Origin of the sequence: Streptomyces graminofaciens (assembly GCF_030294945.1) — a bacterium.
Classification (GTDB): Bacteria; Actinomycetota; Actinomycetes; order Streptomycetales; family Streptomycetaceae; genus Streptomyces; species Streptomyces graminofaciens.
The window spans coordinates 6,773,799-6,888,090 of the sequence record NZ_AP018448.1 but is presented as its reverse complement, the minus strand read 5'-3'; the positions used below and the strand labels follow the sequence as shown (position 1 = coordinate 6,888,090).

Genomic DNA, 114,292 nt, shown 5'->3' with positions numbered 1-114,292 from the left:
GGTGGTGGCGGCCGGCCTGCGCCAGCCGCGCCGCCTGCTCGTACCGCCCGGTCCAGTAGGCGATCAGGGACTCCACGGCCCGTACCCAGGCCAGCATCCCCTCGTGCCCGGCTGCCTCTGCACACGCCCGAGCGGTACGAGCGTGAGTGGCAGCGGAGTCGTAGCCGCCCAGGTCCAAGCAGACGTGCGCGGACAGCCCGCACAACCGTGAGGCCGCGACGTACAGGTCAGCAGTCTGCCGGGGATGCTGGCGTCCGCGCAGCAACTCGAACGCCCCGTCCCGCAGCCGCTTGATCTCGATGTACAGCTCCATCAGCGGATGGCTGACATAGGCGCGAGCGAGCCGAGCAACATCGGCCTCCAACTGCTCGACGACGAACTCATCTGCGTTGCGCTGCGCGATGAACCGGGCGAAGTCCGCCTACATCACCGCGTCCGCCGCCGCCATAGCACCTGATCGGGAAGGCACCACAGGCCGCGCCGGAACGGTCTCCGCAGCCTTGTCTCCACCCTGGCGGCCCCTGCTGACCGCCACAGCACGGTCGAGCACTCCGATGTCGATGCCGAACACCTGCGCCAGATACCTGCGGGTGTACGGGACCGGGATGCGTGCCTCACGCTCGTAACGCCCAATCTCCTTACCGGTCTTGGCTGCCCGCCCCTCCAGGGCGTTGTATTCGTCGGCCACCCGCTGCTGGGTCCAACCACGCCCCGTGCGCAGCCGTATGAGCAACGCGCCAATCCCCGTGTCGCCCATCCCATCTCCCAGGAGCATGCGAACTCTGGCCCCCATAGTGGCCCCCCGCATGGCCCCCACGCTGGCTCCCGACCCAAACGAGCTACGGCGGTTGGCTGTTGGCCATGCCCAGCAGACTGCCCGGCGAGCCGGACACCCTCGCACCGGAACAAGCCCTCGACGGCGCCGTCGAGCACGAATCGATGCTCTTCGACCGACGCCGGACCACCCCAGGCGCCGCCCGCTCCTTCGTCGCCGAGACCCTTACCCAATGGGGCCGGACCGAACGCCTCGACGACATCCGGCTGTGCACCTCCGAACTCGCCACCAACGCCGTCCTGCACGGAGCTCCTGCAGGCGGTCAGGTCCTCGTACGAGTCGAACTGCACACCACAGTGCTGCGCATCGAGGTGCACGACGGCGGCAACGGCACACCCACCAAGCAGGAGCCACGGAGCACCACCGACGACGGCCGCGGCCTCCTGCTGGTCTCTGCCGTCGCCGACCACTGGGGCGTGGAGAAGCGCCAGGGCCCCGGCAAGTGCGTCTGGGCCGCCTTCCACCACAGCGCGGTGCCCACATGCTGACGCCTGCCCGCACCGAGTCCTTCGCGCCTTCCGCTGGTCTGATCGCCTCCCTGGCCACCACCACGTGGTTGGACACCACTCCGACCGGCGCCACTCTGTGCTGCCTCCTTCTGGTGCCCCAACCGCCCCGCAGCTGCTACGAGACGCCGGCCGTCATCGAGCAACGCATGCGCGCCGTTGCCGAAGCTCTACACCTCGGCCCCGCCACCACACCCCCGCCGGACATCGGGCCACGCCTACGTCTGATCGCCCCGGCTGAAGTGGCCCTGCGCTTCGACGGCACCCCGTACCGCAAACGCATCCCCACCGGCCGCCTCTGGACTCTGCTGCTCGGCCAAGGAACCCCGGCGGCCATCGTCCTCGGCCTCGACCCACTCTCCCGCAGCGCCACCCCTGCGGAGATCGACACCTACCTGGACAGCGCCACGCTCCGCCAGCGCCTCCTCTTCGGTCACACCCGAACCGAATGAACCCCAACCCACCCCAGGGGGACATCCCGTGACGACCCATCCCGTCTCGCCGAACACCGTCCTCGCCAACGCCCTGCACCGGGCGGAGGACGTCCTGACTCCACGCATCCTGGCCACCCCACCGGAGCGGATCGTGCTGGTCGTCGGCACCCAAATCAACGGCGCCCCACACATCGGCACCTCACTCGTGCAGTCTCTGGCCTTCGCCATGGCGGCCCGCCTCCGCGACCGCTTCAGCATCCCCACCGAGGTTCTCTTCAGCGCCCTCGACAACGCCCCGTACGAGCTGGCCACCGACCCCGCGACCGGCCATCTCTACCAGCGTGCGTACGCCCAAACCCTCGGCGAACAGGCCCTGATCGACCTCGTCGACGCCCTCTACCAGCCTCTGTTCACGGCTCTCTCCCGGCACCTGGGCATCCCACACCGGGTCGAGACCTACAGCCAGCAGCAGGCCGGCGAGCACTTCCGCCACACCTGGCTGCGCCTCCTGCCACGCCTCGACGCCGCCCGATGGTGGCTCGCCCCCTCCACCGGCACCCCACACCTGCGTATCCCCTGCCCTCAGCACGGTTGCGGATGGGCCGAGAAGCACGCCGAGCGCACGCATGTCCATCTCACCGACCGCGAGACCGCGCAAGTCGCTGCCGTATGCCTGCACCACGGCCTCTATCAGGCCACCATCACCCCGGCCGGGGGCGCCTACCTCGACTTGGCCACGCTGTACCGCAACCTCGTCAAAGAACTCGCCCTGTCCAATGCCCACGGCACCCTGCACGTCATGGTCAAGGGCGGCGACTGGATCTTCGGTTCCCACCTGGTCGACGAAGCCCTCCAGGCGGTCGGCCTCACCCGCACCCGGCTCCCCGCCCGCTTGTTCTGCCTTCAGGTCGTCACCGACACCGGAGCCAAGCTGTCCAAGTCCCTGATCCGCGAGGGCCATGTTCCCTTGCCCGACGGCGCAGCCGACTGGATGCTCGACACTCGCCAGTGGCCCGGAACCATCAGCGAGTACGCCGAGCAGCTGCTGGCCATGACCGATACGTTGCTGTCCGACCCCCGCCACTTCTTCCGTTCGTACTCGGCCGCCGAGATCAGCCGCATGATCACCGCGCCAGCCCCCAGGAGCGTTCCCGCCCCATGACCGACACCACACCCCGCGTCCACGAACTCAACCTCTACCGCCAGTACTTCGACCTCGTCGCCACAGGCACCAAGACCATCGAGGTGCGGGTGAAGTACCCGCACCTCGCCGACCTCGGCGCAGGCGACATCATCCGCTTCCGCATCAAGGGCACCGACGAAACCTGCAAGGTGAATGTCAAGCGGGTGACGGAGTACCCCGACTTTGAAGCGCTGCTCGACGCAGAGGGACCCGCCAACATCAACCCGACCGCCACCCGCGACCAGCAGCTCGCCAACATCCGCACCATCTACCCACCCGAGAAAGAAGCTCTCGGCGCCCTCGCCATCGAGGTCAAGCAGATTAACGGTTAGAGGAGTTCGAGCCACTCTCTGTCTTGTCCGCAGCTCAGGCTCGGGGACAAGACAGGGAATATGCCGGGGCATCCACGCTCGATCCAATCAATCCGGCCGCCGATTCAGAACCACACGCCAGACGATTTCCCCAAGAGGGAATGACCACCTCAATAAAATTTTTCGCCATGCTTGGCAAGAATTCGAAGGAATGAGAGGTTCCACCAGGGCCTCCACCCAGAAAAAGCGCCATAAGCTACATCCTGGACCATGGAATTGCGGATCGACCATGACACGGTTGGCCATTTTCAAGCGAACAGAATCGGCCAGCAAGACTTGATTTAACACCCATCCGGAACGATCAAGAACCACTTGACGTCAATAAGTAATGCCGCTTGATTAACACCTCAACCGATGCCTAGCCTCGGCATGTCCACGCCGGATCATGCAGAGGAGAATCGGTGTCCTTCAGTCACTTACGTCATCCCATGAGACTCATACTCGGGATATGCGCGTTGTTGGGACTCCTGGCCGCGGGGACGGTCAGCGCGTCGGCGAGCAACTCCAGAACCCTGCCCACGGTCGCGGCAGCCGATGACAGAGCCAACGTCGAGGCGCTCAGCGACGAGGAGCAGGTGGCCCTCCAAGCCGAAATCGACGAGCAACTGGCACAGGTGCCGGGCGGACGGCAGATCAGCGCCAACGAACTCGTATGGGGCGACAGCGCCGCCCCCGTACTGGTCTTCGGCCTCGGTGAGGACTCGAACCCCGAACCGAGCGCAGCTCTCGAAGCTCTGTACAGCGAGCTGGACAACGACGCCCAGGCAGCCGGCACAGTCGCTCGATCTGAGGGCGGCATCCAGGATGAGAAGGTGGAAGGGTGCCCGATGGGCAATTTCGTCCGCTGGTACTGTTTCTACAACTACAAGAACTTCAACAAGGGCGTCTCCAGCAGCGCCAGTCCTATTCCTCGGCGCTTGCAGTGGAGCCATCCCTACTGCGACGGTGAATTCATCGACCTTGCCGACTGGGGATTCTCCAAGAAAGTCACGTCGTGGGTCAACACGGGGTGGCTGGACGACATCCGCGTCTACACCGGGGGCATGGCCCATCTCTGGACCATGCGCGAAGGAATCAGCAAGAACGCACAGGTAGCCTCGTCCGACAACAACAAGGCTCGATTCGTCGTAGCCTGCCCCTGACGAAGGCATGAAGCACCGCTCTTGAGTCGATGCGCCCGCAAGGCCAACGGCCCTGCGGGCGCATCGCTTCGCATCATGCCCTGTGCTTGCTGTCCTTTGCCGTGCCGCGTGACAGGATCTCATTCACCGACACGGTGCCCGGGACTGCAATATTCAGTTTCAGCGGGTCGCCGAGCAGTGCTTCCTCGCCGCCCAGCGGATAGCCGGTCGCCGGGTCAAGGAGCAGGGAGTCCCTGAATGTCGCTGCTTTGTGCCTGCCCTCCTGCGTGACGGCGAGGGCTTGCCGGCCGTGCCAGGTGGTTGTCGTCGCGAGCGTCACGTCGGTCTGGTTGGCGAGGACCCGTAGCGCTGCCGCGCGCAGCGCCGGTTCGATGACGCCACCCGAGGCTCGTTGAGCAGTGTCGAGCATGGCGGAGACGCCCCAGATCAATCGCCCGCCTTCCCAGTTGACCTCCTTCAGTTGCGCGAGCAGCCGATCCGGATCGGTCGAGAAGGGCAGGAGCACCTCCCACTCGGAGTCCTGCGCGAAGTGGCCCGGGCCGTACGTCGTGTCCTTGAGGCCCTTGCCCTCGATCAGCCCTGCCTCCCTGGCATCCCGTTCCTGGTCCGGGTTGGGGAAGTACGGCTTGCCGTACTTCCGGCGCTCGCGGCCCGCCCCGTCGGAGGTGTTGATCCATTGCTCCGTCACGGTCGGGACCGCAGCGTTGGCGACGCCTCCCGGGACGTCACCGGCGGAGTTCAGCGCCCAACCCCAGCTCTTGGTGTACAAGTACGGGCCGTGCACTGTGTCCGGAGCGAGTTCGCCGACCTTCTCGGCCAGTTGGCTCAGCACGTCGTGCGGCGACCTGCCGGCAATCCTGCGCAGGTCAAGAACCGGTGGTGTCGTCATCGCTTGCGCCTCCACTCCCTCTGCGCCCAGCAATCGGCCCAGCTCACCGGACGCGGCCACGGCGGTGCCCGCTGCCACCGCCCCGCCTGCCAGCAGAACCCTCCGACGGGACATGCCCGTGCGGTGGTGCGGAGCGGTCTGTTCCGCGGCGGCCAGCAGCACCGCCAGTTCCCGCTCGGCGCGGTCCGGAAGCACACCGTCCCGGCCGAACCGGGCCTGCGGGTCGGGAGGCGCCATCTCCCGCACCTTCCTGAGATCGCCCTTCACCGTGTCCTCCCGTCCACCGGCAGTCTTGCCTCGGGTACCTGAATTTCGTCCGCGGCCACCGCCGCCTCCAACATTCGACGTGCGCGGTGCATACGGACCCTGAACGCTCCCGAGCTACAGCCCATCACTTTGGCCGCGTCCCGCACGGACAGCCCGTCCCAGGCCACGAGGAGGAGCACCTCCTGCTCGTGTTCCGGAAGGCGCCCCAAGGCGCCTCGTGCCCCCAGCCTGTGCAGGACCGCTTCCTCGGCCGCAGGTTCGACCCCATCGTCGTGATGGGCGCGTATACGGTCATCCAGACGATCAGCGCGACCTCGCGCTCGTACGGTGTTGGCCACGACGCGACGAGCGATGCCGTACAGCCAGGGCAATTCCTTGCCGCGAAGTTCGTGTCGGTTCCGCCAAGCCGCCAAGAACACCTCTGCCGCCGCGTCTTCAGCCGCATTCGCCGGCAGACGCCTGCGCAGGAACCGCAGCACGGGCAGGTAGGTACGCCGGTAGACCTCCTCGAACCCCTGCGGGTCGTCCATCGGTCTGCTCACGCCCACCCTCCCCACACAATGGCTTCACCATGTTTGTGTCCGGCGCCACGCGAAAGTTACGCGGATGAGCGAGCGGACATCCCGCAGTCCGCACACAGTCCGCAGAACACCCGATCAAGACCGTCGCACGCCATCGCCAACAATCGCCAAAAGGCCAGGCCAGCGCCCCACAGGAAAGATTCCCGCAGGTCACCGACCCGGCCCATTACTAGGAGACCAAGAAGGCGGCTTCGAGCGCGGACGAGCCTCACCCCTTTCCGGGTGGACTCGTCCACATGCGGCCGTAGTGATCCCTACAGTCCGCCCTCGGACATGCCGTGCACTGCCGGGATCGTTCCCAGCCGCCCCTTCTGGAAGTCCTCGAACGCCTGCTGCAGCTCGTCCTTGGTGTTCATGACGAACGGGCCGTAGTGCGCCATCGGCTCACGGATCGGCTGTCCGCCCAGCAGCACGACCTCCATGTCCGGCGTGTTCGCGTCCTGCTTCTCGTCCGCGCGGACCGTCAGCGAGGAGCCCGCGCCGAAGACCGCGGTCTGCCCCAGATGGATCGGGCGGCGCTCCGCGCCGACCGCGCCCTTGCCCGCGAGGACGTACGCCAGGCCGTTGAAGTCCTCCCGCCACGGAAGAGTGAGCTCCGCGCCGGGCGCGAGGGTCGCGTGGACCATGGTGATCGGGGTGTGGGTGATGCCGGGCCCCGCGTGCCCGTCCAACTCACCGGCGATGACCCGCAGCAGCGCGCCGCCGTCAGGGGTGGTGAGCAGCTGCACGTGCCCGCCGCGGATGTCCTGGTAGCGCGGCGCCATCATCTTGTCCTTGGCCGGCAGGTTCACCCACAGTTGCAGGCCATGGAAGAGACCGCCGGACATGACGAGGGACTCCGGCGGCGCCTCGATGTGGAGGAGGCCCGAGCCGGCCGTCATCCACTGGGTGTCGCCGTTGGTGATGGTGCCGCCACCGCCCTGGCTGTCCTGGTGGTCGAAGATCCCGTCGATGATGTAGGTGACGGTCTCGAAGCCGCGGTGCGGGTGCCACGGGGTCCCTTTCGGTTCCCCAGGCTGATACTCAACCTCACCCATCTGATCCATCATGATGAACGGGTCCAGATGACGGTAGTTGATCCCCGCGAACGCACGGCGAACGGGGAAACCTTCACCTTCGAAGCCACTCGGCGCGGTCGTCACAGCAAGCACAGGACGGGCCACGGCATCGACCGACGCGGCCACGCGCGGGAGGGTCAAGGGGTTGTCGACGGTTACAGCAGGCATGGGTCCGACTCTCCTCTTGGTGGAAGTTTCCGCAGGTCAGCGAGCATCCGTCGGGACACTCCCCCAACTGATAGAGTCCTTCGGCTCCCCCGGGGCGTAGTCCACCTCGCCCATCTGGTCCATCATGATGAACGGGTCGAGGTGGCGGTAGTTGATCCCGGCGAACGCACGGCGGACCGGGAAGCCCTCGCCCTCGAAGCCGCTGGGGGCGGTCGTCACGGCGAGCACCGGGCGGGCGACGGCGTCGGCCGACGCCGCGACACGGGGCAGGGTCAGCGGGTTCTCGACGGTCACTGCAGGCATGTCGGTACCTCCTTGTGCGCTCAGTTTAGTTGAGCATTGAACTTTCTGCCAGCCCCAACGACGAACGCCCGGAGGACATTCCCTCCGGGCGCCCGCCCCGCCCAAGCGGTGGCCGTCAGCTGTCTGCGAAGCAACGACGTCCGGCCGTCCGCAAAGCAACGGCCCGCAGCCTTCTGCGAAGCAACGGCGTCTAGCCGTACATCCGCCGCATCGCGAACTCCACCATCTGCTCCACGGCCTTCGCGTCGAAGACCATCCGGTGCTCGCCCTCCATGTCGAGGACGAAGCCGTAGCCGGTCGGCAGGAGGTCGATCACCTCGGCGCCGGTGATCACGAAGTACTTGGACTCCTTGCCGGCGTACCGGCGCAGCTCCTTGAGCGAGGTGAACATGGGGATCACCGGCTGCTGGGTGTTGTGCAGGGCCAGGAACCCGGGGTTGTCGCCGCGCGGGCAGTAGACCTTCGACGTCGCGAAGACCTGCTGGAAGTCCTCCGCGGCCAGCTGCCCGGTGGTGAAGGCGCGCACCGCGTCCGCGAGGGAGGGCGGGGACGGCTCGGGGTACAGCGGCGGCTGCTGCCCGTAGCCGCCGCCCATGGGGCCGCCGGGCATCTGCCCCGGCATCTGCTGCTGCGGCTGGGCGTACTGCTGCTGGGTGCCAGCGCTCTGGTCGTAGCCGTACATGGCGCAAAGCGTAACGAGTCACAGATGGCCCATTCGGGGTTGCTTCTTATTACCGGTGGGTAGCATCATCGACATAGAAGCTACTTGTTGGTACGTGAACTAGCGCGAGGATCCAGTGCCTCGCCGATCTCTCTCTTACGGAGCCGTCGCCATGGGGCACTACAAGTCGAATCTCCGCGACATCGAGTTCAACCTCTTCGAGGTCCTCGGGCGCGACAAGCTGTACGGCACCGGCCCGTTCGCGGAGATGGACACGGACACCGCCAAGAGCATCCTGGAGGAGCTGGCCCGTCTCGCGGAGAACGAGCTGGCGGAGTCCTTCACGGATGCCGACCGCAACCCGCCGGTCTTCGACCCGGAGACGAACACCGCTCCGGTACCGGCCTCCTTCAAGAAGAGCTACAAGGCCTTCATGGAGTCGGAGTACTGGCGCCTCGGCCTGCCCGAGGGCATCGGCGGTACGACCGCCCCCGCCTCCCTGATCTGGGCGTACGCGGAGCTGATCCTCGGCGCGAACCCGGCCGTGTGGATGTACTCCTCCGGCCCGGCGTTCGCCGGCATCCTCTACGACGAGGGCAACGACGTACAGAAGAAGATCGCCCAGATCGCGGTGGAGCGGACCTGGGGTTCGACCATGGTGCTGACCGAGCCGGACGCCGGTTCGGACGTGGGTGCCGGGCGCACCAAGGCGATCCAGCAGGAGGACGGCTCCTGGCACATCGAGGGTGTGAAGCGGTTCATCACCTCCGGTGAGCACGACATGGAGGAGAACATCCTCCACTACGTGCTCGCCCGCCCCGAGGGCCACGGCCCCGGCACCAAGGGCCTGTCCCTCTTCATGGTCCCGAAGTACCTCTTCGACTTCGAGACCGGCGAGCTGGGCGAGCGCAACGGCGCCTACGCCACCAACGTCGAGCACAAGATGGGCCTCAAGGCCTCCAACACCTGCGAGATGACCTTCGGCGACCGTCACCCGGCCAAGGGCTGGCTGATCGGCGACAAGCACGACGGCATCCGCCAGATGTTCCGGATCATCGAGTTCGCCCGCATGATGGTCGGCACGAAGGCGATCTCGACGCTGTCGACGGGCTACCTCAACGCGCTGGAGTACGCCAAGGAGCGCGTCCAGGGCACCGACCTGGCGAACTTCATGGACAAGACCGCGCCCAAGGTCACCATCACGCACCACCCGGACGTCCGCCGCTCGCTGATGACGCAGAAGGCGTACGCGGAGGGCATGCGCGCCCTCGTCCTCTACACCGCCTCCGTCCAGGACTCCATCGCGGTGAAGGAGGCGGCGGGCGAGGACGCCAAGGCCGAGCACGCGCTCAACGACCTCCTCCTGCCCATCGTCAAGGGCTACGGCTCCGAGAAGGGCTACGAGCAGCTCGCCCAGTCGCTGCAGACCTTCGGCGGCTCCGGCTTCCTGCAGGAGTACCCGATCGAGCAGTACATCCGCGACGCCAAGATCGACACCCTGTACGAGGGCACGACCGCGATCCAGGGCCAGGACTTCTTCTTCCGGAAGATCGTCCGCAACCAGGGCGCGGCGCTGAACACCCTCGCCGAGGAGATCAAGAAGTTCCTGGCGCTCGACGAGGGCGGCGAGCAGCTGGCCGGCGCCCGTGCGCACCTCGCCAAGGCCGCGGTCGAGCTGGAGGCCATCGTCGGCCTCCTCCTCACGGACCTGGCCGCCACCGAGCAGGACGTCAAGAACATCTACAAGGTGGGCCTCAACACCACCCGCCTGCTCCTCGCCTCCGGTGACGTGGTCGTCGGCTACCTGCTCCTCAGGGGCGCCGCGGTCGCCGCCGAGAAGCTGGCGACGGCCTCCGACAAGGCTCTGTCCTCCAAGGACGTGGCGTTCTACACGGGCAAGATCGCGGCGGCGAAGTTCTTCGCGGCCAACGTCCTGCCGGGCGTCACCCTGGCCCGCAAGCTCTCCGAGGGCGTGGACCTGGACGTGATGGAGCTGGACGAGGCGGCGTTCTAGGACGACCGGAACTCTCGTAGCCGCGGGCGGGGCCACGCACGGACCGGCCCGGATCCGATCCTCCACGAGGGCCCGCTCCCAGACCCGGGAGCGGGCCCTCGTACGTCGTTAAGGTGAACCCCATGCGCACACCCCCACACTTCGATCGCGGCCACACCGACGACCTCATGTCCTTCCTCTCGGCAAGCCCCTCGCCGTACCACGCCGTGGCGAACGCCGCCGAGCGGCTGGAGAAGGCCGGCTTCCGCCAGGTCGCGGAGACGGACGCGTGGGACGGTTCGCTCGGCGGCAAGTACGTGCTGCGCGGCGGCGCGATCATCGCCTGGTACGTCCCGGAGGGCGCCGAGCCGCACACCCCGTTCCGTATCGTCGGCGCCCACACCGACTCGCCGAACCTCCGCGTCAAACCCCGCCCGGACACCGGCGCCCACGGCTTCCGCCAGGTCGCGGTGGAGCTCTACGGCGGCCCGCTGCTCAACTCCTGGCTGGACCGCGACCTCGGCCTCGCCGGCCGGCTCTCGCTGCGCGACGGCACGAGCCGCCTCGTGAACGTCGACAGGGCACTGCTCCGCGTCCCCCAGCTCGCGATCCACCTCGACCGTTCCGTCGTCTCCGACGGCCTGAAGCTCGACAAGCAGCGCCACATGCAGCCCATCTGGGGCCTCGGCGACGACGTCCGCGACGGCGACCTGATCGCCTTCCTGGAGGGCGAACTGGGCCTGACCGCGGGCCAGGTGACCGGCTGGGACCTGATGACCCACTCCATCGAGCCGCCCGCCTACCTGGGCCGCGACAAGGAACTGATGGCCGGTCCGCGCATGGACAACCTCCTGTCCGTGCACGCCGGTACGGCGGCCCTCGCGGCCGTGGCGACCACCGGCGACACGCTGCCGTACATCCCGGTGCTCGCCGCCTTCGACCACGAGGAGAACGGCTCGCAGTCCGACACGGGCGCCGACGGCCCGCTGCTCGGCAACGTCCTGGAGCGCTCGGTGTTCGCGCGCGGCGGCTCGTTCGAGGACCGGGCGCGCGCGTTGGCCGGGACGGTCTGTCTCTCCTCCGACACCGGTCACGCCGTGCACCCCAACTACGCGGAGCGGCACGACCCGACGCACCACCCGCGCGCGGACGGCGGCCCGATCCTCAAGGTGAACGTCAACAACCGCTACGCCACGGACGGTTCGGGCCGGGCGGTGTTCGCCGCGGCCTGCGAGAAGGCCGGTGTCCCCTTCCAGACCTTCGTCTCCAACAACTCCATGCCCTGCGGCACGACCATCGGCCCCATCACCGCCGCGCGCCACGGCATCAGGACGGTCGACATCGGCGTGGCCATCCTCTCCATGCACAGCGCTCGCGAACTGTGCGGCGCGAAGGACCCGTACCTGCTCGCGAACGCGCTGGCGGCATTTCTGGAAGGGTAGTTACCGGCGGGCCCGTCCGGGTACCCGGAGCGGACGGGAACCACCCAACCGGACAGGGAGGCAACGCTCATGGGCCTGGGCGGGTGCATCATTCTGATCGCCGTGGGGGCCATCCTCACGTTCGCCACCGACTGGGACATGCAGGGGGTCAACCTCGACCTGGTCGGTGTCATATTCATGATCGTCGGCTTGATCGGCGTCGTGACCTTCACCAGCATCGCCAAGCGCAGGCGCGTGGTGGTACCGCCCTCGACACCGGTCATCGACGAGGAACGGCACCACCACCGCGACGGATACCAGGGGTACTAGAACGCCTTCCGGTCCTACGAGGGCGTCGTCTCGTCCATCCCCGCCAGCACCAGCGGCAGCCGGTCGGCCCCGCCCTCCGTGACGCGCACCGGGACGCCCCAGTCCTGCTGATGAACATGACAGGCCGGGTACTCGTTCGCCGGGTCGTCGTCGCAGGACGCGGCCATGGCGGAGACGTGCAGTACGCCCTCGGGGACGGCCGGGTTCAGTTCCAGGACGCGTGACAGGGCCGTGTCCGCGCCCTCCCCGCCCAGCAGCAGCTCGGGCGGGGTGGCGGAGACCAGGAGCCGGGTCGACGGGCCGTAGCGCTCGTCGAGCTTCTGGCCCGCCGGGGCCCGGAAGACGACGGCCAGCTCCAGCGCCCCCGGCGCGACCTCGGTGGCCGCGCGCTGCGTGCGGTGGGCGACGGCCTCGACCCGTACCGCCTCCTCGGGCAGCCGCAGCCGGGTCAGCCGGTGCCGGGCGGACTCGACGACCACGATGTCGTCGCCGACGAGCACGGCGTCGCTCGGCTCCCGCAGATCGGTGGCGAGCGTGGTCACCTCGCCGGTCGCCGGGTCGTAGCGGCGCAGCGCGTGGTTGTACGTGTCGCTGACCGCGACCGACCCGTCCGGCAGGGCCGTGACACCCAACGGGTGCTGGAGCAGGGCCTGTTCGGCGGCGCCGTCGCGGTGCCCGAAGTCGAAGAGCCCGGTGCCGACGGCCGTGTGGACCGCCCCGTCCAGGTCGACCCAGCGCAGCGCGGACGTCTCGGAGTCGGCGAGCCAGAGCCGGTCGGGCGTCGCCGCGAGCCCCGACGGCTGCGCGAACCAGGCCTCGGCCCCCGGCCCGTCGACGAGCCCCTCGTTCGTCGTCCCGGCGGTGACGGCGACGGTCCCCTCGGCCGGGTCGTACGCCCACAGCTGGTGGACGCCGGCCATGGCGACCCACACCCGGCCGTCGAAGACGGCCACGTCCCACGGGGAGGAGAGGTCGGTCTCGCGGGCGGGCCCGGAGGTCGGCGAACCCTGCCACCACTGACGGCCGGTCCCCGCGAGGGTCGTGACCTCACCGGTCGCGAGGTCGATCCGCCGCAGGGCGTGGTTCACGGTGTCGGCGACGACCACGGAACCGTCGTCGAGCAGAGCGAGCCCCTGAGGCTCGTTGAAGGAGGCGGTGTCAGCCGCCCCGTCCACGAACCCACGCTCACCGGCCCCGATCCGCCGTACGACGGTCTCCCCGTCCGCGCCCAGCTCGACGACCTGATGCCGGGTGGTGTCGCTGACCAGGAAGTCCCCGTCCGGCAGGAGGATCGCCTTGCCGGGGAAGCGGAGCACGGTCGGCTCGGGCTCCGGCGCCACATACGGCCCGTCGCCGCGCCGCAGCGTGCCCTTCGCCGCGTGCTCGGCCTCCAGCTCCTCGACCAGCCGCTCGATGGCGTGCGCATGGCCCTCGCCCGCGTGCTGGGCGACGACGTACCCCTCCGGGTCGATCACGACGAGCGTGGGCCAGGCCCGGACCGCGTACTGCTTCCAGGTCGCCAGCTCCGGATCGTCGAGCACCGGGTGCTCCACGCCGTACCGCTCCACCGCGTCCACGACCGCCGCGTGCTCCGCCTCGTGCGCGAACTTCGGCGAGTGCACCCCGACGACGACCACCGTGTCCCGGTGCTTCTCCTCCAGCTCCCGCAGCTCGTCCAGGACGTGCAGACAGTTGATGCAGCAGAACGTCCAGAAGTCCAGCACGACGATCTTCCCCCGCAGCTCGGCGAGGGAGTACGCGACCTCACCCGTGTTCAGCCAGCCACCCTTGCCGACCAGTTCGGGGGCGCGGACACGGACGCGGCGGGGAGAGGAGTCGCTCATGATCTCCAGGGTGCCATCCGGTGTCGGCACTCACGTCAGCGCGTGTCCCGTCGTCGCGTCCACATGGGCCGGGACCTCGTCGTGCCGGTCGCCGACCGTGGAGGTGCCGGTGGGTTCGAGGACGAGGATCTCGGTGGGGACGGGGGCGTACGGCTTGTGCTCGGTGCCTCGGGGGACGGTGAAGACGGAACCCTGGGGGAGCACCACCGTCCGCTCTCCGTCCGTCTCCCGCAGGGAGATGTGCAGTTCGCCCGCCAGGACCATGAAGAACTCGTCGGTGTCGTCGTGGACGTGCCAGAGGTGTGCGCCCTCGACCTTCGCGACGCGTACGTCGTAGTCGTTGACGGTGGTGACGATGCGGGGGCTCCACCGCTCGGTGAAGGAGGCGAGGGCGGTGGACAGCGAGATGGGTTCCATGGGGTCATCGTCCGGGCCGCCGTGCTCGGCGCGCGAGTGCTAGAAATCGCATATGCCGCAAGGATCCTCTCAGCCGCACCGGGTGGTTCTCGTCGTGGACGACAATTCCAACCCCTTCGAGATGAGCTGCGCGATCGAGGTCTTCGGGCTGCGCCGCCCCGAGCTGGGCCGGGAGCTGTACGACTTCGGCCTCTGCGCGGCGGGACCCCTGACCCGTATGCGGGACGGCTTCTTCACGCTGACCGGAATCGCCGGTCTGGAGGCGGCGGAGGACGCGGACACGCTGATCGTGCCGAACCGGCCCGACACCGACACCCCGCGCCGGCCGGAGGTCCTGGACGTCGTACGCCGGGCACACGCGCGTGGTGCGCGTCTGCTGGGCTTCTGCTCGGGCGCGTTCACGATCGCGGAGGCGGGGCTGCTGGACGGGCGGCGGGCGGCCTGTCACTGGATGTGGGCGGAGTCGTTCCAGGCGCGCTTCCCGCGCGTGCGCCTCCAACCGGACGTGCTCTTCGTCGACGACGGCGACATCCTCACGGCGTCGGGCAGCGCGTCGGCGCTCGACCTGGGTCTGCACGTCGTACGGAGGGACCACGGCGCCGAGATCGCCAACGCCGTGTCCCGGCGGCTCGTCTTCGCGGCCCACCGCGACGGCGGACAGCGGCAGTTCGTGGAGCGCCCGGTGCCGGACGTGCCCGACGAGTCGCTCGGACCCCTGCTGGCGTGGGCGCAGGAGCGACTCGGTGAGCCGTTGACGGTGGCGGACCTGGCGGCGCGGGCGGCGGTCTCGCCGGCGACGCTGCACCGCCGCTTCCGGTCACAGCTCGGCACGACACCGCTGGCCTGGCTGACGGGCGAACGGGTGACGCTCGCCTGCCGGCTGATCGAGCGGGGGGAGGAACGGCTGGACGTGGTGGCGGCGCGGAGCGGTCTGGGCACCGCCGCCAATCTGCGGGCGCGGCTGCGGCGCGAGACCGGACTCAGCCCATCGGCCTACCGACGGCGTTTCGGACCGGCCGACGGGGAAGCGGTGACGACATGAGATTCCTCGTACGCGAGCGGCTCCTCGGTATCGGTGACGACTACTGGATCGAGGACGAGCACGGTGAGAAGGCCTTCCTTGTCGACGGCAAGGCCATGCGGCTGCGGGACACCTTCGAGCTGAAGGACACGCAGGGGCGCGTGCTCGTCGACATCCGCCAGAAGATGTTCGCCCTGCGGGACACGATGGTGATCGAGCGGGACGACCGGCCGCTGGCGACCGTCCGCCGGAAGCGGCTCTCGCTGCTGCGCAACCACTACCGGGTGCCCCTGGCCGACGGCGGCACGGAACTCGACGTCAGCGGCCGGATCGTCGACCGCGAGTTCAGGATCGAGCACGACGGCGACCTGCTCGCGGTCGTCTCCCGACGCTGGCTGCACATCCGTGAGACGTACGGCATCGACGTCGTACGGGAGGACGCGGATCCGGCGCTGCTGATCGCGGTGGCGGTGTGCGTGATCCACCTGGCGGAGAGGGAGCGGGAGGACTGAAACCGGCCAGACCGGCTGAACCGGCTGGACCGGTTACCGCCCGGCGGTAACCGGTTGGACCGGTTACCGCGCCGGGCGGGTCCGCCAAGGCGCGGTACGACGAGCACCGGGCGCGCCGCGGCCGCTCACCGCCGCGGCGTCTCCAGGCCCAGCAGCCGGTCCTTCAGCGCCGGGAACTGTTCCCTCGTCGTCGCCGGCTTCGCCGGGTCCAGGTCCACGGTCAGGATCTCCTCGTCCGATCCCGCCTCGGCGAGCACCTCGCCCCACGGGTCCACCACGATCGAGTGGCCCGCCTGCGGAACCCCGGCGTGCGTACCGGCCGTTCCGCATGCGAGGACGTACGCCTGGTTCTCGACCGCGCGTGCCTTGGCCAGCAGTGTCCAGTGGGCGCGGCGGCGCTCGGGCCAGCCCGCCGGGATCACGAAGGTCTCGGCGCCCGCGTCGACGAGGCCGCGGAACAGCTCGGGGAAGCGCAGGTCGTAGCAGGTGGCCACGCCGATGGTCGTCTCCGGGAGCCGAAGCGTCACCAGCTCGCTCCCCGCGCCCATCAGCACGGCCTCGCCCTTGTCGAAGCCGAAGCGGTGGATCTTGCGATAGGCGGCCGCGAGGTCGCCGGAGGGCGAGAAGACGAGCGAGGTGTTGTAGAGGGGGCCCTCCGGGTCCCGCTCGGGGATCGAGCCCGCGTGCAGCCAGACGCCGGCGTCGCTCGCCGCCTTCGCCATCACCTCGTACGTCGGCCCTTCGAGCGGCTCGGCCTCCGCCGTGAAGGATTCGAACGCGAATGCGCCGGTGGTCCACAGCTCGGGGAGGACGACGAGATCGGCCCCGGCCTGCTCCCGGACGAGACCCGCGACGCGCAGCCTGCGCGAATCGACGGATTCGTCCTGGTCTACGCCGATCTGAATGAGCGAGGCGCGCACACTACCACCGTCCTGGCATTCGAGTCGTCCACACGGGCCTACGATCGTCACACGAAAGCACTGCCGGGGTGCCTCACAGCAGCGTAACTTAACGTTTCACAACACCCACCGACCGCCGACGACGCCGACGTCCACACCCCACGCTCACGCCCACTCATCGCCGTCAACGCCGACGCCCCTACTGAAACCCGCCACCCACGTACCCACACGTACCGACCGTACTGACACGTACCGAACGCCCGAGGGGTCCCGTTCCGTGAGTCTGCATCCCACTCTTCAGCCCTACGCCGACGCCTGGAGCCACTCCGTGGACGCGATATCCGAGCTGGTGACGCCGCTCGTGGAGGGCGAGTGGAACAGGCGGACGCCATGCCCCGGCTGGTCGGTGCGTGACGTGGTGTCGCATGTGATCGGGCTCGACTGCGAGATGCTCGGCGACCCGCGCCCGATCCACACCCTCCCGCGCGACCTGTACCACGTACGCAACGAACACCAGCGGTACATGGAGATGCAGGTCGACGCCCGCCGCCACCACACGGCGCCGGAGATGACGTCGGAGCTGGAGTACACGATCATCCGCCGCAACCGCCAGCTGCGGAACGAGTCGCGGGACCCGGGCCACCTCGTGCGCGGCCCGCTCGGCACGGAAGTGACCCTCGAACGGGCCATGCGCAACCGCGCGTTCGACGTGTGGGTCCACGAGCAGGACCTGCGCGCCGCGCTCGGGCAGCCGGGGAACCTGGACTCGCCGGGCGCGCTCGTCGTCCGTGACGAGCTGCTGTCCGCCCTGCCGAAGGTCGTCGCCGAGGACGCGCGCGCCCCGCGCAGCTCGGCCGTCGTCTTCGACGTCTCCGGTCCCGTGGAGTTCCTCCGTACCGTCCGCGTCGACATGGGGGGCCGCGGCACCCTGGAGACCGCCCCGGCCCTCGGTCCCGCCGCCACCATCACCCTGGACTGGGAGACCTACGTCCGGCTGGCCTGCGGCCGCGTCACCGCCGATGCCGTCGCCGACCGCGTCAAGGCCGAGGGCGATCCGCAGCTGATCGCGGCGATCCTGCACAAGTTCGCGGTGACGTTGTAACTCCGTCCCGGGCGCCGGCATTCGGGGTGGCCGCGCAGGCCACCCGCCGCGCTCACGCCCACGCGTCGCCAGCCCCGCGCGTCGCCAGCCCCCATGTCGCCAACTCCGCCCGCCGCGCTCACGCCGGTACGTGCACCGTCTCCACCCGGCTCGCCACCAGCCGCTCCCGCTCCCTGCGGGCCGCCCGACCGCGCAGCCGGAGGATCTGGGTCAGGCCGAGGGCCTGGAGGAGGAAGACGAAGGAGAAGGCGATCCGGTAGTCGTCACCGGTGACGTCCAGGAGCACACCGACCGCGAGCAGCGTCGTCATCGAGGCGACGAAACCGCCCATGTTGGTGATTCCGGAGGCCGTGCCCTGACGCTCCGGCGGGTTCGCGGGGCGGGCGAAGTCGAAGCCCAGCATCGACGCCGGGCCACAGGCGCCGAGCACCGAGCACAGGACGATCAGCAGCCACATCGGCGCGTGCTCGCCCGGGTACACCAGCGTGGCCGCCCAGACCGCCGCCGTCGCGAGGACCGTGCCGAGCGCCAGCGGCAGCCGCGCCCGGTGGTGCCGGGCCACGATCTGCCCGTACACCAGTCCGACGACCATGTTGGACAGCACGACGAGGGTGAGCAGCTCGCCGGCCGTGCCCCGGCTCAGCCCCTGCGCCTCGACCAGGAACGGCAGCCCCCACAGCAGCAGGAACACCATCGCCGGGAACTGCGTCGTGAAGTGCACCCACAGGCCGAGCCGCGTCCCCGGCTCCCGCCAGGACGCCGCGATCTGCCGCCGTACGTACGCCGCTCCCTGATGCGGGAACGGCTCCGGCTCGTGCCCCTCCGGGTGGTCCTTCAGGAACAGCAGCACCAGTACGAGGACGACGGCACCGGCGACCGAGCTGCCCGCGAACGCCGCCGTCCAGCCCACTCCGTGCAGCAGCCGGGCCAGCATCAGCGTCGAGACCAGGTTGCCCGCCATGCCCACCAGCCCCGCGAACTGCGCGACCAGCGGGCCGCGCCGGGCCGGGAACCAGCGGCTGCCCAGCCGCAGCACGCTGATGAACGTCATCGCGTCGCCGCAGCCCAGCAGCGCCCGCGAGGCCAGGGCTGTGCCGTACGACGCCGACAGCGCGAAGCCGACCTGCCCGGCCGTGAACAACAGGGTGCCGATGGCCAGCACCTTCTTGGTGCCGAGCCGGTCGACGAGCAGGCCGACGGGGATCTGCATGCCGGCGTAGACCAGCAGTTGGAGGATGGAGAAGGTGGACAGGGCCGAGGCGCCGACGTGGAAGCGGTCCGCCGCGTCGAGACCGGCCACGCCCAGCGACGTGCGGAAGATGACGGCGACGAAGTAGACCGAGACGCCGATGCCCCAGACGGCGAGGGCGCGGCGGCCGCCGGGCGGGTCCCCCGGGATCGAACCGGCCGAGGATATGGCGGCGCGGCTCAACGGACCTCCCCCCGCGCCAGGTTGGAGAACCAGTTCACGTGCCGGTGGACCAGTGCCACGGCCGCCTCCGCGTCACCCGCGCGCAACGCCTGGAGGATCTCCTCGTGCTCGGTGAGCGTCTTGGTGATCCGGTCGGGGTGGGCGTGCATCACGGCGACGCCCATGCGCAACTGCCGGTCGCGGAGCTGGTCGTAGAGGCGGGAGAGGATCTCGTTCCCGCCGCTGCGGACGATCTCGGCGTGGAAGCAGCGGTCGGTCACCGCGGCGCCCGCCAGATCACCGGCGGCGGCCTGCGCCTTCTGCTGCGCCAGGAGGCCCTCCAGTCGCGCGATGAGCTGCGGCGAGGCCGGAACCGTCTTGCGGACCGCGTGCTCCTCCACCAGCTGCCGGGTCTCGACGACGTCGGCGATCTCCTGCGCGGAGACGGGCAGCACCAGGGCGCCCTTCTTCGGATAGAGCTTGATCAGCCCTTCGACCTCCAGCCGCAGCAGCGCCTCCCGCACGGGGGTCCGGGACACCCCGACGGCCTCGGCCAGTTCGCCCTCGGTGAGCAGCGTGCCGCCCTCGTAGCGGCGCTCCAGAACCCCTTGTTTGACGTGCGCGTAGACCCGGTCGGCGGCGGGGGGCTGTTTCACGGCGGCCGGGGAGGCCGAGGGAGTGGTGGTCGGCGCTGCTGAAGGCATGCCGACAGCATAGATACAACACGTACGCATGACCGTCCTGGTCCACGATTCGGGACGAACGCCCCCTCATATCTGTCCGGGCGCTGTCAACGGGACCTGAATTGACCCCCTCCTCACCTACAGCACAACCTTTTGTGCTACTCACTTGTCACACGAGAAGCGGCCCTGCCATGCCCGCGCGGCAGCGCTCAAAAGGCCGCACTCTTCAGACATTTGACGCAATCGGGGTACTGAACTTGATTACCGCCATAAAGGGTGTACGAGTGCGCAGAGCCGCCGCTGTCGTCGTGACCACCGGCGCGATGATCGCCACCGGAGTCCTCGGCTCCGCGCCGGCGCAGGCCGCCGTCGCGAAGCCGACGATCACCGCCGTCGGCGGCTACGTGATGAACAACGGCTCGGGCAAGAGCCTGTTCACCAAGAACTCGACGAAGAAGCTCTCCACCGGCTCGACCACCAAGATCATGACCGCGCTGGTCGTGCTCAGCCAGTCGAACCTGAACCTGGACAAGAAGGTCACGATCCAGAAGGCGTACAGCGACTACATCGTCGCCAACAACTACGCCTCCAACGCCAAGCTGATCGTCGGCGACAAGGTCACCGTCCGTCAGCTGCTGTACGGGTTGATGCTGCCGTCCGGCTGCGACGCGGCGTACGCGCTGGCCGACACGTACGGCTCGGGCTCGACCCGATCCGCCCGCGTGAAGTCGTTCATCTCCAAGATGAACAAGAAGGCCAGCAGCCTCGGCCTGACGAACACGCACTTCGACTCGTTCGACGGCATCGGCAACGGCAACAACTACTCGACGGCCAAGGACCTGACGAAGCTCGCCAGCGCCGCGATGAAGAACGGCAACTTCAAGGCGGTCGTGAAGACGAAGTCGTACACGGCGAAGACGATCACGAAGACCGGCGCCACCCGCACGATGGGCGCATGGACCAACACCAACCCGCTGCTGGGCTCCTACAGCGGCACCATCGGTGTGAAGACCGGCTCGGGCCCGGAGTCCAAGTTCTGCCTGGTCTTCGCCGCCACCCGCAACGGCAAGACCCTCATCGGCACGGTCCTCGCGTCCTCGACGATCGACAACCGCGCGGTCGACGCGAAGAAGCTGCTGAACTACGGCTGGCAGGTCTGACCTCTCCGGCACGCCTACGCGCAGGGGGCCACCGCTCATCAGCGGTGGCCCCCTTGTCATTGCGCCGCAAGCCGAACAGACAAGCTTCGCTCGCAATAGTGAACATCGTTGAGCTGGCTGGCATATTCGATTTGCTCCGCCCTACGTTCCAGGACGGAGGTGGTTCAGATGATCGAACCCAGCAAGCACCAGCCCGACCCGCGCACACAGCAGGACGCGATCGACGCCGGAGACTTCGTCTACGCGGCCACCGGAGCCCGGGTCCGTCGGCTCACCATGCCTGACGGGACCCACTGGTTTCCGGCGGTGGATGTCTGCAAGAAGTTGGGGCACACCAACACGCAGAAGGCTCTCTCCGACCATGTCCCGGAGGGCCATCGAGAAATTCTTGAGACCCTAACTGGAGGTTACGGTCTCAGCGTTCCCGCAGGTCGAGAGTGGCGTCGAGACCTGAATCTCATCGATCTCCAGGGTCTGATCCTGCTCGTCAGCGCCTGCACCAAACCTGAATGCGCCCCCTTCAAACAGTGGGTCGCCGAGGTGATCGAGACCATTCAGCGCGAGGGCTCCTACACCCTTGAGGAGGCCGAGGTACAACCCTCCGAGCCGGGCGCGCCCGTCGCCTACGCCATGCCCGAGCAGGTCGCCGAGGCCATCGTCCGGCTGGAGGAGCGCAACCTCCAGGCGGACGAGCAGCTCGCCGCCGCCCAGCATGAATCACTTGCCCTGCAAAGGGACATGGTTGATATGCAACGGCAAACGCTCACCGCCCAGCAAGCCATCGCCCAGGCCATGGAACGCATCGCGAACAGGCTCGACGTCCTGGCTGTCGACCGGCCGACACCCACCGACACCGCGTTCTCAGCACGTCCGACCACCGAGGCCGTGCTGGCCGACTGGCGGGAGCGGCTGTCCGTGACGGCGGACGTATGGACGGTCGCCGTGGTGATCGCCCCGGTGCTCGTCGAGGAGGGTGAGCTGCGTCAACCGTTGGAGGCGATCGCCGCCCGTACGGGGCTGTCGGTGCACCGCGTCAACGAGTGTCTCCGGCTGCTGCGCAAGCACGCCTGCATCCGTCCTCAGGGGGCGGCGGAGGACGGGGCGCCCGTGTACGTGCTCAACCAGCGCTGACAAGAACCAAACAAGGCCACAGCAGAAGGGGTCGGTCGCAAGACGAATTTGCGACCGACCCCTTCGGGCTGAGCCTATCCGGCCGAGGGCCTCACGCCCAAGTGATCAACCTCTTCGGCTGCTCCAGAATCGCCGCCACATCCCCCAGCACCTTGGAGCCCAACTCCCCGTCCACCAGTCGGTGGTCGAAGCTCAGCGCCAGGGTGGTGACCTGGCGGGGCTTGACCTTGCCCTTGTGGACCCACGGCTGGAGCCTGATCGCGCCGACCGCCAGGATCGCCGACTCACCGGGGTTGAGAATCGGCGTGCCCGTGTCGATGCCGAAGACGCCGACGTTGGTGATGGTCACCGTGCCGCCCTGCATGGCCGCCGGCGAGGTCCGGCCCTCCTTCGCCGTGGACACCAGCTCCCCGAGGGACTCGGCCAGCTGCGGCAGCGTCTTGGCGTGCGCGTCCTTGATGTTCGGCACGATCAGACCGCGCGGGGTGGCCGCCGCGATGCCCAGGTTCACATAGTGCTTGACCACGATCTCCTGGCTCGCCTCGTCCCAGGACGCGTTGATGTCCGGGTTGCGCCTGATGGCGACCAGCAGGGCCTTGGCGATCAGCAGGAGCGGGTTCACCCGCAGGCCCTGCATCCCGTAGTTCTCGGGGGCCTGCTTCAGTTCCTCGACCAGCTTCAGCGTGCGCGTCACGTCGATCGTCACGAACTCCGTGACATGCGGCGCCGTGAACGCCGAGCCGACCATCGCCGCCGCCGTCGCCTTGCGGACACCCTTGATCGGGATCCGGGTCTCCCGCGCGCCGTCGTACGACACCACGGGCGCCGGGGCCTGCACGGGGACGGCCGCCGGGACCGGAGCTTCCACGGAGGCGGGGGTCGCCGCCGCGTGCACGTCCTCGCGCGTGATGATGCCGTCCGGGCCGGACGGGGTGACCGTCGCGAGGTCCACCCCGAGGTCCTTGGCCAGCTTGCGCACCGGCGGCTTCGCGAGGGGGCGCTGCTGCAGAACCGCCCCGTGTCCGTTCAGCTCGCCCTGGATGCCCTGGAGCGCGGTGGCCCCGTACAGCGTTTCCTCCGCGGGGGCCGCGACGGCCGGAACTCCCTTGCGCGGGCGGCGCTTCGTGGAGGACTCGGCGACGCCGTACCCGACGAGGACCGGCGTGCGGCCCTGGGTCTTGGCCGGGGCGGGCTTGGGCTCTCCCCTGGGCGCGGCCGCCGGCTTCGCGGGAGCCGCCTCCTCGACCGGTACGGGGGCGGCGCCCCCTGCCACGGCCACCGCGATGATGGACGTGCCCACGTCCACCGTCGTGCCCTCGGGGAAGTGCAACTCGCGCACGACACCGTCGTAGGGGATGGGCAGTTCGACGGCGGCCTTCGCCGTCTCGACCTCGCAGACGACCTGGCCGTCGGTGACCGTGTCACCGGGCTGGACGTACCACTTGAGGATCTCGGCCTCGGTGAGTCCCTCGCCCACGTCGGGCATCTTGAACTCGCGAACGGACGTGTCTGTCATCGTCGTCACGGACCTCTCCCTCAGTACGCCAGCGAGCGGTCGACGGCGTCGAGCACCCGGTCCAGACCCGGGAGGTACTCCTCCTCCAGGCGCGCCGGTGGGTACGGGGCGTGATAGCCGCCGACCCTGAGCACCGGGGCCTCCAGGTGGTAGAAGCAGCGCTCCGTGATCCGGGCGGCGATCTCCGCGCCCGAGCCGAAGAACACCGGGGCCTCATGGACGACGACCAGGCGGCGGGTCTTCTCCACCGAGGCCTGGATCGAGTCGAAGTCCAGCGGAGAGACGGACCTGAGGTCCAGGACCTCCAGGGACCTGCCTTCCTCGGCCGCCGCGTCGGCGACCTCCTGGCAGAGCTTCACCATCGGGCCGTACGCGACGAGCGTGAGGTCCGTGCCCTCCCGGACGACCTTCGCCTTGTGCAGCGGGCCGGGGATCGCGTCAGCGTTGACCTCGGCCTTGTCCCAGTAGCGGCGCTTCGGCTCGAAGAAGATCACCGGGTCGTCGCTCTGGATGGCCTGCTGCATCATCCAGTAGGCGTCCGACGCGTTGGACGGGGAGACGATCTTCAGGCCCGCCACATGCGCGAACAGCGCCTCCGGGGACTCCGAGTGGTGCTCGACCGCGCCGATGCCGCCGCCGTACGGGATCCGGACGACGACGGGGAGCTTGACCTTGCCCAGTGAGCGGGCGTGCATCTTCGCGAGCTGGGTGACGATCTGGTCGTACGCGGGGAAGACGAAACCGTCGAACTGGATCTCGACCACCGGGCGGTAGCCGCGCAGGGCCAGGCCGATGGCCGTGCCGACGATGCCCGACTCGGCGAGCGGGGTGTCGATGACGCGGTCCTCGCCGAAGTCCTTCTGGAGGCCGTCCGTCACCCGGAAGACACCGCCGAGCTTGCCGACGTCCTCACCCATGACGAGGACCTTGGGGTCGGTTTCGAGGGCCTTGCGCAGCGATTCGTTGATCGCCTTGGCGATCGCCATGTTCTTCACGGCGGACTGACCCGCCGTCTGCACGGCGGCTGTCTGTGCGGTCATCGCTTACTTGCCCTCCTCTTCGTCCGTGTCGGCGAACGACGCCTGGTACGCCGCGAACTGGGCGCGCTCCTCGTCCACGAGCGCGTGTCCGTCCGCGTACGCGTTCTCGAAGATGGCGAAGTGGTCCGGGTCCGGCATGGCACGCACCACTTCGCGCACTCGCCTTCCCAACGCCTCGCTCTCGGCCTCTAGTTCCGCGAAGAATCCCTCGTTCGTGTCCGTTTCGTTCTCGAGGTAGCTGCGCAGGCGCGCGATCGGGTCCTTGGCCTCCCAGGCCACCCGCTCGTCGTCGTGGCGGTAGCGGGTCGGGTCGTCGGAGGTGGTGTGCGCGCCCATGCGGTAGGTGTACGCCTCGACGAGGGTCGGGCCCTCGCCGCCGCGGGCCCGCTCCAGCGCCCACTTGGTGACCGCGAGGCAGGCGAGCACGTCGTTGCCGTCGACGCGGACGCCGGGGAAGCCGAAGCCCTGCGCGCGCTGGTAGAGCGGGACGCGGGTCTGCTTCTCGGTGGGCTCGGAGATGGCCCACTGGTTGTTCTGGCAGAAGAACACGACGGGCGCGTTGTAGACCGCGGAGAAGGTGAACGCCTCCGCGACGTCGCCCTGGCTGGAGGCGCCGTCACCGAAGTAGGCGATGACCGCCGAGTCGGCGCCGTCCTTGGTGATGCCCATGGCGTAGCCCGTGGCGTGCAGCGCCTGGGAGCCGATGACGATCGTGTAGAGGTGGAAGTTGTTGCTGTTCGGGTCCCAGCCACCGTTGTTCACGCCGCGGAACATGCCCAGCAGGTTGGTCGGGTCGACGCCCCGGCACCAGGCGACGCCGTGCTCGCGGTAGGTCGGGAAGACGTAGTCGTCCTCGCGGGTGGCCCGGCCCGAGCCGATCTGCGCGGCCTCCTGGCCGAGCAGCGAAGCCCACAGCCCCAGCTCGCCCTGGCGCTGCAAAGAGGTGGCCTCGGCGTCGAAACGACGGGTGAGCACCATGTCGCGGTACAGGCCGCGCAGCTCGTCGGGGGTGATGTCGGCGACGTACGCGTCGTACGCGGCGGTCTGCGCGTTCTTCACGCGTTTGCCCTCGGGCGTCAGCAGCTGGACGAGTTCGGGCTCTGTGCTCTGCGGCCTCTTGGCGGCAGTGGTGCGCTTGGCGCCGGTGGTGCCGGCCTTGCCTGCGGCGCTGCGTCGCGGCTTGCGCGCGGCAGTGCTCTCCACGGTCACGTGTGCTCCTCCGTCGGTCCGGCCCCCGGGGTCGCCGGAAGACCAGTGCGGCTCGTCTGGTCCCGGTGACCCGTGCACGGGGTGGGTGCCCTTGGCCGGGAACAGACGTGACAGGTGCCCCGGCGAGCGCCCTGCACGAGGCACGTTACCCAGTGCTCCACATTCCTGTGAAACCCCTCCTGACCTGCGTTTTTCCTTGGATTTCCAAGTACTTTCTACTTGGAACTCCTAGTACCTCGCGTTCGGTCGGGAACAGTCGCTGGTCACAGCACTGGTTACAGCCTGACAGGGGGCCGGAACACGGGCACGTTATCCCGGCCACCCCGGCCTCGGGAAGAGTTCGCCAGGGCGGCCTTTTCCGGCCACTTGGCCGATCGACACGCCACTCTGTGATCGGTAACGACTGTCCGTGACAGGTGCGAGGTCAGCGACTCGGCGGTTGCCCTAACATCTGGCGCGTGCCGCGCTCATCTGTACCACCGGTCGTGCTCCACGCGACCCCTCTCGGCCCCCTCCTCAAGCGGTACGCCGCCGGGTCGGCGGTGGCCTGTGAACCCGTCGTCGAGGGGCTGCTCAACCGCGGCTACCGGCTCTCCACGACCCGGGGCCGGTACTTCCTCAAGCACCACTTCGACCCCGAGACCGCCCACCCGACCGCCATCGCCCGCCAGCACCGGGCCACCCAGCGCCTGGCCGACCTGGGCGTACCGGTGGCCCCGCCGCTGGCCGGACACGACGGGCGTACGGTCGCGGTGGTCGGCGGCCACGCGTACGCCCTGCACCCGTGGGTCGACGGACGGCACCGGCACGGCGGGCAGCTCACCACGGGGCAGTGCGCCCGCCTCGGGGCGCTGCTCGGCGTCGTCCACGCGTCCCTGGAGCGGGTGATGCCCGCGCGGCGACGACAGGCGCCCCCGAGGAGCGCCGATCCGAACGACACGTTCGCCCTCATCGACGACCTGCTCGGCCGGGTGCGCCGGCACCGGCCGTCCGACGCCTTCGACGCGCTCGCCCGGCACCGGCTGCTGGAACGGCGCGCGCTGCTGCGCCGGCACGCGGACCGGCGCCCGCCCCGGGGCGGTCCCGTGGGCTGGGTGCACGGGGACTTCCATCCGTTCAACGTGCTCTACCGGGACGACGCGCCCGACGTGCCCGCCGCGATCGTCGACTGGGACCGGCTCGGTGTGCAGCCCCGGGCGGAGGAGGCGGTCCGCGCGGGCCTGATCTTCTTCGTCCGGCCCGTCGGCGCCCTGGATCTGCCGAAGGTACGGGCGTACGCCCGCGCGTACCGCCGCGCGGCGGGCGCCACGTCCTCCGAACTGGCCGCCGCCGTGCACCGGGTCTGGTGGGAGCGGCTCAACGACTTCTGGATGCTGCGCTGGCACTACGAGCGCGGCGACACCCGCGCCGATCCGCAGTTCCCGGCGGCCTCGGCGCTGGTGGTGTGGTGGACACGGGAGTACGACGCGGTGTGCGAGGCGTTCGTGGAGTGAACGGTCTCGGGGGTGAACGCCCGCGGGGTAACCGGTCTCGGGGGTGAAGGGTCGCGGGCAGAGCGAGAGGGTCCCGCGAGGGGACCCTCCTGAGTCACACTCCGCCGTCGCTGCCGACCGTCAGACCGCCGCCGCTGTCGTCGCCCTCGTCGGTCGGCTCGTCGGTCGGCTCGTCGGTCGGCTCCTCCGTGGTCGGGGCCGCCGTCGTCGGGTCCGGGTCGCTCGGCTCGTCCGACGGCTCGGTCTGCGTCTCGGAGGGGGTCCAGGTCGGGGACGGCTTGGACGACGGGGTGTAGTAGTCGTCGTTGGAGCCGCTGCTGTCCTCGGTGGCTTCGTCGGTCGCCTCGTCGCTCGGGGACTCGGTGGCGTCCTTGGTCTTGGACGGTGTGGCCGTCGGCGTCTTCGTGGTGTCGTTGCCGGTGCCCTTGTCGCCAGTCTGGTTCAGCGCCAGGGCGACGCCCGCCGCGATGGCGATCACCGCGAGCACCGCGAGGATCCACAGCTTGCCGCGGCCGCTGCCGCGGTTGCCGTGGTTCTCGAAGCCGCCGTCGTCACGGCCGCCACCGCCGTAGCCCGGGATGATCGGCTGCGGGATCTGCGAGGTGCCCATCTCGCCGGGGTGCGGCATGACCGTCGTACCGGACATGCCTCCGGGCGGCGTGTGCCGGCCCTCGTGCATCGCGACCGGCCCGGTGTTCCAGGTGCCGGTGTGGGCGCCCTGGTCGTACAGCATCTGCAGGCCGTACTGGACCAGGCCGCGCATCTCCTCGGCGGTCTGGAAGCGGTCGTCGGGGTCCTTGGCGAGGGAGCGCATGACGAGCCCGTCGAGCTCCGGCGGTGCCGCTCCCTCCGAGACCTCGGAGGGCGGCACCGGGATGTCCTGGACGTGCTGGTAGACCACCGACAGCGGCGTCTCGCCGATGAACGGGGGCCTGAGCGCGAGCAGCTCGTAGAGGAGGCAGCCCGTCGCGTACAGGTCGGAGCGGTGGTCGACGGCCTTGCCGAGCGCCTGCTCAGGGGAGAGGTACTGGGGCGTGCCCATGACCATGCCGGTCTGCGTCATCGTCGTCGACGCCCCGTGCAGGGCGCGCGCGATGCCGAAGTCCATCACCTTCACCGCGCCGTTGTCGGTGATGATGACGTTGGCGGGCTTGATGTCGCGGTGCACGATGCCGTGCTGGTGGGAGTAGGCGAGTGCTTCGAGGACGCCGGAGACGATGATCAGCGCCTGCTCGGGGCCCGGCGCCTCCGCGTTGATCAGCAGATCGCGGATCGTACGGCCCTCGACCAGCTCCATGACGATGTACGGCACGGACATGCCGTTCACGACGTCCTCACCGGAGTCGTAGACCGCCACGATCGAGTGGTGGTTGAGGCCGGCCACCGACTGGGCCTCGCGCGTGAAGCGGGCCTTGGAGATCGGGTCCTCGGCGAGATCGGAGCGGAGCAGCTTGACCGCGACCGTACGGCCGAGTCGTACGTCCTCGGCCGCGAACACCTCGGCCATGCCGCCCCGGCCGAGTCTGTGCGTCAGCCGGTACCGACCGTCACCGACAAGCCCGCCGTTGCCCCACAACTCCGGCGCGTCCGACATTCCGCCGCCAGTCGCCTCGGGGTCGGACGGGCCCTGAGAGCGCTGCTGCTGTGCCATCAGTCCTCGCCGTCGTTTCTGCCCGCGGTCCGCGCGGTTCTTGTTACGGTCTCCGTCTTACGGTCTCCGTCGGCCACGCTACAGCCTCCGTGCGACAGGCCGGTCCGAGACGGAATGCAAGGTGCGTTCGTTGTGGATCGGCCATGAAACCCGTCACGCGCGCAGTCGTGCAAGTTCTGTGTACCGGGCGTAGGCCCCCTGTAACTCTTCCGCGACGCTTCTTTCGCGTACGGTCACGGAACGGGCACCGCGCTTGACGTGTCACTGCCCTGGGGCAGACTTGGCCGGGAATAGCACAAAGGATCACCAGGATCCCCTGGATCACCGGTGTTCGCAGGGATCGCAGGGATCACGAGGATCACCGATCGCGGGAGCAACAGCAGCGGCTTTCGCGCGCGCCGATGGGGGACGCAGGAAGATGAGCCAGGACGCCGCACAGGGCCGGTACGCGGGGCGTTCGCTCGCCGGCGGCCGCTATCAGCTGCGTGACCTGCTCGGCGAGGGCGGCATGGCCTCGGTGCACCTCGCGTACGACGCGGTGCTCGACCGACAGGTCGCGATCAAGACACTGCACACCGACCTCGGGCGCGAACAGTCCTTCCGTGAGCGGTTCCGCCGCGAGGCCCAGGCCGTGGCGAAGCTCACGCACACGAACATCGTGTCGGTCTTCGACACCGGCGAGGACGATGTGGACGGCATGACGACGCCGTACATCGTCATGGAGTACATCGAGGGCAAGCCGCTCGGCTCGGTGCTCGACGCGGATGTGCAGCAACTCGGGGCGATGCCCGCCGACAAGGCGCTGAAGGTCACCGCGGACGTGCTGGCGGCGCTGGAGATCAGCCATGAGATGGGCCTGGTCCACCGCGACATCAAGCCGGGCAACGTGATGGTGACCAAGCGCGGCATCATCAAGGTGATGGACTTCGGCATCGCCCGCGCCATGCAGTCGGGCGTCACGTCGATGACGCAGACCGGCATGGTCGTCGGCACCCCGCAGTACCTCTCGCCCGAGCAGGCCCTGGGTCGCGGCGTCGACGCCCGCTCCGACCTGTACTCGGTCGGCATCATGCTCTTCCAGCTGACCACCGGGCGGCTGCCGTTCGAGGCGGACTCCGCGCTGGCCATAGCGTATGCGCACGTCCAGGAGGAGCCCGTGGCTCCCTCCTCGATCAACCGTTCCCTGCCGCCGGCCGTGGACGCGCTGGTCGCCCGCGCGCTGAAGAAGAACCCGAACGAGCGGTTCCCCAACGCCGAGGCGATGCGCGACGAGTGCCTGCGCGTCGCGGCCTCGCTGCAGCCCGCCGCGCCGAACATCGTCCCGGGCGCGCAGACGTCCAGCGGCGCCGGGGTGGCCTCCGCGGTCTTCCCGCCGATCGACCAGACGCCCGCACCGCAGTCGGGCAGCGTGCAGACGCCGTACCAACTGCCGCCGCAGCAGAGCCCCTACGGTCCGGCGACTCCGCCGCCGGCCCACCAGACGCCCGCACCGTCCTACGGCTATCCGCAGCAGGGCGGTTACCAGACGCCGCAGACCGCCGCGTACGCGCCCCAGCAGGGCGCGGCCACCCCGCCGCCGTACAACATCCCGCCGCCGAAGTCGGCGATGTCGGCCGGCTCGGGGGGCGGTCAGAAGAGCGGCAACAAGGCCGTCGTCATCGGCTCGATCGTCGTGTCACTCGTCGCTATCGGGGGCCTGATCGTGGCACTCGCGCTGAACAGCGGCGGCGACGACGAGGCCGACGGCGGCGCGAGCGCCTCGCCCACGTCGAGCGAGGTCGCCGGGCACAAGGGGCCGGACACGACGAAGGTCATGGAAGAGACCGAGTGCACGGAGCCCACGGAGTCGGTCAACGACCCGGACAAGATCATGCTCCCGAACTTCACGTACAACAACATCGACTCGGTGAAGAAGTGCCTGCAGGCGGCGGGTTGGGAGTACGACGTCCAGGACATCGACGAGAACACGTACGGCGAGGGCACGGTCATGGAGCAGTACCCCACCGACAACACGGACGTGGACCCCACGGAAATGCCGACGATCATCCTGAAGGTGTCCACGGGCAACCCGGCCTGAGGATTTGAGGGCCGTTAGGTCGTCGCGTGTGGAAGGGCCCGGCACTCGGTGTGCCGGGGCCTTTGTGGTGCCTGCGTGGGTCGGTGGCCGCGTCGGTTCTGTGCCGGGGCTGGTCCCGTTCTGTGCCGGGGCTAGAGGTAGGGGCCGCCCGTGCGGGCGCCCGTGCGGGGGTCGTCCTCGTCGTCGTGGCCGCCCATCCCCGGCGGGAGGGCCCGGCGCATCTGCTCCAGCTGGGCCCGCGCGGCCATCTGCTGGGCGAACAGGGTCGTCTGGATCCCGTGGAAGAGGCCTTCGAGCCAGCCGACCAACTGGGCCTGCGCGATGCGCAGTTCCGCGTCGCTCGGGATCACCTCGTCCGTGAAGGGCAGGGAGAGCCGCTCCAGTTCCTCGACCAGCTCGGGGGCCAGCCCGTCCTCCAGTTCCTTGACGGAGCTGGCGTGGATCTCCTTCAGCCGGGCCCGGCTCGCCTCGTCGAGGGGGGCCACCCGCACCTCCTCGAGCAGCTGCTTGATCATGCTGCCGATGCGCATGACCTTCGCGGGCTGTTCCACCATCTCCGTCACCGGGACCTCGCGGGAGTCCTCGCTTCCTCCGCCGCCGCCCACCGCCATTCCGTCCTGCCCCACGACCAGGATCTGGGGCTGTTCGGGCGACCGTTCGTTCCTCGGCATCTCCATGCCGCCATTCTCTCGCACGCGTACACCTCATCACCGAGGTGCCCCCGGCCAAGGGTGATCCACCGTTTGCGTGGCCTCCGTCCTCGTCGGGGCCGTCCTCGTCGGGGCCGTCCTCGTCGGGGCCGGCTTTGGCAGGGTCGGTTTCGGCAGGTCGGTTTCGGCAGGTCGGTTTCGAGATGCCGCCTGCGGGGCCGCGTGTGAGGCTGAGGGCGTGGCTCCAAGGCTTCGCAGGTCGCGCTGGTCGTGTGTGACGGGACCCCTCGTCACAGGGCTGCTGGTGCTCCTGACCACCGTCCCGGTCTCCCTGGCGTACGCCGCCGAGCCCGACCCGGCCGGTTCCTGGGCCGGGAGCCGGGCGGGCGAGGGGCGGCAGCGGCCCGGGCGGGCTGATCCGCTGGGCACGCTCGACCCGACGGCGGTGCCCTCGGCTGACGCGGACGACGAGGAAACGGACGCGGTCGGCTCGGAGCCGGACGTCGACCCCGAGCCGTCGCGCGACGGCGCGCTGCCGGTCCCCTCGTACGCCGCCCGGACCGGCACCGCCGAGAAGGCCGTGCTCCAGCTCCTGCCGCTCGGCAGCGGCCTGATCCTCATGGGCCTGGGGCTGGCTCTGACCTTCGTGGGCCTGCGGATACGGCGGTCCTGAGGCGGGCTGTCACTACGGCAACGACTCAGGCAACGACTCCGGCTGTGGCTGTGGCTGTGGCTGTGATGGTGACTGTGGCTACGAGACGACGAGCAGGACCTTGCCGATGTGGCCGCTGGCCTCCAGCACCCGGTGGGCGGCCGCGGCGTCGTTCATCGGGAGCTCGCGGTCGACGACCGGCCGTACGTGGCCGGCGGCGATCAGCGGCCACACATGCTCCCGTACGGCGGCGACGATGGCCGTCTTCTCGTCGAGCGGCCGGGCGCGCAGCGAGGTCGCGCTGATGGCGGCGCGCTTGCCGAGAAGGGCGCCGATGTTCAGCTCGCCCTTGATGCCACCCTGCATGCCGATGATGGCGAGCCGCCCGTTGACGGCGAGGGCCCGCACATTGCGGTCCAGGTACTTGGCGCCCATGTTGTCGAGGATGACGTCCGCGCCGGCGCCGTTCGTGGCCCCGCGGATCTCCTCGACGAAGTCCTGCTCGCGGTAGTTGATCAGGATGTCGGCACCCAGTTCGGCACACTGGTCGAGCTTCTCCTTGGTGCCGGCGGTGACGGCGACCCTCGCGCCGACGGCCTTCGCCAGCTGGATCGCCATGGTGCCGATGCCGCTGGAGCCGCCGTGCACGAGCAGGGTCTCGCCGGGGCGCAGGTGGGCGATCATGAAGACGTTCGACCAGACCGTGCAGGTCACCTCGGGGAGCGCGGCGGCCCGGGTGAGGTCGACGCCCTGGGGTGCGGGCAGCAGCTGGCCGGCCGGGACGGCCACCTTCTCGGCATAGCCACCGCCGCTGAGCAGCGCGCACACCTCGTCGCCGACGCTCCATCCGGAGACCCCGGTGCCGAGCTCGGCGATCCGCCCCGAACACTCCAGGCCAGGGTAGGGGGAGGCCCCGGGCGGCGGATCGTAGAACCCCTGCCGCTGCAGCAGATCCGCCCGGTTCACGGCACTCGCCGCGACCTCGACGAGCACCTCCCCCTCTCCGGGCACCGGATCCACCACTTCGTCCCACACCAACGCGTCGGGCCCACCGGGTTCGGGAATCGTGATCGCATACATGAGGGGGACGGTACTCCTCGGGTACCGGGCAGGGCGGGGGCCTACGTGGGCTACTGCCTCCCCGCGACGTCTGGTCCCTTGGTCCTCATGACGTCTGGTCCCTTGGTCCTCATGACGTCTGGTCCCTTGGTCCTCATCGACGCGCATTCGGGCGGCCCCGGAGAGACCGTGGACACGTGGCCGCCGCCAGAACCCCCACGGCGACCGATGAGTTCCGGCACCGACATCGGTCTCTCTTTGCATAGCCCGGACATGGCCCCGCACGTGGAAGGACCTCAGACATGAGCGCACAGACGTCCGGCCTCGCCATCGAGACCGCGGGTCTGGTGAAGACGTTCGGCGAAACCCGCGCCGTGGACGGCGTCGACCTGGCCGTACCGGCCGGCACGGTCTACGGCGTCCTCGGCCCGAACGGCGCCGGCAAGACGACCACCGTGAAGATGCTGGCCACCCTGCTGCGCCCGGACGCCGGCGAGGCACACGTCTTCGGCCACGACGTCGTCCGCGAGGCCGACGAGGTCCGCGGCCGGGTCAGCCTCACCGGCCAGTACGCCTCCGTGGACGAGGACCTGACCGGCGCCGAGAACCTGGTACTGCTGGCCCGCCTCCTCGGCCATCCCAAGCGGGCGGCCCGGCACCGCGCCGAACAACTGCTGGCGGCCTTCGGCCTGAGCGACGCCGCCGGGAAACAGGTCAAGCACTACTCGGGCGGCATGCGGCGCCGTATCGACATCGCCGCGTCCATCCTCAACACCCCCGACCTGCTCTTCCTCGACGAGCCGACGACCGGCCTGGACCCGCGCAGCCGCAACCACGTGTGGGACATCGTGCGCGCGGTGGTCGCCCAGGGCACGACGGTGCTGCTGACCACGCAGTACCTCGACGAGGCCGACCAGCTGGCGTCCCGGATCGCCGTCATCGACCACGGCAAGGTGATCGCGGAGGGCTCGAAGGGCGAGCTGAAGGCGTCCGTCGGCGCCGGTTCCGTCCATCTGCGGCTCCGGGACCCGGCCCAGCGCCCGCAGGCCGAGGAGGTGCTGCGGCTGACGCTCGGCGCCGAGGTGCAGCACGACCCGGACCCGGTGGCGCTGACGGCGCGCGTCGGCGCCGGCTCGACCAACGGCAACGGCCGGGGCGCGGCGGAGGCGGCGGCCCGCGCGCTCGCCGAACTGGCCCGCACCGGCATCACCGTCGACAACTTCTCCCTGGGGCAGCCCAGCCTGGACGAGGTGTTCCTCGCCCTCACCGGCCACGACACCACGGTCGACAAGAACACCGTTCGCGACGAGACGAAGGACGAGGCGGCGGCATGAGCACCGCGACCACCACCGAGAGCACGGAACTCGCCCCGGTCAGCACCGAGTCCCTGGCCGCGCTGCTCGTCGCCAAGGACCGGCCGCCCCGGCCCAGCGCCCTGTCGGCGTCGCTGACCTTCGGCTGGCGGGCCGTCCTCAAGATCAAGCACGTACCGGAGCAGCTCTTCGACGTCACCGCTTTCCCGATCATGATGGTGCTGATGTACACGTACCTCTTCGGCGGTGCGCTGGCCGGATCTCCTGCCGAGTACATCCAGTTCCTGCTGCCGGGCATCCTGGTGATGTCGGTCGTGATGATCACGATGTACACCGGCGTCTCGGTCAACACCGACATCGAGAAGGGCGTCTTCGACCGGTTCCGCAGCCTGCCCGTCTGGCGGCCGTCCACGATGGTCGGCTATCTGCTCGGCGACGCCCTGCGCTACGCGATCGCGTCCGTGGTGATGCTCACCGTCGGCCTGATCCTTGGCTACCGCCCTGACGGCGGTGTGCTGGGCGTCGTCGCCGGGGTTGCCCTGCTCATCGTCTTCTCGTTCGCGTTCTCGTGGATCTGGACGATGTTCGGGCTCATGCTGCGCAGCGAGAAGTCCGTGATGGGCGTCAGCATGATGGTGATCTTCCCGCTGACCTTCCTGTCCAACGTCTTCGTCGACCCGACGACCATGCCGGGCTGGCTCCAGGCCTTCGTCAACAACAGCCCCATCACCCATCTGTCCTCGGCGGTGCGGGAGTTGATGGCGGGCGAGTGGCCGACAGCGGAGATCGCCTGGTCACTGGGCTGGTCCGGCCTGCTCGTGCTGGTCTTCGGACCGATCACGATGCGGCTGTACAACCGCAAGTAGGCGCGTGGTGATCGGTCGAGCACCAGGCACCCGCCGTACGTCACGGCACCCGCCGTACGTCACGGCACCCGCCGTACCTCTACGGCACCCGCCGTACCTCTACGGCAGGCGCCTGGTCTCAGGAGTGACCTTGGTGCCCGGCGTCGCGCGGACGATCGTGATCAGCCGGTCCGTCACCTGGAGTTCGCCGATGTGCGGGTCGTCGTAGCCGAGCACCCGATGCCCGCGTACGACGCTCACCACCAGGTCGTCGGTCTCCCGGACCCCGCGCCCCACCTCGGCCTTTATGACCGGCCGTTCGACGATGTCGAGCCCGCTGCCCTGCTGGATCAGGTCCTCCATGACCATGCCGGCGGCGGGGCTGAGCACCGAGAGCCCGAGCAGCCGCCCGGCCGCGCTGGCGCTGGTGATGACGACATCGGCCCCGGACTGCTTCAGCAGCGGCGCGTTCTCCTCCTCGCGCACGGCGGCCACGATCTTCGCCCCGCGGTTGAGCTGGCGAGCGGTCAGTGTGACCAGTACGGCGGTGTCGTCCCGCGCGGTCGAGATGATGATCTGCCGCGCCTTCTGCGCCTCGGCCTGCAACAGCACATCGCTGCGGGTGGCGTCCCCGACGATCCCCGCGTACCCCTCGGCCGTGGCCGCCTCGATGACCTTGGAGCTGGGGTCGACGACGATGACCTGCTCCTTCTTCAGCCCTGTCGCACAGACGGTCTGGATCGCCGACCGCCCCTTCGTCCCGAAGCCGACCACAACGGTGTGCTCCCTCAAGGCCGCCCTCCAGCGGTTCAATTGCCATTCCTCGCGTGTGCGCTCCGTGAGGACCTCCAGCGTGGTGCCGACCAGGATGATCAGGAACAGCACACGCAGGGGTGTGATCACGAAGATGTTGGTGAGCCGGGCGGCATCGCTGACCGGGGTGATGTCGCCGTATCCGGTGGTGGAGAGGGTGACGGTCGCGTAGTAGAACGCGTCGAGCAGGTCGACGGAACCGTCGGAGTTGTCGTTGTAGCCCTCGTGGTCGACGTAGACGATGAACGCGGTCGCGACCAGCACGAACAGCGCCATCGCGAGCCGCTTGCCGACCTGGTGGCTCGGACGCTCGACCGCCCGCTTCGGCAGTCGTACGTGGTGGGTCCCGAGACGCTCGTCCGCCCGACGGGCGATCGCGTCATGGCCCGGCAGTTTCACGTGAAACACTCCCCGTCTCGGTCTGTACTGTGCCTCCGTCTGGCCGTTGTTTCACGTGAAACACTCTTGGCCGCACAGCCAGTTGATGATGCGGATGTTTCACGTGAAACACACCTGGATTCCGGCGGTCGCCCAGGGCAGATCGAGAAGTTCCAGCTCCTGTCCCTGGCGCGCACCACCCGGCGGTACGACGGCGAGCGCATCGGCGGTGGCGATCCCACGCAGCATGGCGGGGCCGTTGTAGTGCAGTGGTACGGCACGGTCGGCGCGCAGGGTGACCGGGATGAGCCGGGTGTCGTACGGGTGCCCGTGCACCGTCTCCCGCAGCGGCAGCGCGTACGGCTCCGGGGCCGCGCGTCCGGCGAGGGTCCGCAGCAGCGGCTCGGTGAGCGTGAAGAGGCCTGACACGGCGGCCAGGGGGTTGCCGGGCAGGCCGACGAGGTACTGGTTCTCCTTGGTGCGGGCCAGCAGCATGGGGTGGCCGGGGCGCACCTTGACGCCGTTGACGAGGAGTTCCGCGCCGATGCGCCGCAGCGTGGGGTGGACATGGTCGACGGGTCCGGCCGCGGTGCCGCCGGTGGTGACGATCAGGTCGGCGGAGGACTTCTTCACCGCCTGGTACAGGGCGTCGGCCTTGTCGCCGAGCCGGCGTACGGCGATGACGTCGGCGCCGAGTGCCCGGAGCCAGGACGGCAGCATGGGCCCGAGCGCGTCCCGGATCAGGCCCTCGCGCGGCAGCCCCTCGGTGAGCAGCTCGTCGCCCAGGACGAGGACTTCGACGCGGGGGCGGGGGATCACGGAGACCGTGTCGTACCCGGCTGCCGCCGCGAGTCCGAGCGCCGCCGGGGTGATCAGCGTGCCCAGCGGCAGCAGTTGGTCGCCTCTGCGGCACTCCTGGCCCCGGGGGCGGATGTCCTGACCGTGCGCCAGATCCCGGGTCGGGTGCAGCCGACCCTTGTCGTCGGTCCGGCCGTGCTCGCTGCGCAGGACGGAGGTCGTGTCCGGCGGGATGCGCGCGCCGGTGGCGATGCGGACCGCCTCGCCGTCGGTGAGCCGCGCCGGCTCCGCGTGCCCGGCCAGCACCCCGTCCTCCCGTACGACCCAGGGGCCGGGGCCCGCCACCGCCCAGCCGTCCATCGCGGAGGTGTCGAAGGAGGGCAGGTCGGTGAGGGCGGTGAGGGGAGCGGCGAGGACGAGGCCGAGGGCGTTGTCGACGCTGACGGAGGTGGGAGTCCGGCCCCGGGCCATGCCGCGGGCGGCCCGCTCGGCGATCGCGCGGGCCTCGGGCCAGGGGGTGGCCTGGTGGGCGTCGTCGGGCTTCTTGCCGGGTTGCGCGTGGGGTCCGCCCGTGGAGGAGGCTTCCCGGGCCGATCCAGGCTCGCCCGGACCCCGGCCGCCCCTGTCGTTGGCCACGGCCAGCGCCTCCTCCACGTCCACGTCGAGTTGCTCGGCGTCCTGGGCGGTCATCCGGCGTCCGTGGGCTTGTCCGAGGGGGAGCTGGTCGGCTCGCTCGCGACGGCGTTCTCCTCGGCCCAGCGCAACGCCAGTGCCGAGGCCTTGCGGGCGGCCTCGGCGACCGCTTCGGGGCCGCCCTGGGCGTGGGCCGCCGCATAGCCGACGAGGAACGTGGTCAGCGGGGCGGCGGGCCTGGCCACCGAGTGCGCGGCGTCACGGGCGAGGTCGAGCAGCACCTTGACGTCGACGTCGAGGTCGATCCCCAACTCGTCCTTGACTGCGGAAATCCATTCTTCCAACACGTGGCCATGCTCCCTGATCCGTGCGCGGGCGGCGGCGATGTCGTCCCAGGTGTCGCAGTCGAAGGACGCGACCGGGTCGGCGATACGGGTGAGACGGAGCGCGGCGGTCAGCCGCCGCAGCGGCAGCCCGATCAGCCCGCCGTCGTGCTCGGCGGCGAGCGCCGTGAGCTCGCGGCGCAGGGCGTCGGCCCGGTAGGCCGCCACAAGGGGCTGGTCGCGCCCGTCGGGGTCGGTCAGCAGAACGCCGTCGGTGCCTTCGAGCGCGCCCAGCAGCCGCCGTACGGTGCCCGGCTCCAGAAAGGGCAGGTCGGCGGAGAGGACGACGACGTGCGGCGCGGTGGTGTGCCGGAGCCCGGCGTCCAGCGCGGCGAGGGGGCCGCCACCGGGGGGCTCTTCGCGGGCCCACAGGACGGGGCGCGCGGTGGGGCGGGGCTCGGCGACGACGACGGTGGTCGCGGCCCCGGCGCAGGCGGCCAGCACCCTGTCGAGCAGGGCTCGGCCGCCCACCCGGACACCGGGCTTGTCGGCGCCACCGAGCCGCCGGGCGGCACCTCCGGCGAGCACGACGGCGTCGTACGTCTCGGTACCGGGGGCGCCCGGGGGCTCGTACGCGCTCACCCCCCGAGTATGCGTGCCCCCGCGAGCGCAGGGAACGCGGGGAGGACACACGATCGCAGTGATCGGGCAGCATGATCGGGCGCTGTGGCGAGGCGGCGTGGCTCAGAGCGTGCGCAGAAGCACCGCCGGCTGTTCGACGCAGTCCGCCACATAGCGGAGGAAGCCGCCCGCCGTACCGCCGTCGCACACCCGGTGGTCGAAGGTGAGCGAGAGCTGCACGACCTGCCGCACCGCCAGCTCGCCCCGGTGCACCCACGGTTTGGGCACGATGCGGCCGACGCCGAGCATGGCCGCCTCGGGGTGGTTGATGATCGGCGCGGAGCCGTCGACGCCGAAGACGCCGTAGTTGTTCAGCGTGAACGTCCCGCCGGTGAGCTGGGCCGGTGTCAGCGTGCCGGTCCGCGCGGCCTCGGTCAGCCGGGCGAACTCGGCACTCAGCGACTCCGCGTCCCGTGCGTGCGCGTCCCGTACGACGGGCACGACCAGCCCGCGTTCGGTCTGTGCGGCGAACCCGAGGTGCACCTGGTCGAGGCGGACGATCTCGCGGGCCTCCAGGTCGACCGTCGAGTTCAGCTCCGGGAAGCGGGCCAGCGCGGCAGTGCAGATCCGGGCGAGCAGCGCGAGGAGGGATACTTTCGGGCCGCCGGCCGCATTCATGGCCGTGCGGGCGTTCATCAGTTCCGTGGCGTCGGCGTCCACCCAGCAGGTGGCGTCCGGGATCTCGCGCCTGCTCCGGGAGAGCTTGTCGGCGACGGCACCGCGTACGCCCCGCAGCGGGACGCGGGTGCCGCGGACGTCGGCGGCCGGGGTGGGCGCCGCCGGAGCGGGAGCCTCGGTGGCCGTGGCACCGTCGCTCGTCGCGGCCCGCAGGGCGTGCTCCACGTCGGCCCGCAGGATCAGCCCGTCGGGGCCGGAACCACGCAGCTGCCGCAGGTCGAGGCCGTTCTCGCGGGCGAGCCGGCGGACGAGCGGGGAGATGACCGGCACGGGGCCGTCCGGGCGGGTCGGGGCAGCTGTGGCACCGACCTGGCTGTTGGGGGCGGCCGCGCGGCTCGGCTCGGCGGGCGGAATCAGGGGGACGGGCGTGACGGCCGGGGCGACCGAGGTGCGGCCGACAGGTGAGGCGGCAGCCCCACGGGTACCGGCATGGCCACCGGCGCCCCCGCTGCCCCCGCCCGGCGCGGCGGCGAACCGTGTGGCCTCCCCCGACCTCACCCTCCGCCGCCGCGCCGGAGGCGCCCCCGTGCCATAGCCGACCAGGACGTTGCCGGAGCCCTCGGTCTCCTCGCCGGGGGCGGCCGGGCCGACGGCGACCGTCAGCAGCGGCGCCCCGACGGGCAGTTCCGTGCCCTCCTCGCCGAAGCGGGCGGTGACGACTCCCCCGTAGGGGCAGGGCACCTCGACCATCGCCTTGGCCGTCTCGACCTCGACCACCGGCTGGTCGATGGCGACCACGTCGCCGACCTGGACCAGCCAGCGGACGATCTCCGCCTCGGTCAGTCCTTCGCCGAGGTCGGGCAGCTTGAACTCCAGCACCTGTGCCATCAGCTCTCCGCCTCCCACTGCAGGCGCCCCACGGCGTCCAGGATCCGGTCGACGCCGGGCAGGTGGTGCCGCTCCAGCATCGGCGGCGGGTACGGGATGTCGAAGCCGGCGACGCGCAGCACCGGCGCCTCCAGGTGGTGGAAGCAGCGCTCGGTGACGCGGGCCGCGATCTCGCCGCCCGGGCCGCCGTAGCCGCCGGACTCGTGGACGACGACGGCGCGGCCGGTCCGGCGTACCGACGCGGCGACCGTCTCGTCGTCGAAGGGCACCAGGGAGCGCAGGTCGACGACTTCGAGGTCCCAGCCCTCGGCCAGGCCCGCCTCGGCGGCCTCCAGGCAGACCGGCACGGACGGCCCGTAGGTGATGAGCGTGGCGCTGCGGCCGGGGCGGCGGACGACCGCGCGGCCGATGGGCTCGACCGTCTGCGGATCGTCGGGGTTCCAGGTGTCCTTCGACCAGTACAGGCGCTTGGGCTCCAGGAAGACCACCGGGTCGTCGGAGGCGATGGAGGCGCGCAGCAGGCCGTAGGCGTCGGCGACGGTCGCGGGCGTGACGACATGGAGCCCGGGGGTCGCCATGTAGTAGGCCTCGGAGGAGTCGCTGTGGTGCTCGACGCCGCCGATGCCTCCCCCGTAGGGGACACGGATGGTGATCGGCATCGGCATGGCGCCGCGGGTGCGGTTGCGCATGCGGGCGACATGGCTGATGAGCTGCTCGAACGCCGGGTAGGCGAACGCGTCGAACTGCATCTCCACGACCGGCCTGAGCCCGTACATGGCCATGCCGACGGCGGTGCCGAGGATGCCCGCCTCGGCGAGCGGGGTGTCCGTGACGCGGTCCTCGCCGAACTGCTCGGCGAGGCCGTCGGTGACCCGGAAGACACCGCCGAGGGTGCCGACGTCCTCGCCCATGACGTGGACGGCCGGATCGGCGGTCATGGCGTCGCGGAGGGCGCGGGTGAGGGCCTGCGCCATGGTCGCGGGCTTGAGGGCGACGGTGGTCATCAATGCGCCCCTTCTTGTTCCGCCGCCAGCTCGGCGCGCAGCAGGGCCTCCTGCTCGCGCAGTTGGGGGGTGGGCTCGGCGTACACATGGGCGAAGAGGTCCATGGGGTCGAGCACCGGGTCCTGGTTCATGTGCTCGCGCAGCTCGGCCGCCATGACCTCGGCGGCGTCCCGCGCGGCCTGGATGCCGTCCTCGTCGATGAGGCCCCGCTCGGTCAGCTCGTGCTCCAGGAGCGCGATCGGGTCGTGCGCCCGCCAGGTCTCGACCTCGGAGTCGCCGCGGTAGCGGGTCGCGTCGTCGGCGTTGGTGTGGGCGTCGATGCGGTACGTGACCGCCTCGATCAGCGTGGGACCGCCGCCCGCGCGCGCGTGGGCCACGGCCTCGCTCAGCACCTGGTGCACGGCCGCCGCGTCGTTGCCGTCGACCAGCCGGCCCGGCATCCCGTAGCCGACGGCCTTGTGGGCGAGCGACGGGGCGGCGGTCTGCTTGGCGAGCGGTACGGAGATCGCGAAGCCGTTGTTCTGGACGAGGAAGACGACCGGTGCCTGCCAGACGGCGGCGAAGTTGAGCGCCTCGTGGAAGTCGCCCTCGCTGGTGCCGCCGTCGCCGACCATGGCGAGCGCGACCACGTCGTCGCCCTTGAGGCGGGCGGCGTGCGCGAGGCCCACGGCGTGCGGCAGCTGGGTCGCGAGGGGTGTGCAGAGGGGCGCGATGCGGTGTTCGTGGGGGTCGTAGCCGGTGTGCCAGTCGCCGCGCAGCAGCGTGAGCGCCTGCACGGGGTCGAGGCCGCGGGCGACGGCGGCGAGCGTGTCGCGGTAGCTGGGGAACAGCCAGTCGCGCTCCTCGAGGACGAGCGCGGCAGCGACCTCGCAGGCCTCCTGGCCGGTGCTGGAGGGGTAGACGGCGAGCCTGCCCTGCTTGGTCAGGGCCGTGGCCTGCGCGTTGTACCTGCGACCGCGCACCAGCTCCGCGTAGAGCCGGCGCAGCAGCGCGGGGTCGGCGCCGGCCGCCGCGTCGGTGCCGAGCACGCGGTACGGCAGGGCGTCGGGCAGCAGCGGCGCGGGGTCCGTGCGGGGCTGCCAGGCGGGCGGCGGTGTCGGGTGGTACGCGCCCCGCTGCTCCATGACCGTCATACGGCACCTCCTCGTGGGAGTGGCTTCTGGGACGCGGCACGGTTGTGACGCGTCTCACCTACCGATTGTTCGGTCGCTGACGCATTTTGGCTACAGGCACCCTCAGGCTGTGGACAAACGGTTCTGCACACCCTGAAATGAACGCAGTACGTCCATGGTAGAGAGGCGGGGGCGCATGGCACCTGAACAAATGGCCGAGCCGCCGGAGCACGGCCCGGCCCTGCCGCCCCCTCGACCGCTGGACTCCATAGATCAGGACATCCTGCGCATGCTCCAGGCCGACGGCCGCGCCTCGATACGGTCCGTCGCCGAACGCGTCCATGTCTCCCGCGCCAACGCCTACGCCCGCATCAACCGCCTCGTCGAGGACGGCGTGATCCGCGGCTTCGGGGCGCGCGTGAACCACGAACGCGCCGGAAAGGGCACGTCCGCCTACATCACCCTCAAGATCGTGCAGAACTCCTGGCGCACGGTCCGCGAACAGCTGCGCCAGCTCTCCGGTGCCGCCCACATCGCGCTGGTGGGCGGCGACTACGACGTCCTGCTCCTGGTGCACACCTCGGACAACAGGGCCCTGCGCGAAGTCGTCCTCACCAAGCTCCAGGCCATCCCGGAGGTGCTCAGCACGCGGACCCTGCTGGTGTTCGAGGAGGAGGACGTGGAACCGGAGGGCTGATCACCGAGAAGTTCGCGGCCCCCGAAGGATCGATCAGCCCTGCCCGCGCGGCCCGTCGGTCAGCCCTACTCATGTAGGCCCGCCGGTCACTCCTGCCCGCGCAGCCCCGTGAAGACCAGGTGCGCCACGGCGTCCGCCACTTCCCGCTCCCCCATGCCCCGCACGTCCGGCCGGTACCACTCCACGATCGAGTTGATCATCCCGAAGACGAGCCGGGTCGCGAGCCGCACCTCCACGTCACCGCGCACGTCCCCGTCGGCCGCCGCGGCCTTGAGCAGCTCGGCGACCTGGTGGTCGAAGTCGCGGCGCCGCTCCAGGGCCCAGCGCTCGGTGTCGGTGTTGCCGCGCACACGCAGCAGCAGCGTCACGTACGGGAGTTCGGTCAAGAGCACCTCGACCATGCGGCGCACGACATGCTCCAGGCGCTCCACGGAACGCCCCACGCGCGCGGGTTCCTCGTCGAGGATGCCGAAGAGGCCGTCCAGCGCCCGGCTGACGGCCCGGCGCAGCAGCTCCTCCTTGCCCGTGACGTGGTGGTAGATCGACGACTTGGAGATGCCCGCCGCCTTGGAGAGGTGCTCCATGGACGTGCCGTCGTAGCCGCGTTCGATGAAGACCTGGACGGCGACGGAGAGCAGCGTCTCCGGGGTGTACGTGTCGCGCTTGGCGGTGGTCATGAGGAGGTGCCCTCCCGCTTGTCGGAGGCGTAGGCGTGGCGGTACAGCGCGAGGGACGGCGCGTAGCGCCCGGAGGGGTCGCGCAGATGCAGGTCGTCCAGGAGGGCGTACGCCCAGTTGCGGCCGAGCCTGCGGCTCCACTCGAAGGGGCCGAGCGGGTAGTTCACGCCGAGTCGCATCGCCGTGTCGATGTCCTCCTCGGTGGCCACGCCCTTGGCGACGGCGTCGTGCGCGAGGTCGACGATCCGGGCCACCGTACGGGCGACGATCATGCCGGGGGCGTCCCCGATGACGCTGACGGCCTTGCCCAGCGCCTGGAAGAGCCCGGTGGCTTCGGCGAGGGTCTGCGGGGAGGTGTCCTGGGAGGCGGACAGGGCGATCCGGGTGGCCTTGCGGTAGTCGAGCGCGAGGTCGAAGTAGACGACGTCCCGGAACTCCACGGAGGTCTGGCCGTCGGCGAGGACCAGTTGGCCGCCGCTCGGCAGCACGAACCGGGTGCCGTGGTCCTCCTCGTCGTCGCGGACGGGGATGCCCGCCTCGCGGATCAGGGTGAGCAGTTCGGAGGCGGGGCCCAGGTCGCCCTCGCAGACGACGTACGCGGGCGCGGGGGCCGGTTCGGCGGTGTGCGGCTCGGGGCTCTCGGCGTCGTCCCCGTAGTCGTACCAGCCCTGTCCCGCCTTGCGGCCGAGCCGGCCCGACTCGACGAGCCGGCGCTGGGCCAGCGAGGGGGTGAAGCGCACGTCCTGGAAGAAGGCCTGCCACACGGAGTGGGTGACCGATTCGTTGACGTCCTGCCCGATCAGGTCGGTCAGTTCGAAGGCGCCCATCCGGAAGCCCCCGGACTCGCGCAGGATCGCGTCGATGGTGGCGGGGTCGGCGGCCTGCGCCTCGTAGACCGCGAAGGCCTCGGCGTAGAAGGGCCGGGCGATGCGGTTGACGATGAAGCCGGGGGTGTCGGCGCACGCCACCGGGGTCTTGCCCCAGGCGCGGGCGGTCTCGTACGCGCGCGTGGCCGACGTGACGTCGGTGGCGAACCCGGAGACGACCTCGACGAGCGGCAGCAGCGGCGCGGGGTTGAAGAAATGCAGGCCGACGAAACGCCCGGGGTTGCGCAGGGCGCCGCCGATGGCCGTCACGGACAGGGACGAGGTGTTGGTGGCGAGCAGGCAGTCCTCGCCGACGACGTCCTCCAGGGCCCGGAACAGCTCCTGCTTGGCGTCCAGGCGCTCCATGACGGCCTCGACGACGAGGGCGCAGTCCGCGAGGTCGGCGAGGGTCTCGGCAGCGTGCAGCCGGGCGCGTGCGGCGTCCCGGTCGGCGCCGGCCAGGCGGTCCTTGGCGACGAGCCGGTCGAGCCGCGCGCCGATCGCCTCGGCCGCCTCCCGGGCGCGGCCGGGCACGGCGTCGTACAGCCGTACGGTGTGGCCCGCTACCAGCGCGACCTGGGCGATGCCCTGGCCCATGGTGCCGGTGCCGACAACGGCCACGGGGCTGCTGAGGTCGAGTGCTGTCATGCTCGCGATCCTCCCGCACGGGGTTGTCCACAGATGCGGCGGACCCCCTTGTCCCGACCGATCGTTCGGTTACTCTAACTCTGTCAGCCCGTTCCTGCCCAGGTCAGAGCTCGAAGAAGAGCACCTGACGTGAGGAGTTGGTCCCGCATGGCCGCCGAACTGTCCGCGCACGACCTGATCGCCAGGCACCGGCCCACCCTCGACCAGGCGCTGGAAGCGATCCGCACGCGCGCGTACTGGTCCCCGCACCCCGAACACCCCAAGGCGTACGGCGAGAACGGCAGCCTGGGCATGGCGGAAGGCAAGGCCGCCTTCGACGCCCTCCTCGGCACCCGCCTCGACCTCGGCCAGCCCGGCACGGACGACTGGGTCGGCGAGGAGACCTCCCCGTACGGCCTGACGCTCGGCGTGACGTATCCGCACGCCGACATCGACACGCTGCTGCCCGCCATGAAGGCCGGACAGCGCGCGTGGCGCGACGCGGGCGCGCAGACGCGCGCGGCGGTGTGTCTGGAGATCCTCAAGCGGATCAGCGACCGCACGCACGAGTTCGCCCACGCGGTCATGCACACCTCCGGCCAGGCCTTCATGATGGCGTTCCAGGCGGGCGGGCCCCACGCCCAGGACCGCGGCCTGGAAGCGGTGGCGTACGCGTACGCGGAGCAGGTCCGCACGCCCGACAGCGCCGAGTGGAGCAAGCCCCAGGGCAAGCGCGACCCGCTCGCGCTGACCAAGGAGTTCAAGCCGGTCCCGCGCGGCATCGCCCTGATGATCGGCTGCAACACCTTCCCGACGTGGAACGGCTACCCGGGCCTGTTCGCCTCGCTCGCCACCGGCAACGCGGTCCTGGTGAAGCCCCACCCGCGCGCGGTGCTGCCGCTCGCCCTCACCGTCCAGGTCGCCCGCGAGGTCCTCACGGAGACCGGCTTCGACCCGAACTTGGTCGCGCTGGCCGCCGAACGCCCCGGCGAGGGCATCGCCAAGACGCTGGCCACCCGCCCTGAGATCCGGATCATCGACTACACCGGCTCCACCGCCTTCGGCGACTGGCTGGAGGCCAACGCCCGCCAGGCGCAGGTCTACACGGAGAAGGCCGGCGTCAACACGGTGATCGTCGAGTCGACGTCCGACTACAAGGGCATGCTCTCCAACCTGGCCTTCTCGCTCTCGCTCTACAGCGGCCAGATGTGCACCACCCCGCAGAACCTCCTGATCCCCCGCATCGGCATCACCACGGACGAGGGACCGAAGTCCTACGACGAGGTCGTCGGCGATCTCGCCAAGTCGGTCGGCGGCCTCCTGGGCGACGACGCGCGCGCGAACGCGCTGCTCGGCGCGATCGTGAACCCGGACGTGAAGGCCCGCCTCGACGCGGCCGCCGGCCTCGGCGAAGTCGCCCTCGCCTCCCGGGAGATCGCCAACCCGGAGTTCCCGGGCGCGGTCGTCCGTACGCCGGTCATCGTGAAGCTCGACGGGGCGCGGAAATATTGGGAGAGGGCGGACGACGAGGCCGCCTACATGAGCGAGTGCTTCGGCCCGGTGTCCTTCGCCGTCGCGGTCGACTCGGCGGCGGACGCGGTGGAGCTGCTGCGGCGGACGATCAGCGAAAAGGGCGCGATGACGGTCGGCGCGTACACGACCTCCGAGGAGGTGGCCGCCGGCATCGAGGAGGCCTGCTTGGAGGAGTGTGCCCAGCTGTCGCTGAACCTCACGGGCGGGGTGTACGTCAACCAGACGGCCGCGTTCTCCGACTTCCACGGCTCGGGCGGCAACCCGGCGGCGAACGCCGCACTGTGCGACGGGGCGTTCGTGGCGAACCGGTTCCGGGTGGTGGAGGTGCGCCGAGAGGGCTAGGAAACGGGCCGAGAGGCTTGAGAAGCGGTGGGTGCGCCCCCGGTCGCGCTCCAGTGGTACAGCGTCATGGCCACACTGGTCGCGAGGTTGTAGCTGGAGACCTGGGGGCGCATCGGCAGGGCCAGCAAGTGGTCGGCGCGGTCGCGCAGTTCGGGGGACAGGCCGCTGCGTTCGGAGCCGAAGGCGAGTACGGCGTCGTCCGGGAGCTTCAGCCCCCGGATGTCGTCGCCCTCGGGGTCGAGCGCGAACAGCGGGCCCGGCGGCAGCTCGGCGACCTCCAGCCGCTCCACGGCGGTCGCGAAGTGCAGCCCGGCCCCGCCGCGTACGACCGTGGGGTGCCAGGGGTCGAGCGTGCCCGTGGTGACGACCCCGGTCGCGCCGAAACCGGCCGCCAGCCGGATCACGGCCCCCGCGTTGCCCAGGTTGCGCGGGTTGTCGAGGACGACGACGGGGGCGGTGCGCGGGGTGTGCGCGAGGGCCGCCAGGTTGGTCGCGCGCGAGGGGCGTACGGCCAGCGCGGCCACGGCGGTGGGGTGCGGGCGCGGCACGAGACCCTGGTAGGTCGCGGCCGGCACCTCAGTGAGGAGCCCGTCCAGCCACTCCCGTACGTCCGGGGCCAGTTCGTCGGCGAGGGCGAGCGCGGCCGCGCGGTCGGCGGTGACCGCCACGGAGACCTCGGCGCCGAAGCGGAGGGCGTGCTTGAGGGCGTGGAAGCCGTCGAGCAGGACGGAGGCGTCGGCGAGCCGGCGCCAGGCCCGTACGGGGTCCACGGGTGCGGCCGGGTCCACCGGATCGTTCATGCGCTGAAGCCTACGTGCGGCTGGTCGGACGACTTCTCGTCCGTGTCCGTGCTCGGGGCATGCGCCGCATCCTGCTCACGCGGCCCGGGGAGGGTACGCGTACGCCCCAGTCGCGAAAGAACGCGTGCACGCGCGCGTGCCGTCCAGCCGCCCAGGCGCTTCAGGAACGACGTCGGCAGGAAGACGGAGTCGGCGGCGATCATCGCGAGCGAGAAGAACGGCAGCCCCAGCACGACGGCGATCACGGCGTGCTCGGTCATCATCACCACCAGCAGGACGTTCTTGACCCGCCGGTTGAAGAGCGTGAACGGGAAGGCGACCTGCACGATGACCGTCCCGTACGTCACCAGCAGCACCATGACGGCGCTCGACGACATCAGGTCGGACAGGGCGGGCCAGGGCGAGAAGTAGTCCAGGTGGAGCGGATAGAAGACGGCCGTGCCGTCCTGCCAGCGCGAACCCTGGATCTTGTACCAGCCGGCGGTCGCGTAGATCAGACACGCCTCGACCATGATCACGAGCAGGGCGGCGTTGTGGACGAGGTTGGCGACGATGTCGAAGACGTTGCGGGACGGGCCGTAGGGGTCGACCCGGTTCACGAACCACCACAGGCCGTGCGCCACCCACAGTCCCCAGAAGACCGTCAGCCAGCCGCCGAGGAACCCGCCGGGGATCAGGCCCCCGAAGGTCGACACCAGCAGCGCGAAGCCGAGCACGCCCCACAGGGCGGGCCCTATGGAGTCCTCGCGCTCCACACTGCCCGGCTCACGGCGCTCACGGCGCTCACTCGTGAGCCGGGCCCGCCGTTCGTCCAGGGACCAGACCTGGCCGCAGCGGGTGAGGACGAGGTAGACCGACATGAGGTGGATGACGTTGTCGCCGCCGTCGCCCATGAAGACACTGCGGTTCTGCAGCGACAGGACGCCCACCATGAAGAGCACGCTCATGGCACGGGTGCGCCAGCCGAGCAGCAGCAGGAAGCTCGACAGCACGGCGAGGCCGTAGACGATCTCGAACCACACCCCGCTGTCGGACCACATCAGGACCGTGAACGCGTGGTTGTCCGAGATGAGCCGCTGGGCGAGGTCCCAGCTCCAGGGGCCTTCGGGGCCGTACAGCTCGTGCCGGTGCGGGAACTCGCGCAGCAGGAACAGCAGCCAGGTCGCGGAGAAGCCGATCCGGATGATCGCGGTCTGGTACGGGCCCAGCGACCTGTCCGTGACCCGGGTGATCCCGCTGCCGATCACGGCGGCGAGACGGCTCAGCTGACTCATTCGACGCCCGCCTCCGTCCGGCCGTTCACCTTGGTCGTCCCGGCGGCTCTCGTCTCCGTACGGTCGTCGCCGGGCACCGTCCACCAGGGCAGCTCACGGACGACGGGCTTGTCGGACACCTGTTCCTCGCTCCAGTCGGGCGGTGGCACGTTGGTGGTACGGGACCGGACCTGGACGCGCTCGACGACGGCGCCCTCACCGCCGGCCTGCTCGCGGTCGAGGCGCGTCACGACGATGCGGCGCAGATAGTGCTGGGACAGGTCGCCGCGCGAGGACGTGGCGCGGTTCTCGTTGTCGTGCGTGGAGACGTAGAAGTCCCAGGCGCGGCGCAGTTCGTTCTGCTGGGTGTGGCTCGGCAGCAGATTGCCGTCGATGGCGGCACCGTCGAGCGCGGACAGGTCGTACCAGCCGGTCGTCCGCGTCACCCCCTGCGAGGTCCGCACCTCCGCCCGGACCTGCACCGCCACGTTCGCCTGCAACGGGTTCGGCGCGAACAGCTTCCAGTTCTGCTCGAACTCGGGGTACACCCAGCGGTCGACCGCCTGACCGTGCTGCTTCGTGACCGTGTTCGCCGGCGCGACATGCAGAAACACCATGCCGATGTGCACACAGGTGACCACCGCGACGACGGCGAGCACGAGCGCGATGCCGATCTGGTGGGGGAGCGAGAGGGCGGCGATGCCGGCGGGGGGCGTAGCCGACGCCTCGGGCGCAGAGGACGCCTCGGGCGCAGGAGAGGTATCAAGGGCAGAGGGATCGGCGGCGACAGGGCGATCAGCGGCGGGGTTTTCCGTGGTCGGGCCGTTCTCAGTGGTGGTGGCGTCGGGGGTGTCCGGCTCGCGCCGGGCGTTCGAGACCTCGTCGTACGCGTCCATTCCGCCCCGTTTCCCGATTCCCACTTCCCGGCCCGCTTCCCCACCGGAACTTACTCAGCCCTGCCCTTCCGGCACAGCACCTGTGGACACAGCAGTCACATCGTCACACCGATCACACCGGCACCCACGAGGTTATCCACAGCGGGTGACACCTTACGGCGGGGTGGGTGAGCGCCCGCACCCGTTCCCTTCTTCTAGAACCTGTTCTATCTTGACGCCCCGTCAGCGGCGACACGTGGAAGGACGGAACCAACCGTGGACTTCACCTTCACCGAGGAGCAGCAGGCGGCGGCCGAGGCGGCGCGGGCGGTGTTCGGCGGCGTCGCGCCGGACGGCGTGCCGAGCCCCTCGCTCACGCCGGGCGCCGTGGCCGACGACTTCGACCGTGCGCTGTGGGCGAGGCTCGCCGGGTCAGACCTGCTCAGCCTGGTGCTCGACCCGGAGTACGGCGGATCGGGGCTCGACGCGATCGCGCTCTGCCTGGTGCTGCGCGAGTCTGCGAAGGTACTGGCCAGGGTGCCCCTGCTGGAGAACAGCGCGGCGGCCGTGACCGTCCAGGCACACGGAAGCGAGGCACTGCGCCACGAACTGCTCACCCGGGCCGGCCGGGGCGAGGTCGTGCTGACCGTCGCCGCGCACGGCCGCAGCGGCCACGACCCGGCCGAACTCGCTGTGACCGCACGGCGGGAGGCCGACGGCACCTGGGTCCTGGACGGCGTCCAGACTGCGGTGCCCTGGGCGCACAACGCGGACTTCGTCGTCGTCCCCGCGACCACCACCGCCCCCGGCCCCGACGCCGCTTCCGCCGCCGGGGTGCCCGGGACCGGGGACCTGACCGGCGCGGGTCGCGTCGTGCTCGCGCTCGTGCCCCGGGGCCACGAGGGCGTCGTCCTCGCCGAACAGATCTCCACGACCGGCGAGCGGCTCGCCGAGGTGCGCCTGGAGTCCGCCCGGATCGCCGGACGGTACGTCGTCGACGCGGACGGCGCCTGGGAGGGGCTGCGGGAGCTGCTGACCACCGGCACCTGCGCGCTGGCGCTCGGCCTCGGCGAGGCCGTCCTGCGTATGACCGGCGACTACACCGGCAAGCGGGAGCAGTTCGGGTACCCGCTCGCCTCGTTCCAGGCCGTCGCCGTACAGGCCGCCGACCGCTACATCGACCTCCGTGCGATGGAGGCGACCCTCTGGCAGGCGGCGTGGCGGATCGGCTCGGGGGCCTCGGGCGCGCTGCCCACCGCCGGTGACGTCGCCGTCGCCAAGATCTGGGCCTCCGAGGGCGTACGCCGGGTCGTGCAGACCGCGCAGCATCTGCACGGCGGTTTCGGCGCCGACGTCGACTACCCGCTGCACCGCTACCACGCCTGGGCCAAGCATCTGGAACTCTCGCTGGGCCCGGCGGCGGCACACGAGGAGGCGCTGGGCGACCTGCTGGCGGCCCACCCGCTGGCGTAGGACGCGCAGGGCGGGCCGGCCCGCCGAGAGCCTCAAGGCCCTCAGAGCTTTCAGAGCACGAACCCGGCCCCGCCCTTGTCGTCCACGACGGGGCGCCCCGCGGCAGCCCAGTGCTGCATGCCGCCGTCGACGTTCACGGCGTCGATGCCCTGCTGGACGAGGTACATGGTGACCTGTGCCGAGCGCCCGCCCGAGCGGCAGATCACATGAACCCTGCCGTCCTGCGGCGCCGCCTCCGTCAGCTCGCCGTAACGCGCGACGAAGTCACTGATGGGGATGTGCAGCGCCCCTTCGGCATGACCCGCCTGCCACTCGTCGTCCTCCCGGACATCCAGCAGGAAGTCGCCGTCCTTGAGGTCTCCGACCTCGACCGTGGGCACACCAGCTCCGAAAACCATGCGTACGACGCTACCCGACCTTCACGCCGACTGGCCGCTCTGCCCCAGCAGCTCCACCAGCTCCGCCTCCCGCTGCTCGACCTCCGCCAGCAGCTGGTCGGCGATCTCGTCGAGGAGACGGTCGGGGTCCTCGGGGGCGATACGGAGCATCGAGCCGATCGCGCCCTCCTCAAGGTCCCTGGCGACGAGGGTGAGCATGTCCTTGCGCTGGGCGAGCCATTCGAGGCGGGCGTAGAGCTCCTCGCTGCGGCTCGGCCGGCGCTCCTCGGGCACGGGACCGGCGTCCCACTCCTCGGACAGCTCCCGCAGCAGCGTCTCGTCGCCACGGGCGTACGCGGCGTTGACGCGGGATATGAACTCGTCACGCCGCTGCCGCTCCTGCTCCTCCCCGGCCAGGTCGGGGTGCGCCTTGCGGACCAGCTCCCGGTAGAGCCTGCGCGCCTCGTCGCTCGGGCGCACCCGCTCCGGGGGGCTCACGGGCTGGTCGGTGAGCATGGCCGCGGCCTCCGGGAACAGTCCGGAGGAGTCCATCCAGCCGTGGAACAGCTCCTCCACGCCCGGCATGGGCATGACCCGCGCACGGGCCTCCGCCGCCTTGCGCACGTCCTCGGGGTCGCCGGTGCGCGCGGCCCGGGCCTCGGCGATCTGCGCGTCCAGTTCGTCGAGCCGGGCGTACATCGGGCCGAGCTTCTGGTGGTGCAACCGGGAGAAGTTCTCCACCTCGACCCGGAAGGTCTCCACCGCGATCTCGTACTCGATCAGCGCCTGCTCGGCCGCGCGGACGGCCCGCTCCAGCCGCTCCTCGGGGCGCGCCGACGCCTCGCCCGGCGCACCCTCGGCAGGCTCGGCGGGACGCTCGGACGGGGTCTGCTCGGCTTCCGGGGTCGTCACCCGACCAGCGTAGGCCACTCCTCCGCCACCTACCGAGAGCCACCAGGAACCCGAGGCCGAGAGCCCGAACACCCTCGTCGCGCCCTCGCCCCGCCGTATCCGGCGCCCCGCGTACCCGGCGCCCCCGTACCCGAGGCCCGCCCTACCCGGCCCCCGCACCCCCCTCACGCACCCCCGCCGCCCCTCAAACCCCCATCTCCGCCTCGATCCGCCCCGTCCGTACCGCCGCCACGAGGTCCGCGTGGTCCGCCTCCGTGCGGTCGGCGTAGGCCGTGGCGAAGGTGGCGATCGCCTCGTCGAGTTCCTCGTTCTTGCCGCAGTAGCCGGCGATCAGTCGGGGGTCGGCGCTGTGGGCGTGGGCACGGGCCAGCAGGGCGCCGGTCATGCGGCCGTAGTCGTCGATCTGGTCGGCGGCCAGGGCCGCCGGGTCGACGCTGCCCTTGCGGTTGCGGAACTGCCGTACCTGGTACGGAAGTCCGTCGACCGTCGTCCAGCCCAGCAGGATGTCGCTGACGACCTGCATGCGCTTCTGGCCGAGAACCACCCGACGCCCCTCGTGCGCCGGCTCCGGCGCCTCGAACCCGGCCGTCCCCAGATGCGGCAGAAGCGCCGAGGCACGGGCCTCCTTCACCTGGAGGACGAGCGCCTCACCCCGGTGGTCCAGGAGCAGCACGACGTACGAGCGGGTGCCCACGCTGCCCGTGCCGACGATGCGGAACGCCACATCGTGCACCGCGTACCGGGCGAGCAGCGGGTGGCGGTCCTCCGAGAGCGTCGTCAGGTACTGCTCCAGGGAGGCGGCCACCGCCGCGGCATCCTCGTCCGGCACCCGGCTCAGCACCGGCGGGGCGTCCACGAAGCGGCGGCCGCCGCCCGCCACCGGGACGGTGGACCGCGCCGCGAAACGCCCGCTGGTGTTGGCCCGCGCCTTCTCCGAGACCCGCTCCAGGGTGCCGAGCAGATCGTGCGCGTCCGTGTACGAGACGAGTTCCTCGTCCGCGATCGCGTTCCACGCGTCCAGCGCCGAGAGCTTCGCGAGCAGCCGCATCGTGCGCCGGTAGGCGCCCACCGAGTCGTTCGCCGCCTTGCGGCAGACATCCTCGTCCGCGCCCGCCTCGCGACCGGCCAGCACGAGCGAGGTGGCGAGCCGCTTGAGGTCCCATTCCCAGGGGCCGTGCACGGTCTCGTCGAAGTCGTTGAGGTCGATGACGAGCTCGCCGCGCGCGTCCGCGTACAGGCCGAAGTTGGCCGCGTGGGCGTCGCCGCAGATCTGGGCGCCGACACCGGTCACGGGCGTGTGCGCGAGGTCGTGGGCCATGAGTCCGGCCGAGCCGCGCAGGAACGCGAAGGGGGTGGCGGCCATGCGGCCGACCCTAATCGGGGTGAGGCCCGGGATGCGGCCCCGGTTGGACTCCTCGACGGCGGCCACCGCGTCCGGCCGCCCGGCGGCGAGCCTCAGCCCCGCGTGGTCGCCGCGCGGCACCCGCTCACGCAGCGCCTTGCCCTCCTCCTTGGGCGAACCCTCCGGCGGCCAGGAGGAGAACCCGGGCACCCGGAGCACCCGCGCCGCCCGAACCCCAGCCTCCGCCGTCGCCTCGACAGCCGCCACCGCACCGACCTCGGTCATACCGACCGCCTCCCCCACATCCACACCGGAACCCGCACGAACATCAACGCGAGACGACCGTACAGCCGGTGGCAGAAACGCGTCAGGCCCTGTGGACAACCACGCGCCACAACGAAGCCGACGACCCACCGGCCTGTGGACAACCCCGGCCAAGTCCCTCACCGAGCGACTGATCACCGCGCGGCCCCGTCCACCCGGACGAGGCACGCCTACGAAAACGACAAGGTGGCCGCCCCGGCGGGGCGGCCACCTCAGACGCGCACCTTCACCCCGCGTACGACGCGTTCTGCGCGGTCGTGACCACCTTCTGACCGTCCGCCTGAGCCAGCAGCCCGACGGTCACCCACGACTCCACGGTCGACTGCACCCGCGTGACCAGCGCGCTCTTGCTGCTGAACGGCGCCCCCGCCCAGATCTCGTCGAGCAGCGTGGTCCCGTCGCTCTTCGCCGGGTTGGCGACGCCGGAGTCCGTGCCGCCGAAGACGACCTTGGGCTCGGAGCGCCGGACGTACGCGTGCGTCGGATCCTCGCTCCCTTCGTGGAAGGGAGCGAATTCGGTGCCGTCCAGCGTGTAGTGCAGCGGTTTTCCGCTCACCGGGGTGAGCGACGGCAGCAGATCCCCGGAGAGGCCCGCGTTGCGGTACAACCCGAACGACAGGTAGCTCGTGCTGCTGTTCCTGCCGACGAGGTTGACCGGCCCGTAGAACAGCGTCTGCAGGGACGGCTCGTCCAGAGCCTTCTCCACACGCAGCCGGAACGGGATCGTCACCTTGACGACGTCCCCGCTGCGCCAGGTGCGCGACGGGATCGTGAAATAGCTCCCGGCGGCCGGAGTGCCACTCACCGCACTGCCGTTGACGGTGACCTGGAAGCCGCCGGTCGCCCACGACGGCACCCGCAGCCGCAGCTCGAAGGCCGCACTGCCACCCCCGACGGTGATCGTCGAGCCCTGCTCCCTCGGGTAGTCGGTGGTCTGGGTGACGGTGACGCCCTTGGCGGACCAGTTCAGCGTGGCGGGGCTGTACAGGTTGACGTACAGCGCGCTGCCGTCGGCCTTCGTGAAGTAGACCGAGTCCTGGTACTTGGTGGCGCTCTCCATGCCGGTGCCCTCGCAGCAGGTGGTGCCCTGCTTGGGCGTGTAGTCGCGCACATGCCCGGGCTTCAGCCCGATGAAGTACGTGACCAGCGGTTTCTCCGCGTCAGCCTTGTCCTGCTTGGAGCCGAGGACCTGGTTGAGCAGGGTCCGCTCGTAGTAGTCCATGTACTTCGCGTCCTGCTCGTGGAAGAACAGCGTCCGGCTCAGCTTGAGCAGGTTGTACGCGCAGCAGGTCTCCGCGTTGGTGTCGCTGATGGTCCCCGAGATCACGCCCCGGGCTTTCCAGAACTCGGCCGTACTGGTGCCGCCGATGCCGTACATGCGCTGCGGGACGACCATGCCCCAGAAGTTCTTCGCGGCGGTCAGATAGCGCGCCTCACCCGTTACGTCGTACAGCCGTACGAGCCCGGTGAAGATCGGGATGTGTTGGTTGGCGTGCAGCCCGTCGAGGGTGTCCGTGTTCGCGGCGCAGGCGTCGATCAGCTTGTCGAGGTCGAACAGCTTGGCCAGGGCGAGATGCTCGGCCTTGCCGCTGATCGCGTACAGGTCGACGATCGCCTCGACGAGGCCCCCGAACTCACCGCTGGAGAAGATCCCCCACATCCGCTGCAAGGTGGCGTCGGGCAGTTTGGAGAGCCGGGAGTACATCCAGTCGCACATCCCCGTGGCGAGGTCGAGCGCCCGCGCGTCATCGGTGTGCAGATACGCGTCCAGCAGCCCGCGCAGGATCTTGTGCGCGGTGTAATACGGCGCCCACACGCGCGTGTAGTCGCCGCTGTTCATCGACTCCAGTTCGATGAACTGCGTCTCCGGGTACGCCGCCAGGAACCCGGCATGGCTCGGCCCGCCCCAGGTGCGGCGCAACGTGGCCGTGAGCCCGCGCCCGGAGGCGTCCGCGAAGGTGCCCCCGCTCGTCTCGAAGAAGTCGTAGGAGGCCAGGTTGCCCCGGCCGGCCGAGGTCGCCGAGGCACGGCCGCTCTGCAGGGCCGTGATCTCGGCGGCGGTCAGCGCCCGCGACCAGACGTTGAACTCGTCGAACGCGCCCGCGAAGACGGGATCGGTTTGGAAATTGGACCGACCCAGCCAGTTGTTCGCCAGGGTGCCCAGGGCCGCCGGGTTCAGGGACATCGACGTGTTCTGGGCGACGGCGGCGCCGTTGACGTAGAGCGTGCCCGTGCTGCCACTGATGGTGACCGCGAGGTGGCTCCACTGGTTCAGCGGGAGCGCGGCGGTGCCGTCGAGGCCCTGTTCGCCGCCGGGACCGTTGGTCGTGACGGCGAAGCGCGGGAAGCCGCTCGCGTTGCGGGCCGCCAGGTACATGTACTTGGTGGTGTTGTTCCCGAAGTCGAAGATCCGGGTCCAGTTGGCGTTGTGCGTGGGCTTGACCCAGGCCGACAGAGTGATCGCGGAGGCCCCGCCCAGCACAGTGGCCGGCAGGTCGACGTACTGGTAGGAGCCCCGGGGGTTCTCCTGGGCGGTGCCGAACTTCCCGGTGACGGCGAGCATGCGAGGGTCGCCGCGCAGCGCCGTACGCACCTGGGACAGCGCCCCGACCATGTAGCCGATCTTGTCCTTGAACGCCACGTCCTTGGTGCTCGCGTACGCCTGGGACAGCATCGTCAGGAAGTGGCCGGTGTAGTGGCCGCGCAGATTGCCGTTGGCCTCCCCGTCGAGGCCCTCCCAGCCGCCGGGGGCGACCGCGCCCTTCGTGGAGAGCCCCGCGTTTGCGCGGAAGACCTGCAGCAGCCGGTCGACGTCGTAGCCGCGGCCGTGGTCGAGCATCAGCTGTCGCTTGGTGGCGAACAGCCCCTGCCCGAGGGTCACGTCCTTGAGCTCGAAGGGGCGCACGGCCCAGGCCGAGGGCGCCGGAACGGTCGCGGCGACCGCCCGCCCGCCCGACATGCCGTACGAGATTCCGGGTGCGGCCGCGGCGAGCACCGCGGTCTGCAGGAGGGTGCGTCTGGACAGAGGGGGTGCCATGTGCTCCTCGTCTCTGGCGGGGAGAGGTGGGGGGACTTGCGCGCACGGAAGGAGCTCAACTTCGTTCGAAATAGCGAACGTTGTACGAATTCCCGACCAGAAGATAGGTATGGGGCAGTCGAGCGTCAATGGTTCTGACGGGTTTCGAAAACCCGCGCGTGAGAGACCTCACACGACAGAAAGCTCATATGCCGTTCCCACCATCGAACGACCTCTGCGCCACGAGCGCGCCCCCGCACCGGGACGACAAAAACGGAACGGGCGGCATCTTGACGATGCCGCCCGTTCCGGATGGTGCGCGAGGGGGGAGTTGAACCCCCACGCCCTTGCGGGCACTGGAACCTGAATCCAGCGCGTCTGCCTATTCCGCCACCCGCGCATTGGGTGTGTCCTCGGGCCCTTGCTCCTTGCGGTGCCGCGCCCTCCGACATGCAGAAGATTAGCACGCTGACAGGGGTGGGTTCACATCCCTTAATCGCGGCCGCCCTCGCCGCCTCTCGGCCCGCACGGGCCCTCCGGCACCGGCCGAACCCCGGGCGTCCCAGCTGCGTATCAACGAATACTTGTTCCCGTATCAACCTCGTACCGGTCCCGGTCATCTCCACAGGAGCGGGGCAGGGTGCACGGTCAGGTGCGGGACACTGGTCGTGCGCCGCCTCTACGATCCTGGGCAGGAGTAGGCACGGAGGAGTTCGAAAAGGAGCTCCGGTGGGAATCCGGGAGGGGACTTCAGTGGGCGTCGGCACCGGGTGACACCGGTCGACCGGGCCGACAGGGGGAACCAGCCGTTTTCCCGGCGCGTGGATACGATCAGTAAGCAGTACGGACACAGTAGGCAGAGCAGCAGGCAGAGCGGCAGCCACGGAGGAGGTGCCCCATGGGAGTCCTGAAGAAGTTCGAGCAGCGTCTCGAAGGTCTGGTCAACGGCACCTTCGCCAAGGTGTTCAAGTCCGAGGTCCAGCCCGTGGAGATCGCCGGAGCGCTCCAGCGAGAGTGCGACAACAACGCGACGATCTGGAACCGCGACCGGACCGTCGTGCCCAACGACTTCATCGTGGAGTTGAGCACACCGGACTTCGAGCGCCTGAGCCCCTACTCCGGCCAGCTCGGCGACGAGCTCGCCGGCATGGTGCGCGACTACGCCAAGCAGCAGCGCTACACCTTCATGGGGCCGATCAAGGTCAACCTGGAGAAGGCGGAAGACCTCGACACCGGTCTGTACCGGGTACGCAGTCGCACGCTCGCCTCCTCCACCGACCAGCAGGCCCCCTCGTCCGCCCCGGCGGGCCGGCCGGGCACCGGCGCCCCCGGTGGCTACGGATACCCGCCCACCGCGGCCCCCTCGGGCGCCCCGCCGATGCCTGCCGCGCCGCCGCCCGGCGGCGGCCGACCCGGCGCCGCCCCGTTCGGGCAGCGCCCCGGCGCGGGCCCGGCGGCCGGCGGGCGCACGCGCTACTGGATCGAGATCAACGGCACCCGCCATCAGATCTCCCGCCCGACGCTCGTGCTGGGCCGCAGCACCGAAGCCGACGTGCGGATCGACGACCCCGGCGTCTCCCGCCGGCACTGTGAGATCCGGACCGGAACGCCCTCGACGATCCAGGATCTCGGGTCCACCAACGGCATCGTGGTGGACGGGCAGCACACCACCCGCGCTACGCTCCGCGACGGCTCGCGGATCGTCGTGGGCAGCACCACCATCATTTACCGGCAAGCCGAAGGGTGAAGCGGGGGCAATGTCAGAGCTGACCCTCACGGTCATGCGGCTGGGTTTCCTGGCCGTCCTGTGGCTGTTCGTGATCGTGGCCGTGCAGGTCATCCGCAGCGACCTGTTCGGTACGCGCGTCACCCAGCGTGGGTCGCGCCGCGAGAACGCACGGCCCCAACAGGCGGCCCGCCAGGCCGCACCGCCGCAACAGCGCGGCCAGCAGCAGCCCGCCGCGGGTGGCGGCGGCCGCCGCGGCCGTAACGCCCCCACCAAGCTCGTCGTCTCCGAGGGCACCCTCACGGGCACGACGGTGGCACTGCAGGGCCAGACCATCACCCTGGGCCGCGCGCACGACTCCACGATCGTGCTGGACGACGACTACGCCTCCAGCCGACACGCCCGGATCTATCCGGACCGCGACGGCCAGTGGATCGTCGAGGACCTGGGGTCCACCAACGGCACGTATCTCGACCGGAACCGACTGACGACTCCCACGCCCGTTCCGCTGGGCGCGCCGATCCGCATCGGCAAGACCGTCATCGAGCTGCGGAAGTAGTGCTACATCATGAATAGGCGCGAGCGGAGCGAGCACGCAGCGGCGGCCCACCTCCTGGGCCCCGGCGCGCTCCCGACCGGAGGGTGGGCACCGTGCGGATGTACCCGGAGCCGACGGGCGAGGTGCGCATGAGTCTCTCACTGCGCTTCGCCGCCGGATCGCACAAAGGCATGATCCGTGAGGGCAACGAGGACTCGGGCTACGCCGGTCCGCGGCTGCTCGCGATCGCCGACGGCATGGGCGGCCAGGCGGCCGGCGAGGTCGCCTCCTCCGAGGTGATCTCCACCCTCGTCACGCTCGACGACGACGTCCCCGGCTCCGACATCCTCACCTCCCTCGGCACCGCCGTGCAGCGCGCCAACGACCAGCTGCGCGCGATGGTGGAGGAGGACCCCCAGCTGGAGGGCATGGGCACCACGCTCACCGCCCTGCTGTGGACCGGTCAGCGCCTCGGCCTCGTCCACGTCGGCGACTCCCGCGCGTACCTCCTGCGGGACGGCGTCCTCACCCAGATCACCCAGGACCACACCTGGGTGCAGCGTCTGGTCGACGAGGGCCGCATCACCGAGGAGGAGGCCACCACCCACCCGCAGCGCTCCCTGCTGATGCGCGCGCTGGGCAGTGGCGACCACGTCGAGCCCGACCTCTCCATCCGCGAGGTCCGCGCCGGCGACCGCTATCTGATCTGCTCCGACGGTCTCTCCGGCGTCGTGTCCCACCAGACGATGGAGGACACCCTCGCCAGCTACCAGGGCCCGCAGGAGACCGTGCAGGAGCTGATCCAGCTCGCGCTGCGCGGCGGCGGACCGGACAACATCACGGTCATCGTCGCCGACGTCCTCGACCTCGACACCGGGGACACCCTCGCCGGGCAGCTCTCCGACACACCGGTCGTGGTCGGCGCGGTCGCCGAGAACCAGCTCCACCTGCACGACAACAGCATCATGCAGACCCCGGCGGGCCGCGCCTCCGGTCTCGGCCGGCAGGGCCGCGGGCAGGGCGGCGGCGAGTTCGGCCCGCCCGGCTCCGGCGACTCCACCGGATACGTCCCGGCGGGCGGCTTCGGGAACTATGCCGACGAGGACTTCGTCAAACCACGTAAGAAGGGCAGGTGGCTGAAGAGATCCTTCTTCGGCGTCCTCGCCCTCGCCGTGCTCGGCGGCGGCCTCTACGGCGGCTACCGCTGGACGCAGACGCAGTACTACGTCGGTGCCAACGACGACCATGTCGCGCTGTACCGCGGCATCAGCCAGGACCTGGCCTGGATCTCGCTCTCGAAGGTCGAGAAGGACCACCCCGAGATCGAACTCAAGTACCTGCCGTCGTACCAGCAGAAGCAGGTCGAGAACACGATCCCCGAGGGCGGGCTCGGCGCCGCCCAGAAGAAGATCGAGGAACTGGCCACTCAGGCGTCCGCGTGCGAGAAGAACGCCGAGCGCCGCCAGACGGAGAACGAGAAGAACTCCAAGACCGGCGAGGGCGAGGCCGGAGGCACCACGGGAACCACCAAGACCTCCCTCACGTCCAAGGCCACACCGTCACCGACGTCGACGCCATCGACGTCCCCGACGCCGTCCAAGACCCCGTCCGCCACACCGTCTTCCGGCCCCACCCTCTCGGAGGAGGAGCAGGAGCTGGTCGACCGGTGCGGTGAGCAGTAGGCAAGCCGCGAGGGGCCAACTCACACGATGAGCAGTACAACCAACACATCGACGCAGCACACGTCCACGATCGGCGCGATCGGCACACCGAGTCGCCGCAACACCGAGCTGGCGCTGCTGGCCTTCGCGGTCGTCATCCCGGTGTTCGCCTACGCCAACGTGGGCCTCGCCCTGAACGACGAAGTCCCGGCCGGCCTGGCCGCCTACGGCATCGGCCTAGGCGTGCTGGCCGGCATCGGGCACCTCGTCGTACGCAAGTTCGCGCCCTACGCGGACCCGCTGCTGCTGCCGCTGGCGACGCTGCTGAACGGGCTGGGGCTGGTGGCCATCTGGCGGCTTGACCAGTCGAGCCTCCTGCGAGGACTCGGCGTGGCCGGTGGGAAGGCGACCAACCAGCTGATCTACACGTCGCTCGGCATCGCGCTCCTCATCGCCGTGCTGATCTTCCTCAAGGACCACCGGACCCTGCAGCGCTACACCTACATCTCCATGGTCGGCGCGCTGGTCCTGCTGCTGCTCCCGCTGGTCCCGGGCCTCGGCGCCGACCTCACCTACGGTGCCAAGATCTGGATCAAGGTCGGCAGCTTCACCATCCAGCCCGGTGAGTTCGCCAAGATCGTGCTCGCGGTCTTCTTCGCCGGCTACCTGATGGTCAAGCGCGACGCGCTGGCCCTGGCCAGCCGCCGCTTCATGGGCCTGTACCTGCCCCGCGGACGCGACCTCGGCCCGATCATCGTCGTCTGGGTGATCTCGATCCTCATCCTCGTCTTCGAGACCGACCTCGGTACGTCGCTGCTGTTCTTCGGAATGTTCGTCATCATGCTGTACGTCGCCACCGAGCGGACCAGCTGGATCGTCTTCGGTCTGCTGATGTCCGCGGCGGGCGCGGTCGGCGTGGCCAGCTTCGAACCGCACGTCCAGACTCGTGTCCAGGCCTGGCTCGACCCGATGCGCGAGTACCAGCTCAGCCGCGCCGGGGCCAACGACGGAATCGTCCACTCCGAGCAGGCCATGCAGGCCCTGTGGGCGTTCGGCTCCGGCGGCACCCTCGGCACCGGCTGGGGCCAGGGCCACTCCGAGCTGATCCGCTTCGCCGCCAACTCGGACTTCATCCTCGCCACTTTCGGTGAGGAGCTGGGCCTGGCCGGCGTGATGGCGATCCTGCTGGTCTACGGCCTGATCGTGGAGCGTGGTATCCGCACCGCCCTCGCCGCCCGCGACCCGTTCGGCAAACTGCTCGCCATCGGCCTGTCCGGCGCGTTCGCCCTCCAGGTCTTCGTCGTCGCCGGCGGTGTGATGGGCCTCATCCCGCTGACCGGTATGACGATGCCGTTCCTGGCGTACGGCGGTTCCTCCGTCATCGCCAACTGGGCGCTCATCGGCGTTCTGATCAGAATCAGCGACACCGCGCGCAGGCCGGCGCCCGCCCCCGCTCCCAACCCCGATGCCGAGATGACCCAGGTGGTCCGCCCGTCATGAACAAGCCCCTGCGTCGCATCGCGATCTTCTGCGCCCTCCTGGTCCTCGCCCTGCTCATCCGCGACAACTGGCTCCAGTACGTCAAGGCCGACACCCTCGCCTCCGACAAGGAGAACCGCCGGGTCGCCATCGAGCGCTACGCCACGCCCCGCGGCAACATCATCGTCGACGGCAAGGCGATCACCGGGTCCGTCGCGATCAAGAACGCCGACTACAAGTACAAGCGGACCTGGAAGGACGGCGAGATGTGGGCGCCCGTCACCGGGTACTCCTCGCAGATCGTCGGCGCCACTCAGCTGGAGAACCTCGAGGACGGCATCCTCACCGGCAACGACGACCGGCTCTTCTTCCGGAACACGCTCGACATGATCACCGGCACGAAGAAGGAGGGCGGCAGCGTCGTCACGACGCTGAACGCCGCCGCGCAGAAGGCCGCGTTCGAGGGCCTCGGCGACAAGAAGGGCGCCGTCGCCGCGATCGACCCCGAGACCGGCGCGATCCTGGCGCTGGCCTCCACGCCGTCCTACGACCCGTCGACGTTCGCCGGGATCAGCACCAAGGACAGCGAGACCTTCTCGAAGCTGGAGAAGGACAAGGACAAGCCGATGCTGAACCGGGCACTGCGCGAGACCTACCCGCCGGGCTCCACCTTCAAGGTGGTCACGGCCGCCGCGGCCCTGGAGAACGGCATCGTCTCGGGCATCGACGACAAGACCGACAGCCCGGACCCGTACCGTCTGCCCGACACGAAGACCAACCTCACCAACGAGCACGGCGTGTGCAAGAACGCCACGCTGCGTTACGCGCTGATGGTCTCCTGCAACACCGTCTTCGCGAAGCTGTCGAAGGAGGTCGGCAACGAGAAGATGCGTGAGCAGGCCTCGAAGTTCGGCTTCAACGAGGACGAGCTGGACATCCCGGTCCGCGCCGCCGAGAGTGTCTACCCCGAGGACAACCGTCCCCAGAACGCCATGGACGGCATCGGCCAGGCCTCCAACCGCGCCACCCCGCTGCAGATGGCCATGGTCGCCTCGGCCGTCGCCAACGACGGCGAGCTGATGGAGCCGTACATGGTCGACCAGCTGCGTGCCCCCAACCTCGATATCCTCGAGACCCACGAGGCCAAGACCCTCTCCCAGGCCGTCTCCCCGGAGACCGCCCAGAAGCTGCAGGAGATGATGGAGACGGTCGTCAGCGACCCGCAGGGTACGGGCGGCAAGGCGCGGATCGACAACGTCACCGTCGGCGGCAAGACCGGTACCGCCCAGCACGGCGTCGACAACAAGGAGAAGCCGTACGCCTGGTTCATCTCCTACGCCAAGCTCAGCGACGGCAGCACGCCGGTCGCCGTCGCCGTGGTCGTCGAGGACGGTGCGGCGGACCGCGGGGACATCACCGGTGGTGGTCTGGCCGGCCCGATCGCGAAGAGCGTGATGCAGGCAGTGATCAACAGCAAGAAGTGACCCCGCTCACGTCACCTCCACATCGGTGCACGTTGCGATACCGGTCCTGTATCGAGTGACACGGTTGGCCAGGTCAAACAAAGCGAGCCGGGTACCGTATGCCCGGACAGCACAGCCGCCGGACCACACAAGGTGCGGTCGGGACCGACGGAGAGGGCTGGTAGGAAGCTATGGAAGAGCCGCGTCGCCTCGGCGGCCGGTACGAGCTGGGCCAGGTGCTCGGCCGTGGTGGCATGGCGGAGGTCTACCTCGCGATGGACACCCGCCTCGGCCGCACCGTGGCGGTGAAGACGCTGCGAGCGGACCTCGCGCGCGACCCCACCTTCCAGGCCCGGTTCCGCCGGGAGGCCCAGTCGGCCGCCTCGCTCAACCACCCCGCGATCGTGGCGGTCTACGACACGGGCGAGGACTACATCGACGGGGTCTCGATCCCGTACATCGTCATGGAGTACGTCGAGGGCTCCACCCTCCGTGAGCTTCTTCACAGCGGCCGCAGGCTGCTGCCGGAGCGCTCCATGGAGATGACCATCGGCATCCTCCAGGGCCTGGAGTACGCGCACCGCAACCAGATCGTCCACCGCGACATCAAGCCGGCCAACGTCATGCTGACGCGCAACGGCCAGGTCAAGGTCATGGACTTCGGCATCGCCCGCGCCATGGGCGACTCCGGTATGACGATGACGCAGACGTCCGCGGTCATCGGCACCGCCCAGTACCTCTCACCGGAGCAGGCCAAGGGCGAGCAGGTCGACGCCCGCTCGGACCTCTACTCCACCGGCTGTCTGCTCTTCGAGCTGCTGACGGTCCGCCCGCCGTTCATCGGGGACTCCCCGGTGGCGGTCGCCTACCAGCATGTACGGGAGGAGCCGCAGCCGCCGAGCGTCTTCGACCCGGAGATCACGCCCGAGATGGACGCGATCGTGCTGCGTGCCCTGGTCAAGGACCCGGACTACCGCTACCAGTCCGCCGACGAGATGCGCGCCGACATCGAGGCCTGCCTCGACGGCCAGCCCGTCGCGGCCACGGCGGCCATGGGCTCGGTCGGCTACGGCGGCTACCCCGACGACCAGCCCACCACGGCCCTGCGCTCGAACGACGCCCAGGCCACCACCATGCTGCCGCCCATGAACGGGGACGACGGCTACGGCTACGACGACCGCCAGGGCCGCCGCCGCCAGCAGAAGAAGAACAACACCTCGACGATGCTGCTGATCGTCGCGGGTGTGCTGGTGCTGGTCGGCGCGATCCTGATCGGCCGCTGGATGTTCCCGGGCGACAACTCGAGCAACGACACCCTGAAGACCCCGAACTTCATCGGCCAGCCGCAGAAGGACGCCGAGCAGTCGGCGAAGAACGTCGACCTGAAGGTGAAGATCAGCAAGGCGGAGTGCGAGAAGGAGAAGTCGGGCAACGTCTGCAGTCAGGACCCGGAGCCCGACGGGCCAATCAAGAAGGGCGAGACGGTCTCCCTGGTGATCTCCACCGGGGCGCCGAAGGTGACGGTTCCCGACGTCCAGGGGCTCCAGTTCGACGAGGCCAAGGCCCAGCTCGAGAAAAAGGGCTTCGAGGTCGACAAGAAGACCGAGGAGTCCGACCGTACGAAGGACATCGTGATCAAGCAGGACCCTGTCGGCAAGAAGCTCGAAAAGGGTTCCACGGTCACGCTGACGGTCGCCACCGAAGCGGCGACGATCAACGTCCCGGACGTCCGCAACCTCAGCTGTGACCAGGCCAAGGCCCAGATGACGGCCAACAACCTGGTCGGCACCTGCACCGACGTCGAGACCGACGACGACAACCTGGTCGGCAAGGTCATCACGACCAACCCGGAGCCCGGCGCCGAGGCCGAGAAGAACCAGACGGTGACCATCCAGATCGGCAAGGAGGCCGAGGACGAGGTCGTCACGGTCCCGACCGTGACCCAGCAGACCGTCAAGGACGCCAGGAAGGCCCTGGAGGACGCGGGCCTGAACGTCGGCAACATCGGCGGCTCCTCGAACGACAACGCCGTCGTCATCAGCCAGGACCCGCAGGGTGGCCAGCAGGTCCCCGAGGACTCGACGGTCAACCTGATCGCCGTGGACCAGAACGGCGGCAACAACAACGGCGGGAACAACGGAGGTGCCGTCTTCTTCGGCGGCGTCACCGGGACGTCCGCCCGCGAGGACTGATCCATCGCCTCGTTCCGCTTACGACTGAGCCCCGGCCCCCTCTCCGTGAGGGGGCCGGGGCTCAGTCGTACAGGCACCGGAGTACGTCTGAAGCCACCACTCGGATGTCTCAGCGCAGTTCCTTCGGCGGCGTCCGGTCCGCGTTCACCTTCTCCACCCGCTCCAGCTCCCCCCACACGACGTACCGGTACCGGGACGTGTACACGGGCGTGCAGGTGGTCAGGGTGATGTACTTGCCGGGCTTCTTCCGGCCCGACTCCCTGGGGATGTTCGACAGGACCTTGACGTTGTACTTCGAGGTCTCGGGGAGGATGTCGTAGACCTTGTAGACGTACCAGTTGTCCCGGGTCTCGAAGACGATCGCGTCGCCCTCGTGGAGCTTGTCGATGTTGTGGAACTTGGCGCCGTGGCCGTCGCGGTGGGCGGCGAGGGTGAAGTTGCCGTCCTTGCCGGAGGTCGGGAGTGTCGCCTTGCCGGGGTCGGTGTAGTAGCCGGCGACACCGTCGTTGAGGATCGCGGTGGAGGTGCCCTTCTTGACCAGGACCTCGCCGTTACGCATCGCCGGGACGTGCAGGAAACCGAGGCCGCCCTTGGTGTCCAGGGCGCCCGGGCCGTCGTCGGTCCGGGCCCAGTCGTCGCGGACCTTGTCGGCCTGTTTGCCGGCCTCACGGTCGGCCAGGACGTTCGTCCACCACAGCGAGTAGACGACGAACAGACCGAGGATCAGGCCCGCGGTGATGAGGAGTTCACCGAAGACGCTCACCGCCATGGCGATCCGGCCGGTGACGCGGCGGCGCGGCGCGCTCCCGGACGCGTCGGTCCGCTCCTCGCGCTCCTCGGTTTCGTCAGTGGTGTCGTCGGTGGTCACTGCCACAGTTCATCCGCCCTCGGTCGAGCCCCTACTGGACGAGCGCGTCGGGCTTCCCCTTGCTGCGCGGCCGTTCCTCGACCATCTTGCCCCACACGATCATGCGGTACTTGCTCGTGAACTCCGGCGTGCAGGTGGTCAGAGTGATGTAGCGGCCCGGCTGAGTGAACCCCGACTGCCGGGGCACCGGATCGAGCACACTGACGTTCGACGGCGGCGTCACCGGCAGGATCGACGCCATCTCGTAGACGTAGTACGTGTCCTGCGTCTCGACGACGATGCGGTCGCCCTTGGTGAGGCGATTGATGTACCGGAACGGTTCGCCGTGTGTGTTGCGGTGGCCCGCGATACCGAAGTTGCCCGTCTTGTCGCCGGGCATGGCCGTCTTGATGCTGTTCTGGTCGTAGTGCCCGACCATGCCGCGGTCCAGCACCTTCGACTTGCTGATGCCCTCCGCGATCGGCGTGACCACGTCCAGCTTCGGGATGTGCAGGATGGCGAAGCCCTGCCCCGGCTCGAACGCCCCGGGCGCGCGCTGCCCGCTCGCCCACTCCTCCTGGAGCGTCGTCGTCTCCCGGCCCGCCTGCTGCTGGGCCCGGATGTTCGACCACCAGAGCTGGTACGTCACGAACAGCAGCATCAGTACGCCGGTGGTGATGAACACCTCGCCGATCACCCGGCTGGCGATCACCCCCGCGCTGGGCTTGCGCGCCCGCGCCGCCCGGCGCGCCTCGACCCGGGAGAGGGGCGCCGCCGCCTCTCCAGCCGCAACCAAGGGCTTCTCGGGCCCCTGAGCGGCCCTGTGGGCCCCCATGGCCCCCGCGGGGCCTCCATGCCGTCCGTGCCGCCTCGCGGCCTTACGACGGGCCGCACGGCCCTCGGAGACGATCCCGGCGGGCACGGAGGCCCCTCGTATCGACTCGTCCTCGGGCCCGCCCATCGAGGCGGCCAGACGCCGGGCCTCCTCCACGCGGAGCGCCACGGTCTCCTCGTCGATCGGCGGATGCTCGTGCGCCACCGGCTCGAAGTAGTCGTACGCCTCGCCGTACGGGGCGGCGGGCTGGGGGCGCGGCTCGTACGACGGTTCCGGGTACGACGGTTCCGAGTACGACGGCTCCGCGTACGGCTGCTGCCGTTGTGGCCGGGGCTGGGGCTGGGACTGTGGCTGGGGCCCGGGTTGGGGTTGCTGGGCCTGCCGGCCCGCGTACCAGTCGCTCTGCTCCTGGGTGGTGTACTGCGGGGCCTGGGCCCGCGGGACGTACCACTCCTGCTGCTCGGCCGTTTCCTGGGCCGGGAAGGCCTCCGCCTCGAACGCCTCGACGCCCCCGTACGCGGCCTCGCCGCCGTAGGGGGCACTCTCGCGCTCGGGGCGCAGCGCTGTCACGCCGTGGCCCTGCCCACCACCGGGGCCAGCCCCGTCGACCTCGCCACGGCCCCCGCGTCCCCGCACTCCACCAGCCAGTTGGCGAGCATGCGGTGGCCGTGCTCGGTGAGCACCGACTCGGGGTGGAACTGCACGCCCTCGACGGGGAGTTCACGGTGTCTGAGGCCCATGATGATCCCGTCGTGGGTACGGGCCGTGACCTGCAGCTCGGCCGGCACGGTCGCCGGCTCGGCGGCCAGCGAGTGGTAGCGGGTCGCGGTGAACGGGGTGGGCAGTCCGGCGAAGACGCCCTTGCCCTCGTGTTCCACCAACGAGGTCTTGCCGTGCAGCAGTTCGGGCGCGCGGTCCACGACACCGCCGTACGCGACCTGCATGGACTGCATGCCGAGGCAGACGCCGAAGACGGGGACCCCGGTGGCCGCGCAGTGGCGGACCATGTCGATGCAGACGCCGGCTTCCTCGGGGGTGCCGGGGCCGGGGGACAGGAGCACGCCGTCGAAGCCGTCCTGGGCGTGCGCGGTCGCCACCTCGTCGTTGCGCAGCACCTCGCACTCGGCACCCAGCTGGTACAGGTACTGGACGAGGTTGAAGACGAAGCTGTCGTAGTTGTCGACGACGAGGATCCGGGCGGGTCGGGCGGCACTCACTGGTCGTTCACCGTCACATCGTTGAAGGGCAGCAGAGGCTCGGCCCAGGGAAAGACGTACTGGAAGAGGACATAGACGGCAGCCAGGACCAGGACGACGGAAATCAACGCCTTCACCCAGGGGTTACCCGGCAGATGTCGCCAGATGAAGCCGTACATGCCTTCCCTTCCTTCACACCACCGGCCCCGGACGCACGCCGTGCCCTCACCAGACTAACGGCGTAGAGCCTCCGGTTTCCCTGCCTCCACGGGCTGGGTGGAATCAAGATGGCCCCAGACGATGAGCCGATGGCTGTGCCCCCACTCCGGGTCGCACGTCGTCAGGGTCAGATAACGCCCCGCGCGCGTGTACCCCGATTTCCGCGGCACGGGGTCGATGACCTCGACGTCCGTGGGCAATGTCCGATACGGCCCCCGGTCGATGACATACGTGTACCAGCTCGTGCCGTCGGTCAGGACGACCTCGTCGCCGGGGCGCAGCTTGGGAAAATCTTTGAAGGGATCTCCGTATGTGCGCCGGTGGCCGGCGACCGCGAAGTTCCCCTTCTGCCCTAGCTGGGCGGTGTTCGCGTAGTGGCCGATGCCTTTCTTCAGAGTGTTCGTCTTCGTGCCCTCGAGGACGGGCTTGTTCCACGTGAGACCAAGGCGCGGGATGTACATGACGGCGAAGGGCTCGGCGTCCGCGTAGGGCCCGGGCGGTGCCGGGCTCGCGCTCGCACCCGCCGAGGGCTCGGGCGCGGTCGTCGGTTTCACGGGCCGCTTGGCCCACTGGTCCTGGAGCAGGTCGATCTGGTGGTCCATGGCGCTGTCGGCCTTCACCCCGGTCCAGAACAGCACGTAGACGACGAAGAGCACGATCAGGGTGCCCACGGTGATGCAGAGCTCGCTGACGGTCCTGACGAACACGCGCACCGACACAGGGCCCCCGGCTGTGGCTGCTACTCCACTGGTTTCGCGTACTTCAGGTCCACTGTGCCCGAGTAGCCGGGAAGAGTCACCGGCCCGTCCTCGGTGACTTTCCAGCCCAGTCCGTAGACCTTCACGTACAGCATGTAGTTCTGGATCGCCTCGGACTCGGCGAGCGCCTTCTGCAGCTTCTCCGGATCACCGACCGCCTGGATCTTGTACGGAGGTGAGTAGACGCGGCCCTGGAGGATCAGGGTGTTGCCGACGCAGCGGACGGCGCTGGTGGAGATCAGCCGCTGGTCCATGACCTTGATGCCCTCGGCGCCGCCCAGCCACAGGGCGTTCACCACGGCTTGCAGGTCCTGCTGGTGGATGACGAGGTAGTCGGGCTGCGGCTCGGGGTAGCCGGGGAGTTTGGCGGTGGCGTCCGGCGGGGCGTCGTTGAGGGTGACCGTGATGGCGTCGCCCTTGAGCCTCTGGGTGCCGGCGTTCTTCTCCAGTGCCTTGAGCTGGGCGTCCTCGGCCTCGGTGCTGCCGTTGTCCCGCTCGGCGAGGGCCTCGACGTTGTCCCGGAGTGTCGCGTTCGACTCGTCGAGCTGCCCGTTCTTGTGGCTGCGCTCCTGGATCAGGTCGGAGAGCTTCAGCAGGGAGGCGTCGGTGCGGATGTTGGTGCCCTTGGCCGTGTCGAAGCTGGTGAAGAAGATCAGCCCGGCGAGGGCGAAGACGCCGACGGTGAGCACGCGCACCGGCCGGAAGCCGCCGCGGGAGGCGGGGGCGGCGGCTTGGGAGGCCAGGTCGGCGGCCTGGGAGGCGGAGCCTGCGGGCCCGGACCCCGGTCCGGCGGAGCTGCCCGGACCGGCCTCGGGAGAGCTGCCGGAACCGGCCTCCGGGGAGTCGGTTGAATTGCTCAACGTACCCTTATCTCCTTAGGCGCCACGGAAGCACTACGCTAACGGACGCCCGGGGGAGCAACAGTGTCCCCTTGTACGCTGCCCCGGAGCTCCGCCCCAGTTCCCTGCGCGGCCACGCAGCGCATCGACAGGAGAGACCCTCGTGCCGAAGTCACGTATCCGCAAGAAGGCCGACTACACGCCGCCGCCCTCCAAGCAGGCCACTGCTATCAAGCTGAACAGCCGCGGCTGGGTCGCCCCCGTCATGCTGGCCATGTTCCTGATCGGTCTCGCCTGGATCGTCCTCTTCTATGTGACGGACGGTTCGCTGCCGATCGACGCGTTGGGCAACTGGAACATCGTGGTCGGCTTCGGCTTCATCGCGGCGGGATTCGGCGTCTCCACACAGTGGAAGTAGCAGTCTCCGCCCGGTGAGACCAGCTCTCCCCAGAGCTATCCACCGAGTTATCCACAGGTGTTTTCCACAGTGGGGAAAACAAAGCGAAAACGAACGACGATCTGTGGATAACTCATCGGACGTTGACGCCGGTATGACTGACCTACCAGTCCCCGCAAACCTGTTCGCCCCCTGTCCCACCTGCGGAAACGCGGGTGATCGACAGGGGGCACAGCTGTTCCCGCACCCTATGCACAAGATCCGCCACGGTCTGTGGACAACAGTGCGGGAACGCCTTCACAGGGGGTCCGCCAAGGGGTTTTCCTCAGCTGAGCTGGGCGGTCGCCTCAGGTGAGCTGGGCCGTCCTGACCAGCGTCATGACGACGACGGCGGCCAATACCACAGCACTCACGCCGTACTGGATCAGCGCCCGGCGTCTGCGCGGTGCGTGGACCATCGCGTAGCCGACCACGACACCGCCGACGAGGCCGCCGACGTGGGCCTCCCAGGAGATGTTGAACATCGGGCTGAAGGTGAAGATCAGGTTGATCACCAGCAGGATGATCAGTGGGCGCATGTCGTGGTTGAGGCGCCGCATCAGTACGCCCGTCGCGCCGAAGAGTCCGAAGATGGCGCCGGAGGCGCCGAGCGAGGGCTGGTTCGGCTCGGCGATGAGATAGGTGAGCGCGCTGCCCGCGAGGCCCGAGACGAAGTAGAGGGTGAGATAGCGGGCACGGCCGAGGGCCGCCTCCAGGGGGCCGCCGATCCACCACAGGCTGAGCATGTTGAACAGGATGTGCGTGACGCTGCCGTGCAGGAACATCGACGTCAGCAGCCTGTACCACTGCCCTTCGGCGACGCCCTCGATCCCTGTGCCCAGCTGCGGGATGTAGGCCCGCCCGATGAGCTCGAACCGTTCGGTGAAGCGGTCGCCCACCGAGAGCTGCACCAGGAAGACCAGGAGGTTGGCGCCGACCAGGAGCTTGGTGAGGAGCCGGGGGTCCGCGGCGACCGTGCCGCCCGCGAGGGTGCGGGGCACGGAGGCGGACGGGGCGTGCCCCGTGCCCGAGCCGTCGCGCACGCATTCGGGGCACTGGAAGCCCACGGAGGCGCTCACCATGCACTCGGGGCAGATGGGGCGCTCGCAGCGGGTGCAGCGCACGCCGGTCTCGCGGTCCGGGTGCCGGTAGCAGGTGGGCAGGCTGTGTGCCTCCTGCGAGCTGCTCGGCGCCTGGTCCATCGAGGTCCCCTCACTCTCGTGCGGTCTCGCGCCATCCCCTGCGTGGAAAGCGTCGCCCCGCCCATCCTTACGGATGAGCGGGGCGATTGGTTCCCTTCGGGACCCCGCGGACCTTGTGGGGCCTTTCGGCAGCGGCCCGCGCGGGTTCGGCCCGTAAGGGCCGAGCCTGGTGCGTCCGGCCTTCCCATGTCCGGCCCCGGCTGGAGCCTTCGCGGGTCGGCCTTCTCGGGTCGGCCTTCTCGGGTCCGGTCCTCGCGGATCCGGTCTTCGCGAGCTCCGCCTCAGCGGGTCTCGACGACGACCGACTCGATGACGACGTCGCTGACCGGGCGGTCGGTGCGCGGGTTGGTCTGGATCGTCGCGATGGTGTCCACGACCTTCTGGCTGGCCGCGTCGGTGACCTCGCCGAAGATGGTGTGCTTGCGGGTCAGCCAGGCCGTCGGGGAGACGGTGATGAAGAACTGCGAGCCGTTGGTGCCCGGGCCGGCGTTGGCCATGGCCAGCAGGTACGGCTTGTCGAAGGCGAGCTCCGGGTGGAACTCGTCCTCGAACTTGTAGCCGGGGCCGCCGGTGCCGTTGCCCAGCGGGTCACCGCCCTGGATCATGAATCCACTGATCACCCGGTGGAAGACCGTGCCGTCGTAAAGCCTGTCCGTGGACTTCTGGCCGGTCGCGGGGTTGGTCCACTCACGCTCGCCCTTGGCGAGCTCGACGAAGTTCTGGACCGTCTTGGGCGCGTGGTTCGGCAGCAGCCGCACCTCGATGTCGCCGTGGTTGGTCTTCAAGGTGGCGTAAAGCTGCTCAGCCACGATCTGCCTTCCGTTGTCCTCTGTGACTCCCCCGATCCTCGCACGGACGGCGCCCCACGTCGCCCGGCGCCCGCACGGGGTGCGTCGTGCGCGTGGAAAATCCGGTCGGCTACCCCCGCGTACCGGCGCGCTTCGCGGCGATCCGTGGCATTGTCGGCACTGTCGTGGACTAGTTCCCGTTGCCCCTTATTCATCCTCAATTGCACATGCACGGCTCTTGAGCGGCTCTTGCTCGATGATCCACCGGAGTGGGACCGCTTGACCCGGATGCCCGCCCCCACATGCCCCGGAGCAATCCGAGAGGCATGATCCCCAAAAGGGTGGAAAGTCGAATCATGTACGCCACCGAGGAGGAGGATCCCGTGACCCGCATCGACAGCGTGCGCGCCGCGACCGGCTCGGCGAAGGACAGCGTGCTGCACGCCGCGGAAGTGGTGGCGCCCTACGCCGACACGGCCAAGGAGAAGGCCACGTTCTACGCGCACGAAGCACGCGTGAAGCTCGCCCCCAAGATGTCGCAGGCCGCTGAACAGGCACGCGTCCAGTACGACGCCCATGTCGTGCCACGCCTGGAACAGGCCCGTACACATGTGCCGCCGAAGGTCGACCACGCGGCCCACGAGGCCGCCGTCCGTACCCGCCAGGCTGCCCGCCAGGCCGCCGACTACTCCCGTCCGCGCATCGAGCAGGCCGTGGCCGCGGCCGGTCCCGCGCGCGAGGAGGCCACAGCGCGTGCCATCGCGGCTGTGGCCGCGCTGCGCGGGCAGGTGACGCCGAAGCAGATCGAACGGCTCGTGCGCAAGCAGGAGCGGCGACACAAGGCCGGCCGCGCTCTCAAGGGGCTGACCGTGGTGGGTGCCGTGGCGGGCGCCGTCTTCGCCGCCTGGAAGTGGTGGGACAAGCAGGCCAACCCCGACTGGCTGGTCGAACCACCCGCCGCCACCGAGGTCTCCGAGTCCACACGTCTGAGCTCCGTGGACGGCAGCGGCCAGTCCGCCCTCGACCCCGAGGTCCAGGCCAAGCAGGCCGAGGACGAGGCCGCGGACCGCGACAAGCGCCGGTAGGCCCGTACGGCCGTTGTGAAAAGTCCACGGCACGGCCGTCGTGAACAGTCCATGGCTACGGCCGTCGTGAACAGTCCATGGCAACGGCCGTCGTGAACAGTCCATGGCAACGGCCGTCGCGAACAGTCATTACACGGCCGTCGTGAACAGCCCTGTGGGGCAGGAGTCGCTCAAGGCTCCTGCCCCACAGGGCTGTTTGCCTTCCGCCTCACAGGGCTGTTTCACGTGGAACATCGCCACGTGGTGTCACCGGGCACCGCTGCAGCACCCGGCCTTTCGGAATGTATTGCTCCGGTTGCGAAGAGTTGCCGAAGGTGAACTACGTCGACCCCAGTGACCCGGACCACACATTTCGCATCTGCGCACGTGGACACGTGCCATCACGCGTCACCGCGTTCCAGCCAGCATTTCGGCCTTCCGCGCACAGATCGCGATCGCGACGAACCCGCGAGGACGCATGGGCACGTGGGCCGGGGGTGCGGCCCACGAAAAGACCGGGCCGGACGTCTCACGACGTCCGGCCCGGTCATCTGGTGTGGAGCCTAGGGGAGTCGAACCCCTGACATCTGCCATGCAAAGACAGCGCTCTACCAACTGAGCTAAGGCCCCGGAAGGGAAGCGTCCGGCCGGAGGAACCATCCACCGTCGGGCGCCGCAGACCAGAGTACCGGGTCACCCCGGGTATCTCGCAAAAAGATTGGGGGTCCCCGTGAACGACCACTCTCCGTAAGATGCTCGTCGTGGTTCGCTACAGCGAACCGCGGTATTTGGGGAAGCGATGGGGAGACGCAATGGAAGCCGCACAACAGGAAGCGACCGCAAGAGCCCGGGAGCTACAGCGGAACTGGTACGGAGAGCCGTTGGGGGCGCTCTTCCGTAGGCTCATCGACGACCTGGGGCTCAACCAGGCTCGTCTCGCGGGGGTGCTGGGCCTGTCCGCGCCGATGCTGTCACAGCTGATGAGTGGTCAGCGCGCCAAGATCGGCAACCCGGCGGTCGTTCAGCGGGTGCAGCTGCTGCAGGACCTGGCGGGGCAGGTCGCGGACGGCAGCGTGAGCGCCGCCGAGGCGACCGAGCGCATGGATGAGATCAAGAAGTCACAGGGGGGTTCGGTGCTCAGCAACACCACGCATTCGACGACGAGTTCGGGGGCGCCCACCGTCAAGCGAGTGGTCCGTGAGATCCAGTCGCTGCTGCGCTCGGTGGCGGCCGCGGGCGACATCATCGAGGCGGCGGACACCCTCGCCCCGACCCACCCGGAACTGGCAGAGTTCCTCCGGGTGTACGGAGCGGGCCGCACCTCGGACGCGGTCACGCACTACCAGTCGCATCAGAACTGAGCCCAAGGCCCGGTCACCGAAGGGGGTTCGGCGACCGGGCCACCGGTGAGGAGAGTGCGAACGGGCTCCGGACCACCTGGACCGGAACCCAGGAAAAAGACGGACCGGAAGGGCAGACTTCAGTGACCGGAAGGGCAGAGGTTACGGAAGCGCGCTCCGCGGGAAACCGGGGGTAACGGAAGTCGGCTCCGCGGAGAACGGCCGGCACGGCGTCCTCTCCGCCGACGGTCAGCCGAGGGGGGAGTCGAAGGGGGAACGACGCACAGCCATGGGTGAGGTCTTCGCCGGCCGGTACGAACTGGTCGACCCGATCGGGCGCGGGGGAGTCGGCGCGGTCTGGCGCACCTGGGACCACCGGCGCCGCCGGTATGTGGCCGCCAAGGTCCTTCAGCAGCGCGACGCGCACGCTCTGCTGCGCTTCGTCCGTGAGCAGGCCCTGCGGATCGATCACCCCCATGTCCTCGCGCCCGCGAGCTGGGCCGCCGATGACGACAAGGTCCTGTTCACCATGGATCTGGTCGCCGGAGGCTCACTGGTCCACCTCGTCAACGACTACGGTCCGCTGCCGCCGGCCTTCGTGTGCGGTCTGCTGGACCAACTGCTGTCCGGGCTCGCCGCCGTCCACGCGGAGGGTGTCGTGCACCGCGACATCAAGCCCGCCAACATCCTGCTCGAAGCCACCGGCACGGCACGGCCGCGTCTACGGCTGTCCGACTTCGGCATCGCCATGCGGCTGGGCGAGCCCCGGCTCACCGAGACCAACTATGTGGTCGGCACGCCGGGTTACTTCGCGCCCGAGCAGATGCTGGGCGCCGACCCCGACTTCCCGGCCGACCTGTTCGCGGTCGGCCTGGTCGCCCTGTACCTCCTGGAGGGGGCGAAGCCCGACTCCAAGGCGCTCATCGAGCACTTCGCCGCGCATGGCACACCGAAGGCGCCCCGGGGCATTCCCGAACCCCTGTGGCAGGTCGTAGCCACGCTGCTCCAGCCCGACCCGAACGCCCGCTTCCGCACGGCCACGGGCGCCCGCAAGGCCCTCGCCGCAGCGACCGAACTACTGCCCGAGCCGGGCCCCGACGACGAGCTGGTGGAGGTCTTCGACCAACTCGGCCCACTGCCTTCGGGCTTCAGCGCGGAGGGGCCGCTGACGCGAGCGTCGGGGTTGGACACGGGTGGGACGAGTACGGGTGCGACTGGTACGGGAGGGCCGGGTACGGGAGGGCGTACGCCCGGGGCTGGGACAGGCGGGTCTGGTGGTGCCGGCGATGCCATCGGTGCCGGTGGCCGCCCGGCCTCGCCGACTCCCGAGTCCGGCCAGGGTGCTTCGTCCGGCTCCGGCTTCGGCTCCAGCTCCAGCTCTGGCTCTGCGTTCTCGGGGTTGGGCATCGGATCCGGTTCGTCGGCATCCGGTTCGTCGGCCCTCGTGGACATGACTCCACCGCCACCCCTCGCCCCTCCGCCGCAGCCCGGGCCGGGGGCCATGCCCCTGACTCCGCCCACCGGTCCCATACCCCAGCCTCCTTACACCGGGGCCGTCACGCCTCCCCCCATGCCCAGCAGCGCCCCGACCCGGACCGGCTCCGGGACAGGGACAGGGACAGGGACAGGGACAGGGTCCGTGGCCGGGACAGGAACAGGGTCGGTGACCGGGACAGGCTCCGGCGCCGGTGTCGTACCGCCGCGGCCCGAGCGTGACCCCGTGCCGCCCGTGCCTCCCGTACCGTCCACGCCGTCCACGCCGTCCACGCCGTCCACGCCGTCCACGATGTCGGACACCGGCAGCTTTCATCTGCCGCCGCCTCAGGTGCTCGCCGTGCACGCTCCGCCGGTGCGTCAGGCGGAGGAGCAGAGCGGTCCCGGCCATCACTCACAGCACCAGCCGGAACAGCGGGCCACGTCCTCCGCCGCGATTCCGCTGCATGCTCCGCGTCACGAACCCACGCAGGTGCCGTCCCCTCAGCCGCAACCGCCGCTGGGCCTCTCGCAGGCCCCGACGGTGGCGGCGCAGCAGCACACGTACGCCTCCACTGATTCGTACATCGCCCAACCCCCGCAGGTTCCACGTCGATCGCGGCGGATGGCGCGGCGCCGCCCGGGGCCGCCCGCGAAGGTGGCGGTCCCGGTGCTGCTCATCGCGCTGGCGTGCTTCGCGGTGGGTTTCTGGGCGCTCGGTCAGCTCTGATCCGGTCAGCTCTGCACCGGTCTGCTCCGGTCTGGTCTGGTCTGGTCTGATCCTGTCTGCCGGGGCTTCTACCAGCCCTGGGACGGGCCGTGCCGTCCCCGTGACCGGGTCGCGCCTCGTCGGGCCGGGTCCTTCGCCGCCCGGCGGCGGGCCACGAGGGTCCAGATCGCGAGCAACAGGACGAGCAGGCTCCCCGTACCGATCCCGCCCGCCGCGACCGCCTGCATGGCCAGACGTTCGTCACCGGTGAGCGAGGAGTTCCCCGAGTCCCCGCCGCTTCCGGGGCCCTCTGTACCGCCCGCGCCGCCGGTGTCCGCGCTGTCCTTCGTGTCGCCCGTCGCGCCGTTCTCCGCCGCTTCCAGGTCCCCCTCGGTGACCTCGAAGACGCCCAGCGGTTGGGCCGTCCCCAGATATCCCGGCCCCTCCTGCGGCTCGCCCTGCACCTGTACGCGCAGGGTCAGCCCGAACGGTCCGTCGCCGAAGCGGTCGGCGACCGGCTCCGCGAGGTGGACCGCGAGGTAGTACCAGCCCGCGAACCGCATCCCGCCCACCTCGTCGTCGCGGGAGAAGCGGTTGGCGTAGGCGACAGGGGGGAGCGGATCCAGGGTGGTGGTGCGCTGGCTGCCGTCGTAGCTGATCCTCGCGTCGTCCACGAGGCCGCGGACGGGGTTGTACAGCGACAGGACCAGGGCGCTGCCCACCAGACCGTCGCCGTCGCCGGTCGTGCTGCCGATCTCGGCGGTGGCGTAGAGCTGCTGTCCCCAGTCGACGGGGACCTTGTAGTAGACCGTTTCCCCGGGTGTGATGCCGTCCTTGTGCTGCCAGACCCCTTGTGACACGGGGCTCGCCGTGGCGAAGCCGTAGCCGCCGGCACGAGGTACGGCGTCCCCGAGCGGGGCGTCGGGCGAGGCGGAGTTCCAGGTCTCGGGGGCGCTCGTCGAACCGCCCTTCCGTACGGCGGGCTCCGACGCGTAGGCGATCTCCAGCGCCCACTCCTCGTCCGGGGCACCGCCCACCGAGCCCGACGTCGAACCTGTCGTCGCGCCCGTGGTGGACCCTGTCGTCGAGCCCGTCGTCGTGGAGCCGATCCGTTCGACGACGACGTAGTACGTCCCGGCCTCCTGGCACATGTACTCGTCGGTGCCGATCTCACGCGAGGCCCACGCCGTGACGGGACGCGCTCTGCCCGCCGGGCCGAAGCGGGCGGTGTCGTACGAGCAGCGGTGTGCGTCGGCGTCCTGCACGGAGACCCTGACGCCGGCCGAGGCTCCGGGCGTCGCGTCCGCCTCCGGGACGGCGGTGGCAGAGACATACGCGTCGGCCGTGCGATCGAGGGTGAGGCGGTAGTAGAGCTTGTCGCCCGCGCCGAGGGAGCTTCGGTACGTCGCTCCGGGCGCCAGCTGTACGGCTCCCGCGGTGCTCGTGGCGCCCTCGACCTCCTTTGCCCCCTTGGTGAACGCGTACGGAGTCGGAGTCGACGCAGACGTGGACGCGGAGCTGGATGTGGAGGCAGACATGGACGCGGAGCTGGATATGGACGCGGACATGGCCCCGGACCCGGACGCGTCGGCTGCCGCGGTCGGTCCGGGCAGTGCCGTCGTCACGCACAGGGCCGCCCCCACAGCTGTCGTCACTCGCCACCAGACCGTGCGCCGCCCCATCACGCGCCACCCCTTGCCGTAGCCCCGAAGTCGTAAGTCGTAGCTCGAACGCGCCCATCCTGGACGAGTGGCAAAACGCCCTCTACGGAGAGGGCTGTTTTGCTATCGCAAGCACACCGTTCGCGAGAGTGAAGCCGATGGTCCGGGAAAGGGCCCCAGCCGACTCGGCGATGTCGATGTCGATGTCGATGTGCCCAAACAACACAAAACCCCGACCGCGAGCGCGGCCGGGGTCTGTTCTGAGACCGATGTCGATGTTCACGAACCCGTGGGCACGGAGTCAGTCGCCTCCGTCCACAGATCCTGCTCGGCGCGATCCGCCTGGATCTGGCGGTACACGAGGAGCCCGCCGATGGCGGCCAGTGCGACCAGGAGAAGCTTCTTCACCGCGCGACCTCGTCTTTCCTTGACGTAGGGGACCTCTGGCGCCCGACTATACACACCGACCGATACCGATCGGTGACCTGCGCCGACCCGCCAACTCCCGCCCGGCGGACCGCAGTAGAACCGGACGGCAGCGCTCCGATCGAGGGTTCGTCACACCCGGCAAACCCAGACGGATCACGAAAGTTCCCTCGTTTCCCCTCTTTTCCACCGCTTCCTGGACCTTTCCTTAGCTCATGCGCCCATCCGAGTGGTGTTCATCCGAAGAACGACGCGCCAAGGGCGTCGGTCCACCACTTCGCGGCCCCCATACACATCATGAGGAAAGTACGCAAATCGCCCAACCCGAAAGTGAGGGGCCATGGCCCAGAACAAGGTCATGAAGCTGTGGACCGCCATCGTCACCGCCTTCCTCGCGCTGTGCACGGCGCTCGGACTCATCACGACCACGGCCGCCGCCGCGGTACCGCAGACCGAGACCACCCGCAACTGCGCGGCTCCCAAGACGTTGCCGGCGGCCCCGCCCCGGGCCCGGTCCCACGACCGCGCTCTGCCCCCCACGATGAAGCAGCGGATCCGGGCCGAGGCCCACGGCTCCTCCCCCTCCTGTCGCAAGCTCCCCACCACGGACGCGTCGACCGTGACCGCCACCGCCACGCTCGACGCGCCCCGCCCGAAGACCGACCCGGCGGACCAGGCAGAGGCCGAGCCGGCCACACCACCGCTTCAGCGCTGATCCCCGGGGCACACGGGCGCGGCGATCTTGCGTACCCCCCGCCCAGACAGCACGAAGGTCCTCGGCCGGGTTCGGTCGGGGGCCTTCATGTGTGTTCTCCCCCGCCCATCCCGGAACCCGACCCCGACCGCACCCCGAGCGCACCCCGACCCGACCCTGAACAAGCCCCGAACCCCGGTCCTGAACTGATCAAGACCTCTTGAGGAGTCGTAGCCTGGGAGCAGGCCTCGGACCACGGATCGGTGGGTATCCCATGCCAAAGGCGTACGAGCTGATAGCGGATGAGCTGCGGCGTTCCATCCGGGAGGGCGAGCGCGCGCCGGGGGACCGGCTGCCGTCGGAGGCGGACCTGGCCAAGCGGTACCGGCACAGCGTCCCGACCGTGCAGAACGCGCTCCGGCTGCTGAGCGAAGAAGGACTGATCGACAAGCGGCACGGACTCGGCAACTACGTACGCCGCCCCCGCACACCGACCGTGCGGGACAACCGCCGGCACCAGTGGGAGAAGGACCGGGCCCGCCGGTCCAGGGCCACACGGGCCGGCACCGGAGCGACGGAGCACGACACCGGTCTCGTACTCGACGACCTCGTGTTCCACGCGAAGTACCGTGAGATCGAGGCGTCCGGGGAGCTCGCGGCCACGTTCGGCGTTCCGGAGGGGACACCGCTCGTCGAGCGGAACTACCGGACGCGGTACAGCGCCGAGACGGCTCCCTTCCAGCTCGTGACCTCCTACCTCGTCCGTGAGACGGTCATGGCGAACCCCGACCTCCTCGACGAGTCCAGCGAGCCCTGGCCAGGCGGCACCCAGAACCAGCTGCACACCGTGGGCATCGAGGTCGACCGGATCGAGGAGCGCCTCACCGCGCGCCCGCCGACACCGGAGGAGGCGAGGGAGCTGGAGCTGCCGCCCGGGACCTCGGTGATCCTGCTCCGCAAGATCTCGTACGACATCGACGACCGTGTCGTGGACGTCTCCGACGTCACGCTGGCCGGCGACCGCGCCGAGCTGGTCTTCAGCACTCACCTGGAAAGGTGGTGAGTGCCGTCGTGAGCCGGCGCGTCATCATCGTCACCGCCGTCCACGCGCCCTCCGCGCCGTTCCTGGCGGAGGCCTACAAGTCCCTGTGCGCACAGGAGTTGCCGACCGGCGAGGAAAGGGGCGGCGGCTGGGAGTGGCACTGGGTCATCCAGGAGGACGGCCGTACGGACTCCGTCGCTCCGCATGTCCCCGACGACGACCGGGTGACCTTCCGGCAGGGGCGCCCCGGTGGCCCCGGCGTCGCCCGCACCATCGCCCTCGCACACGTCGAGGGCGAGTACGTGAAAGTCCTGGACGCCGACGACCAGTTGACCCCCGGTGCGCTCGCCCGCGACCTGGCCGTACTCGAAGGCGACCCCGGCATCGGCTGGACGACCTCACGCGTCCTGGACCTGCTGCCGGACGGCTCCACCGTCGGCTTCCCGGGCGACCCGGACCATGGACCGATCGAGCGGGGAGCCGTACTGGACCACTGGTCGGCGAACGATTTCCGTGCGCAGGTGCACCCGGCGACGCTGTTCGTCCGCCGGGATCTGCTGCTCGCCCTCGGCGGCTGGATGGCACTGCCGGCGTCCGAGGACACCGGACTGCTGCTCGCGCTCAACGCCGTCAGCCGCGGGTGGTTCTCGGAGGAGGTTGGGCTGCTGTACCGGAAGTGGGACGGGCAGGCCACCGGCCAGGCCGCCCACGTCGACACCGCCGAGCGGAACGCCCGCATGGCCGTGGTGGAGGCCCGGGCACGGGCGCTCGCGGGTCTCGGGTGGCGTTGTCCGGCGGGGCGGGGTGGTGGGGTTTGAGTTGGTCCGGGGGGGCGGGGAGCTTGGGCTTGGGTCTGGGGTCGGGTCCTGTAGCTGAGGCTGGGGCCGCGTCCTGTAGCTGGGGCTGGGGCTGGGGATCTCGGCGGACGTGTGCCCTGTGGCTCGTCAGGTCGGGGTGGGTGGTCCGGGCGGTCGGGGTGCCGTGCGGCACTCCTTGTAGGTCGCCACGGGTCGTCTAACGATCACCGCTCGCCACAGCGAGCCAGTGGGCGACACTGCGAACGGTCGTTTCGTCGAGCCGGTCCACGAGGGTCTCGACGGCGGCCAGGTCGTCCGGCGAGAGGTCGTAGAGGCCAGCCTTGCCCAGGCCCGCCATCAGCACCTGCTGCCTGCGGTCGGTCATGCGTTCGGCGAGCTTGTCCGGCTTTCCGCCGACGGCGCCGGGTTCCTCGGGGACAGCGGAGGGGGCCTGTTCGGCCGCCGGCCCGGCGGCCAGGTGCTCGTGACGTTCCCAGGCGCCGTCCCTCGGGCCCCACAGGGCGACGGTCGGGTGCTCGCCGCGAGCCCTCAGGGTCTGGGCCATCTCACCCACGGCGTAGAGCACGGGAAAGCGGTGGGGCGACTCCGCGCCGACCCGCCAGGAGTCCGAGGAGGGCTGGTGGAACATCGCGACCCAGCGGGGGGCACCGGGTGGCTGCGGGCTCTCAAGACCTGACTGCACTGCACTCACCCCTTCGGCGACGGCATCGTCAGCGACCATAACTGACGGTGCGTCAGCTATCCAGGGCTGTGCGCGGAGGCCGTTCTGACGGGCGTACGTCGTCGCCGCGCGCCCTCGTACATCGCCGCAGCCGCACGCATCTGTCCTCTTCGCCGTCGGCGTGACACCCTTCCCGCGCCCTGCACGGGAGACGGAGCCGAGGGGAGACAGACGTGAGCGGACTCGAAGACGTGGACGTGCCCATGGGCGTGGACATGGACGCGGACCCGGATGGGCACGCGGACGCGGACCCGGATGGCCACGCGAATGTGGAAGCGGTGACGGCGACGGTGGGTTCGGCGGAGGCTCCCAGCGCAGCCCACAGCGCCCGTGCGAGGAGCGCGTACGAGCGTGCCGTGGCCACGTGCCACCACGCCGGCGTCGGCCCGCACCACGCCGAGGTTGTCCCGAAGGACCCCACCGGCAGGGCTGCCCACGCCCTCCAGCTGGCCGCCCGCTCCATCGAGTCCCTCGGCTCCGGCACACCGCCCGACCCCGCGGCGGCCGCCCGCTGCGCGCGGAACGCCGCCGCGACCGCCGCGCTCGCCGCACAGGTGGCCCACGCACTCGACGACAGCGCGCCTTCCCACAAGGCCCTGCGCGCCGCACTCACCGCCTCGCAGGCCGCCGCGGCCGCGGCGGGCGCACGCACGGCGGGCAGAGACGCCACCCTGAACGCCGGCGCCGACGACGCCGAACGACTCGCCCTCACGGCCGCCCGGGAGGCGGGCTGGATCCATTGAACGGAACTCCGCCCCGTCCGGCACCGGTCCCTCCCCTCGTGGGGACCGGTACCGAACGACGCGGGTGACGTCGACCCACGCCGTGGCGACTCACACGGGTTGGCCGAGAACATGCGGAGCCATGCGTCGCCTCTCCGACCTCTGGACCGGTGGCCTGCCCAGGTGGCGCCCGGGCGTTGCCCTGGTGCGTCGTGATCCTGCCAGTCGTTGCTCCCGGCGAGGAGGGACCGGGATCACGCCAAGGCCGTTACCGCAGGTCAGCCATATAAAGTGAGTTTTCCGGTCCGGAAGCCAGCCTGGAAGCCAACCGGAGATCCGCCAAAGGTCCGCAGGAGATCCGCAGGAAGGTCGGCCCGGAGGACCACCGGAGTCCGGCCCGAAAGTCCAGTCGCGGGGGGAAGTGAGGAGTGGAGGCCTTGAGTCCCGACTCAGGGGCACGCACAGCCTTCGCGGAATGTCTCGCGCTGCTGTACAAGGAGGCCGGCAACCCTCCGCTCAAGAGCGTCGCCGAGGCGGTCGTCCGGCTTCAGCGGGTCGACGAACGAGGGCGTCCCGTACGGGTCTCCGCCCAGCGGATCAGCGACTGGCGCCGGGCCAAGAACGTACCCGCACAGTTCACCGCCCTCGCCGCGGTACTGCACATCCTGATCCCCGAGGCCCGGCGCGCACGTCCCACCCCGGTCTCCAAGGGTCTGTACGACCTGGCCCAGTGGCAGCGCCTGTGGGAGCGCGCGGTCGCCGACGGCCCCTCCTCGACGGCAACCTCGACCCCGGCGTCCCCGTCCGCGGCACCCACGGGAACGGAAGCAGGGCCTCCGGTCGAGTCCCCGGCCGTCCCCGGCGTGTGCCCGTACCGGGGCCTGGCCTCGTACCGCCGGCAGGACGCCCGCTGGTTCTTCGGCCGGGAGCGGAGCACGGAGGCCCTCGTCGCCCAGCTCCGCGCCGTGGAGAGGACCGGCGGCCTGGTCGTGCTCGTGGGCGCCTCAGGAGCGGGAAAGTCCTCCCTGCTGCACGCCGGCCTCGTGCCCGCTCTCCGCAACGGCGCGCTCCGCGGCAGCACCCTGGGCGGCGGCGACGCGGACGCCGACGGCGCCGGCCGGGCGGGGGAGATGCTCCAGCTCGTACCAGGAGCCGACCCCCTCACGGAGCTGACGCGCCGCATACCCGAGCTCGCGGCCGTAGTCCCCGCCGCACAAGACACGGAAGAACCGACGGCCGAAGCGCCCAACTCCCCGGAATCAGGCACTCCGCGCCCGCACCCGCCACACCCCGGCGCCCCGCAGCCCGACGCTCCACACCCCCACGCCCCGCAGCCCGGCACCCCCCAGTTCGCCCGAGCCGTCCGCGAGGCCTTCGCCACCTGGGCCCGGCGCCAGGCCCCCGCCACCACCCGCCCCATCCTCATAGTCGATCAATTCGAAGAGGCGTTCACCCTCTGCGCCGACAAGACCGCACGCCGCACCTTCATCCAGCTCCTCCACGCCGCCTGCACCCCCGCCGCCATCGATGAACCGGCCCCCGTACGCGTGGTCCTGGGCATCCGCGCCGACTTCTACGACCAGTGCCTCAGCCACCCCGAACTGGCCGACGCCCTCCAGCACCGCCACATGGTCCTCGGCCCCCTGACCACCGCAGAACTGCGCGAGGCCGTCACCGGTCCCGCCAAGGCGGTCGGCCTGGAACTCGAACCGGGGCTCGCGGAGCTGATCGTCCGGGAGGTGAGCGCCGACGGCCCGCGCGGTGGGGGTACCTCCCGCGCTTTTCGAGCTGTGGGGGAGCACGACGCGGGCGTACTGCCCCTCCTCTCGCACGCCCTCCTCGCCACCTGGCAGCGCCGCAAGGCGGGCCGGCTGACGCTGGCCGGCTATCGCGCGGCGGGCGGCATCCAGGGGGCGGTCGCGGCGACCGCCGAGCGCGCATGGTCCGGCCTGGACCCGGCGGCGCGTACGGCCGCCCGGCTGCTCCTCCTGAGGCTGGTCCGGCTCGGCGAGGACACCCAGGCCACCCGCAGGCGAGGCACGCGCCGTCAGTTGGCGGCGGAGTCGACCGACCCCGGCAAGACCGAGGAGTCCCTCGAAGCACTCGTCCGCGCCCGGCTGGTGACGCTCGACGCGGAGACCGTGGAGATCACCCACGAGGCCCTGCTGCACGCCTGGCCAAGGCTGCGCGACTGGATCGACGAGGACCGGAGCGGCAATCTGCTGCGCCAGCGGCTGGAGGAGGACGGCCGGGCCTGGGAGGGCTCGAACCGGGACTCGTCCCTCCTCTACCGGGGTTCACGGCTGGAGCAGGCCCGCAGCTGGGCGAAGTCCGCCGGGGACCCCTTCCTGACCCGCAGCGCGGTCGACTTCCTGGCAGCTTCGGTCAGACTCCGTAAACGAACGGTCTGGATCAGCCGTAGCGCGGTCTCGGCCCTGGTCGTGCTGGCGATGCTCGCCGTCAGCGCGGCGGTGGTCGCCTGGCAGCAGCGCAACGACGCCGTGTTCGAACAGGTGGTCGCCGAAGCCGATCGTGTGCAGTACACGGACCCGTCCCTGTCCGCCCAGCTCGACCTGGTCGCGCACGGTCTGCGCCCGGACGACGCCGGCACGAACAACCGGCTGATCTCGATCGTCAACGCACCCCTGGCCACCCCGCTCCGCGGCCACACCGGCGCCGTCTACCTCACCTCGTTCAGCCCGGACGGCCGCCTCCTGGCCACCGCGAGCTACGACCGGACCGTACGCCTCTGGGACGTCAGCGACCCGGGCCACCCCACCCGGCTGGGCAAACCCCTCACCGGCCACACCAGCTGGGTGAGCAGCGCGGTCTTCAGCCCCGACGGCCGCACCCTGGCCTCCGCGGGCGACGACGGCACGATCCGCCTGTGGGACGTGAGCGACCCCGGCCACCCCACGCGCCTCGGCAAACCCCTCACCGGCCACACCGGCACGATCTACCTGCTCGCCTTCAGCCCGGACGGCCGCACCCTGGCCTCAGCGGGCGAGGACCACACCGTACGGCTGTGGAACCTGAACCGCCCGAACCGGCCGACTCCGCTCCCCACACTGACCGGCCACACCGCGGCCGTACGTTCGGTGGCGTTCAGCCCCGACGGCCACACCCTCGCGGCCGGCGGCGACGACAACACGATCCGCCTCTGGAACACCGCGGACCCGCGCCGACCCGAGCCGTTCGACGACGTCCTGACCGGCCACACGGACACGGTCCACTCGGTGGCCTTCAGCCCCGACGGCCGCACGCTCGCCAGCGGCAGCGCGGACGACACGGTACGGCTGTGGAACGTGGCCGTACCGAACCGTGCCGACCGGCTCGGCGCCCCGCTCACCGGCCACACCGGCCCCGTGTGGTCGGTGGCGTTCAACCCCGACGGGACCATGCTCGCGGCGGGCAGCGCCGACAGCACGGCCAGCCTGTGGAACGTCAGCGACCCGGCGTACCCGTCCCAGGTCGGCGAGCCCCTCGCGGGCGCCAGCGGCGAGATGTACGCCGTGGGCTTCAGCCCCGACGGCCGCACCCTCGCCACCGGGAGCGGTGACAGCAAGGTGCGCCTGTGGTCGGTCCCCACGTCGGACATGGTCGGCCGGAGCGGAGCGTTCCGCCCCGACGGGCAGGTGCTGGCCACGGCCGGCCGCGACGGCAGGATCCGCCTGTGGAACGTGGAGAAGCCCGGCCGTCCCACACTGCTGTGCGACCCGTTCATGGCGGGGGACGGCGGCGACCGCTCGATGGCGTTCTCCCCCGACGGCCGCACCCTCGCCGTACTGACGGCGAAGCGAACGGTGCACCTGTGGAACGTGACGGACCCGTCCCACCCCGTCTCCTACGGCCCGCCCCTCACCCTGCGCACCCGCTTCATGGGCCCCGACGCCCTGGCCTTCTCCCCCGACGGCCGCACCCTCGCGACGGCCTACGACGACCGCACGATCCGCCTGTGGAACGTCGCGGACCCCGCCCACGCCGTCCCGCTCGGAGCCCCCCTCACCGGCCACAAGGGCTACGTCAACGCGCTCGCCTACAGCCCCGACGACCACACGCTCGCCAGCGGCAGCGCGGACGGCACCGTACGGCTGTGGAACGTCGAGGACCCCGCCCGCCCCGTCCCGCTCGGCGCGCCCCTCAAGGACCACAGCCCCGTCAACGTGCTCGCCTACAGCCCGGACGGGCGCACACTGGCCGCCGGCAGCGACGACGACACGGTCCGCCTCTGGAACACGGCCGACGGCGGGGCGAGTCCGCTGGGCTCCCCGCTGACCGGCCACACCGAGGCGGTGGTGTCCCTGACGTTCAGCCAGGACGGCGACACCCTGGCCAGCGGCGGCAACGACAACACCGTTCGCCTCTGGGACGTCTCGGCCCCCTCCGAGGCCGCCCCCATAGGCCAGTCCATGAGCCCCAACGCCAAGACGGGCAACTTCCTGTCCTTCAGCCCCAGGACCAACATGCTCGGAGTCTCCAGCGGCACGGACACCGTCCGACTCTGGAATCTGAACGTCGACACGGCCATCGACCACATCTGCTCGACGACTCGGGGCGTCCTCACCAGGGACAAATGGCGGGAGTATCTGCCGCGTCTGTCGTACGAGCCGCCGTGCGACACATGACACCCCGGGACGTGATCCCGATCACAACTCCCCCTCACCCTCGAACAGTCGCCCCCCACCGAACAAGCAGCCTTGTTAGTGTTGGCCACAGCCCGACCGCTGGTGCATCCCCCGTCGCCAGCGGTCGGGCGTTTCCGTATCCACTCATCGACATCCACTCATCGACTGAGGCCGACCGGTGACGCAGAAGACCCCCGGCCCATATGGACCGGGGGTCTCTTGACTGGTGGGGCTAACAGGATTTGAACCTGTGGCCTCATCCTTATCAGGGATGCGCTCTAACCAACTGAGCTATAGCCCCGCCGCGCTCTGCGGTGTGTCCCGCGCGCTGACTCCTGAAGATTAGCGCACGACGTGGGCAGTCCCAAAATCGATACCCGGGGGCGACCTGCGGGCGCCCCGGGTGCCGCTACTCGTCCTCCGCCAGCGTCAGCTCGATGCCGCCCACGAAGCCCGCGGAGAGGTTGTAGATGAAGGCGCCGAGGGTGGCGAGGGCGGTAGCGAGGACCACGTCGATGACGGCGATGATCGCCGTGAAGACCAGCACGTTGGGCAGCGACAGGAAGGACTGCAGGTCGAAGCCGTTGGACTCGTTCGAGCCGGTCGCCTCGGAGATCGTGGCGCCGACCGTGGAGAACACGCCCATCGCGTTCATGACCATCCACAGCACCGCGGCTGCGACGATCGTGCAGATGCCGAGCGCGATGGAGAGCAGGAAGCTGACCTTCATCACGGACCACGGGTCGGCCTTCGCCACCCGCAGGCGCGCCTTGCGCGTACGAGGCGCCGTACGCGCTCCCGTGCGCGGCTTGCGCTCCGAACCCTCGGGCGTCGGCTGGTAGGCGTTCGGCGGGTGGTACGGCCCCTGCTGCTGAGGCTGCCGCTCCCCGGGCAGCGCCGACCCGCCGGCCTGCGCCTGGGCCTGGACATGAGGCTGGGGCTGAGCCCCGCCCGGCGCTCCGGCCGGCGCCGCGCCCGGGCCTGTCGGCGGCGCGTACTGGCGGCTCTGCGGACCTCGGGTGTCCGTCACCGTTCCCCCCTGGGATGCCTGGGATCCCCGCCCGTCGGGCGAGGACGAGGACGAAGGCACCGCCGAACCGGTCGTGTTCGGCTTGATCGCCTTCAGTTGCGTCGTATGCGTATCCGCCGCGGGCGCGGCGGAGCCACGGCCGCGGCCGTCCGTGTCCTTACCGGCCGAATTACCGGTGGACGTACCGGACGATCCGGCGCCCGTGGCTCCGCTCACGCTGACTCACTCCTCGTGCCTACTCGGCCGAGGGCACCTCACCCTCGTCCGTGCCGGTGGGCGCGACGGTCTCGGCGGTCTCGTCCACGGCGTCGTCGCCGTCGACCTCCTCCGCCTCCCGCCCCGCCTCGGCGTTACGAGCGATACCGACCACGGCATCGCGCTTGCCCAGGTTGATCAGTTGGACGCCCATGGTGTCACGGCCCGTCTCCCTGATCTCATTGACCCGCGTACGAATCACACCGCCCGACAGTGAGATGGCGAGGATCTCGTCGGTCTCCTCGACCACCAGCGCGCCGACCAGCGAACCGCGGTCCTCCACGATCTTGGCGGCCTTGATACCGAGGCCACCGCGACCCTGGACGCGGTACTCGTCGACGGCGGTCCGCTTCGCGTACCCACCGTCCGTAGCAGTGAACACGAACGTACCGGGTCGAACAACATTCATCGAGAGCAGCTCGTCCTGCTCACGGAAACTCATGCCCTTGACACCCGAGGTGGCACGGCCCATGGGCCGCAGCGCCTCGTCCGTCGCCGTGAAGCGGATCGACTGGGCCTTCTTGCTGATCAGAAGGATGTCATCCTCGGCCGAGACGAGTTCGGCTCCGATCAGTTCGTCATCGGAACCGTCCTCCTTTTCACGGAGGTTGATCGCGATGACACCGCCGGAACGGGGCGAATCGTAATCCTTCAGAGGCGTCTTCTTCACAAGACCACCCTTGGTGGCGAGCACCAGGTAGGGCATGGCCTCGTAGTCGCGGATCGCGAGGATCTCGGCGATGGCCTCGTCCGGCTGGAAGGCCAGCAGGTTGGCGACGTGCTGTCCACGCGCGTCACGCCCGGCATCCGGCAGTTCGTACGCCTTGGCCCGGTAGACGCGGCCCTTGTTGGTGAAGAACAGAAGCCAGTGGTGGGTCGTGGACACGAAGAAGTGGTCGACGATGTCGTCTTCCTTGAGCTTCGCGCCCCGAACTCCCTTGCCGCCGCGCTTCTGCGCCCGGTAGTCGTCGGCCTTCGTGCGCTTGACGTAGCCGCCGCGCGTGACCGTGACGACGATGTCCTCCTCGGCGATGAGGTCCTCGATGGACATGTCGCCGTCGTAGGGCACCAGCATCGTCTTGCGGTCGTCGCCGTACTTCTCGACGATCGCGGCGAGTTCAGCGCTCACGATGCCGCGCTGGCGGACCGGGGAGGCGAGGATCTCGTTGTACTCGCGGATCTTGGCCTGGAGTTCGTCGTGCTCCTGGATGATCTTCTGGCGTTCCAGGGCGGCGAGGCGGCGCAACTGCATCTCGAGGATGGCGTTGGCCTGGATCTCGTCGATCTCCAGGAGCTCCATCAGGCCCGTGCGCGCGATGTCGACGGTGTCGCTGCGCCGGATGAGCGCGATGACCTCGTCGATGGCGTCCAGCGCCTTCAGCAGACCGCGCAGGATGTGCGCCCGCTCCTCGGCCTTGCGCAGCCTGAAGCGCGTACGGCGGACGATGACCTCGATCTGATGCGTCACCCAGTGGCGGATGAACGCGTCCAGGGAGAGGGTGCGGGGCACGCCGTCGACCAGCGCCAGCATGTTGGCGCCGAAGTTCGTCTGCAGGTCGGTGTGCTTGTACAGGTTGTTCAGCACGACCTTGGCGACCGCGTCGCGCTTCAGGACGATGACGAGGCGCTGGCCCGTACGGGACGACGTCTCGTCACGCACATCGGCGATGCCACCGATCTTGCCGTCCTTCACCAGGTCGGCGATCTTCTGCGCGAGGTTGTCCGGGTTGACCTGGTACGGCAGTTCCGTGACCACCAGGCACTGGCGGTTCTGGATCTCCTCGACCTCGACGACCGCACGCATGGTGATCGAGCCGCGGCCCGTGCGGTACGCCTCCTCGATGCCCTTGCGGCCGACGACGAGGGCGCCGGTCGGGAAGTCGGGGCCCTTGATGCGCTCGATCAGCGCGTCAAGGAGCTCCTCGTGGGAGGCCTCGGGGTTCTCCAGGTACCACTGGGCGCCGGCCGCGACCTCGCGCAGGTTGTGCGAGGGGATGTTGGTCGCCATGCCGACCGCGATGCCCGCCGAACCGTTGATCAGCAGGTTCGGGAAGCGCGCCGGCAGAACCGTCGGCTCCTGGTTGCGGCCGTCGTAGTTGTCCTGGAAGTCGACGGTCTCCTCGTCGATGTCCCGGACCATCTCCATGGACAGCGGCATCATCTTGCACTCGGTGTACCGCATGGCCGCGGCCGGGTCGTTGCCCGGAGAACCGAAGTTGCCGTTGGAGTCCACCAGCGGCATCCGCATCGACCACGGCTGCGCGAGGCGGACCAGCGCGTCGTAGATCGAGGAGTCGCCGTGCGGGTGGTAAGTGCCCATGACGTCGCCGACGACACGGGCGCACTTGTAGAAGCCCTTCTCGGGCCGGTAGCCGCCGTCGTACATGGCGTACAGGACACGGCGGTGGACAGGCTTGAGACCGTCGCGTACGTCGGGCAGCGCGCGGGACACGATGACGGACATCGCGTAGTCCAGATACGAGCGCTGCATCTCCGTCTCGAGCCCGACGGGCTCGATGCGCACGGTCGTCTCGCCTTCAGAAGGCTCAGGCGTGACTGGGGTGTTCTCGTCGGCCATTGCTGGTGGTGATCCTTCCTGATGCGGTCAGCTGAGACCGACTCAGATGTCGAGGAAGCGGACGTCCTTGGCGTTGCGCTGGATGAACTGGCGCCGGGCCTCGACGTCCTCACCCATCAGCACGGAGAACAACTCGTCGGCCTGGGCGGCGTCGTCGAGCGTGACCTGGCCGAGGACGCGGTGGTCCTGGTCCATGGTCGTCACTCGCAGTTCCTCGGCGTTCATCTCGCCGAGGCCCTTGAAGCGCTGGATGGAGTCTTCCCTGACGCGCTTGCCGTTCTGTCGGCCGAGCTCGATCAGGGCATCGCGCTCACGGTCCGAGTACGCGTACTCGAAGTCGTCCCGGCCCCACTTGATCTTGTAGAGCGGGGGACGCGACAGGAACACGTGTCCGGCCTCGACCAGCGGGCGCATGAAGCGGAACAGGAAGGTCAGCAGCAGGGTGTTGATGTGCTGGCCGTCGACGTCGGCGTCCGCCATCAGGATGATCTTGTGATAGCGGAGCTTGGAGATGTCGAAGTCCTCGTGCACACCCGTGCCGAAGGCGGAGATCAGTGCCTGGATCTCCTGGTTCTGCAGGATCTTGTCGATCCGCGCCTTCTCGACGTTGAGGATCTTGCCTCGGATCGGGAGGATCGCCTGGTACTGCGGGTTCCGGCCGGACTTGGCCGAGCCGCCGGCGGAGTCACCCTCGACGATGAAGATCTCGCACTTGATCGGGTCGTTCGACTGGCAGTCGCTCAGCTTGCCCGGCAGCGAGGCCGTCTCCAGCAGACCCTTGCGGCGCGTGAGGTCACGGGCCTTGCGGGCCGCCACGCGGGCGGTGGCCGCCTGGATCGACTTGCGGATGATGTCCGCGGCCTCGACCGGGTTGCGGTCCAGCCAGTCCGTCAGGTGCTCGTGCACGACCTTCTGCACGAAGGTCTTGGCCTCCGTGTTGCCCAGCTTGGTCTTGGTCTGGCCCTCGAACTGCGGCTCGCTGAGCTTGATCGAGATGATCGCAGTCAGACCCTCGCGGATGTCGTCACCCGTGAGGTTGTCGTCCTTCTCACGAAGCAGCTTCTTGTCGCGCGCGTAGCGGTTGATCAGACCGGTGAGCGCCGCACGGAAGCCCTCCTCGTGCGTGCCGCCCTCGTGCGTGTGGATGATGTTGGCGAACGAGTACACACCCTCGCTGTAACCACTGTTCCACTGCATCGCGACCTCGACGGACAGGAACTTGTCCTTGTCCTCGGCCTCGAAGTCGATGACGGACGGGTGAACCGCCTCTCCCTTACGGGAGTTGAGGTGCTTCACGAAGTCGACGATGCCGCCCTCGTAGTGGTACGAGACGGTCTTGACCTCGTGCTTCTCGTCCTCGCCGGCCTCGTCCGCACCGGCCGTGGCCTTCGCGGACTCGCGCTCGTCAGTGAGTTTGATGGTCAAACCCTTGTTGAGGAACGCCATCTCCTGGAAGCGCCGCGAGAGCGTCTCGAAGGAGTACTCCGTGGTCTCGAAGATGTCAGCGTCGGCCCAGAAGGTCACCGACGTGCCGTGATCGTCCGTCGCCTCGTGCTTGGCCAGCGGAGCCGTCGGGACACCCAGCTTGTAGTCCTGCGTCCAGCGGTAGCCGTCGGTCTTGACCTCGACGGCGACCCTGCTGGACAGGGCGTTCACCACGGAGACACCGACGCCGTGCAGACCGCCGGAGACCGCGTAGCCGCCGCCACCGAACTTGCCGCCCGCGTGCAGCACCGTCAGCACGACCTCGACGGCCGGCTTCCCCTCCGAGGGGACGATGCCCACCGGGATGCCGCGGCCGTTGTCGACGACCCGGACGCCACCGTCGGCGAGGATCGTCACATCGATGGTGTCCGCGTGCCCGGCCAGGGCCTCGTCCACGGAGTTGTCGACGACCTCCTGCACGAGGTGGTGCAGGCCACGCTCACCGGTCGAGCCGATGTACATGCCGGGCCGCTTGCGGACCGCGTCCAGCCCTTCGAGGACGGTGATGGCGCTGGCGTCGTACGAGGCTGTGACCTCGCCGTTGGCGCCGGCGTCGGTGGACGGGATGTTCTCGTTGGGGTTGCCGGAATCGGCCACGAAGCGCCCTTTCTGGCACAGCACAAGCCAGGCTCCCGGCGGGTTTGCCGGAGCGGCTGCGGCATGTTGCGGTGGAAGCCTTTGTCAGCGTTGCACAGTGTTTCCGAAGCGGTCCCCACGAATGGGGCGGGATTGGCTTCCAGTCTACCGGTAGCGCCGACAGTGATGGGGGTTTGCCGGTACCTGAGTCCGCATGTGCCGCCCTGAACCGGTCTCTCCCGACTCCCCATATGCGGAATGGGGCTCCAAGAGGCTCACAGCGGCACTCAGCGCTTCCGGGTGTCAACCCTTTGCTACTCCCGGGTCACGTCGACGTTCACAACCGCGTTCGATCGTGCGCGCCGGAGCACACGGCCGAACCGCCGGGCGGCCGAAGGCTCCCGGACCGGGCTTCGAATGTGACCACGCTCACCCGTAGGTGTCGCCGGGCCCTGTGCTCCCTGGGGCCCGCAGCGGCCCGTAGCGACGGGCGGAACCCCCCGGCCCCTGCACCTTCAGCAGCCGTACGGTGCCGTGGCCGAGGTCCTCGTTCAGTCGGGCGACCAGCTGCGGGGCGAGCAGCCGCACGTTCGTCGCCCAGGCCGTCGAGTCGCACCGCACATGCAGCACCCGCTCGTCCTCGTCGTACCGCTCCGGCACGCAACGCCTGGCCAGGTCCTCACCGACGATCTCCGGCCAGCGGCCCATGACCCCGCCGACGGCGGCCGGGGTCTCCCAGCCACGCTCGGTGATCAGCCGGTTGATGGCGGGGCCGAGCGCCATCGGGTCCCGGCCGTCGGCACGCGCACCGGAGCGCAGACCGCCGCCGCGCCGCGCCTGCTTCTTCTGCTGGGTGGCCTCGCCACGCGCGCGTGCCGCCTCCTTCGCCGCGCGCAGCGCCACGCGCGCGAGGTCCACGCCGGACGGCTCGGGAGACTTCGGGGTTCCCTCGGATCCGCTCACAGCCGCTCCACCGTCCCGTCGGACACGGCGTACCGCGTCTGTGTCAGTACATCCGGTACGTCGTCGTCGACCGCGGCGGTCACCAGCACCTGCTCGCCCGGCGCGACCAGCTCCGCCAGCCGCTCGCGGCGACGGGCGTCCAGCTCGGCGAAGACGTCGTCGAGGATCAGCACCGGTTCGTTGCCCTCGGCCCGCATCAGGTCGTACGAGGCGAGCCGCAACGCCAGCGCATAGGACCAGGACTCACCGTGGGAGGCGTATCCCTTGGCGGGCAGCTGACCGAGTTTGAGAATCAAATCGTCTCGATGGGGGCCCACGAGGGTGACGCCCCGCTCGATCTCCTGCTTGCGGGCCTCCGCCAGGGCGGCCATCAACTGCTCGTACAGCTCCTCGCGCGTGTGGCCGACGATCCCCGGGGAAGAGGGTTTGTATTCCAGACCGATGGGGCCGCCGCCGGGCGCCAGCTGCTCGTACGCCTTGTCGGAGAGCGGCTGGATCGCGGCGACCAGGTCGAGCCGCTGGGCGAGCAGTTCGGCGCCCACACGGGCGAGGTGCTGGTCCCACACGTCGAGGGTGGACAGGTCCATGGACCGGCCGCCGTGGCGGCGGGCCAGCGCGGCCGTCTTCAGGAGCGTGTTGCGCTGCTTGAGGACCCGCTCGTAGTCGGAGCGCACACCCGCCATACGCGGCGCCCGCGAGGTGATCAGCTCGTCGAGGAAGCGCCGCCGCTCCCCGGGGTCGCCCTTGACCAGCGCTAGGTCCTCGGGCGCGAACAGCACCGTCCGTACGATGCCGAGCACATCACGCGGTCTGACCTGCGAGGACCTGTTGATACGGGCGCGGTTGGCCTTGCCGGGGTTCAGCTCCAGCTCGACCAGCTGCTGCCGCTCGCCCTGCCGCACCTGGGCCCGGATCACCGCGCGGTCGGCGCCCATGCGGACCAGGGGCGCGTCCGACGACACCCGGTGGCTGCCGAGGGTGGCGAGATAGCCGACCGCCTCGACCAGGTTCGTCTTGCCCTGCCCGTTGGGGCCCACGAACGCGGTGACGCCCGGGTCGAGCGGGACCTCGACCCGGGCGTACGAGCGGAAGTCGGCCAGCGACAGATGCGTGACGTGCATGGTCGGGTGCCGACCTCCCCCAGGCTTGTGGACCGCTGTGCGGCCCTGTGGACTACTTCTCGCCGACCGTTCGTACGTGCGTGCGCTCTGGCATTCTCGCGCCCCGGCCGTGGGCTGTTGCCTCTCGGCGGCTACTTCCTCTCGACCGCGTGGCCGCCGAACTGGTTCCGCAGCGCCGCGATCATCTTCATCTGCGGGGAGTCGTCCTGCCGCGACGCGAACCGCGCGAAGAGCGACGCCGTGATCGCGGGCAGCGGCACGGAGTGATCGATGGCCGCCTCCACGGTCCACCGGCCCTCACCGGAGTCCTGCGCGTAACCCTTGAGCCGCTCCAGGTGCTCGTCCTCGTCCAGCGCGTTAACCGCCAGATCCAGCAGCCAGGAACGGATGACCGTACCCTCCTGCCAGGACCGGAAGACCTCACGGACGTCCGTGACCGAGTCGACCTTCTCGAGCAGCTCCCAGCCCTCCGCGTACGCCTGCATCATCGCGTACTCGATGCCGTTGTGGACCATCTTCGCGAAGTGGCCGGCGCCGACCTTGCCCGCGTGGACCGCGCCGAAGTCGCCCTTGGGCTTCAGTGCGTCGAAGACCGGCAGCACCTTGGCGACGTTCTCGGCGTCGCCGCCGTACATCAGCGCGTAGCCGTTCTCCAGGCCCCAGACACCGCCGGAGACACCGCAGTCGACGAAGCCGATGCCCTTGGCCGCCAGCTCCTCGGCGTGCTTCTCGTCGTCCGTCCAGCGGGAGTTCCCGCCGTCCACGACGACGTCGCCGGGCTCCAGCAGCTCGGCCAGCTCGTCGATGGTCGACTGGGTGGCGGCTCCGGCCGGGACCATCACCCACACGACCCTCGGACCCTTGAGCGCGCCCACAAGCTCTTCGAGGCTGTGGACATCGGCGAGGTCCGGGTTCCGGTCGTATCCGATGACGGTGAGGCCCGCGCGGCGTATTCGCTCGCGCATGTTGCCGCCCATCTTGCCGAGGCCGACGAGACCGAGCTCCATCAGTTGTTCCTTAGGTAGCGACGTGCAGTGGGGCACCTGTGTGCCCATGCACGAGCCTAAACCCGGACGCTCATGCACACCTGTGGGCATACCCGCTCATACGTACGCTCCGACCTGCGGCTTCACGCCCTCATGCCGAGGGCCCGGTGATCCATCCACCGGGCCCCACAGCACTGTGGACAACTGCGACGGCTCAGCCGCTCAGTCGCACCGGCATGATCAGGTACTTGTAGGCCTCGTCCGCCTCCGCGTCCACCGCCGGCTTGCCGCTGAGCAGCGCGGGCTTCGTGGACGTCGTGAAGGACAGCTGGGCGACCGGGGAGTCGATGGCGCTCAGGCCGTCCAGCAGGAAGGTCGGGTTGAAGGCGATCGAGATGTCGTCGCCGTCCAGCTGGGCGTCGACCCTTTCCACAGCCTGTGCGTCGTCGCTGGAGCCGGCCTCCAGGATCAGCACGCCCTGCTCGAAGCTGAGCCGCACCGGGGTGTTCCGCTCGGCGACCAGGGCCACGCGCTTCACGGCCTCCACGAAGGGGGCGGTCTCGATGACGGCCACGCTGTTGAACTCCGTCGGGAACAGCGTGCGGTACTTCGGCAGATCGCCCTCGAGGAGACGCGTCGTCGTACGACGGCCGGCGCCCTCGAAACCGATCAGGCCCTCGCCGGCGCCGGAGCCGGAGAGCGCCAGGATGACGCTGTCGCCGCTCGTGAGGGCCTTGGCGGTGTCCAGGAGCGTCTTGGCGGGCACCAGGGCGACCGCGGACGCGTCCGGGTTCTCCGGCTTCCACAGGAACTCGCGGACCGCGAAGCGGTAGCGGTCGGTGGAGGCCAGCGTGACCGTGTCGCCCTCGATCTCGATACGCACACCGGTGAGCACCGGCAGCGTGTCGTCGCGCCCGGCTGCGATGGCCACCTGGGCGGCGGCGGAGGCGAAGACCTCACCGGGGACGGTGCCGGTCGCAGTCGGCATCTGCGGCAGGGCGGGGTATTCCTCCACAGGCAGGGTGTGGAGCGTGAACCGCGAGGAGCCGCAGACCACCGTCGCCCGTACACCGTCTGTGGAGATCTCCACCGGGCGGTTGGGAAGGGCGCGGCAGATGTCGGCGAGCAGACGGCCCGAGACGAGGACCGTGCCCTCCTCCTCGACCTCCGTCTCCACGGACACACGCGCCGAGACCTCGTAGTCGAAGCTGGAGAGGCTCAGCTGGCCTTCCTCGGCCTTCAGCAGGAGGCCGGCGAGGACAGGCGCCGGCGGACGGGCCGGGAGGCTGCGCGCCGCCCAGGCCACTGCCTCCGCGAGTACGTCGCGTTCCACCCGGATCTTCACTGTTGCCGCCTCCTGCTGTTGCCGGCGCTTCTCGCCCTGCCTGGCTTCGTCGTCTGTCTCGGTGTCACGGCTCCCTGGGACGGGAAGGACACCGGGGAACAGTCTGACGCACGCCACTGACACTCGGAGCCTCTCAGGGTCAAGTCGTGACGAGGCGCGGTCAGGCAGCCCGGAGCAAGTTGTGCACAGGACCCACTTCGAAACGGATTCCCAGCTCTCTCTAGTTGGGAGTAGTAGTAGGGCCTGTGGAAACCGTGGATAACTGCGTTTTCCCAGCTCAGGCAGCAAATTTTGTCCACCGGGCCTGTGGGTGGAGGCAGTGGACAACCGGGGGTATCTGTGGAGAACAGAAAGTTCTGCACACCCCATGCACAGCCCGGGGCGACTTCTCCCCAACGGCGTCCCCAGGTTTACCCACCTTTCCCACAGCCCAACCAGGCAACTTCGTGTGACGCCTTTCACTCGACGCGGTGAGAAGGCGCGTTGGCTTGCCGAACAGTGGACAGCCATGTGGAGAAGCTCGGGATCACTGGGGACAACAGCCCACAGCCTGTGGGTTGCCGGTGGACAACTCCGTCCACAGGCTGTGGATCACAACTTCATCCACAGCCTGTGGAGATCTTTCGTCCACGAATCCACAGGCGATTGACCTGGACCGATGATCTCCCAACCGCTCCCCCTGTGGACACGATCTGCATAACTTCCCGGTCCCCAGGGTGTGGACGGGAGAAAGTCCCCGAATCTGTGGAGGATGGCCGTAACCCGGCCGGTATTCGAACACCTGATGACGGCACGACCACGGCGGAGGGCGCCGGGCAACGCCTCAGGAGCCGTCCGAAGGGCACTACAAACGCCGAGGGCGCCCTCGGGAACTCGTCCCGGGGCGCCCTCAGTGGCGTACGAGGTGGCTGTCAGCCGTTCTTGATGCGGTTGGTCAGCTCCGTCACCTGGTTGTAGATGGAGCGTCGCTCGGCCATCAGCGCGCGGATCTTGCGGTCGGCGTGCATGACGGTGGTGTGGTCGCGGCCGCCGAACTGGGCGCCGATCTTCGGCAGCGACAGGTCGGTCAGCTCGCGGCACAGGTACATGGCGATCTGGCGCGCCGTCACCAGGGCGCGGCCGCGCGAGGTGCCGCACAGGTCCTCGACCGTGAGGCCGAAGTAGTCGGCGGTCGCGCCCATGATCGCCGTCGCGGTGATCTCCGGGGCCGAGTCCTCGCCCCCGGGGATCAGGTCTTTGAGGACGATCTCGGTCAGTCCCAGGTCCACCGGCTGGCGGTTGAGCGACGCGAACGCCGTCACCCGGATCAGCGCGCCCTCCAGCTCGCGGATGTTGCGAGAGATCCGGGACGCGATGAACTCCAGCACCTCCGGCGGGGCGTTCAGCTGCTCCTGCACCGCCTTCTTGCGCAGGATCGCGATCCGGGTCTCCAGCTCGGGCGGCTGGACGTCGGTGATCAGACCCCACTCGAAACGGTTCCGCAGCCGGTCCTCCAGGGTCACCAGCTGTTTGGGCGGCCGGTCGCTGGAGAGCACGATCTGCTTGTTCGCGTTGTGGAGCGTGTTGAAGGTGTGGAAGAACTCCTCCTGCGTCGACTCCTTGTCCGCGAGGAACTGGATGTCGTCGACGAGCAGGATGTCCATCTCCCGGTACCGCTTGCGGAAGCTGTCGCCCTTGCCGTCGCGGATGGAGTTGATGAACTCGTTGGTGAACTCCTCGGAGCTCACGTACCGCACCCGGGTGCCGGGGTAGAGGCTCCGCGCGTAGTGGCCGATCGCGTGCAGCAGGTGGGTCTTGCCGAGCCCCGACTCCCCGTAGATGAAGAGGGGGTTGTACGCCTTCGCCGGCGCCTCGGCGACCGCCACCGCGGCCGCGTGCGCGAAGCGGTTCGAGGCACCGATGACGAACGTGTCGAAGAGGTACTTGGGGTTCAGCCGTGCCGTGGGCTCGCCCGCACCACCACCCGCACCCGTCGGGCCGGGCTTCGGACCGGGGCCGCCGCCGACCGAGGGCAGCGACGGGCCGCCCCGATGCGCCGGGCCCGACGGCGGCTCGGGCCGCTCCCGCCGGTCGGGACGGTCGTAGTCGCCGCCCGGCCTGTCGTAGTCGGCGCGCGGGGAGTCGTACTCCGGGCGCTGCTGCTCGTACGGCGGCCTGTCCATCGACTGCGCGCGGTAGTCCGACGACGGCGACGCGTACGGGTCCCGCTCCGGGAAGCCGAGTCGCTGCTGCTGCCAGCCGTAGTCGTCCTGCGACGGCCGGGGCCAGGCGCCCGGCTCGGGGCGCTGGTAGTCGGACGGGTACGCGGGGCGGGCGGTGGGCAGCGGGTCCTGGCGGCCGTTCGGGAGCTGGTCCGCGGGCCCGCCGCTCAGCTGCTCGCCGCGGCCGGGCCCCCTGCCCTCGGCGCGGTGGCGGCCGTAGCCCTCGTACGGGTCGCGCGGCTGCCCCTCATAAGAGGAGGGGCTCTCGTAGGAGTCGCGGGGGTCGCGCCCCTGACTGTCGTACGCGTCACGCCCGTGACCGTCGTATGCGTCACGGCCCGGGCCCGAGGGCGCCTCGGACTCCTCGTACCGGGGCGTCATCTGAGGGGCCGGGGGCTCGCCCACCGAGCTGTCGACGGTGATCGCGATCCGGATCGGGCGGCCGCACTCCCGGCTCAACGTCTCGCTGACGACCGGCGCGAGCCGTCCTTCGAGTACGCCCTTCGCGAACTCGTTCGGAACCGCGAGCAGCGCCGTGTCCGCGACCAGAGCCAGGGGCTGGCAGCGCTTGATCCAGTGCTCGTCCTTCGCCTCGACCCCCTGCCCGCGCCCCTCACCGAGAAGCTGCTCCAGAACTCGTGGCCACACTGCGGCAAGATCGGCAGGTACGTCAGCCACAGGGCACGCTCTCTCACAGGTCCCACGAACGTGTGGTTCTGGGGACGGGTCGGGGTGGAACTCGGGTGGTGCGGTCGGGAACGAGGTCAACGGGCCGGGTCGGGGACCGAGCGCCAAGGTGAAGGGAATGAATCCAAGTTCAGTCACGGTAGTCACGGCGGCCGGTACGGTTCAAGTTGTTGTCCCCAGCCTGTGGATAGTGTCTCCTGCTGACCTCCGGTTTGACCGGATGGCGTAGCCGCGCGTACCGTAACCAGGTCGAGTTGTCGATGGCTGCTGCCGCCTGCCTCCGATGGGCACAGATCGCGTCAGGTGATCGGACAGCGGTGCACTCGGGCGTTAATACGAGCTACTCGTGGGCGCACGGTGACAGCCAGGACGGCACCCGCAAACTTCGATTTAATTTCTGGAGCCCCCGAGTGAGCAAGCGCACCTTCCAGCCGAACAACCGTCGCCGCGCGAAGACCCACGGCTTCCGCCTGCGGATGCGCACCCGTGCCGGCCGCGCGATTCTCGCGAACCGCCGCAGCAAGGGTCGCGCCAGCCTGTCCGCCTGATCCTGATCAGGTCATGACGTCGTGCTGCCTACCGAGCATCGGCTGAGGCGGCGCGAGGACTTCGCGACCGCGGTACGACGGGGACGTCGGGCAGGACGCCCGCTCCTCGTCGTCCACCTACGTAGCGGTGCCACCGACCCGCACGCGCCTGGGGAGAGCGCTCCCCCGACGCGTGCGGGTTTCGTCGTGAGCAAGGCCGTGGGCGGAGCTGTCGTACGAAACCAGGTGAAGCGCAGGCTTCGCCATCTGATGCGCGACCGGGTCGCCCAGTTGCCCCCCGGTAGCCTGGTAGTCGTACGAGCGCTGCCCGGCGCGGGCGACGCCGACCACGTACAACTGGCCCGAGACCTGGACGCCGCCATACAGCGGCTGCTGGGAGGGGGCGCACGATGAAGTACCCGCTACTGGCGCTGATCAAGCTGTATCAGTGGACCATCAGTCCGCTGCTCGGGCCGGTGTGCAAGTACTACCCGTCGTGTTCCCACTACGGCTACCAGGCCATCGACCGGCACGGTGCGATCAAGGGCACGGCACTCACCGCCTGGCGCATCCTGCGGTGCAATCCGTGGTCGCTCGGTGGCGTGGACCATGTCCCGCCGCGCAAGCGTCCACGGTGGCACGAGTCGCTGCGCAGCGCTTGGCGCGCACGCAAGGGCGGGACCTCCGCCGCCGAACCGGCCACCGAGGGACCTGTTCCTTCGAGCCCGGCCGCAGAGAGCCCGTCCCATGCCCAAGGAGCATGATTAGTGGACACGATTGCCAGTCTTTTCAGCTTCATCACGACACCCGTCTCCTGGGTCATCGTGCAGTTCCACTCGCTGTACGGTGCGATCTTCGGCCCCGATACGGGCTGGGCCTGGGGCCTGTCCATCGTGTCCCTGGTGGTTCTGATCCGTATCTGCCTGATCCCGCTCTTCGTGAAGCAGATCAAGGCGACCCGGGCCATGCAGACGCTCCAGCCCGAGATGAAGAAGATCCAGGAGCGCTACAAGAACGACAAGCAGCGTCAGTCCGAAGAGATGATGAAGCTGTACAAGGAGTCGGGCACCAACCCGCTCTCCTCGTGCCTTCCCATCCTGGCGCAGTCCCCGTTCTTCTTCGCCCTGTACCACGTGCTCAACAGCATCGCGAACAACGAGACCATCGGCGTCATCAACGAGAGCCTGCTGCAGAGCGCTCAGAAGGCGCACATCTTCGGCGCCCCGCTCGCGGTGAAGTTCACCGACAGCGCGGAGAAGGTCGAGGCACTCAATGCCTCGATCACCGACGTCCGCGTGGTCACCGCGCTCATGATCGTCCTGATGTCGTTCTCGCAGTTCTACACGCAGCGTCAGCTGATGACGAAGAACGTCGACACCTCGGTGAAGACGCCCTTCATGCAGCAGCAGAAGATGCTGATGTACATCTTCCCGATCATGTTCGCGGTCTTCGGCATCAATTTCCCGGTCGGTGTCCTCGTCTACTGGCTGACCACCAACGTGTGGACGATGGGCCAGCAGATGTACGTCATCCACAACAACCCGACCCCGGGTTCCAAGGCCCAGGCCGCCTACCTCGAGCGCCTTTTCAAGCACGTCACGAGCCACGGCAAGACCCGCAACCGCCGTGAGCGCACCATCGTCAAGGCCATCGTCGCCAAGGGCCGCGACCGCAACGAGCACGAGCGCAAGTTCATCGTGGGGCTGAGCAAGGAGGGCCTCGCGGCCCAGGCCGACGGCACCGTGGTGAAGAGCGAGGCCGTGGCCGTCGCCGTCGCCGAGGACGGTACGCCGACGACCGGCACCCCCAAGCGCCAGCAGCCCAAGCGGCAGTCCAAGGCCCAGCGCCAGTCCGGCATCACGAAGGCCGACGATGCGAAGGCCGACGATGCGAAGGCCGACGACGTCGAGCCGAAGGCTGAGCCCACGTCGCTGACCAAGTCCGACGAGCCGCAGGATGCCAAGCCGGCTGCCGCCGCTCAGAAGCCCGCTCCCAAGCCCGGCAGCGGTGGTCGCAGCAAGGCCCAGTCCGGTCAGCGCAAGGGTCAGCAGCGCCCCAAGTCCCCGTCCAAGAAGTAAGAAGGAGCCCATCCCGTGACGGAAGGCACCACCTCCGCCGCCTCCGAGGGTGGCGACACCCTCACCCGCCTGGAGCAGGAGGGTGAGATCGCGGCGGACTATCTGGAAGGTCTGCTGGACATCGCCGATCTCGACGGCGACATCGACATGGACGTCGAGGCCGACCGCGCCTCTGTCTCGATCATCAGCGACTCCGGCAGCCGCGATCTGACCAAGCTCGTCGGCCGGGAGGGCGAGGTGCTCGAAGCGCTCCAGGAGCTCACGCGCCTGGCCGTGCACCGCGAGACCGGCGACCGCAGCCGTCTGATGCTGGACATCGCGGGCTACCGCGCCAAGAAGCGCGCTGAGCTCTCCGAGCTGGGCGCCAAGGCCGCAGCCGAGGCCAAGAGCACCGGCGAGCCCGTGAAGCTCAAGCCCATGACGCCCTTCGAGCGCAAGGTCGTGCACGACGCGGTCAAGTCCGCGGGCCTGCGCAGCGAGTCCGAGGGCGAGGAGCCCCAGCGCTTCGTCGTCGTGCTGCCTGCCTGATTCGGCACGTACGTCCCTCCGGCCCCGTCTGCCCGCAGACGGGGCCGAACTTTGTCAGCCTGTAGTTCTGGTGTCAGCGCCCAGTGCGCTCTTGCGGTACGGAAGGACGGTCCCCGTGACGGAGGCAGCGGAGCTTCCCCCTGCGCCCGAGCAGGCGCGCGACGTATTCGGTGATCGCTACGAGGACGCGGTCCGATACGCCGAACTCCTCGCGGAAGCCGGAGTGCAGCGAGGGCTCATCGGCCCGCGAGAAGTGCCCCGCCTGTGGGAGAGGCACCTGTTGAACTGTGCGGTGCTCTCCGAGGTGGTTCCCGAGGGCGTGACGGTGTGCGACGTCGGCTCGGGCGCCGGCCTGCCCGGCATTCCGCTGGCCCTCGTCCGTGAGGACCTGAAGATCACCCTGCTCGAACCGCTGCTGCGGCGCACGAACTTCCTGAACGAGGTCGTTGAACTGCTGGGCCTCGACCATGTGACTGTCGTCCGCGGTCGCGCCGAGGAGGTCCTCGGGACACTCCAGCCCGTCCATGTGGTGACGGCACGAGCCGTGGCTCCGCTGGATCGGCTGGCCACCTGGGGCATTCCGCTGCTTCGCCCCTATGGAGAGATGCTTGCGCTCAAGGGCGATACCGCCGAGGAGGAGCTGAAGAGCGCGGCCGCGGCTCTGAGCAAGCTCGGCGCCGTGGAGACCTCCATCCATCATGTCGGCGAGGGCGTGGTGGACCCGATGTCCACGGTCGTCCGTGTCGAGGTGGGGGAGAGTCCGGGCGGTGTGCGGTTCGCGGCGAAGCGAGCGAAGGCGGCCAGGGCGGGGCGGGCACGTCGCCGTCGGTGAACGCTCTGCCGCGACAGATGGCCTCTGACACCGTTGATCGGGACGTTGGCTGATCCGTCCTGACGACGAGTCGTACTCCACACAAGCTTCCAAACCTGCGCATCTCGGAGTGTCGCGCGGTGACAGCCTGGGGCACTAGGCATCGTGTTTCACGTGAAACGTCGCTCACTGCTGCACGGCATCATCAGTCGGGGCCGCGCCGCGGCCGAACCGCGCGACCGTAAGCCTCTCGGGTCACTCGGAGAGGTAACGGAGTTGTCCACAGAGGTGGATTTCTCCACAGAACCCCAGGCCTCACTGGTTCACGACCCCGAAGACATGGGAGGCTCTGTTCATTGCGAGCCTGATGTCGAGGAGAGTGAATCCGTGCGGTCCGACGCCAACATCGCGGGACCGATGACCGATCCGGTCCCCGGTCCCCGTACCGAGTCGATGGGGGACGATGTTTCACGTGAAACACCGCCCCCGATGGACGACACTCCCATCGGCCGTGCTGCCCAACTGGCGGTGGAGGCTCTGGGCCGCGCCGGTGAAGGCCTGCCCCGGCCCGAGCAGACCCGGGTCATGGTGGTCGCCAACCAGAAGGGCGGGGTCGGTAAGACCACGACCACGGTCAACCTTGCCGCCTCGCTTGCCCTGCACGGCGCCCGTGTCCTGGTGATCGACCTTGACCCTCAGGGCAATGCGTCCACCGCTCTGGGCATCGACCATCACGCCGAAGTGCCGTCCATCTACGACGTGCTGATCGACAGCAAGCCGCTGGCAGAGGTCGTCCAGCCTGTTCCCGATGTCGAGGGTCTCTTCTGCGCACCCGCCACGATCGATCTCGCCGGTGCGGAGATCGAGCTGGTGTCCCTGGTGGCACGAGAGAGCAGACTGCAGCGAGCGATTCAGGCGTATGAGCAGCCGCTGGACTACATCCTCATCGACTGCCCGCCGTCGCTCGGTCTGCTGACGGTCAACGCGCTGGTCGCCGGCCAGGAAGTCCTCATCCCGATCCAGTGCGAGTACTACGCGCTCGAGGGCCTCGGGCAACTGCTCCGCAATGTCGACCTGGTGCGGGGGCACCTCAACCCCATCCTCCATGTGTCGACCATCCTGCTCACCATGTACGACGGCCGGACGCGCTTGGCGTCTCAGGTCGCAGACGAGGTGCGCACCCACTTCGGCGACGAGGTGCTACGGACGAGCATTCCGCGCTCGGTCCGTATCTCCGAGGCGCCGAGCTATGGGCAGACGGTGCTGACCTACGATCCAGGATCGAGCGGTGCCCTCTCCTACCTTGAGGCAGCCCGTGAAATCGCGCTGAAGGGCGTCGGCGTGGGGTACGACCCGACGCACGCCCATATCGGCGCACAGACCAACCCGAGCATGGCGGAGGGGATCCAGTGAGCGATCGACGAAGGGGGTTGGGCCGTGGTCTCGCCGCACTGATCCCAGCAGCCTCGACAGGAGAGAAGGACTCTCCGGCGGCGGGGGGACCCGCTGCCGCAGCACCGGCGGCATCTGTCTTCATGCCTGAGCGTGGGGTGGCGGCTGCGAAGGTGGCCACGCTCCCGAATGTTTCACGTGAAACAGAGGAGCTGTCGCCGAACGGCGGCGCAGCCGAGGAGGCCACAGCACCCATCGGGGCCTTCTTCGCAGAGCTGCCGCTGGACTCCATCACGCCGAACCCGCGCCAGCCGCGTGAGGTGTTCGACGACGACCTTCTCCAGGAACTCGTCACCTCCATCAAGGAGGTCGGTCTCCTCCAGCCCGTCGTCGTACGGCAGTTGGGTCCCGCTCGCTACGAACTCATCATGGGAGAGCGGCGCTGGAGGGCCTGCCGTGAGGCAGGTCTGGAGGCGATCCCGGCGATCGTGCGGGCCACGGACGACGAGAAGCTTCTCTTGGACGCGCTTCTGGAGAACCTGCACCGTGCTCAGCTGAACCCGCTGGAAGAGGCGGCTGCCTACGACCAGTTGCTCAAGGACTTCAACTGCACGCACGACCAGTTGGCGGACCGTATCGGTCGGTCCCGTCCGCAGGTCTCCAACACCTTGCGTCTGCTGAAGCTCTCGCCCTTGGTCCAGCGCCGTGTGGCCGCCGGCGTTCTCTCCGCTGGACACGCGCGTGCGCTGCTCGCGGTCGAGGATGCGGAGGAGCAGGACAAGCTGGCTCACCGGATCGTGGCCGAGGGACTCTCGGTCAGGGCCGTCGAGGAGATCGTCACCCTCATGGGCTCGCGGCCGAAGACCGCTGCGCGGTCCAAGGCACGCCCGGGCTCGGTTCCCTCTCCTGCGCTGGGCGACCTCGCGACACGGCTCTCGGATCGTTTCGAGACTCGGGTGAAGATCGATCTGGGCCAGAAGAAGGGCAAGATCACCGTTGAGTTCGCCTCCACGGAGGACCTCGAGCGGATCCTCAGCACGCTCGCCCCGGGCGAGAAGCTGGCCCTTCAGAAGAGTCTTCTGGACGACGACTCCGAGGAGACGGAGGCCTGATCCTTCGATTGGGAGGACGGCTTTCGGCTGGTCGACCATCCGAACGGGCTGTGTCCGATGTATACCGGACACAGCCCGCTCTTTGCTTTCAGGCGGTTACTAGGCAATAGCTTCGTGGATACGATGCGTGTTGGTATGGCGCATCGACCTGGTGGACCTTGATGGGAGAGGCGGGGGCCATGCGAACCGTGAGCCGTTCCGGACTGGTGACAGCAGGCCTGGGATTGGGGGCGGTCGGCGGCTTCGTCGGCAGTCTGATCAAGGAGCGGAGCGCTCTGACAGCCGCTCGCGACGCTGCGGGCGAAGGAAGCGAGGAACAGCCTTCATGGGGCGTCGGCTCGTACCGCTCACGCTGGACAACCTTCAGGACCTTCCCAAGCGCTGTCGCACGTGTGTCTTCTGGGAGCTGGACCCAGTCAGTGGCGAAGCAGCGGTAAGGGCAGGCACTCCAGCACTGGAGAAGGAAGCATGGATCTCCGCCGTCCTGCTGGACTGGGGATCCTGTGGACGGGTCGTCTACGTGGACGAGGTACCGGTGGGCTTCGTGCTGTACGCGCCCCCTGCCTATGTGCCGCGCTCCACGGCGTTCCCGACGAGCCCGGTGTCCTCCGACGCGGTTCAGCTGATGACCGGCTTCATCATGCCCGGCTATCAGGGACAGGGACTTGGCCGTGTGATGGTCCAGACGGTCGCCAAGGATCTGCTGCGGCGGGGCTTCAAAGCGATCGAGGCTTTCGGGGACGCTCGCTGGAAGGAGTCGGCGTGTGTTCTTCCCGCCGACCATTTGACGGCTGTGGGCTTCAAGACGGTTCGCCCTCATCCCACTTATCCCCGGCTGCGGTTGGAGCTGCGGACGACGCTCTCCTGGAAGGAGGATGTCGAGCTGGCACTGGATCGACTTCTGGGAGCCGTTCAGAAGGAACCAGCACTGCGACCCCTCTAATGCGGATGGGCCAACCCCCTCGGGTTGGCCCATCCTTGTTTCACGTGAAACATCACTCGGCGATGAAGTCCTCGAGGTCACGCACGATCGCTGCCTTGGGCTTGGCGCCGACGATGGTCTTGGCGACCTCGCCACCCTGGTAGACGTTCAGAGTCGGGATGGACATGACGCCGTACTTGGCAGCCGTGGCCGGGTTCTCGTCGATGTTGAGCTTGACGATCTCGATCTTGTCTCCGTGCTCAGCGGCGATGGCTTCGAGGGACGGCGCGATCTGGCGGCAGGGACCGCACCAGGCAGCCCAGAAGTCCACCAGGACGGGCTTGTCGCTCTTGAGGACATCCTCCTCGAAGGAGTCGTCGGTCACATTCTTCAGGGTGCCGGCCACTGAGGGCTCCTAACTGGTTGGTGCTGTGGGGCGGACGGGGTCAGACGGTGGTCTTCGCGGCCTCGGCGGCCTGCTCGGCGTCAGCGAGGGCGGCGAGGAAACGCTCGGCGTCGAGGGCGGCGGCACAGCCGGTACCGGCCGCGGTGATCGCCTGGCGGTAGGTGTGGTCGACGACGTCACCGGCGCCGAAGACACCGGTCAGGTTCGTCCGGGTCGACGGGGCGGCGACCTTCAGATAGCCCTCGTCGTCCAGGTCGAGCTGACCCTTGAAGAGTTCCGTACGCGGGTCGTGGCCGATCGCGATGAACAGACCCGTCACCGCCAGGTCGGACGTCTCGCCCGTCTTGACGTTGCGCAGCTGCAGGCCTGCGAGCTTCTGGTCGCCCTGGACCGCGGCGATCTCGCTGTCCCAGACGAAGGAGATCTTCGGGTCGGCGAACGCACGCTCCTGCATCGCCTTGGAGGCGCGCAGGGTGTCCCGCCGGTGGACGACGGTCACGGACTTGGCGAACCGGGAGAGGAACGTGGCCTCCTCCATTGCCGTGTCACCGCCACCGATCACGGCGATGTCCTGGTCCTTGAAGAAGAACCCGTCACATGTGGCGCACCAGGAGACACCGCGCCCGGAGAGCGCGTCCTCGTTGGGCAGCCCGAGCTTGCGGTGCTGCGAGCCCGTGGTGACGATGACGGCCTTGGCGCGGTGCACCGTGCCCGCGGTGTCCGTGACGGTCTTGATCTCGCCGGCCAGGTCGACGGCGATGACGTCGTCCGGAATGAGCTCCGCACCGAAGCGTTCGGCCTGGGCACGCATGTTGTCCATGAGATCGGGGCCCATGATGCCGTCCCGGAAGCCGGGGAAGTTCTCCACCTCGGTGGTGTTCATCAGCGCACCACCCGCGGTGACGGCGCCCTCGAACACCAGCGGCTTCAGCGATGCGCGGGCGGTGTAGAGCGCTGCCGTGTAGCCGGCGGGCCCGGAGCCGATGATGATCACGTTACGGACGTCGCTCACGGCTTGATTCCTCGTCTCTGGAGACTTCTGCCTACTGCTGCCGGTGGGAGCTTCTCTGGGAACTCTCACCCCACCCAACGGATCCTAAGGGGCGTGCATTCCCGGTGTGTCCGGGCACACGAAGACGCGGCACCGCACAGGGATGGCAAGGGTGTCAGGAGGCGTGGGGCCGGAGCTCAGGCGCGGGGGTAAGACTGCTTCAGCAGAACCTCACCGGCGGGCGCCGAAGCCTTGCCGACGCACGAGGCGTCGACGACGTACGCGGTGACACGGGATGCGTCGGATGCGTCGGCCAGCACCACGAGATAGGCGTCCTCTCCCTCATAGACGCCGTGTGTGGCGGCGAGGGCGGACACGCTGTTGCCGATGGCCTTCTCAACGCAGTCGGGCACGTCCGTTTTGATGAACGTGTTCGGGCTCACCGGGGAGGCGCCGGGTGTGGTGGGCGCGGTATTGACCCCTACTGAGCCATTGTCCGGTGAGCTCTTGACCTTGGTGTCGGCCAGAAGATCTGTGACCTTCTTCTCCAGCTTGACGCCGGAGAAGGTGTCGGAGACGGTGCGCTCCGCAGTGGTTGCGGGGGTGTCCCCGGAACCGTCGTTGCCCATCGACTGCACCAGGAGTGTGCCCAGCCCGAAGACCGCGGCCGTGAAGACACTGCCGAGGACCACTGTGCTGCGGCGGGTGCGGCGCTTCTTGCCCGTCCGGCCAGGGCCGGTGGACGCGCGGGAGTGGCCCGCAGGGCGACCCAGGGCGGGCGATGTTTCACGTGAAACATGAGCGTCGCCGTTCTCGCCCTGTACCGGCGAGGAGGCGTCGTGAGGGACGGGTGCCCCATCGGCGTCCAGATAGGGGGCCGTGGCGTTCAGCAGGGCTTCGGCGGCCAGTGCGGCATCGATTCGTCCCACCACATCTGCGGGCATGCGCGGAGGGCCCGGCAAGGTGCCGAGCATGCCGCGAATCTCCTCCAGTGAGGCGTACACGTCGGCGCAGAGCGGGCACTCGTCCAGATGCTGCCGCAGATCAGAAGTACGGGAAGGCGGCAGCAGACCTTCGGTGAGGTCGGAGAGCTCGGTGACTTCCGGGTGCTCGGCCGTGTCGGTCGTGGATGTCACGCTCGCCCACCTCCGCCCTTCACAGCAGCTGAATCGCTTGGCCCTGCATTGTTTGGTCCCGCTGCGGGTGGGACGGATGTCCCCTGCGTCCGGTTCCTTCCTTCCCCCGACTTTCTCCCACCGCCCCCACTTCCTGCTCGGAGATGGGTCAGGAGCGGGAGAAGTCTGGCTCTGCCCCGGGCACAGCGGCTCTTGACGGTGCCCGTGGGCACACCGAGGACGTGGGCGGCTTCCGCCACGGGGTAGCCCTGCATGTCCACCAGGACGAGTGCCGCCCGCTGGTCGGGCGGCAGGGTGCCCAGGGCCTCCAGCAGTTGGCGGTGCAGATCGTTGCGCTCGGCCGGAGCGGCCGCTGACTCGTGCGGCTCCAGGAGCTGCTCGAGTCGCTCGGTGTCGTCGACGGGCGACGTCTTGCGTGAGGCCGCCTTGCGGGCACGGTCCAGGCAGGCGTTCACCGTGATGCGATGCAGCCAGGTCGTGACGGCCGACTGGCCGCGGAAGGTGTGGGCGGCCCGATAGGCGGAGACCAGAGCGTCCTGGACGGCGTCGGCGGCCTCCTCGCGGTCCCCCAGCGTCCGCAGTGCCACCGCCCACAGCCGGTCGCGGTGCCGCCGCACGAGTTCCCCGAAGGCGTCGGGGTCGCCCGCGACATGGCGGGCGAGGAGGTCCTGATCGCTTGCTTCGCCGTATCCGGCGCCATCTGCCATTGGTCTCCCCCCCTCGGGGCAACCTTACGGAATCGGCCGTGGGAACGCGATGGGTGAGTGAGTGAGACAGATGTCGTGCTGTACGCCGGCATACGGCTCAGGTGATAGGTAGTGGAGCAAGTCACATTAAATAAGAGATTGGGATCAAGATTAGCTCATTTACTCCCTTGATCATCAGGGTTCGCTGAAAGTTGCGACCGCCCTGCTTTCACTTGCCAGCATTTCTCGGGCGGGAGCCACGACCTGCACCGGGGCTGACTGTAGCGGCGCATGCCCGTGTCTGGGCGCAAGGCTCGAACCAGGCTCAAGTGAACCGGCTGAAAACACCTACAACAACAATGCTTCCCTGAAAATCATGGACGGGAGTCAGGCTGCGGTACCTGTTACCAGTTTTAGGAAATCCTGAAGAGTGACTGTGTGCCGGACGTGAGCGTGATGCGTCCGGCACCTGCTTTTTGAACATCGGAGGAGAATGGTGAAAAGACCTGTCTCTCCTCTCTGAAGCTCACCGAAAGGTCCTCTCAGCAGCCCGCTCCGCCATCCGTTGATGGTCCAAGAACCGTCAGCTGGTCACCTTGATGTCCGCTACCCGGCCGCGGTAGGTGCCGTCGTTCGTCAGCGGAAGCTTGGTCAGCCAGACCAGAAGGTAACGGGACTTGAGGGGCTTGTCGGGCGTGAGGGTGACGCTCGTACCGGAGCCTCCGGCGACCTTCGTGTACGCGTCGAAGGACGTGGGCTCCGAGCTTGCTTCGCTGGAGGCAGCACGGAGCTCGACGGACGTGTCCCCGACGA

The 114,292-nt window shown here is 69.4% G+C and carries 104 protein-coding genes and 3 tRNA genes (2 of these 107 only partly in view); 46 read left to right on the top strand and 61 right to left on the bottom strand.

Going from position 1 to position 114,292, the window contains the following annotated elements:
• Together SGFS_RS29770 and SGFS_RS29765 are read right to left on the bottom strand one after the other, a co-directional pair.
• On the bottom strand, positions 1-313 hold the 5' end (the start) of the coding sequence (locus SGFS_RS29770; RefSeq protein ID WP_286254836.1) for a hypothetical protein. It extends 569 nt beyond the left edge of the window; the window shows 313 of its 882 coding nt (coding positions 1-313); it begins with the start codon at positions 311-313; the stop codon falls past the left edge of the window.
• A 108-nt stretch (positions 314-421) separates the two neighbouring features.
• Positions 422-775, bottom strand: a complete 354-nt coding sequence (locus SGFS_RS29765) for a hypothetical protein (protein ID WP_286254834.1) — start codon at positions 773-775, stop codon at positions 422-424.
• An 86-nt stretch (positions 776-861) separates the two neighbouring features.
• Between SGFS_RS29765 and SGFS_RS29760 the strand changes: the two genes are divergently transcribed.
• The 5 genes from SGFS_RS29760 (at position 862) to SGFS_RS29740 (ending at position 4,471) form a co-directional block, all read left to right on the top strand.
• Positions 862-1,323 carry an ATP-binding protein gene (locus SGFS_RS29760; RefSeq protein WP_286254833.1) on the top strand — a complete coding sequence of 154 codons (462 nt, stop codon included), beginning with the start codon at positions 862-864 and terminating at the stop codon, positions 1,321-1,323.
• Complete coding sequence (locus SGFS_RS29755; RefSeq protein ID WP_286254832.1) at positions 1,317-1,793, top strand: hypothetical protein; 477 nt, start codon at positions 1,317-1,319, stop codon at positions 1,791-1,793. Before SGFS_RS29760 ends, SGFS_RS29755 begins: the two co-directional genes overlap by 7 nt.
• Before the next feature lie 28 nt (positions 1,794-1,821).
• Entirely contained in the window at positions 1,822-2,937 is a 1,116-nt protein-coding gene (locus tag SGFS_RS29750; protein ID WP_286254830.1) for a hypothetical protein, read from the top strand.
• Positions 2,934-3,290, top strand: a complete 357-nt coding sequence (locus SGFS_RS29745) for an ASCH domain-containing protein (RefSeq protein WP_286254829.1) — start codon at positions 2,934-2,936, stop codon at positions 3,288-3,290. Before SGFS_RS29750 ends, SGFS_RS29745 begins: the two co-directional genes overlap by 4 nt.
• Before the next feature lie 467 nt (positions 3,291-3,757).
• Positions 3,758-4,471, top strand: coding sequence for a hypothetical protein (locus SGFS_RS29740; protein ID WP_286254828.1), 714 nt, complete (start codon positions 3,758-3,760; stop codon positions 4,469-4,471).
• A 73-nt stretch (positions 4,472-4,544) separates the two neighbouring features.
• Here the strand turns inward: SGFS_RS29740 and SGFS_RS29735 are convergent, their stop codons facing one another.
• The 5 genes from SGFS_RS29735 to SGFS_RS29715 all read right to left on the bottom strand — a co-directional run bounded on the left by SGFS_RS29735 (position 4,545) and on the right by SGFS_RS29715 (position 8,419).
• Positions 4,545-5,597 carry a CU044_5270 family protein gene (locus tag SGFS_RS29735; protein WP_286254827.1) on the bottom strand — a complete coding sequence of 351 codons (1,053 nt, stop codon included), beginning with the start codon at positions 5,595-5,597 and terminating at the stop codon, positions 4,545-4,547.
• A 26-nt stretch (positions 5,598-5,623) separates the two neighbouring features.
• Positions 5,624-6,157, bottom strand: coding sequence for an RNA polymerase sigma factor (locus SGFS_RS29730; RefSeq protein ID WP_286254826.1), 534 nt, complete (start codon positions 6,155-6,157; stop codon positions 5,624-5,626).
• A 305-nt stretch (positions 6,158-6,462) separates the two neighbouring features.
• Positions 6,463-7,434 carry a pirin family protein gene (locus SGFS_RS29725; protein WP_286254825.1) on the bottom strand — a complete coding sequence of 324 codons (972 nt, stop codon included), beginning with the start codon at positions 7,432-7,434 and terminating at the stop codon, positions 6,463-6,465.
• 36 nt (positions 7,435-7,470) lie between these two features.
• Positions 7,471-7,737 carry a hypothetical protein gene (locus SGFS_RS29720; RefSeq protein ID WP_434028089.1) on the bottom strand — a complete coding sequence of 89 codons (267 nt, stop codon included), beginning with the start codon at positions 7,735-7,737 and terminating at the stop codon, positions 7,471-7,473.
• Positions 7,738-7,927: 190 nt separating this feature from the next.
• Complete coding sequence (locus SGFS_RS29715) at positions 7,928-8,419, bottom strand: SseB family protein (protein WP_286254824.1); 492 nt, start codon at positions 8,417-8,419, stop codon at positions 7,928-7,930.
• Between the two features lie 151 nt (positions 8,420-8,570).
• Here SGFS_RS29715 and SGFS_RS29710 point away from each other — a divergent pair, with 151 nt between their 5' ends.
• The 3 genes from SGFS_RS29710 (at position 8,571) to SGFS_RS29700 (ending at position 12,142) form a co-directional block, all read left to right on the top strand.
• Complete coding sequence (locus SGFS_RS29710) at positions 8,571-10,412, top strand: acyl-CoA dehydrogenase (RefSeq protein WP_286254823.1); 1,842 nt, start codon at positions 8,571-8,573, stop codon at positions 10,410-10,412.
• Positions 10,413-10,534: 122 nt separating this feature from the next.
• Entirely contained in the window at positions 10,535-11,833 is a 1,299-nt protein-coding gene (locus tag SGFS_RS29705; RefSeq protein ID WP_286254822.1) for a M18 family aminopeptidase, read from the top strand.
• A gap of 69 nt (positions 11,834-11,902) precedes the next feature.
• Positions 11,903-12,142, top strand: a complete 240-nt coding sequence (locus SGFS_RS29700; RefSeq protein ID WP_286254820.1) for a DUF6458 family protein — start codon at positions 11,903-11,905, stop codon at positions 12,140-12,142.
• A gap of 14 nt (positions 12,143-12,156) precedes the next feature.
• On the opposite strand, the gene SGFS_RS29695 is transcribed toward SGFS_RS29700, so the two are convergent.
• Together SGFS_RS29695 and SGFS_RS29690 are read right to left on the bottom strand one after the other, a co-directional pair.
• On the bottom strand, positions 12,157-13,986 hold the full coding sequence (locus SGFS_RS29695) for an NHL domain-containing thioredoxin family protein (protein ID WP_286254818.1): 1,830 nt from the start codon (positions 13,984-13,986) through the stop codon (positions 12,157-12,159).
• A 30-nt stretch (positions 13,987-14,016) separates the two neighbouring features.
• Positions 14,017-14,403, bottom strand: a complete 387-nt coding sequence (locus tag SGFS_RS29690; RefSeq protein ID WP_286254817.1) for a cupin domain-containing protein — start codon at positions 14,401-14,403, stop codon at positions 14,017-14,019.
• Between the two features lie 52 nt (positions 14,404-14,455).
• Between SGFS_RS29690 and SGFS_RS29685 the strand changes: the two genes are divergently transcribed.
• Together SGFS_RS29685 and SGFS_RS29680 are read left to right on the top strand one after the other, a co-directional pair.
• Positions 14,456-15,445, top strand: coding sequence for a helix-turn-helix domain-containing protein (locus SGFS_RS29685; RefSeq protein ID WP_286254816.1), 990 nt, complete (start codon positions 14,456-14,458; stop codon positions 15,443-15,445).
• Positions 15,442-15,936: an LURP-one-related/scramblase family protein gene (locus tag SGFS_RS29680; protein ID WP_286254814.1), complete on the top strand. Its 495-nt coding sequence runs from the start codon at positions 15,442-15,444 to the stop codon at positions 15,934-15,936. Before SGFS_RS29685 ends, SGFS_RS29680 begins: the two co-directional genes overlap by 4 nt.
• A 125-nt stretch (positions 15,937-16,061) precedes the next feature.
• Here SGFS_RS29680 and SGFS_RS29675 read toward each other — a convergent pair whose 3' ends face one another.
• On the bottom strand, positions 16,062-16,856 hold the full coding sequence (locus SGFS_RS29675) for a carbon-nitrogen family hydrolase (protein WP_286254813.1): 795 nt from the start codon (positions 16,854-16,856) through the stop codon (positions 16,062-16,064).
• Positions 16,857-17,112: 256 nt separating this feature from the next.
• On the opposite strand from SGFS_RS29675, the gene SGFS_RS29670 reads away from it, so the two are divergent.
• On the top strand, positions 17,113-17,937 hold the full coding sequence (locus SGFS_RS29670) for a maleylpyruvate isomerase family mycothiol-dependent enzyme (RefSeq protein ID WP_286254810.1): 825 nt from the start codon (positions 17,113-17,115) through the stop codon (positions 17,935-17,937).
• Between the two features lie 118 nt (positions 17,938-18,055).
• On the opposite strand, the gene SGFS_RS29665 is transcribed toward SGFS_RS29670, so the two are convergent.
• Together SGFS_RS29665 and SGFS_RS29660 are read right to left on the bottom strand one after the other, a co-directional pair.
• Positions 18,056-19,369, bottom strand: coding sequence for an MFS transporter (locus SGFS_RS29665; protein ID WP_286254809.1), 1,314 nt, complete (start codon positions 19,367-19,369; stop codon positions 18,056-18,058).
• Positions 19,366-20,052, bottom strand: a complete 687-nt coding sequence (locus tag SGFS_RS29660) for a GntR family transcriptional regulator (protein WP_286254808.1) — start codon at positions 20,050-20,052, stop codon at positions 19,366-19,368. Before SGFS_RS29660 ends, SGFS_RS29665 begins: the two co-directional genes overlap by 4 nt.
• A gap of 236 nt (positions 20,053-20,288) precedes the next feature.
• Here SGFS_RS29660 and SGFS_RS29655 point away from each other — a divergent pair, with 236 nt between their 5' ends.
• A complete protein-coding gene (locus SGFS_RS29655; protein ID WP_286254807.1) occupies positions 20,289-21,191 on the top strand; it encodes a D-alanyl-D-alanine carboxypeptidase family protein in 903 nt (300 codons plus the stop codon).
• A gap of 168 nt (positions 21,192-21,359) precedes the next feature.
• Complete coding sequence (locus tag SGFS_RS29650) at positions 21,360-22,322, top strand: BRO-N domain-containing protein (RefSeq protein WP_286254805.1); 963 nt, start codon at positions 21,360-21,362, stop codon at positions 22,320-22,322.
• A 91-nt stretch (positions 22,323-22,413) separates the two neighbouring features.
• Here SGFS_RS29650 and SGFS_RS29645 read toward each other — a convergent pair whose 3' ends face one another.
• From SGFS_RS29645 to pdhA (SGFS_RS29635), 3 genes are read right to left on the bottom strand one after another with little or no spacing between them, the layout of a single operon-like run.
• Complete coding sequence (locus SGFS_RS29645) at positions 22,414-23,847, bottom strand: dihydrolipoamide acetyltransferase family protein (RefSeq protein ID WP_286254803.1); 1,434 nt, start codon at positions 23,845-23,847, stop codon at positions 22,414-22,416.
• Between the two features lie 11 nt (positions 23,848-23,858).
• Positions 23,859-24,878 (bottom strand): alpha-ketoacid dehydrogenase subunit beta, encoded by a 1,020-nt coding sequence (locus tag SGFS_RS29640; protein ID WP_286254802.1) that lies wholly within the window; start codon positions 24,876-24,878, stop codon positions 23,859-23,861.
• A gap of 3 nt (positions 24,879-24,881) precedes the next feature.
• Positions 24,882-26,087 carry a pyruvate dehydrogenase (acetyl-transferring) E1 component subunit alpha gene (gene pdhA, locus SGFS_RS29635; protein ID WP_286254801.1) on the bottom strand — a complete coding sequence of 402 codons (1,206 nt, stop codon included), beginning with the start codon at positions 26,085-26,087 and terminating at the stop codon, positions 24,882-24,884.
• A gap of 458 nt (positions 26,088-26,545) precedes the next feature.
• On the opposite strand from pdhA (SGFS_RS29635), the gene SGFS_RS29630 reads away from it, so the two are divergent.
• The gene (locus SGFS_RS29630) at positions 26,546-27,580 is read left to right on the top strand and encodes a phosphotransferase (RefSeq protein ID WP_286254799.1); all 1,035 of its coding nucleotides are present in this window, start codon (positions 26,546-26,548) and stop codon (positions 27,578-27,580) included.
• A gap of 94 nt (positions 27,581-27,674) precedes the next feature.
• Here the strand turns inward: SGFS_RS29630 and SGFS_RS29625 are convergent, their stop codons facing one another.
• Positions 27,675-29,231 (bottom strand): protein kinase domain-containing protein, encoded by a 1,557-nt coding sequence (locus SGFS_RS29625; protein ID WP_286254797.1) that lies wholly within the window; start codon positions 29,229-29,231, stop codon positions 27,675-27,677.
• A gap of 418 nt (positions 29,232-29,649) precedes the next feature.
• Between SGFS_RS29625 and SGFS_RS29620 the strand changes: the two genes are divergently transcribed.
• Positions 29,650-31,308: a protein kinase domain-containing protein gene (locus SGFS_RS29620; RefSeq protein WP_286254796.1), complete on the top strand. Its 1,659-nt coding sequence runs from the start codon at positions 29,650-29,652 to the stop codon at positions 31,306-31,308.
• Between the two features lie 131 nt (positions 31,309-31,439).
• On the opposite strand, the gene SGFS_RS29615 is transcribed toward SGFS_RS29620, so the two are convergent.
• The gene (locus SGFS_RS29615) at positions 31,440-31,985 is read right to left on the bottom strand and encodes a bacterial proteasome activator family protein (protein ID WP_286254795.1); all 546 of its coding nucleotides are present in this window, start codon (positions 31,983-31,985) and stop codon (positions 31,440-31,442) included.
• Between the two features lie 247 nt (positions 31,986-32,232).
• Between SGFS_RS29615 and SGFS_RS29610 the strand changes: the two genes are divergently transcribed.
• Positions 32,233-32,631 carry a hypothetical protein gene (locus tag SGFS_RS29610; protein WP_286254794.1) on the top strand — a complete coding sequence of 133 codons (399 nt, stop codon included), beginning with the start codon at positions 32,233-32,235 and terminating at the stop codon, positions 32,629-32,631.
• A gap of 78 nt (positions 32,632-32,709) precedes the next feature.
• On the opposite strand, the gene SGFS_RS29605 is transcribed toward SGFS_RS29610, so the two are convergent.
• Complete coding sequence (locus SGFS_RS29605) at positions 32,710-33,690, bottom strand: NAD(P)H-quinone oxidoreductase (protein ID WP_286254792.1); 981 nt, start codon at positions 33,688-33,690, stop codon at positions 32,710-32,712.
• A gap of 281 nt (positions 33,691-33,971) precedes the next feature.
• On the opposite strand from SGFS_RS29605, the gene SGFS_RS29600 reads away from it, so the two are divergent.
• Both SGFS_RS29600 and SGFS_RS29595 read left to right on the top strand, forming a co-directional pair.
• Complete coding sequence (locus SGFS_RS29600) at positions 33,972-35,003, top strand: ATP-binding cassette domain-containing protein (protein ID WP_286254790.1); 1,032 nt, start codon at positions 33,972-33,974, stop codon at positions 35,001-35,003.
• Positions 35,000-35,848, top strand: coding sequence for an ABC transporter permease (locus SGFS_RS29595; protein ID WP_286254788.1), 849 nt, complete (start codon positions 35,000-35,002; stop codon positions 35,846-35,848). Before SGFS_RS29600 ends, SGFS_RS29595 begins: the two co-directional genes overlap by 4 nt.
• A 99-nt stretch (positions 35,849-35,947) precedes the next feature.
• Here SGFS_RS29595 and SGFS_RS29590 read toward each other — a convergent pair whose 3' ends face one another.
• From SGFS_RS29590 to pdhA (SGFS_RS29565), 6 genes are all read right to left on the bottom strand, one after another.
• A complete protein-coding gene (locus SGFS_RS29590) occupies positions 35,948-37,048 on the bottom strand; it encodes a potassium channel family protein (protein WP_286254786.1) in 1,101 nt (366 codons plus the stop codon).
• A gap of 90 nt (positions 37,049-37,138) precedes the next feature.
• The gene (locus SGFS_RS29585; RefSeq protein ID WP_286254784.1) at positions 37,139-38,506 is read right to left on the bottom strand and encodes a molybdopterin molybdotransferase MoeA; all 1,368 of its coding nucleotides are present in this window, start codon (positions 38,504-38,506) and stop codon (positions 37,139-37,141) included.
• Positions 38,503-39,414 carry an NTP transferase domain-containing protein gene (locus tag SGFS_RS29580; protein ID WP_286254782.1) on the bottom strand — a complete coding sequence of 304 codons (912 nt, stop codon included), beginning with the start codon at positions 39,412-39,414 and terminating at the stop codon, positions 38,503-38,505. The genes SGFS_RS29585 and SGFS_RS29580 overlap by 4 nt, the downstream gene beginning before the upstream one ends.
• 102 nt (positions 39,415-39,516) lie before the next feature.
• Positions 39,517-40,959 carry a dihydrolipoamide acetyltransferase family protein gene (locus SGFS_RS29575; protein ID WP_286254780.1) on the bottom strand — a complete coding sequence of 481 codons (1,443 nt, stop codon included), beginning with the start codon at positions 40,957-40,959 and terminating at the stop codon, positions 39,517-39,519.
• Entirely contained in the window at positions 40,959-41,963 is a 1,005-nt protein-coding gene (locus SGFS_RS29570) for an alpha-ketoacid dehydrogenase subunit beta (RefSeq protein WP_286254779.1), read from the bottom strand. The genes SGFS_RS29575 and SGFS_RS29570 overlap by 1 nt, the downstream gene beginning before the upstream one ends.
• Positions 41,963-43,096 carry a pyruvate dehydrogenase (acetyl-transferring) E1 component subunit alpha gene (pdhA, locus tag SGFS_RS29565; RefSeq protein WP_286254778.1) on the bottom strand — a complete coding sequence of 378 codons (1,134 nt, stop codon included), beginning with the start codon at positions 43,094-43,096 and terminating at the stop codon, positions 41,963-41,965. Before pdhA (SGFS_RS29565) ends, SGFS_RS29570 begins: the two co-directional genes overlap by 1 nt.
• 190 nt (positions 43,097-43,286) lie before the next feature.
• On the opposite strand from pdhA (SGFS_RS29565), the gene SGFS_RS29560 reads away from it, so the two are divergent.
• Positions 43,287-43,772 carry an Lrp/AsnC family transcriptional regulator gene (locus SGFS_RS29560; protein ID WP_286260132.1) on the top strand — a complete coding sequence of 162 codons (486 nt, stop codon included), beginning with the start codon at positions 43,287-43,289 and terminating at the stop codon, positions 43,770-43,772.
• 86 nt (positions 43,773-43,858) lie between these two features.
• On the opposite strand, the gene SGFS_RS29555 is transcribed toward SGFS_RS29560, so the two are convergent.
• A complete protein-coding gene (locus SGFS_RS29555) occupies positions 43,859-44,449 on the bottom strand; it encodes a TetR/AcrR family transcriptional regulator (protein ID WP_286254777.1) in 591 nt (196 codons plus the stop codon).
• Positions 44,446-45,963, bottom strand: coding sequence for a 3-hydroxyacyl-CoA dehydrogenase (locus SGFS_RS29550; protein ID WP_286254776.1), 1,518 nt, complete (start codon positions 45,961-45,963; stop codon positions 44,446-44,448). The genes SGFS_RS29555 and SGFS_RS29550 overlap by 4 nt, the downstream gene beginning before the upstream one ends.
• A gap of 147 nt (positions 45,964-46,110) precedes the next feature.
• On the opposite strand from SGFS_RS29550, the gene paaN reads away from it, so the two are divergent.
• The gene (paaN, locus tag SGFS_RS29545; RefSeq protein ID WP_286254775.1) at positions 46,111-47,817 is read left to right on the top strand and encodes a phenylacetic acid degradation protein PaaN; all 1,707 of its coding nucleotides are present in this window, start codon (positions 46,111-46,113) and stop codon (positions 47,815-47,817) included.
• On the opposite strand, the gene SGFS_RS29540 is transcribed toward paaN, so the two are convergent.
• From SGFS_RS29540 to SGFS_RS29530, 3 genes are read right to left on the bottom strand one after another with little or no spacing between them, the layout of a single operon-like run.
• Complete coding sequence (locus tag SGFS_RS29540) at positions 47,814-48,617, bottom strand: TrmH family RNA methyltransferase (RefSeq protein WP_286254774.1); 804 nt, start codon at positions 48,615-48,617, stop codon at positions 47,814-47,816. The genes paaN and SGFS_RS29540 overlap by 4 nt on opposite strands.
• Positions 48,614-49,891 (bottom strand): HTTM domain-containing protein, encoded by a 1,278-nt coding sequence (locus tag SGFS_RS29535; protein WP_286254773.1) that lies wholly within the window; start codon positions 49,889-49,891, stop codon positions 48,614-48,616. The genes SGFS_RS29540 and SGFS_RS29535 overlap by 4 nt, the downstream gene beginning before the upstream one ends.
• The gene (locus SGFS_RS29530) at positions 49,888-50,766 is read right to left on the bottom strand and encodes a DUF5819 family protein (protein WP_286254772.1); all 879 of its coding nucleotides are present in this window, start codon (positions 50,764-50,766) and stop codon (positions 49,888-49,890) included. Before SGFS_RS29530 ends, SGFS_RS29535 begins: the two co-directional genes overlap by 4 nt.
• Before the next feature lie 255 nt (positions 50,767-51,021).
• Here SGFS_RS29530 and SGFS_RS29525 point away from each other — a divergent pair, with 255 nt between their 5' ends.
• Positions 51,022-52,218, top strand: coding sequence for an acyl-CoA dehydrogenase family protein (locus tag SGFS_RS29525; protein WP_286254771.1), 1,197 nt, complete (start codon positions 51,022-51,024; stop codon positions 52,216-52,218).
• A gap of 50 nt (positions 52,219-52,268) precedes the next feature.
• Here the strand turns inward: SGFS_RS29525 and SGFS_RS29520 are convergent, their stop codons facing one another.
• The 5 genes from SGFS_RS29520 to SGFS_RS29500 all read right to left on the bottom strand — a co-directional run bounded on the left by SGFS_RS29520 (position 52,269) and on the right by SGFS_RS29500 (position 58,589).
• On the bottom strand, positions 52,269-52,598 hold the full coding sequence (locus tag SGFS_RS29520; protein WP_286260131.1) for a rhodanese-like domain-containing protein: 330 nt from the start codon (positions 52,596-52,598) through the stop codon (positions 52,269-52,271).
• Positions 52,599-52,637: 39 nt separating this feature from the next.
• Positions 52,638-53,507, bottom strand: a complete 870-nt coding sequence (locus SGFS_RS29515; RefSeq protein ID WP_286254770.1) for a hypothetical protein — start codon at positions 53,505-53,507, stop codon at positions 52,638-52,640.
• Between the two features lie 184 nt (positions 53,508-53,691).
• Entirely contained in the window at positions 53,692-55,134 is a 1,443-nt protein-coding gene (locus tag SGFS_RS29510; RefSeq protein WP_286254769.1) for a DUF2252 domain-containing protein, read from the bottom strand.
• 265 nt (positions 55,135-55,399) lie between these two features.
• Entirely contained in the window at positions 55,400-58,210 is a 2,811-nt protein-coding gene (locus tag SGFS_RS29505; RefSeq protein ID WP_286254768.1) for a beta-L-arabinofuranosidase domain-containing protein, read from the bottom strand.
• A 292-nt stretch (positions 58,211-58,502) separates the two neighbouring features.
• Positions 58,503-58,589 (bottom strand) — tRNA-Leu (locus tag SGFS_RS29500).
• Between the two features lie 498 nt (positions 58,590-59,087).
• On the opposite strand from SGFS_RS29500, the gene SGFS_RS29495 reads away from it, so the two are divergent.
• From SGFS_RS29495 to pknB, 6 genes are all read left to right on the top strand, one after another.
• Entirely contained in the window at positions 59,088-59,936 is an 849-nt protein-coding gene (locus tag SGFS_RS29495) for an FhaA domain-containing protein (protein WP_286254767.1), read from the top strand.
• Between the two features lie 10 nt (positions 59,937-59,946).
• Positions 59,947-60,474 carry an FHA domain-containing protein FhaB/FipA gene (locus SGFS_RS29490; protein ID WP_286254766.1) on the top strand — a complete coding sequence of 176 codons (528 nt, stop codon included), beginning with the start codon at positions 59,947-59,949 and terminating at the stop codon, positions 60,472-60,474.
• A gap of 128 nt (positions 60,475-60,602) precedes the next feature.
• Positions 60,603-62,135 (top strand): Stp1/IreP family PP2C-type Ser/Thr phosphatase, encoded by a 1,533-nt coding sequence (locus SGFS_RS29485; RefSeq protein WP_286254765.1) that lies wholly within the window; start codon positions 60,603-60,605, stop codon positions 62,133-62,135.
• A 27-nt stretch (positions 62,136-62,162) separates the two neighbouring features.
• Positions 62,163-63,614, top strand: a complete 1,452-nt coding sequence (locus tag SGFS_RS29480; protein WP_286254764.1) for an FtsW/RodA/SpoVE family cell cycle protein — start codon at positions 62,163-62,165, stop codon at positions 63,612-63,614.
• The gene (locus SGFS_RS29475; RefSeq protein WP_286254763.1) at positions 63,611-65,077 is read left to right on the top strand and encodes a peptidoglycan D,D-transpeptidase FtsI family protein; all 1,467 of its coding nucleotides are present in this window, start codon (positions 63,611-63,613) and stop codon (positions 65,075-65,077) included. Before SGFS_RS29480 ends, SGFS_RS29475 begins: the two co-directional genes overlap by 4 nt.
• 170 nt (positions 65,078-65,247) lie before the next feature.
• A complete protein-coding gene (gene pknB / locus SGFS_RS29470) occupies positions 65,248-67,248 on the top strand; it encodes a Stk1 family PASTA domain-containing Ser/Thr kinase (protein WP_286254762.1) in 2,001 nt (666 codons plus the stop codon).
• A 109-nt stretch (positions 67,249-67,357) separates the two neighbouring features.
• Here the strand turns inward: pknB and SGFS_RS29465 are convergent, their stop codons facing one another.
• Genes SGFS_RS29465 through SGFS_RS29440 form a run of 6 tightly spaced genes read right to left on the bottom strand, consistent with a single transcriptional unit; the run spans position 67,358 to position 71,963 of the window.
• On the bottom strand, positions 67,358-68,122 hold the full coding sequence (locus SGFS_RS29465; RefSeq protein ID WP_434028088.1) for a class E sortase: 765 nt from the start codon (positions 68,120-68,122) through the stop codon (positions 67,358-67,360).
• Positions 68,123-68,147: 25 nt separating this feature from the next.
• Positions 68,148-69,500, bottom strand: a complete 1,353-nt coding sequence (locus SGFS_RS29460) for a class E sortase (RefSeq protein ID WP_286254760.1) — start codon at positions 69,498-69,500, stop codon at positions 68,148-68,150.
• On the bottom strand, positions 69,497-70,147 hold the full coding sequence (locus SGFS_RS29455) for an aminodeoxychorismate/anthranilate synthase component II (protein ID WP_286254759.1): 651 nt from the start codon (positions 70,145-70,147) through the stop codon (positions 69,497-69,499). The genes SGFS_RS29460 and SGFS_RS29455 overlap by 4 nt, the downstream gene beginning before the upstream one ends.
• Positions 70,144-70,305 (bottom strand): hypothetical protein, encoded by a 162-nt coding sequence (locus SGFS_RS29450; protein ID WP_286254758.1) that lies wholly within the window; start codon positions 70,303-70,305, stop codon positions 70,144-70,146. The genes SGFS_RS29455 and SGFS_RS29450 overlap by 4 nt, the downstream gene beginning before the upstream one ends.
• 54 nt (positions 70,306-70,359) lie before the next feature.
• Positions 70,360-71,058, bottom strand: a complete 699-nt coding sequence (locus SGFS_RS29445) for a class E sortase (protein WP_286254757.1) — start codon at positions 71,056-71,058, stop codon at positions 70,360-70,362.
• A 26-nt stretch (positions 71,059-71,084) separates the two neighbouring features.
• Positions 71,085-71,963, bottom strand: a complete 879-nt coding sequence (locus SGFS_RS29440; RefSeq protein ID WP_286254755.1) for a DUF881 domain-containing protein — start codon at positions 71,961-71,963, stop codon at positions 71,085-71,087.
• Between the two features lie 142 nt (positions 71,964-72,105).
• On the opposite strand from SGFS_RS29440, the gene crgA reads away from it, so the two are divergent.
• Complete coding sequence (gene crgA / locus SGFS_RS29435) at positions 72,106-72,360, top strand: cell division protein CrgA (protein ID WP_286254753.1); 255 nt, start codon at positions 72,106-72,108, stop codon at positions 72,358-72,360.
• Between the two features lie 326 nt (positions 72,361-72,686).
• On the opposite strand, the gene SGFS_RS29430 is transcribed toward crgA, so the two are convergent.
• Both SGFS_RS29430 and SGFS_RS29425 read right to left on the bottom strand, forming a co-directional pair.
• Positions 72,687-73,580, bottom strand: a complete 894-nt coding sequence (locus SGFS_RS29430; protein WP_286254751.1) for a rhomboid family intramembrane serine protease — start codon at positions 73,578-73,580, stop codon at positions 72,687-72,689.
• Positions 73,581-73,861: 281 nt separating this feature from the next.
• Positions 73,862-74,389, bottom strand: coding sequence for a peptidylprolyl isomerase (locus SGFS_RS29425; RefSeq protein WP_286254750.1), 528 nt, complete (start codon positions 74,387-74,389; stop codon positions 73,862-73,864).
• 362 nt (positions 74,390-74,751) lie between these two features.
• Here SGFS_RS29425 and SGFS_RS29420 point away from each other — a divergent pair, with 362 nt between their 5' ends.
• Positions 74,752-75,453 carry a DUF5324 family protein gene (locus tag SGFS_RS29420; RefSeq protein WP_286260130.1) on the top strand — a complete coding sequence of 234 codons (702 nt, stop codon included), beginning with the start codon at positions 74,752-74,754 and terminating at the stop codon, positions 75,451-75,453.
• A 536-nt stretch (positions 75,454-75,989) separates the two neighbouring features.
• On the opposite strand, the gene SGFS_RS29415 is transcribed toward SGFS_RS29420, so the two are convergent.
• Positions 75,990-76,062, bottom strand: a tRNA-Ala gene (locus SGFS_RS29415).
• Between the two features lie 182 nt (positions 76,063-76,244).
• Here SGFS_RS29415 and SGFS_RS29410 point away from each other — a divergent pair.
• Both SGFS_RS29410 and SGFS_RS29405 read left to right on the top strand, forming a co-directional pair.
• Entirely contained in the window at positions 76,245-76,793 is a 549-nt protein-coding gene (locus SGFS_RS29410) for a helix-turn-helix domain-containing protein (RefSeq protein ID WP_286254748.1), read from the top strand.
• A gap of 268 nt (positions 76,794-77,061) precedes the next feature.
• Positions 77,062-78,975, top strand: a complete 1,914-nt coding sequence (locus tag SGFS_RS29405) for a serine/threonine-protein kinase (RefSeq protein ID WP_286254747.1) — start codon at positions 77,062-77,064, stop codon at positions 78,973-78,975.
• Positions 78,976-79,043: 68 nt separating this feature from the next.
• Here SGFS_RS29405 and SGFS_RS29400 read toward each other — a convergent pair whose 3' ends face one another.
• On the bottom strand, positions 79,044-80,492 hold the full coding sequence (locus tag SGFS_RS29400) for a hypothetical protein (RefSeq protein WP_286254746.1): 1,449 nt from the start codon (positions 80,490-80,492) through the stop codon (positions 79,044-79,046).
• Here SGFS_RS29400 and SGFS_RS29395 point away from each other — a divergent pair.
• On the top strand, positions 80,491-80,658 hold the full coding sequence (locus tag SGFS_RS29395) for a hypothetical protein (protein ID WP_286254745.1): 168 nt from the start codon (positions 80,491-80,493) through the stop codon (positions 80,656-80,658). The genes SGFS_RS29400 and SGFS_RS29395 overlap by 2 nt on opposite strands.
• A gap of 60 nt (positions 80,659-80,718) precedes the next feature.
• Here SGFS_RS29395 and SGFS_RS29390 read toward each other — a convergent pair whose 3' ends face one another.
• Both SGFS_RS29390 and SGFS_RS29385 read right to left on the bottom strand, forming a co-directional pair.
• The gene (locus SGFS_RS29390; RefSeq protein WP_286254744.1) at positions 80,719-80,898 is read right to left on the bottom strand and encodes a hypothetical protein; all 180 of its coding nucleotides are present in this window, start codon (positions 80,896-80,898) and stop codon (positions 80,719-80,721) included.
• Positions 80,895-81,023, bottom strand: a complete 129-nt coding sequence (locus tag SGFS_RS29385) for a DLW-39 family protein (protein WP_003999697.1) — start codon at positions 81,021-81,023, stop codon at positions 80,895-80,897. Before SGFS_RS29385 ends, SGFS_RS29390 begins: the two co-directional genes overlap by 4 nt.
• A 358-nt stretch (positions 81,024-81,381) precedes the next feature.
• Between SGFS_RS29385 and SGFS_RS29380 the strand changes: the two genes are divergently transcribed.
• The 3 genes from SGFS_RS29380 (at position 81,382) to SGFS_RS29370 (ending at position 83,595) form a co-directional block, all read left to right on the top strand.
• Positions 81,382-81,756, top strand: a complete 375-nt coding sequence (locus SGFS_RS29380; RefSeq protein WP_286254743.1) for a DUF6344 domain-containing protein — start codon at positions 81,382-81,384, stop codon at positions 81,754-81,756.
• Positions 81,757-82,009: 253 nt separating this feature from the next.
• Entirely contained in the window at positions 82,010-82,798 is a 789-nt protein-coding gene (locus SGFS_RS29375) for a GntR family transcriptional regulator (RefSeq protein WP_286254742.1), read from the top strand.
• An 8-nt stretch (positions 82,799-82,806) separates the two neighbouring features.
• The gene (locus SGFS_RS29370; RefSeq protein WP_286254741.1) at positions 82,807-83,595 is read left to right on the top strand and encodes a glycosyltransferase family 2 protein; all 789 of its coding nucleotides are present in this window, start codon (positions 82,807-82,809) and stop codon (positions 83,593-83,595) included.
• A 196-nt stretch (positions 83,596-83,791) separates the two neighbouring features.
• Here the strand turns inward: SGFS_RS29370 and SGFS_RS29365 are convergent, their stop codons facing one another.
• Positions 83,792-84,277 (bottom strand): hypothetical protein, encoded by a 486-nt coding sequence (locus tag SGFS_RS29365; RefSeq protein WP_286254740.1) that lies wholly within the window; start codon positions 84,275-84,277, stop codon positions 83,792-83,794.
• Between the two features lie 212 nt (positions 84,278-84,489).
• Here SGFS_RS29365 and SGFS_RS29360 point away from each other — a divergent pair, with 212 nt between their 5' ends.
• Together SGFS_RS29360 and SGFS_RS29355 are read left to right on the top strand one after the other, a co-directional pair.
• Positions 84,490-85,059, top strand: coding sequence for a hypothetical protein (locus tag SGFS_RS29360; protein ID WP_286254739.1), 570 nt, complete (start codon positions 84,490-84,492; stop codon positions 85,057-85,059).
• A gap of 407 nt (positions 85,060-85,466) precedes the next feature.
• On the top strand, positions 85,467-89,663 hold the full coding sequence (locus tag SGFS_RS29355) for an nSTAND1 domain-containing NTPase (protein ID WP_286254738.1): 4,197 nt from the start codon (positions 85,467-85,469) through the stop codon (positions 89,661-89,663).
• A gap of 224 nt (positions 89,664-89,887) precedes the next feature.
• Here SGFS_RS29355 and SGFS_RS29350 read toward each other — a convergent pair.
• The 9 genes from SGFS_RS29350 to dnaA all read right to left on the bottom strand — a co-directional run bounded on the left by SGFS_RS29350 (position 89,888) and on the right by dnaA (position 102,881).
• Positions 89,888-89,964, bottom strand: a tRNA-Ile gene (locus SGFS_RS29350).
• A gap of 108 nt (positions 89,965-90,072) precedes the next feature.
• The gene (locus tag SGFS_RS29345) at positions 90,073-90,909 is read right to left on the bottom strand and encodes a DUF3566 domain-containing protein (RefSeq protein WP_286254737.1); all 837 of its coding nucleotides are present in this window, start codon (positions 90,907-90,909) and stop codon (positions 90,073-90,075) included.
• A gap of 19 nt (positions 90,910-90,928) precedes the next feature.
• Positions 90,929-93,526 carry a DNA gyrase subunit A gene (gyrA, locus tag SGFS_RS29340; RefSeq protein ID WP_286254736.1) on the bottom strand — a complete coding sequence of 866 codons (2,598 nt, stop codon included), beginning with the start codon at positions 93,524-93,526 and terminating at the stop codon, positions 90,929-90,931.
• Positions 93,527-93,568: 42 nt separating this feature from the next.
• Positions 93,569-95,632 carry a DNA topoisomerase (ATP-hydrolyzing) subunit B gene (gene gyrB, locus SGFS_RS29335; RefSeq protein WP_286254735.1) on the bottom strand — a complete coding sequence of 688 codons (2,064 nt, stop codon included), beginning with the start codon at positions 95,630-95,632 and terminating at the stop codon, positions 93,569-93,571.
• Between the two features lie 384 nt (positions 95,633-96,016).
• Positions 96,017-96,550, bottom strand: a complete 534-nt coding sequence (locus SGFS_RS29330) for a DciA family protein (RefSeq protein WP_286254734.1) — start codon at positions 96,548-96,550, stop codon at positions 96,017-96,019.
• Positions 96,547-97,671: a DNA replication/repair protein RecF gene (gene recF / locus SGFS_RS29325; RefSeq protein ID WP_286254733.1), complete on the bottom strand. Its 1,125-nt coding sequence runs from the start codon at positions 97,669-97,671 to the stop codon at positions 96,547-96,549. The genes SGFS_RS29330 and recF overlap by 4 nt, the downstream gene beginning before the upstream one ends.
• A 131-nt stretch (positions 97,672-97,802) precedes the next feature.
• The gene (gnd, locus tag SGFS_RS29320; protein WP_286254732.1) at positions 97,803-98,678 is read right to left on the bottom strand and encodes a phosphogluconate dehydrogenase (NAD(+)-dependent, decarboxylating); all 876 of its coding nucleotides are present in this window, start codon (positions 98,676-98,678) and stop codon (positions 97,803-97,805) included.
• A 193-nt stretch (positions 98,679-98,871) separates the two neighbouring features.
• Positions 98,872-100,002: a DNA polymerase III subunit beta gene (gene dnaN / locus SGFS_RS29315; protein ID WP_286254731.1), complete on the bottom strand. Its 1,131-nt coding sequence runs from the start codon at positions 100,000-100,002 to the stop codon at positions 98,872-98,874.
• Positions 100,003-100,913: 911 nt separating this feature from the next.
• A complete protein-coding gene (dnaA, locus tag SGFS_RS29310) occupies positions 100,914-102,881 on the bottom strand; it encodes a chromosomal replication initiator protein DnaA (protein ID WP_286254730.1) in 1,968 nt (655 codons plus the stop codon).
• Between the two features lie 419 nt (positions 102,882-103,300).
• Here dnaA and rpmH point away from each other — a divergent pair, with 419 nt between their 5' ends.
• From rpmH to SGFS_RS29265, 9 genes are all read left to right on the top strand, one after another.
• Positions 103,301-103,438, top strand: a complete 138-nt coding sequence (gene rpmH, locus SGFS_RS29305) for a 50S ribosomal protein L34 (RefSeq protein ID WP_005482975.1) — start codon at positions 103,301-103,303, stop codon at positions 103,436-103,438.
• Between the two features lie 21 nt (positions 103,439-103,459).
• Positions 103,460-103,831, top strand: coding sequence for a ribonuclease P protein component (gene rnpA / locus SGFS_RS29300; RefSeq protein WP_286254728.1), 372 nt, complete (start codon positions 103,460-103,462; stop codon positions 103,829-103,831).
• Complete coding sequence (gene yidD / locus SGFS_RS29295) at positions 103,828-104,181, top strand: membrane protein insertion efficiency factor YidD (RefSeq protein ID WP_286254726.1); 354 nt, start codon at positions 103,828-103,830, stop codon at positions 104,179-104,181. The genes rnpA and yidD overlap by 4 nt, the downstream gene beginning before the upstream one ends.
• A 3-nt stretch (positions 104,182-104,184) precedes the next feature.
• Positions 104,185-105,495: a membrane protein insertase YidC gene (yidC, locus tag SGFS_RS29290; RefSeq protein ID WP_286254725.1), complete on the top strand. Its 1,311-nt coding sequence runs from the start codon at positions 104,185-104,187 to the stop codon at positions 105,493-105,495.
• Positions 105,496-105,510: 15 nt separating this feature from the next.
• Complete coding sequence (locus SGFS_RS29285) at positions 105,511-106,023, top strand: Jag family protein (RefSeq protein WP_286254724.1); 513 nt, start codon at positions 105,511-105,513, stop codon at positions 106,021-106,023.
• 115 nt (positions 106,024-106,138) lie between these two features.
• Positions 106,139-106,855 carry a 16S rRNA (guanine(527)-N(7))-methyltransferase RsmG gene (rsmG, locus tag SGFS_RS29280; protein WP_286254722.1) on the top strand — a complete coding sequence of 239 codons (717 nt, stop codon included), beginning with the start codon at positions 106,139-106,141 and terminating at the stop codon, positions 106,853-106,855.
• A gap of 318 nt (positions 106,856-107,173) precedes the next feature.
• Entirely contained in the window at positions 107,174-108,247 is a 1,074-nt protein-coding gene (locus SGFS_RS29275; RefSeq protein ID WP_286260123.1) for a ParA family protein, read from the top strand.
• The gene (locus tag SGFS_RS29270) at positions 108,244-109,338 is read left to right on the top strand and encodes a ParB/RepB/Spo0J family partition protein (RefSeq protein ID WP_286254720.1); all 1,095 of its coding nucleotides are present in this window, start codon (positions 108,244-108,246) and stop codon (positions 109,336-109,338) included. The genes SGFS_RS29275 and SGFS_RS29270 overlap by 4 nt, the downstream gene beginning before the upstream one ends.
• 325 nt (positions 109,339-109,663) lie before the next feature.
• A complete protein-coding gene (locus SGFS_RS29265) occupies positions 109,664-110,281 on the top strand; it encodes a GNAT family N-acetyltransferase (RefSeq protein WP_286254719.1) in 618 nt (205 codons plus the stop codon).
• Positions 110,282-110,333: 52 nt separating this feature from the next.
• Here SGFS_RS29265 and trxA read toward each other — a convergent pair whose 3' ends face one another.
• The 5 genes from trxA to SGFS_RS29240 form a co-directional block, all read right to left on the bottom strand.
• Complete coding sequence (gene trxA, locus SGFS_RS29260) at positions 110,334-110,666, bottom strand: thioredoxin (RefSeq protein ID WP_286254717.1); 333 nt, start codon at positions 110,664-110,666, stop codon at positions 110,334-110,336.
• A gap of 40 nt (positions 110,667-110,706) precedes the next feature.
• A complete protein-coding gene (gene trxB / locus SGFS_RS29255; protein WP_286254716.1) occupies positions 110,707-111,678 on the bottom strand; it encodes a thioredoxin-disulfide reductase in 972 nt (323 codons plus the stop codon).
• Between the two features lie 176 nt (positions 111,679-111,854).
• Complete coding sequence (locus SGFS_RS29250; protein WP_286254714.1) at positions 111,855-112,793, bottom strand: anti-sigma factor family protein; 939 nt, start codon at positions 112,791-112,793, stop codon at positions 111,855-111,857.
• A complete protein-coding gene (gene sigM / locus SGFS_RS29245) occupies positions 112,790-113,500 on the bottom strand; it encodes an RNA polymerase sigma factor SigM (RefSeq protein ID WP_286254713.1) in 711 nt (236 codons plus the stop codon). Before sigM ends, SGFS_RS29250 begins: the two co-directional genes overlap by 4 nt.
• A 562-nt stretch (positions 113,501-114,062) precedes the next feature.
• Positions 114,063-114,292 carry the final stretch of a protein kinase family protein gene (locus tag SGFS_RS29240; RefSeq protein WP_286254711.1) on the bottom strand. The gene runs 1,468 nt beyond the window's last position, so the window shows 230 of its 1,698 coding nt (coding positions 1,469-1,698); its start codon lies beyond the right edge, outside the window; its stop codon occupies positions 114,063-114,065.

Bases quoted from the DNA above. Each gene is read 5' to 3' on its own strand.
- SGFS_RS29765 (WP_286254834.1), bottom strand. From the start codon at position 775: ATGCTCCTGGGAGATGGGATGGGCGACACGGGGATTGGCGCGTTGCTC.
- SGFS_RS29760 (WP_286254833.1), top strand. From the start codon at position 862: ATGCCCAGCAGACTGCCCGGCGAGCCGGACACCCTCGCACCGGAACAA.
- SGFS_RS29755 (WP_286254832.1), top strand. From the start codon at position 1,317: ATGCTGACGCCTGCCCGCACCGAGTCCTTCGCGCCTTCCGCTGGTCTG.
- SGFS_RS29745 (WP_286254829.1), top strand. From the start codon at position 2,934: ATGACCGACACCACACCCCGCGTCCACGAACTCAACCTCTACCGCCAG.
- SGFS_RS29740 (WP_286254828.1), top strand. From the start codon at position 3,758: ATGAGACTCATACTCGGGATATGCGCGTTGTTGGGACTCCTGGCCGCG.
- SGFS_RS29735 (WP_286254827.1), bottom strand. From the start codon at position 5,597: ATGGCGCCTCCCGACCCGCAGGCCCGGTTCGGCCGGGACGGTGTGCTT.
- SGFS_RS29730 (WP_286254826.1), bottom strand. From the start codon at position 6,157: ATGGACGACCCGCAGGGGTTCGAGGAGGTCTACCGGCGTACCTACCTG.
- SGFS_RS29725 (WP_286254825.1), bottom strand. From the start codon at position 7,434: ATGCCTGCTGTAACCGTCGACAACCCCTTGACCCTCCCGCGCGTGGCC.
- SGFS_RS29720 (WP_434028089.1), bottom strand. From the start codon at position 7,737: ATGCCTGCAGTGACCGTCGAGAACCCGCTGACCCTGCCCCGTGTCGCG.
- SGFS_RS29715 (WP_286254824.1), bottom strand. From the start codon at position 8,419: ATGTACGGCTACGACCAGAGCGCTGGCACCCAGCAGCAGTACGCCCAG.
- SGFS_RS29710 (WP_286254823.1), top strand. From the start codon at position 8,571: ATGGGGCACTACAAGTCGAATCTCCGCGACATCGAGTTCAACCTCTTC.
- SGFS_RS29705 (WP_286254822.1), top strand. From the start codon at position 10,535: ATGCGCACACCCCCACACTTCGATCGCGGCCACACCGACGACCTCATG.
- SGFS_RS29700 (WP_286254820.1), top strand. From the start codon at position 11,903: ATGGGCCTGGGCGGGTGCATCATTCTGATCGCCGTGGGGGCCATCCTC.
- SGFS_RS29695 (WP_286254818.1), bottom strand. From the start codon at position 13,986: ATGAGCGACTCCTCTCCCCGCCGCGTCCGTGTCCGCGCCCCCGAACTG.
- SGFS_RS29690 (WP_286254817.1), bottom strand. From the start codon at position 14,403: ATGGAACCCATCTCGCTGTCCACCGCCCTCGCCTCCTTCACCGAGCGG.
- SGFS_RS29685 (WP_286254816.1), top strand. From the start codon at position 14,456: ATGCCGCAAGGATCCTCTCAGCCGCACCGGGTGGTTCTCGTCGTGGAC.
- SGFS_RS29680 (WP_286254814.1), top strand. From the start codon at position 15,442: ATGAGATTCCTCGTACGCGAGCGGCTCCTCGGTATCGGTGACGACTAC.
- SGFS_RS29660 (WP_286254808.1), bottom strand. From the start codon at position 20,052: ATGCCTTCAGCAGCGCCGACCACCACTCCCTCGGCCTCCCCGGCCGCC.
- SGFS_RS29650 (WP_286254805.1), top strand. From the start codon at position 21,360: ATGATCGAACCCAGCAAGCACCAGCCCGACCCGCGCACACAGCAGGAC.
- SGFS_RS29640 (WP_286254802.1), bottom strand. From the start codon at position 24,878: ATGACCGCACAGACAGCCGCCGTGCAGACGGCGGGTCAGTCCGCCGTG.
- SGFS_RS29625 (WP_286254797.1), bottom strand. From the start codon at position 29,231: ATGGCACAGCAGCAGCGCTCTCAGGGCCCGTCCGACCCCGAGGCGACT.
- SGFS_RS29620 (WP_286254796.1), top strand. From the start codon at position 29,650: ATGAGCCAGGACGCCGCACAGGGCCGGTACGCGGGGCGTTCGCTCGCC.
- SGFS_RS29615 (WP_286254795.1), bottom strand. From the start codon at position 31,985: ATGGAGATGCCGAGGAACGAACGGTCGCCCGAACAGCCCCAGATCCTG.
- SGFS_RS29605 (WP_286254792.1), bottom strand. From the start codon at position 33,690: ATGTATGCGATCACGATTCCCGAACCCGGTGGGCCCGACGCGTTGGTG.
- SGFS_RS29600 (WP_286254790.1), top strand. From the start codon at position 33,972: ATGAGCGCACAGACGTCCGGCCTCGCCATCGAGACCGCGGGTCTGGTG.
- SGFS_RS29595 (WP_286254788.1), top strand. From the start codon at position 35,000: ATGAGCACCGCGACCACCACCGAGAGCACGGAACTCGCCCCGGTCAGC.
- SGFS_RS29585 (WP_286254784.1), bottom strand. From the start codon at position 38,506: ATGACCGCCCAGGACGCCGAGCAACTCGACGTGGACGTGGAGGAGGCG.
- SGFS_RS29575 (WP_286254780.1), bottom strand. From the start codon at position 40,959: ATGGCACAGGTGCTGGAGTTCAAGCTGCCCGACCTCGGCGAAGGACTG.
- SGFS_RS29570 (WP_286254779.1), bottom strand. From the start codon at position 41,963: ATGACCACCGTCGCCCTCAAGCCCGCGACCATGGCGCAGGCCCTCACC.
- pdhA (WP_286254778.1), bottom strand. From the start codon at position 43,096: ATGACGGTCATGGAGCAGCGGGGCGCGTACCACCCGACACCGCCGCCC.
- SGFS_RS29560 (WP_286260132.1), top strand. From the start codon at position 43,287: ATGGCCGAGCCGCCGGAGCACGGCCCGGCCCTGCCGCCCCCTCGACCG.
- SGFS_RS29555 (WP_286254777.1), bottom strand. From the start codon at position 44,449: ATGACCACCGCCAAGCGCGACACGTACACCCCGGAGACGCTGCTCTCC.
- SGFS_RS29550 (WP_286254776.1), bottom strand. From the start codon at position 45,963: ATGACAGCACTCGACCTCAGCAGCCCCGTGGCCGTTGTCGGCACCGGC.
- paaN (WP_286254775.1), top strand. From the start codon at position 46,111: ATGGCCGCCGAACTGTCCGCGCACGACCTGATCGCCAGGCACCGGCCC.
- SGFS_RS29540 (WP_286254774.1), bottom strand. From the start codon at position 48,617: ATGAACGATCCGGTGGACCCGGCCGCACCCGTGGACCCCGTACGGGCC.
- SGFS_RS29535 (WP_286254773.1), bottom strand. From the start codon at position 49,891: ATGAGTCAGCTGAGCCGTCTCGCCGCCGTGATCGGCAGCGGGATCACC.
- SGFS_RS29530 (WP_286254772.1), bottom strand. From the start codon at position 50,766: ATGGACGCGTACGACGAGGTCTCGAACGCCCGGCGCGAGCCGGACACC.
- SGFS_RS29510 (WP_286254769.1), bottom strand. From the start codon at position 55,134: ATGACCGAGGTCGGTGCGGTGGCGGCTGTCGAGGCGACGGCGGAGGCT.
- SGFS_RS29505 (WP_286254768.1), bottom strand. From the start codon at position 58,210: ATGGCACCCCCTCTGTCCAGACGCACCCTCCTGCAGACCGCGGTGCTC.
- SGFS_RS29495 (WP_286254767.1), top strand. From the start codon at position 59,088: ATGGGAGTCCTGAAGAAGTTCGAGCAGCGTCTCGAAGGTCTGGTCAAC.
- SGFS_RS29490 (WP_286254766.1), top strand. From the start codon at position 59,947: ATGTCAGAGCTGACCCTCACGGTCATGCGGCTGGGTTTCCTGGCCGTC.
- SGFS_RS29485 (WP_286254765.1), top strand. From the start codon at position 60,603: ATGAGTCTCTCACTGCGCTTCGCCGCCGGATCGCACAAAGGCATGATC.
- SGFS_RS29480 (WP_286254764.1), top strand. From the start codon at position 62,163: ATGAGCAGTACAACCAACACATCGACGCAGCACACGTCCACGATCGGC.
- SGFS_RS29475 (WP_286254763.1), top strand. From the start codon at position 63,611: ATGAACAAGCCCCTGCGTCGCATCGCGATCTTCTGCGCCCTCCTGGTC.
- pknB (WP_286254762.1), top strand. From the start codon at position 65,248: ATGGAAGAGCCGCGTCGCCTCGGCGGCCGGTACGAGCTGGGCCAGGTG.
- SGFS_RS29450 (WP_286254758.1), bottom strand. From the start codon at position 70,305: ATGTACGGCTTCATCTGGCGACATCTGCCGGGTAACCCCTGGGTGAAG.
- SGFS_RS29430 (WP_286254751.1), bottom strand. From the start codon at position 73,580: ATGGACCAGGCGCCGAGCAGCTCGCAGGAGGCACACAGCCTGCCCACC.
- SGFS_RS29410 (WP_286254748.1), top strand. From the start codon at position 76,245: ATGGAAGCCGCACAACAGGAAGCGACCGCAAGAGCCCGGGAGCTACAG.
- SGFS_RS29405 (WP_286254747.1), top strand. From the start codon at position 77,062: ATGGGTGAGGTCTTCGCCGGCCGGTACGAACTGGTCGACCCGATCGGG.
- SGFS_RS29395 (WP_286254745.1), top strand. From the start codon at position 80,491: ATGGACGCGGAGCTGGATATGGACGCGGACATGGCCCCGGACCCGGAC.
- SGFS_RS29400 (WP_286254746.1), bottom strand. From the start codon at position 80,492: ATGTCTGCCTCCACATCCAGCTCCGCGTCCACGTCTGCGTCGACTCCG.
- SGFS_RS29380 (WP_286254743.1), top strand. From the start codon at position 81,382: ATGGCCCAGAACAAGGTCATGAAGCTGTGGACCGCCATCGTCACCGCC.
- SGFS_RS29375 (WP_286254742.1), top strand. From the start codon at position 82,010: ATGCCAAAGGCGTACGAGCTGATAGCGGATGAGCTGCGGCGTTCCATC.
- gyrA (WP_286254736.1), bottom strand. From the start codon at position 93,526: ATGGCCGACGAGAACACCCCAGTCACGCCTGAGCCTTCTGAAGGCGAG.
- recF (WP_286254733.1), bottom strand. From the start codon at position 97,671: ATGCACGTCACGCATCTGTCGCTGGCCGACTTCCGCTCGTACGCCCGG.
- gnd (WP_286254732.1), bottom strand. From the start codon at position 98,678: ATGGAGCTCGGTCTCGTCGGCCTCGGCAAGATGGGCGGCAACATGCGC.
- yidD (WP_286254726.1), top strand. From the start codon at position 103,828: ATGAAGTACCCGCTACTGGCGCTGATCAAGCTGTATCAGTGGACCATC.
- SGFS_RS29275 (WP_286260123.1), top strand. From the start codon at position 107,174: ATGGGAGGCTCTGTTCATTGCGAGCCTGATGTCGAGGAGAGTGAATCC.
- SGFS_RS29265 (WP_286254719.1), top strand. From the start codon at position 109,664: ATGGGGCGTCGGCTCGTACCGCTCACGCTGGACAACCTTCAGGACCTT.
- sigM (WP_286254713.1), bottom strand. From the start codon at position 113,500: ATGGCAGATGGCGCCGGATACGGCGAAGCAAGCGATCAGGACCTCCTC.